Origin of the sequence: Clostridium pasteurianum BC1 (assembly GCF_000389635.1) — a bacterium.
Lineage (GTDB): Bacteria > Bacillota > Clostridia > Clostridiales > Clostridiaceae > Clostridium_I > Clostridium_I pasteurianum_A.
This window is the reverse complement of the sequence record NC_021182.1, coordinates 4,554,350-4,669,692: the sequence shown is the minus strand read 5'-3', so window position 1 is coordinate 4,669,692 and position 115,343 is coordinate 4,554,350. Positions and strand designations below refer to the sequence as shown.

Sequence of the window (115,343 nt, the reverse complement as noted above, 5' to 3'; positions counted from 1 at the left end):
TGGAAAATAGAAAATTAAATAGATATGCAGGAAATTATGATGATTTCATGAGAGTATATGAGGCTAATAAGAAACAGTTAGAGGCAGCCTATGAGAGACAACAAGCTGAAGTAGCCAAATTAAAGGATTTTGTTGCAAGAAATAAAGCTAGAGTTGCAACTACAGGTATGGCAAAGGCAAGACAGAAAAAATTAGACAAAATGGAAATGATAGAATTAACTCAGGAAAAACCAAAACCAGAGTTTAATTTTAAGGCTGGTAAAACAGCTGGAAAGCTCATTTTTGAGACGGATAATTTAAAAATAGGTTACGATACACCATTATCAAAAGCCCTTAATTTAAAGATGGAAAGAGGACAGAAAATTGCATTGGTAGGAGCAAATGGATTAGGAAAAACTACATTACTAAAAAGTCTATTAGGAGAAATTCCTGCAATTTCAGGATCTGTTACATTAGGAGATTATCAGCAGATAGGGTATTTTGAACAAGAGATAAAAAAGGCTAATTATAATACCTGCATAGAAGAAGTATGGAATGAATTTCAAAGCTTTACTCAGTATGAAGTTAGAGCAGCATTGGCTAAATGTGGACTTACTACAAAGCATATAGAAAGTAAGATTACGGTTTTAAGTGGTGGAGAACAGGCTAAGGTTAGACTTTGCAAACTTATTAATAGAGAAACAAATATATTGGTATTGGACGAGCCAACCAATCATCTTGATGTCGAAGCTAAAGAAGAATTAAAAAGGGCTTTAAAGGATTATAAGGGCAGTATACTATTGGTTTGTCATGAGCCTGAATTTTATCAAGATGTAGTTACTGACATATGGAATTGTGAAGAGTGGACAACTAAAATAGTATAATAGGTCTAGAAAAGCAGTCAGTTTATTAAAGCTGGCTCTTTTTATTTTTGCTATTAAATTCATAGCATTATAATTCGTAAATTGGAGAAAATAATAATATGATATTACGATTAAATTTTTATTTTAGGAGGAATAAAGACTATGAGTGAAAAACATGATTCTTCTTCTGGAAGCCAGCAAGAAAAGGAAAAGAAAGCAAATAATTCTGGAACTAAACATAGTAAAAAGATAAATAAAAAAGATTGATATTTTGTAAAATGATTTAAGAGTAGAGTTATTCCAATAATGAACATACTATATATTCTTTGTTGGAGAACTAAAATGGTGTAATAGTATAGCATGGAGAATATGATATGGGTTAAAACATCTTATCAGTTATTATTGGACAACTAAAATAGTTTAGAATTAGAGGGCCTCTCAAGATTGAGTATGCCCTTTAATTATTATTGGTATTTTTAATAAGGCTATTTTCAAAAATCATTATATTTTTCGCTTCTATCCAGCCTTTATTATTAAGGTTATTTTGAGATTTAAATTTTACTTCATACCATATGACATTATCAACTTTTGCAGAATCTAATATTTTAAGTTCTTCATTAGAATTCAATTTGCAAAGTACAACATATTTTTTTATTGGAGCAATATAAAGATTGCAGGAATTAGATACAACACCACAGTTATATTTTGGAACACTATAATATACAGCAACGGTGTCAAGTATTAAAGATTGGCTACCAACTTTATCTTTAAGAGTGCCATTTTGTCTTACGAGAAGCATTATTTGTTTTTTTTGCATTGAAGTTATTGTGGCAAAATGTGAAGTAAAATATACAGAGATAGCTAGTAGTATTAAAAACACTATAATTAACAAAATACTCTCTCCTTATGGTCTTGATTATATGGAATTTTAGAATTACATATACATTAATATTATAATATTATTTAAAATAACTTATATTCCTATTATTTCAACTTGGGCAAGTAATTAAGAGCTATTCATAGGATTTAATTTCTTAACTTTACAAATAGATATAAAAATACTAATATTTAACTATAAAGATTGTTTGCTAATTTGGGGCTAAATAAAATAGACATTAGCACATATAGTGGTAATGTCTTAAAAATTATTTTTACTTACATAAGAAATCACAGATTTTTTATACTGCTTCTGTTAATTCTTTATATCCAAGAATATATTTATCAGCTCTTTCTATAATATCCTTTTTTTGAGGCTCAGCGTAGGAATCATGAACTCCTATTACCTTCATTCCAGCTGCTTTTGCACCCATTACAGCAGGCAATATATCCTCAAAAACAATGCAGTTTTTAGGTGGTACCTGAAGCTTTTGAGCAGTTAATAGATATATATCTGGAAAGTTTTTGCCTCTATTTACTTCATCTGTAGTAGTTATGGTATTAAAAAGATTATATATACCATGTTTCTTTAATACTGTCTCTAAAAGTAGAGTACAGTTACTTGTAGCTAAACCTAATTTTATATCAAGTGATTTTAATTTAAGCAAATATTCTTTTACAAAGGGCTTTAGTTTCACATTATGAGCATATTCATGGTATGCTATATTATTCCATTCATTCATTATTTCTTCTAAAGATTCCAATAAATTAAATTTATTTTTAAAATATTGAGCAGCCTCTAGAAAACTTAAATGTTCTATATCGGATCTAAGGTTTGGAGGCGTTATCAGATTTCTCCTTTTCAAATAGGTTACATCAATTAAATCCCAAACCCACATGGAATCTATAAGGGTACCATCCATATCAAATATGGCAGCTTTAATGTCTTTTAGCATAATATATATCACCTCTTCAAAAGTATAGCATGAAATTTTTATAATATAAAGAAAAGTTAGTTGGAGGGATTGAAAATAGATGCTTATTAAGAAAGAATTACATTTTTTAATAAGCATCTATCAAAATGTATTCACAAATTAAATTAAAAAATATATAGACAGAGAAGTAATAGTACCCAGTAACATTCCTACGAAGACATCTGTAGGATAATGAACTCCTAGATACATTCTTGAAACTCCAACAGCGGCGGCAGTTAGTATACTAAAGAAAGCAATACTTGGTATACTCAAGGCTAGCATAACTCCAATTGAAAAAGCAGCGGTTGTATGACCTGAAGGAAAGGAATAATTATCTATTCCTATTTTACGGGTGTATAAGTTTTTTAAAGTTATATAAGGCCTTATTCTGCTTACATGAACTTTTATAAATCTGGCAATTAAAGAACTTACTATAAGTGCAGTAGCGGTTTCTATACTTAAAATTTTAGTTTTAAAATAAAAAAAGGATATAATACAAAATATGATACCAAATATGGCAGAACCAATATAAGTAATTATAGGCATTAATATATCTAGTAGTTTACATTTTATTGAATTATTAAAAATCATCAGTATGGAGGCATCTTTTCTTTGAATACGATCTAAAAAAGCATTCATAAATCTCACCACCCTATAAAATATATTATGAATATTTAATGAATTTGTACATTTATTTTATAATATAAATGTTTAATCTTCTTTAACATTATGTTAAATTTTAAACTTAAATGGCAAAAGTGCTGTAAATAAAGATTTCAGCACTTTATCATTTAGATATTATCATATTTATACATAAAAATATATAGCTGATTTTAGAGATAATATCTGATATAATAATCTATTTGCAATAAAGTAAATAGAACAAATTTATTTTGTTTGTTCTTTAGTGGGAGAGAATAGAGGCATGTCCTTAAATAATTCATGTAAAATAAGTTAAAATTTATTTTCCTAACTTATTTTACATGAATTAATAGTTATTGTTGATATTTGTAAAGTATAATTTATAAATATTAGAATTTTCTTTCAAATATTTTTATTTTATCTTCATCCATAAAATCCTTTGCAGAAGTTATATTTAGTTTACTTAAGATCTTCTTCATTTGGTCACTTTCCAATGAAATTTTTACATTTGAATTTTCCGCAAATTCATTGACTTTTTCTCTACCTTTTTCCTTTGGAATAAGAGCTTTTGGACCACCAACACAGCCACCAATGCAGCCCATACCCTCTATGAAATTTGCGTGGATTTCACCCTTTTGCGCCTTTTCTAATATTTCTTTACATTCCTTAACTCCGTTTGCCTGTATGCTTTTAAATAAATCTTTTTTCTCAGGAAACAATCTTGCTACGGCTTCATTTACTGAAATAGAAACTCCACCAGTACGTGCATATAGCCTTCCTTCACGGGATGCATAATCTGTAGAAGGGTCTTCTGGTAATTCCGCAGGATTTATGTTTAAGGATTCAAATATATCTTTAACTTCGGCAAAGGTTAAAACAAAATCAATATCACCTAAGATATCTTGATTTTTACTTTCAGCCTTTTTGGCTATGCAGGGTCCTATGAAAACTACTTTGCAATCACTATTGAGTTCTTTGATAACTCTACCAGCGGCTATCATAGGAGACACTGAAGGAGAAACATATTTCACCATGTCCTTGTAAACTCTTTTTAACATTCCAACCCACATAGGACAGCAGCAGGAAGTAATCATAAGATCATCCTTGGATTTAACATGAGCATTAAATTCACAAGCTTCTTTTAAAGTTAGCATATCTGCAAAGAAGGCTACTTCTATCATGTCTGCAAAGCCAATTTTTTTAAAGGCAGTTCTCAATTGGTCTACATTAACATCATCTCCAAATTGTCCTGTTATGGCAGGGGCCACGGCAGCTATGACAGGGTGTTTTTCTTTTAAGAGATTTGCTAAAGGTATAAATTCAACTTTGTCTAAAATAGAACCATTTGGGCAACCTTCTACGCAGAAACCGCAATCAGTACAAAGGTCTTTTTCAATATAGGAAGTTTTATTTTCCTTATCAATTAAAATAGCATCAAAAGGACAAGATTTTTGGCAAGAAGTCTGACCATTTTCATCAGCACAGTCTATTGAACAGTCTCTAATCTTACTGACAATTTTATGATCGGATTTGTAGTTTTTAATAGCTTTTTTTAAATCGTCTATGTAATCGTCATTATTAGTGTATTTTAATTCCACACCACAGAAAGAAGATATAATATTGGAAAGTTCTTCTTTATTAATGGAAGGGTCTGAAAGTATTTTTTTTATGAAAACTTCAAATTCATTCTTGTAATAAGCCTCTACTAAAGCTTTGAATAAATTATTATATTCTGATTTCATTCTAATCAACTCCTTATAATTGTTAAGTGGATATGGCATTATGTTGAAAAAAATAAATAGATAACTAACTGTAAGATGGAATAATTACATATTTAAAGTGTTATTTCTTCATATGCCTAATAACTATATTTTAACCCTGCTCTTTATATTGTATACTTATCACACCGTTTTACAAGTTGCAAAGATACCTTTCTATATATTAATTATATATGGACTTACATCAAGATATCAATTGTTTTAGCAATTTTGGTAAATAAATGCTGTGTTTTATGTGTTTATTACGATTTTACCATATGTATAAGATTTTTTTAATAGATTGCCGCGTATAAGAATATGACTATTAAAATTATAATATACACAATCAAAAAGTCGATTGCAACTGCAATCGACTTTTTACTATAAATTATCTTTTGGTCGGGGTGACAGGGATTGAACCTGCGACCTCATGGTCCCAAACCACGCGCGCTCCCATCTGCGCCACACCCCGGCAACATGTATTATTATATACAAATGATTATAAAAAAGCAAGGAAAATTTAAGATAAACTTTAAAAGGATGCTTTTTCTCCGCTATGCTGCGAAAAAAGCTTTCACTCATTAATGGACAGAAACCTTTAAGTTAGTTCGCCGTCTTCTATTATTGCAAATGAAAGTTAAAATAAGTATTTACAAATGATTTCATTGAGTGTATTATGTAAGTATAACAGTAGTTAATTGGAGGTGATACAATGAAATTTGATGAAAATATTCCAATATATATACAAATAATGAACTATATAAAAGAGAAAATCATTACAGAAGAACTGAAAAAGGGAGAGAAGCTTCCATCTGTTAGAGAATTAGCTGAACAAATAAAAGTAAATCCTAATACAGTTCAAAGAGCTTATCAAGAGCTGGAAAGAGAAAATGTAGCTCATAGTCAAAGAGGACTAGGAAGATATATCACAGAGGATGAGGAAAAGATAAAAGTATTAAAAAGTGAAATGGCCGATGATTTCATAAATGCTTTTATTCAAGGTATGTCAAAATTGGGGTATAAGCCTCAAGAAATACTTGGTATTTTGAGTAAAAAATTAGAAGGGAAGTGCTAAATATGGAGCCAATACTTAAGGCGTCAAATCTTACAAAAGCTTATTTTAGAAAGAAAGGTTTGAATGGACTAAATTTAGAAATACCATTGGGAAGAATAGTTGGACTTTTAGGTCCAAATGGCAGTGGCAAAACTACTTTTATAAAAATTGCAGCTGGAGTCTTAAGACATAGTTCAGGAGAAATAAAAATTGATGGACAGAACCCGGGAGTATATACAAAATCAGTAGTTTCATATTTACCTGATGTAAATTATCTTTATAAATGGATGAAAATTAAGGATGCAGTAAAGTTTTATAAAGATATGTTTAAGGATTTTGATGAAAATAAATGTAAGGAACTTCTGAAGTTTATGACTTTAGATGAAAATGACAGGGTAACAGCACTTTCTAAGGGTATGCTGGAAAAGTTAAATCTTTCCCTTACTCTTGCCAGAAAGGCAAAGCTTTATATTTTAGATGAACCTTTAGGGGGGGTTGACCCTACTGCGAGAGAAAAGATACTGAATGCAATTCTGGATAATTACAGAGAGGATTCCTCCATGCTTGTAACAACGCATCTGGTAAATGACATTGAAAGATTATTTGATGATGTAGCTTTTATTTCAGAAGGCAGAATTATACTACAAGGTAATGCAGAAGAACTTAGGGTAGAGAAAAATAAATCTATAGATGAATTGTACAGGGAGGTATTTCAATAATGTTGAAGCTTATTAAATATGAACTTATAGGAAAATATAAGGCCTTTGGAATACTGGTTGCAATTGCTGTAATTTTAAATTTAGCCCTTATGAGCAGAAGAGGAATTTGGCCTGATGCAGGGCTGGTTGCTATGTCTGTTTTTATAGCAGGACTAGTATCAGTGGTACTATTAGTATGGTGTATAGGTTTGTTTAGTCAGGATTTATATGAAGATAAAGGATATCTAACCTACATATTGCCCCAAAAAGGTTATGCAATAGTAGGATCCAAGATTATAGTATCTCTTATTGCATATATAATAATTGGAATTATAACAGGTTTATTTGTAGTTCATTTTATATTGACTTCTGCTGATATAAATATGCAAATTATTAATATAGCGATAATGCCCTTTATAACGAAAATATTTCTTACAAGCTTAATAGGAATGTGCATATTATCTGTTAGTCTGCTTGTTAATATATATTTTTCAATATCTTTGACAAGAATGGCCATAACCAAAAAAAGGGGAGGAAAATTTGCAGCTTTTATAGTATTCATAGGGATATCAATAATAACTGGACTTGCAGCGGATGGACTTCAACATTTGTTCCCTCAGACTGTTTTAGTTGATTTTATCAATGGAAATTTTTCAACAAGTATAATTAATTTTCAAAGTAATACTACTATAATGAATGGAGTACCAATAAATATATCAACATCTATATTTCAATTTATATTATTTTGGGTGTTTTTATTTTTAACTTGCTATATAGTAGAGAATAAAGTGGACTTATAGTGTATTCTAGATAGAATTTATGGGTGAAAATAGGAGTCAATAATAAATACATATTTATTATTGACTCCTATTTCTATATTGCTGAAATATTATGAATTTTTTGTTGGTAAAAATCTCATATGTTTAAAACTAATGTGAAGATTTATGTCTTTTATCCCCAGCACCCTTTGTAGGAACCACAGACACTATAAAGCCTATAAGTATAGAAACCAGTGCTGGTGCAATGATATTAATATATACTACGTATCTGGTTTTATATACAATTAGAGCGGTTATACCAGTAATTAATATTGAAGCTACAAATATATAAATAACAAACTTTGCAAAAGAGCTCATGAATTTTTCATAAAATCTATGACGAGTAGGTCCACTAATAATACCTCTAAATAAAAAATATGATATAAGTATTAGGACTAAATCCATGCCTGCTGAAATAATAAAATTTCTCATGTTAATCACTCCCATGATAAAAATAGACTTTTTGTATTCTATTATATTTTGCCTAATTTTTATAATTTTACACATAAAATTATAAAAAATAAGGCTAACACATATAGTTAACCTTATTAAGTCATTTTCAAGTAACTAGAATATTTGTTTTGCTATTTATTCTTACATAACTAATTAGCTTCATTAAGAAATTTATATTGTGACATAAATAAGTCATGATATAATCCTTTTAATTTCATTAGCTCTTTATGAGTTCCAGCTTCAGCTATATTGCCATTATCTATAACCATAATTTTATCAGCGTTTCTAATAGTAGAAAGTCTATGAGCTATTACAAAAGAAGTCCTTCCAATTAGCAATTTCTGTATTCCCTCTTGCACAAGCTTTTCTGTATAAGTATCTATATTAGAGGTAGCCTCATCAAGAATTAATATCCTTGGATTTGCAAGAAGTGCTCTTGCAAAGGATATAAGCTGTCTTTGTCCAACTGAAAGTCTAGAACCTCTTTCATTAACTTCTGTATCATAGCCTTTTTCAAGATTTATAATAAAATTATGAGCATTAGCTGATTTTGCAGCAGCTATAACTTCTTCATCAGTAGCATCAAGCTTTCCATATCTTATATTTTCTCTTATAGTAGAAGAAAATAGGAAAGTGTCTTGAAGCATTATTCCCATCTGGGATCTTAGAGATTCTATAGTAAAATTCTTAACATCTTTACCATCAATTAATACTTCACCTTTGGTAGCGTCATAAAATCTGCTTATGAGATTTACTATTGTAGTTTTACCAGAACCAGTAGATCCAACTAAAGCTATCGTTTCCCCAGGATTTATTTTGAAGTTGATGTTGTTTAGAGTATTAGTATGATTATCGTAAGAAAAAGTTAAATTTTTAAATTGCACAGTACCTTTTATCTTAGGCATAATATGATTTTTAATATCAATTATATCTGGCTCAATATCAAGAATTTCAAATATTCTTTCACCAGCGGCAAAGTTGGTAATAAGAGTGTTGTAAAAGTTACTTATATTTATAATAGGTCGCCAAAACATACTTACATAAGAAATAAAGGCAACCATAGTTCCAATAGTCATACTGCCCCATTTAATAAGAGAAACTCCATAGCCAAAAACTAGTACAGTACCTACACCGGAGGAAAGAGTAACTATTGGCCAAAAGGAGTCATTTAATCTTACAGCTTTTACAAAGGAATTCATCATGTCTTTTGTAAATAATAAAAAATTTGATGAAGTTTTCTCTTCTTCTGCAAAACCTTTAATTACTCTTATACCTGAAAAATCTTCATGAGTATAGGCATTTAAATTTGATCTTTTTTTTCGATAAATTTGCCATCTTTTTCTAGAAATTGTCTCTATAGAAAAGAGGGTAATAGCTAAAAATGGCAGCACTAATATGGAAACTAGAGCTAGTTGAAAATTCATATAAAACATTATAAAGGTTACGCATATAAGAGTTAATATTTCAGGTATAAAACTTGTTATACTAGTAGAAAACAACTCTTGTAGAGAGTTGACATCGCCGATTACTCTAGCTAAAATTTTTCCAACAGGCCTGTTGTCGAAAAATGAAAAAGATAACTTTTGAATATGTTTATAAAGCTGTTGTCTTATTTCCAGTAATACCGTATTTGTAACCTTAGCCATCATACGTATGCTGGCAGCTGAAGCAATCATTGATAAAAAATTTAATATAAACATCACTATGGCTATAATAACAAGACCTTGTAAGTTTTTTTGTGAAATATATTTATCAATAGCCAATTTCATTAAATATGGATTTAAAAGACCGCATATCATAACATAAATTAAAAGTACTAATATAAAAAATACTTTTAATTTATAGGGCTTTAAATAATCAAATAATCTAAATATCAAATCTTTATTGGAAATACTATTTGTATTTTCATCCTGTCTTACTGAATTTTTAGCCATTATATCACCTCAGTTTCATTTTCATCTAAAGATTTAAATTGTTCACAATAGATATCATAGTAATAACCTTTTTTCTTAAGTAATTCTGAATGAGTTCCAATTTCTATTATGGAACCATTATCTAAAAATACAATAATATCTGCATTTTTTACGGCTGATATTCTATGAGCAATTATAAAAGTAGTCATTTTTTCAGGTCTATGATATAGATTTTTTAGAAGATTGTATTCTGTGTCCATATCCAAAGCGGAAGTAGAATCATCCAAAATTAATATTTTTGATTTTTTAACAAGGGCTCTAGCTATGGCAAGTCTTTGCTTTTGACCTCCGGAAAGGCCCATACCTCTTTCACCAATAACTGTATCAAAGCCATTTTCAAGTTTTTTTATAAAATTTAATGCACAGGAATCACTGCAAGCTTTTATAATCTCGTTATAAGAAGCATCTGCATTGCTAAATTTTACATTATTTGCAATGGTGTCTGAAAATAGGAATACATCCTGCGGCACTATAGACATCTGACTTCTTAAGAGCTCTGTATCAAGATTTCTAACATCTACTCCATCTATTAATACACTTCCTGAAGCAACATCATAATATCTTCCTATAAGGTTTATTAGAGAAGATTTACCAGAACCAGTAGTACCCATTATAGCTACAGTGCTCTTAGCTGGAATTTTTAAGCTAATATTATTTAAAACAGTTTCACTATTATATTTAAAGGATACATTTTTAAATTCTATATCTCCTTTAATATTATTTAATGAAATGGAATTTTTAGGGCTTACTATCTGTGGTTTTATATTAAATATTGCATCTATTTTTTTTGCAGAGGCGGAACTCTGAGATATAACATTTGTAAAAGTACCAATCATTCTTATTGGCCATATTAGCATCCAGACATAGCTGTTAAAGGCAACTAAGGTACCTATACTCATATTGCCCTTTATAACCAGTATACCACCAGCGCATACAACTAATACAGTTGATATATTGCCTAAGAAGTCTTGCAGAGGATTGTATTTACTCCATATATAATTTACTCCCATATTTAAATCATAATTAGTTTTATTTAGTTTTAAAAATTTTAGTATTTCATATTTTTCTCGGGCAAAAGCTTTTACTAATCTGACTCCTGCAATATTTTCTTGCGCTGTAGTATTTAGTATAGCTATTTGATCACTTATTTTGTCAAATTGAGATACAGTTTCATTTTTTAATTTAGCAGTTATATAGATTAATAGAGGCATAGTAGTTAGACATATAATTGCAAGTATCCAATTTAATTTAAAAAGTATTACAGAAGCAATAATAAAGTATAAAAGATTTTCTATTATCAAATTTATGGCAAAGCCTAAAGCCTTCCATACATTTTCTACATCTTCTCCTATTCTTGACATGAGTTCTCCTGTATTCATACTATCAAAATAGCTAAAGGAAAGATTTTGAATGTGATCAAATAAATCTTTTTTTATATCTGTAGTTACTTTAGTAGACATATAATCAAAACAATATTCTTTTACATAGCCAAGAATAGCTCTTAATGTGGATATAAGACCTATATAAATAAGGAGTTTAGTTAGTAGTTCGTATTTTTTTAGTATTATTACTTTATCTATCATTATCTGCACTAAATATGGATTTAGCATATCCAGTCCAATACCTAAAAGCATTGCTGTAGATGGTATTAATATGAGAAAATGATATTTTGATAGATATTTTAGTACTCTTTTCACTTAATGAAGCCCCCTTTATGCGTTTATTATTTTGTATGATTTATATTAAAAAGAAATATGGAGTCAAATAAATATTTGTATATCTATAAACTATTTTTAGAAAATAATTTAGAAAAAACAAAAAAGCTCATGATTTACCATGAACTTTTGAATAATTTAATATAAAATACAAATTAAAAAATAAAAAGTCATGGGTAAGTAGCCCATGACCATTAAAAACAAACTTTAAGTTAATTATAAAGTATATCTTTTAAGGTAGGACTAAATTTTAAATTGTTTTGAAAAATCATTATATTACTAAATAAAATTCCGTATCTCATTTTCCTACCTCCTTAAATTAACATTATGTTTCTATCATAGATTATTAAAAAATATTTGTCAATAAAAGTTTCTAATTTCTTCTAATTATTTAAATACATTTCTCCAACTTCAAATATATTTCCAGCACCTACAGTTAAAAGTAAGTCTCCTTCTTTTAAGTTATTGTTAAGATAGGTAACTATTTCTTCAAAACTGTGTATATTTTCACATTTTACATTATTTTTTCTTATAGAATCTGCAAGTGTATTTGAGCTGACTACACCTGTATCTTTTTCTCTAGCGGCATAAATGTCTGCTAATATAAGCTCATCTGTGCCAGAAAAAGCTTTACTAAACTCATCAAAAAGAGAAAGTGTTCTTGAGTAAGTGTGAGGCTGAAAAATACAAAGTATCCTTTTGTGAGGATAATTTTTTGCAGCTGATAAAGTAGCTTTTATTTCTGTTGGATGATGTGCATAATCATCTATTACTGTTACACCATTTTTTTTACCTTTATATTCAAATCTTCTATGGGTTCCGCCAAAACTTGAGAGTCCATTTAATATAGAGGATTTATTTATATTAAGTATTAGAGCACAGCTGATTGAAGCTAAAGCATTCAGTATATTATGCTTTCCCGGAACGTTAAGCTTTATATTGAATAAGAAATCATTAGAATTATAAACATTGAAGGAAGCACAGCCATTTGTATCAAAGGATATATTTTTGGCGGCTATAGTACCATTATCTATACCGAAGGTTAGAACATTGCAATTAGCTTTTGAGGCAATTTCGGAAGCTCTTACATCATCGGCATTTGCAATCAAATATCCATCCTCTGGAATTAGGTTAGTGAATTTTTCAAAGGTATTCTGAATATCATCTATATCCTTATAATAATCCAAATGATCTGCATCTACGTTAAGAATTATACCTATATAAGGGTAAAATTTTAAAAATGAAGCTTTGTATTCACAGGCTTCAGTAATAAAATATTCACTTTTCCCAGTTCTTACATTGCCATCAATAATATCAAGTTCGCCGCCAACAAGAATAGTGGGGTCTAAATTTTCTTCTAAAGTTATATGAGAAATCATGGAGGTAGTTGTAGTTTTACCATGGGTTCCAGATATAGCTACATTATATTTATGGCCTTTCATAATTAATCCTAAAAACTCTGCTCTTGTCAGCAGTGGAATGTTTAACAATTTAGCTTCTGCCAGTTCTGGATTTGTGTCAGGAATAGCAGCGGTATATATTACTAAGTCTACATTCTTAAGATTATTTTTATCATGTCCTATATATATTTCTGCTCCAAGGTCTGACAATTTTTTTGTGAGAGGAGATGCGTTCATATCCGAACCTGATACAGTGTATCCTCTCTTAAGTAGAATTTGAGCCAGGCCACTCATGCTAATGCCGCCTATACCTATAAAATGCACCTTTTTCTTAAAATCCATATTTAAATTAAAACTCATAAAACCAACTCCTTAAAATATTGACTAATTAATTTGTATATTCAGAGAAGTTTTTACTCCTAAACGAATTTTCGAAATAGTTATAATTAAAAATTCCCCTTCTTAAATTATATACAAATATAAAAAAAAGCAATACATAAAATAATAAATAACATAGAAAAACGGGAATATTTCTATTGATAAAGGCTATAATATAGCATAAAATATGAATAATAAGAAAATTATTTCATAAATAATTCGTAATTTTAATGTAAACAGGTGATGGGATGGAAAAATTCAGTAGAAATCAAAGGATAGCAGCTATAACTAAAATATTAGTTGAAAAGCCTAATAAAGTTATAAATTTAAATAATTTTACGGAGATATTTAATGCAGCTAAATCAACCATAAGCGAAGATATAGTTATTATAAGGGATATACTAAACAAACTTAAAATTGGAAATATTGAAACAATTTCAGGTGCTTCTGGTGGAATTAAATATGCCTGTAACGTTTCAGAAGTGGAGAAAGAGAAATTTGCCAATGAATTATGTTTTATTTTAAAAGAAAAGAATAGAATAATACCAGGAAACTTTATTTATATGACCGATGTAATGTATAATCCCGAAATGGTACATAAAGCTGCAGCTATTCTGTCATTAAACTTTAATAAATTGTCAATAGATTATGTAGTTACGGTAGAAACAAAGGGAATACCCCTTGCTTATGAAGTGGCCAAATTATTGGGAGTACAGCTTATTATAGTAAGAAGAGACAGTAAGGTTACGGAAGGGCCTACTGTAAGTATAAATTATTTAAGCGGATCAAGTAAAAGGATACAGAATATGTCTTTATCTAAAAGGTCAATGAAAAGAGGAAGTAAATGTGTTTTTATTGATGATTTTATGAAGGTGGGAGGAACTGCATTAGGAATTATCGATCTATTAAGAGAATTCGATAGTGAGGTTTTAGGAATAGGTGTATTAATAGATAGTGTGGAAAATAAAAGAAAACTTGTAAATGATTATATATCTATTTTAAAATTTAATGGTATTTCTGAGGATGGAACGGCGGTTCTGATTCCATCGGAAAATAAAAAATAATAAAATTTTTATAAAAATTATAAATTTTTTGAAAAATAAGAAGGAAAAATATAAAATATAGAGAATATAAGATTTATAAAGCATCTTGGAGGTGGAGTTGAATAATGCAGATTACAGATGTAAGAATCAGGAAAATAACTACAGAGGGAAAAATGAAAGCCATAGTTTCAGTTACATTCGATAATGAATTTGTTGTTCATGACATAAAGGTTATCGAGGGCCAGAATGGTCTTTTTATTGCTATGCCTAGTAGAAAGACTCCAGATGGAGAATTTAAGGACATAGCACATCCTATAAACACTACAACAAGAGAAAAAATACAAACGGCAATTTTGGATGAATACGAAAAAGTAAAAAATGAAGAAGAAACAAAAGCAGAAAGTGAAGAATAAAATAAAAAGGAGGTAATACTCCTTTTTATTTTCTATGAATTTAATCAGATGTCTTCTGGAGAAACGAAAAAATGTTCTATTATCTTGAAAATACTTTAATAATAAAATATAATAATAAAGGTTAATTGTCGTAATATGTACAAAAAGAGGTGTAAACATGGATAAGTGTGTTTTGATTTTGGCAGGTGGCAAAGGCAAAAGGATGAAATCGGATTTACCTAAAGTACTGCATAAAGTCTGTGGTAAGGAAATGTTAAATCACGTAATTGATGTGATGAGAAAGTCAGATTTTGAATCTATTAATATTATAATAGGAAAAGGAGCTGACCAAGTAAAGATAGCTACAAAAGAAAAAAATGTAACTTATTCTTTTCAAAGTGAACAATTAGGTACAGGACATGCTGTTATGTGCGCTAAAGAATTTTTAAAAGATAAGGACGGAATTGTAGCAATCTTTGCAGGAGATGCTCCTTTAATTTCGGAAGACACTGTTAAAAAATTCATTAAATTCCATGAACAAGGTGGATATAAAGCTACTCTGCTCACTTCAATATTGGAACACCCTGATGGCTATGGTAGAATTATAAGGAATTCTCAAGATGGCGTAGAAAGAATAGTTGAGCATAAGGATTGCAGTGCTGATGAGCTAAAAGTTAAAGAAGTCAATGCAGCAATGTATTGTTTTGACATAAAAATTCTTTTAAATGGGTTAGAAAAAATTAAAAATGATAATGCTCAAAAAGAATACTACTTAACGGATATGATTGAGATATTAAGAAAAGCTGGAGAAAAAATTGGTGCAATGGCTATTGATTTTGAGGAAACTTTGGGAGTTAATTCAAGAGTTCAATTGTCTGAAGTTGAGAGAATAATGAGAAATAGAATTAATAAAAAACATATGGAAAATGGAGTTACTATTATTGACCCTAATTGTACATATATTGGTGAAGATGTACAGATAGAAAAGGATACAATAGTATATCCCGGAAATGTAATTGAGGGTAATTCTATAATAAAAGAGGGTTGTATTCTTTATCCTAATTCTCGAATCGTAAGTAGTATTATTAGTGAAAATGTAACTATACAGAGTTCTGTAATTTTAGAAAGTAAAATAGGCAGTAATACTACAGTAGGACCTTTTGCATATATAAGGCCAGAAACTAGTATTGGAAGTCATGCTAGAATAGGTGATTTTGTAGAAATTAAGAAATCTAAAATAGGCAACAATACTAAAGTATCACATTTAACATACATAGGTGATGCAGAGGTTGGAAAAAATTGTAATTTTGGCTGCGGAACAGTAGTGGTAAATTATGATGGAAAAGAAAAACATAAGACTATAATTGGTGATAATTCATTTATAGGTTGTAATACTAATTTGGTATCACCAGTAGAAGTTGAAGACAATACATATATTGCAGCGGGATCAACAATAACTGAAAAAGTTCCAGAAGGATCATTAGCAATAGCTAGATCAAGACAGGTTAATAAAAAAGACTGGGTATCAAAAAATAATTTAAAGAAATAAACTTTGGGAGGGTTATTTTATTATGATATGTCATGGAAAAAATATAAAAATATTTACAGGTAATTCAAACCCAGATTTGGTAAAGAGTATTGCAGATATATTAGGTATTAAATTAGGAGATTCTAAGGTAAGTAAATTTAGTAATGGAGAGACTTACGTTGATATTAATGAAACCGTAAGAGGGGCAGATGTATTTGTAGTACAGACTCTTTGTGAACCTGTTAATGATAGTCTTATGGAACTTTTAATTATGCTTGACGCTCTTAAGAGGGCATCAGCTGGAAGAATAACTGCTGTTATACCGCATTATGCTTATGCAAGACAAGATAGAAAGGCAAAGGCAAGACAGCCAATAACAGCAAAGCTTGTAGCTGATCTTATACATACAGCAGGTGCTGACAGAGTACTTACAATGGATTTACATGCAGCACAAATTCAAGGATTCTTTGATATACCTGTTGACCATTTGGAAGGAGCTCCAATTTTGGCCAAATATTTTAAAGAACTAAATTTTAATAAGGATGAATTGGTTGCAGTATCACCTGATATAGGTGGAGTGAAGAGAACTAGGAAATTTGCAGAAAGACTTGAAGTGCCGATAGCTATAGTGGATAAGAGAAGACCAAAACCAAATGTATCAGAAGTATTGAGCGTTATTGGTAATATAGATGGAAAGAAAGTTATATTAGTAGATGATATGATAGATACAGCCGGTTCAATTACCAATGCAGCAGATGCACTTACAAAATTGGGAGCAAAAGAAATTTATGCTTGCTGTACTCATGGAGTATTGTCAGGACCTGCTATGGAGAGAATTGAAAAATCCACCCTTAAAGAGGTAGTAGTATTAGATACAATACCTGTTGATGAAAAAAACTGCAGCAATAAAATAAAGATTTTATCTGTAGCAAATATTTTTGCAGAAGCCATAAGAAGAATATATGAGGATGTTTCAGTAAGTAAAATATTTGATGAAGCAATAGATAATAAAAATTAATATAAATTATGTAGACCAATAGAAGTAAAGCATCGCAACCTACAGTTTAGTTTTGCGATGTTTTACTATATTTTAAATTATAATTAATAATTTGTAACATTCATGATTAAATTAAATAAATATGATAAATTATAATTACTATGGTAATAGTAATATCTATAGGAGGTATAAGATATGGAAGGAACATTAGGAACAATTTTAATTATTGATGATGATGAAAATATAGCAGATATAATAAAAATATATCTTGAAAGTTCAGGGTACAGTACAAGGCTTTGTTATGACGGAAAAGAAGCTATAGATGCTTTTATAGAATGTAAACCGGATTTGGTACTTTTAGATATAATGCTGCCTCATGTAGATGGTATAGATGTTTTGAAGGCTATAAGAAAGGAATATGAGACTCCTGTAATTATGCTTACAGCTAAAGGAGAAACCTTTGATAAGGTTTTGGGGCTTGAACTTGGAGCTGATGATTATATTGTTAAGCCTTTCGAGGCTAAAGAACTTATAGCAAGAGTAAAAGCAGTATTGAGAAGATATAATACGGACAATAGAGGTAAAGAAAAATTAAGTTTTGATGGTTTATTAATAGATATAAATTCTTATTCTGTTGTATATAATGGAGAAGAGATAAAAATGCCACCAAAAGAATTTGAATTATTGCATTATCTTGCAAACAATAGAAATAGAGTATTTACCAGGGAACAACTTTTATGTGAAGTATGGGGATATGACTACCCGGGAGATTCAAGAACTGTAGATGTTCATGTTAAAAGGCTAAGAGAGAAGCTTCAGGGGGGATCAAATTGGCAAATTCAAACAGTATGGGGTGTTGGATATAAATTTGAGGTGAAGTAGTGTATGAAAAAGGGACTATTTTCTCAGATGATAGCAACATATACCATTATTATAGCTGTAAGCTTTATTATCGTTTCAGGACTTTTGTCTGTTTGGTTTGAATCCTATTATTTTCAACAAAGAGAGGATGAACTCTATAGGGGAGCAGCACTTATAAAGCCTGTAGCAATAAATTATATGCAGGGTGGTATGTCCTATGATTTCCTAAATGATACACTGCAGAATCTTGAACGCTATTTTAATGCAAATATACTTTTAGTAGGCAAATATGGTTACGTCTATGCAGTCTCTGATGAAACTAATGTCAAATTACTTGATAAACAAATAATTTTAAGTGGTGATATTGAACAGCTTAGAAAAGGAAATATTATTGCCAGAAAAGACGTATATGGAGATACCTTCAATATGCCTGTGCATACATATATTGTTCCAATTTCAGATAATAGTAATGGCTTTGAAGGAGCTATAATGATGAATACCTCTTTGTCTGAAATAAAGAGGCCACTTATAAAAGTATACTATATAATTTGGGTGTTGGCCACTTTTGCTATAATAATAGCCTGTATTGTTATATATCATCTATCACAGAAAATTATTGTTAAGCCCCTTGGTAAAATAAACTATGCAGCTAGAAAAATAGCTAATGGAGATATAGAAAAAAGAGTAGAAATCAAATCAGAGGATGAAATTGGAGAATTGGCAAATTCTTTTAACTATATGGCAGATTCCATAACTAAGATTGAAAAGAATAGAAGAGAATTCATTTCAAACGTTTCCCATGAAATAAGATCTCCGATAACCTCTATTAAAGGGTTCATTGGAGGAATATTGGATGGAGTTATACCACCGGAAAAAGAAAAATATTATTTATCTTTGGCCTATGATGAAACCCAGAGATTAACAAGACTTGTAAATGATCTATTGGATTTATCAGCTATAGAATCTGGCCAATTGACTCTGAATATAACTAAACTCAATATTAACGAGATAATAAGGCGTACTGTTATAAAGTTTGAGCCTAAAATAAATGAAAAGAAACTAGTAGTAGATGTATACTTTGACAAAGATGATTCCTATGCAATGGGAGATATGGACAGAATAATGCAAGTTGTAACAAATTTAATTGATAATGCAATTAAATATGTAGTAAATGAGGGAAAGGTGAGTATTGGAACAAAAATAAAAGGAGATAAGATTTTTATTTCAATCTACAATGAAAGTAATCCTTTATCAGAAGATGCTTTAAAGCATATTTGGGATAGGTTTTACAAAAAAGATAAATCTAGAACCTCTAAAGTTAGTACAGGACTTGGATTACCTATAGTTCAAAGCATACTTACCCAGCATGGGGAAGATATATGGGTAAAAAATGTTAAAGATACTGGAGTTGAGTTTACATTTACGTTGACAAAGGCAAATAATTAATCATTATTTAGTCCTATATAGTGGGAGGTGTTACTTTGAAAGATGATAGTAGAATTGTTGAAGATGTGCAATGGCATGAAATAGAGACAAAGAAAGATGGCTTAGGAGGAAAAATAAAATTTAGAAAAAAGAAAGATAACTATATATTTGTTAAAATTTGTAAAGGGGTAATCTTTGTTTTGATCGCTGCTCTTTCAGGTGGAATAACTGGAGGGTACATTTCAAGTAAAAAATATAGTAGTGCAATAGAAAGTAATAATTCTTCCTTTTTTCAAAGTAACAAGGCTTCTACAGGTGTTAATAATGCTTCCCAAAATCCTATCACTAGAGTAGCCGAAACTGTAAGTCAAAGTGTTGTAGGCATAAATAACAGTAACGATAATATCTTGGATGGTGAAAACAACTATAGTGGGTCGGGAATAATTTTTAAGTCTGATGGTTATATTGTAACAAATTATCATGTTATTAAAGGCACAAGTAAGCATCTTGTTAAGCTGTCTAATGGTAAAAATTCTAAACCTTTCAATGCAAAAGTTATAGGATATGATTCTATGTCTGATCTGGCTGTTATCAAGATTGATGCACCTAATTTACCAGCAGCAGTTTTTGGAGATTCCTCTAAAGTTCAGGTGGGTGATACTGCTATTGCCATAGGAAATCCTTTGGGGGATGAATTTTCAGGGTCTGTTACAGCTGGTATTATAAGTGCTGTAAATAGAAACATAGGAATACAGGATCCTTCTACCGGAGTTACTACAACTTACAATTTGCTTCAAACAGATGCGGCCATAAACCCAGGAAATAGTGGTGGTGCCCTTTGTAATGAAAGCGGAGAAGTTATAGGTATAAATAGTTTGAAAATAGGTGCTGATGAAAATGTAGAGGGAATGGGATTTGCTATATCTATAAATGAGGCAAAAAATATAATAAATTCCATAATGAAAAATGGAAGAGTAATAAGACCCGATCTAGGTATCATTAATCCTGAGGATTATGTATCAGAAGATAAAAAGACAAAAGGCGTATTTGTGAAACAAGTTAAAGATGATGCCGGAGCACAGGAATCAGGGATAAAGGCTAATGACATAATAGTAGAATTTGATAGTGTAAAAATACAATCTAAAAATGAACTTCAGGATATTGTGAATAGGCATAAAGTAGGGGATTCTGTTCCATGTAAAGTAATTAGAAATGGAAAAATCATTAGATTTAATATTAAAATAAAGTAGGGATTCTATTTCATGTAAAGTAATTAGAAATGGAAAAGTCATTAGATTTAATATTAAATTATCGAAAAGACCTACTTTCGATAATTGATGGTTATTAATGAAATTTATTTGAGGGAATTTTGTATATTACTGGGCTTAAGTTAAACATTTAATGATAACTTACTATAGTTATTGTATAGCTCAAAAAGTATAATAAAGATAGCCGGTTACGGAATAAAATATTTAGCAGTAATGTATTTAATATATACTGCTGATTTTTATTTTAGTAAATATTTAGTATAATGTATTTAGATATTTCAAGTCATTATTTTTTATCCGATGACTACCTACTCTAATACTCCCATCGCTTTTCGTAAAGTGGGAGTAAAGAGTGGCTGCATCCCTGGATAACGATTTACCCTAAAGGACAACGATTTCTAAGTATCATATACCGATACTAAGAACTCTGTTTATATGGCTTATATTGTGATAAAATTAAGGAGGAAGTGGCATAAAGTGTACCTAATAGTTGGACTGGGCAACCCTGGTAAAGAATATGAGAAAACAAGGCATAATGTAGGGTTTGATATTTTAGATTTGATGTGTGATAAGTATAATATTAATATGAACAGGACAAAATTTAAAGGAGTGTATGGAGAAGGGAAAATAGAGCAAGAAAAAGTAATTTTTTTAAAACCTACTACTTTTATGAACTTAAGTGGAGAGAGTGTTAAAGAGGTTTGTGATTTTTATAAAATACAAAGTGAAAATGTAATAATAATATATGATGATATCAGTCTTGATGTTGGAAGAATGAGAATAAGAAAAAGTGGCAGTGCTGGCGGTCACAATGGTATAAAAAACATAATATTTAATCTTTCTACAGAGGTATTTCCAAGAATTAAGGTAGGGGTAGGTATATCTAAAGGAGATTTAATAAGTCATGTTCTTGGAAGATTTAATCAAGATGATAGAGTAGAGGTTGAAAAAGTATTTAGTGCAGTAATTGATGCGGTAGATTGCATAATAACAAAAGGTATCTGTGAGGCCATGAATAATTTTAATGGTCTCAAGGTTTAGTAATTAAGAGGTGTTAGTATGAGGTTTAGGGGGCTTATTCAGCCTTTAAGAGAAAGTAGAGAATTTATAAATATACTATACAATATAAATAAAAATAAGTTCCCAATTGGAATATCAGGGTTATCTGAGTCGGCAAGAAGTTATTTTGTTTACAGCTTATATGAAGAAATAAATGCTCCTTTTGTTGTTGTAACGGATAATGATGTGGAGGCAAAAAAGTTATATGAGGATTTATCCTTATATTTATCAAATGTTTATTATTTTCCAACTAAAGATGTAGTTTTTTATAATGTTGATGCAATTTCTGGTGATTTAAGATGGGAAAGAATAAAAATCATAAAAGAAATGCTTCTAAAGGGAAGAAAGATAATAGTAACTTCAATTGAAGCTTTTTCATCTTATTATTCCCCAGTAGAATTGTATAAGAAATATACATTTAATATTGGCCTTGGTGATGCTATTAATTTAGACAAATTCAGTAAAGAACTTATTTTATCTGGCTATGAAAGAGTAGAAACTGTAGATAGTAAAGGGCAGTTTTCTATAAGAGGGGGTATATTTGATATATTTCCGCCTATATCTAATATGCCTTATAGGATTGAGTTTTTTGGAGATGAAATTGAATCCATAAGAACTTTTAATACAGGATCTCAGAGGAGCATTGAGAAAGTAACTAAAGTGGATATATTTCCAGCAAAAGAAATTATTTTAGAGGAAAGTAATATTGAACGAGGATATAATTTAATAAAAGAAGAACTTTCTGTAGTAGTAGAAAATCTTAAAGAAAAAAAAGATAAAGAAGCTAAAGGGAAAATATCTGGTATAATAAATAGGAATTTAGAAGCATTAAGGGAATCTTCAACCTTTGAAACCATAGATAGCTTTTTGCCATTCTTCTATGATAAGCCATCTACATTCTTTGATTTTATTCAGGATTCAATAATAATAATTGCAGATGATTTAAGATGTAAGGGCAAGTTAAGCAGTGTATTCTTTGAATTTCAGGAAAATTATAAAGCTTTCCTTGAGAGAGGAGATATATTACCAGGTCAAGGTGAACTGCTTTTTCCAGAAAAAGAAATTTATGAGGTGCTGAATAGCAGCAAAATAATTAATATAACTGGTATTGAAAAATCTAAAGGTTTTCTCAAAAATACCTATGATGAAAGTTTTAGAGAAATAACCTTAAGTAATTTTGGTGGAGTCCTTGAAGTGCTTATAAATGAAATTAAGGATAAGAAGGATAAAGGATATAAAACAGTTATATTGTGTGGAAGTAAACCCAGAGGAGAAAGATTAGTAAATACACTTAGAGATAGAGGTATAGAGAGTAATTATAGAGATGAAATACAAAGTATACAATTTGGAGAGATTGTCATCACTTTTGGAAGCCTTAATAAAAGTTTTGAATATCCTGATTTGAAGCTTTGTGTTATTTCAGACAAAGAAATTTTTGGTGAATCAAAAAGAAAGTCAAAAAAGAAAATTCAAAAAGGTGTAAGTAAGATAAAGAGTTTTGCTGAGCTGAAACCAGGAGATTATATAGTTCATGTTAATCATGGAATAGGTGTATATAAGGGAATAAAACAGCTTGAAGTTGAAGGACACAAAAAAGATTACCTGGAACTAACCTACACTGGTGATGATAAATTATTTGTTCCAGTGGAACAACTTGATCTGGTACAAAAATATATAGGTAGTGATGGGAATTCTCCAAAAGTAAGTAAACTTGGTGGTAATGAGTGGACTAAAGCCAAAAACAAAGTTAAAAAATCAATTAATGAGATTGCTGAGGAACTAGTTAAATTGTATGCAGTAAGGTCTACTTTAAACGGGTATACCTATTCAAAAGATACTATCTGGCAAAAACAATTTGAAGATGAGTTTCCCTATGATGAAACTCCAGATCAACTAAGTGCTATAGAAGATATAAAGCATGATATGGAAATTGGTAAAGTTATGGATAGGCTTTTGTGTGGTGATGTGGGCTATGGTAAGACGGAAGTTGCAGTTAGAACAGCTTTCAAAGCGGTAATGGATGGAAAACAAGTGGCATTTTTAGTTCCAACTACTATACTTGCAGAACAACATTATACAAATTTAAAAAAAAGATTTTCTGATTTTCCTGTAAAAATAGATATGATAAGTAGATTTAGGACCTCTGCTCAGCAAAAGGTTACAATAAAAGCTTTAAAAGAGGGAAATGTAGATGTACTTATTGGTACTCATAGAATACTGCAAAAGGATGTTCAGTTTAAGGATCTTGGACTTTTAATTGTAGATGAAGAACAAAGATTTGGAGTAACACATAAGGAAAAAATTAAAAATCTGAAGAAGAACATAGATGTGTTAACATTGACAGCCACACCTATACCTAGGACCCTTCATATGTCACTTACAGGGGTAAGAGATATAAGTGTAATGGAAACGCCTCCAGAAGAGAGATATCCAGTGCAAACTTATGTAGTAGAATACAATGATCAACTTATAAGAGATGCCGTTATGAGAGAACTTAATAGAGATGGACAGGTGTTTTTTGTATATAATAGAGTAGAAACCATAAATGATATGGCAGCAAAATTGACAAAATTAATTCCGGAAGCTAAGGTAGCAGTGGCACATGGGCAGATGACAGAAAGAGAATTGGAAACAGAAATGCTAGGCTTTATGAATAAAGAATATGATATACTTTTATGTACTACTATAATTGAAACTGGTATTGATATTCAGAATGTTAACACAATGATCATATACGATGCAGATAAGATGGGATTATCTCAGCTTTATCAGCTTAGAGGGAGAGTGGGGAGAACAAACAGGATAGCTTATGCTTATTTTACATATAGAAAGGATAAGGTATTAACTGAAATAGCAGAAAAGAGGCTAAAAGCAATAAAGGAATTTACTGAGCTTGGTTCAGGCTTTAAAATTGCCATGCGAGATTTAGAGATAAGAGGAGCAGGTAACATGATGGGATCAGCTCAGCACGGCCATATGGCGTCAATTGGATATGATTTATATTGCAGGATGCTTGAGGATGCTATAAAGCAGTATAAAGGCGATGTAGAGAAAGAACCTATTGAAACCTCTATCGAACTCAAAATAGATGCATATATACCAAATTCTTACATAGAAAACGAGGTACAAAAAATAGAAATTTATAAGAAAATTGCATCTATTGAATCAAAGGAGGAGTTCTTTGACATACAGGAAGAACTAGAAGATAGATATTCAGATATACCTATTTCTGTTGCTAATTTAATGCATATTGCTTATATTAAATCATTAGCAAAAAAAGTTGGTATAATTGATATTAAGGATAAAAAGGATTTTGTAAACTTTAAGTTTTATGATAAAAATAGAATTACTGATAAGTTGGTGAAAAGTTTAATTAAAGATTACAATAGAAGTATAGTTTTTAGATTAGAAGATAAACCTATAATTGTATATAATTTAAGGAATTCAAAACGAGAAAATCTATTAATTAATTTGACTGAATTGCTAGAATATATAATATCTATAGTTGAAACAAAATAAATTTATGATAAAATTAAAATCGTATTATAGAATTTATAAAACTTATAAATTTTAATAATTAAAAATTAGGGGGAATAAATTTGAGGAACGTAAAGAAAATAGTGTCTTTTGCAATTGTTGGAATGCTTGCTGTAGCAATAAGTGGCTGTAATATGATAGCAAAGACGCAGCAAGGTATTTTAAATAGTACAGTGGCGCAAGTAAACAATGAAAAGATAACTAGAGGTCAACTAGAGGACAGTTGGCAGATGAAAAGTCTTATAAGTCAGATTAAGCAGCAATATGGCAATAACTATACCAGTAATGATCAGGCAATAGCAGCATTAAAGCAACAAAAGCAAACTATCTTAGATCAAATGGTTACAGAAACTTTATTCCTTCAAAAGGCAAAGGAATTAAAACTTATTCCTTCTGATTCTGAGTTACAATCTGAAGTTACTAAACAGTATGATTCTGCAAAGTCTCAGTACAAAACCGATGCTGAATGGAAGACTGCACTAAGTCAAAATGGTTTTACGGAACAATCCTTAAAGGATGAAATAAAAAGAGAACTAACACTTAATAAAGTTAATGATTATATAACTAAAAATGTAAAAGTAACAGATAAGCAAATTCAAGATTATTACAATGCAAATCAAACTCAATTTACTACTCAGCCTAACAAGATACATCTTGCACACATATTGGTAGCTACAGAAGCTGAGGCAAATCAGGTAAAAACTAGAATAGATAAAGGTGAAGATTTTGCAAAGGTAGCAAAGGAAGTATCTACTGATACAGGGAGTAAGGATAATGGTGGAGACTTAGGAGATGTAGAAGAGGCAAATTCAGGACTTGATCCTACATTCTTAAAGGCTGGAATGGCACTAAAGCCAGGAGAAGTATCACAACCGGTTCATACTCAATTTGGATGGCATGTAATAAAATGTATTACTAAGACAGAATATCCTGTTAAAAAACTTGATGAAGTAAAATCTGACATACAGACTAATTTGTTAAATACGGCTAAACAGTCTGAGGTACAAAAGACTACAGACACCTGGAAAAAAGCAGCACAAATTAAGCAGTATCCTAATAATCTACAATAACAACACTGTTTACAGTTAAACGAATAAGATTCATTGACAAATTATATTTTGAATTGAGATATAGTATATTATTAATAAAAGTAAAAAGGTTATCCTTTGCGATGGGGATAGCCTTTTTACTTTTATTATGTAATATTAACATTGTTAATATTACATAAATTAATTAACTATAGGTAAAACTTTAAAATTCATGGGATTATGAAGAATAGTTTTTGTAAATACAAGTCTATTTTAGTATTATAGTAAAAAGTATGCATAAAATTTTATACTTGGTAGGATACTATAAATGTAAAAATATTTACAATAAACTGGAGGGAAGATAGTATGAAAGCAACTGGTATTGTTAGACGTATAGATGATCTAGGAAGGGTTGTAATACCAAAAGAGATAAGGAGAACTCTAAGAATTAGAGAAGGAGATCCTCTTGAAATATTTACAGACAGAGAAGGAGGAGTAATATTAAAGAAATATTCGCCAATTGGTGAATTAAGTGATTTCTCAAAGGAGTATGCTGAATCCTTAAATGCTTCCAGTGGGCATATAGTTCTCATATCTGATAAAGATAACATTATTTCTGTGAGTGGCGGGGTGAAAAAAGAATATTTAGAAAAACGCGTAAGTGATGAACTAGAAAAGGTTATGGATGATAGAAAACTCGTTAATATCAATGACAATGATAATAAAGCAATACCTCTAATAGAAGATGAAGATACTGAAGGAAAATATTCTGCACAGATAATTTCGCCTATTATAGCAGAAGGAGATTCTATTGGAGCGGTAATTATAATGTCTAAGGAAGATGGAGTAACTTTTAGTCAGATAGAAGAAAAATTGGGAGAGACAGCCTCTTTGTTTTTAGGGAAGCAAATGGAACAATAACATTATTGTACTAGTTATAATAAATTTTAAGAGCTAAAGGTTACATATGGTGTCAGAAATAAATGATTGCTTTATTTTGTTTAGTTATTTATTTAGGATGCATATAAAATCATATAAAAAGTAATAATACCTCCAAACTATAAATATTAATATCTTATAGGAATTTTGGAGGTATTGTATATTATGAAAAAGCAATCGCTTATTAGAGGAACTGTTATTTTGGGAATGGCAGGTATTGTAGCTAAATTTTTAGGGATATTTTTTAGATGGCCGCTTATAATGTTAATAGGTGATGAAGGTATTGGATATTATCAGATGTCATATCCTATGTACATGTTTTTTATAGCCACTGCATCAGGTATACCTGTAGCTATTTCAAAATTGGTTTCTGAGAGAAATGCAGTAGGGGATAGAGATGGGGCAAATCTAGTACTTAGAAAAGCACTTGTTCTTATGATTATCATTGGAGGGGGATTTACAGCCTTTATTCTGATATTTAGTAATAAATTAATAATTTTTTTGAATTGGGATAGGAAATCCTATTACTCATTAATTGCTATTGCTTTTGCACCACTATTTATATCTATAGTAAGTGCTTTTAGGGGATTTTTTCAAGGTATGCAAAATATGAATCCCACGGCTATATCTCAAATATTTGAACAATTAGGAAGAGTAATGGTTGGAGTTGGACTTGCATATATATTATTACCTAGAGGAATAGAATATTCCGCAGGCGGGGCTGCTTTTGGAGCAGTGGCTGGTGCTGTAGCTGCTGGAATATATTTAATAGGTAAATATATTAATGTTCGAAAGGAATTTAAAATTGTTAAACATAAAAAAAATTATGAAATAATGAGTAAATTATTATATATAGCAATTCCTATTTCTCTTGGATCAGCAGTGAGTAGTATTATGGGATTACTTGATTCCATAATTGTTCCTCAGAAACTTATTATGGCAGGATTTAACTATAAAGAGGCGACTATACTTTACGGACAACTTACTGGTAAAGCATTTGTATTAGTTAATGTACCATTAACATTATCTATAGCTCTATGTGCATCACTAGTACCAATAATATCAGAAGCATATATATTGAACAGAAGGCAAGAAGTTATACATAAACTTCATTTAGCTATAAAAGTATCAATGGTTATTGCAATACCATCTTTATGTGGATTATTTTTTATGGCCAGGCCTATATTAAATTTAATATTTCCAGGTCATGGAGATGGCTATTTGATTTTAAAATACTTAAGTATTTGTATACCGTTCATAGTACTTGCTCAAACTTGTACTGCCGTATTGCAGGGAGTTGGCAAGTATTTCTATCCTGTAATAAACTTGTTTTTCGGATGTATTGTTAAGGTTACTATAACTCTATATTTAGTTCAAATGCCTGAAATAAATATATACGGAGCAGTAATAGGAACTATATTTGGATATATGACAGCAGCCATGCTTAATATAAGACTTGTTAAAAAATACTTAAATGTAAAAATTAACTTTTATGAAAGTATAATAAAACCAGCCTATGCATCTATAATTATGGTAATCGCAGTTGTATTTATTTATTTAAATGTCTATAATAATACAATGAGTAATAGTATAGCTTGTTTTGTGGCTATATTTTTAGGTGTTATTATATATTTAATTTTAATATTGTTGTTTGGAATATTTAGTTATAGTCAAATAAAGAGGAGAATAGGTAGAAGAAAGTTATAGAGGAAATATATATAAAGGAGATAGGCATATGATTAATATAGTGGGTTTGGGTCCAGGATCTTTAGAATCATTGACTATGGGTGCAATACAAATAATAAAACAAAATAGTAATATATTTTTAAGGACAATAAAGCATCCTACAGTTAAATTTTTAAAGGATGAGGGACTTGATTTTTTGACCTATGATGGTAAATATGAGCAGGCTGAAAATTTTGATGAAGTATATAGTTCTATTGCTGAAGATTTATTAAAGCAGCATGAGCTACTAGGAAATATTGTTTATGCTGTACCAGGCCATCCATTAGTAGCTGAAAAATCAGTTAATATTTTATTAAAGCTCTGTAAGGACAGAAAAATACAAGTTAATATATTACCAGCTGTAAGTTTTATTGATGCTGTAATGGAGGCACTAGAGATAGATCCAATAGAGGGTATTAAGGTAATAGATGCCTTTGATATAAATAATCAAATTATGGATAAGAGAATAGGAACTATAATAACTCAGGTCTACAATAATTTCATAGCATCTGAGGTTAAACTCGCTTTGCTAAATTATTATAGAGATGATACTGAAATTTATTTTGTAAGATCAGCGGGAATAAAAAATGATGAAAGTATAAGGAAAATATTGTTGTATGAGCTGGATCGTCAACAGGATATAGACTATCTTACATCTATATATATACCAAAAGATTTAAATAATAATAAAGACTTTTATGATTTAGTTAATATTATGGATATTTTAAGGGGAGAAAATGGATGCCCTTGGGATAAAAAGCAAAATCATGATTCCATAAAGAGAGGTCTTATAGAAGAGAGTTATGAAGTATTGGAAGCTATAGATAAAAAGGATGAAAATATGATAGTGGAGGAACTGGGAGATGTCCTCTTTCAGATTATATTTCATTCACAGATAGGGAAAGAAGATGGCTATTTTAATGTGAATGATGTGATTGAAGGTATATGTAATAAAATGGTTGATAGACATCCACATATATTTGGTAATGAAATTGCAGATACTTCAGAGGCTGTGATTGATAGATGGGATCAAATTAAAATGAAAGAGCAAAAATTAACTAACCATGCAGATGAATTAAAGCATATAGCAAAAAATTTACCAGCACTCATAAGAGCAGAGAAAGTACAGAAAAAGGCAGCTAAAATTGGATTTGATTGGGATAAAGTTGAAGAGGCTATGGATAAGGTTTTAGAAGAATTAAATGAAGTAAAAGATGTATATAAAGGTAGTAATAGGGATAAAATATTAGAAGAAGTGGGCGATTTAGCATTTAGTGTAGTAAATGTTTCAAGATTCCTTGACATTGACCCTGAAAATGCTTTAAATTATACTATAGATAAATTCATTAGACGCTTTGAATTCATTGAACTAAAGGCAAAGGAAATGAATATTATTTTAGAGGATATGACACTTGGCGAAATGGATAAATTATGGAATGAAGCAAAATCTCTAAAAATCTAATAAATATATGTTAATTATTTATTAAAAAGAAGGAATTTTGTAATTTATGAAGAATATGCTATTAAGTTGATGTATATTCTTAATTTTAAGGAGGTAACAAAAGTGAATAAAGCAGAATTAATTACAAGTATAGCTGAAAAAAGTAATTTAACAAAGAAAGATGCAGAAATAGCTCTAAAAGGATTTATAGAAAGTATTGAAGAAGCTCTTGAAAAGGGTGAGAAAGTTCAATTAGTTGGATTCGGTACATTTGAAACAAGAGAAAGAGCTGAAAGAAAAGGAAGAAATCCAAGATCTAAAGAAGAGATAACTATACCTGCTTCAACAGTTCCAGTATTCAAAGCTGGAAAAGAATTTAAGGACAGAGTAAATAAATAATTTATTTGATTTTATTCCAAAGCCTGGATTTTATCCAGGTTTTTTTGCTATTATAGATTAAATTTCAATTATCAAGAGAATTCAAGGAGGAACGTTTATGAGATTAGATAAGTACCTGAAGATATCAAGAATAATAAAAAGAAGAACGGTGGCAAAAGAAGCTTGTGAAAGTGGTAGAGTTTTTATAAATGGAAAGTTAGCAAAACCAAGTTCAGAAGTAAATGAAGAAGATATTATAGAGATTAAGTATTCTGAAAAGGTGCTAAAAGCAAAGATAATGAATATTTCAAATCATGTTCTTAAAGAAAATGCAAATCAAATGTATGAAATTATTTCAGATAAGAAAGATAATTAATTTTTAAGCTAATGAATACCAGTGTATAAAGTAATATAACTCTCTTGTTTTACATATATATTTATAGGTGGAATAGGAGGGAAAAGTATGGAAGTAAAAGTTGAAGATAAAAAAAGTAATTTAGTGCTTGAAAATAGAAAAAAATTGTCCATTACAGGTGTAAATGAAGTAGTCAGTTTTAATGACGAAATTATAATATTAAATACTAATTTGGGGGCACTGACAATAAAAGGTAATGAGCTGAAGATGAATAAGTTAGATGTAGAAAATGGAGATATGAAAATTACCGGATCAATAAATTCCTTTGCATATACAGGCAATCAAAGTAGAAAAAATAATGAAAGTATAATAGCTAGACTATTTAGGTGAAGAGTATGGTACTTTCAAATTTTATTCAATTTAATTTACTTTTTTATAGTTTTATTGCAGGAATATTTACCGGTATATTATTTGATATATATAGAGTTATTAGAGGATTAGAACTTCCTAATAAAGTTTTGGGATTTATTGAAGATTTACTTTTTTGGATTTTAACTGCTATAATAATATTTGTATTTTTACTTTACAGCAATGATGCGATTATGGGTATTTATGTATATTTATTTATAGCACTTGGTGTATATATTTATATTAAACTTTTAAGTGAAAAATTAATATATGGTGAAGTTAAACTTTTAAGATTTTTTGTAAGGTTTATAAGAATAACATTTAACCTTATAATATATCCTATTAGGCTATTATTTAATTATTTTTTAGGTAAGGATAAAAATAAAGGATAAAAAAACTTGAATATATTAAAAAAAAAATTTAAAATAGAGATAGTAGTTTAAATGCTTAAATTCTGAAAGGAAAACGGTATGGGAAAGAAGTCTAAACTTAAGTATCTGATAGTAGGAATTATTGTTATCAATGTGTGTTATGTATTTATTAATCAGCAACTTACTATGAACAGAATACAAGCAGGAATTCAAGACAAGACTATGGAAGCACAAAGAATCAAGTCCGAGAATGAAAGATTGCAGAGCGAGATTAAAATATCGCAATCGGATAAATACAGCGAAAAACTTGCTAGAGAAAAATTAGGTCTTATTAAACAAGGCGAGATTCCTGTAGTAAATGGCAGTAATAATAAATAAATGTTATAATATCTATAATTAAAATAAAATATAAACATTATATCAAGGAGGAATCTTTTTAATATGACCTTAAAGGTAGGAGTAATTCTAGAGGGTACAATAATAAATATTACAAATTTTGGTGCATTTGTAGAGGTGGAGGGTAAAACTGGTCTTGTGCATATTTCAGAAGTTGCTGACACTTTTGTTAAAGACATAAGAGACTACTTAAAGGAACAGGATAAAGTAAAAGTAAAAGTTTTAGCGGTAGATGATAATGGAAAAATAAGTCTGTCTATAAAGCAAGCATCTGTTCCTAAAAAAACATGTAAACCTGCTGATATTGATTGGAGCAATAATTCTAAACCTAAACAGGGAGGGGCCGATTTTGAAGATAGACTATCAAAGTTTTTAAAGGATAGTGAAGAGAGATTTCAAGATTTAAAGAGGCATCAAGAGGCAAAAGGCCGTGGTGGTTACAAAAAAAGTTAATATTAAGTAAATAAAGAGGCTTCTATTAGCCTCTGCTATTTTTGTCTATAGTTTTTTTATATCAATGAATTTTACTGAGATGAGATTTGTTTCTTTTACTTTCCCTTCGGTGTTATGCAAATGCTATAGTGACTAATCATCAGGTGAATTTTAAAGTACATAAAAACAGAGTTCTTGGCATCAGGTTGAGTTTTTATTCTAGCTGATGCTTAGAAATCGTTATCCAGGGACGTAGCCACTCTTTACTCCCACGTTGAAGAAAAGCAGAGAACAAAAATCTTCGATTTTCTGTGAATCGCTTTCACAGAGTGCAAGCAGAGAACAAAAATCTTTGATTTTCTGTGAATCGCTTTCACAGAGTGCAAGCAGAGAACAAAAATCTTTGATTTTCTGTGAATCGCTTTCACAGAGTGCGATGGGAGTATTAGTGTGGGTAGTCATGGGATGAATAATAGTTGAAAAAACATTATTAATAGTTGTTGACATATAGTAGAATATGATATATAATAATCTTTGTCGCCATGAGTGACAGGCCGAAGTGGCGGAACTGGCAGACGCACAGGACTTAAAATCCTGCGGTGCTTAAACCACCGTACCGGTTCGATTCCGGTCTTCGGCACCATAATATCGCGGGGTGGAGCAGCTGGCAGCTCGTCGGGCTCATAACCCGAAGGTCGTAGGTTCAAGTCCTACCCCCGCAACCAGATTTGGCGGAATAGCTCAGCTGGCTAGAGCATTCGGTTCATACCCGAAGTGTCGTAGGTTCAAGTCCTATTTCCGCTACCAGAGTCCATACATATATGTATGGACTCTTTTGTTATTTTAATCAAACTATGAGAATTTATTTATCCTATAATCATAGGTACTTTTTTAGATAATTTATTTATATAATTATTAACTTCAATTCGTAATTGTGAGATAAGACGAATTAAAAGGAAGGGATAAAATGCGTGAAATACTGGGTATAATTGTAATAGGAGCAATGTTCTTCTTTCCTATACCTTACTATATAGTGAAAAATGCAGTTGAAGATGGAACACTGGAAGCATTAATGAAATATGAGAAAATAAAAAATCAGAGTGAGTAGATAAAATCATAATATTCTTATCATATTTTCAAGGGTTATATATTACGAAGCATGTATTGTATATTGCTTAATAAAGCTTTATCATACTATTATTAGAAAAGGGTAAGGGGAGATTCAAGGTGGATATAGAAAATGTATTTAAAGAGTTTCCAAGCATGGAAACTCATAGAATAAGTCTAAAGGAATTAAAAGAGGATTATGATAAAGATTTATTTGGATTTTTTTCGGATAGAAAAGTAATGGAATATTATGATATAAAACCATTAGAAACTATTGATGATGCCAGAAGATTAATTGGTAGATTTATTGATAAGTATAGTTTATTAAGAGAGTATGCATTTTTCAAAGGAGAATTTAGAGATTTAATTATGCTGTCTTTATTAAAAAAAGATTATATAAAAAATATTTAGTTTACAACATTCTTATATTGTTAATTAAAATATTAAAATAATCGTTGACAGGTAGTAGAATATGAGATATAATAGTTTTTGTCGCCATGAGTGACAGGCCGAAGTGGCGGAACTGGCAGACGCACAGGACTTAAAATCCTGCGGTGCTTAAACCACCGTACCGGTTCGATTCCGGTCTTCGGCACCATAATATCGCGGGGTGGAGCAGCTGGCAGCTCGTCGGGCTCATAACCCGAAGGTCGTAGGTTCAAGTCCTACCCCCGCAACCAGATTTGGCGGAATAGCTCAGCTGGCTAGAGCATTCGGTTCATACCCGAAGTGTCGTAGGTTCAAGTCCTATTTCCGCTACCAGAGTTCATACATATGTATGAACTCTTTTGCGTTTTATGGATACTGAATTCATTGGTTCATATATTGAAAGATATTATTTTTATGTTGGATTTACCTCTTTGAGTTTAAAAAATAATTGTCATATAAAATCATTAATGACATAAAATTTATAATATTTTTTATAACGACAATTTTTATAAATGGGTTTTAAATAAAAGAAACTGAATTACTTCAAAGGATAGATGAATTTTAATTCTTTTTATTTATAATTTTAATATTAGAGAGTATTTGTATTATAAACTTGTATTTTTAAAATGTATAAAAAAATCTAGGGATAAATGTCCTAAAAAAAATTGACTTCAATTCACTTTTGTGACAAATAATTCCAGACGATACTGCTATAATAAAAATAGTTTATTAGTTGGGAGATGTTTGTATGCAATATAATTCACAAGTTTACAGTTATCAGAGAGTTAATAAAGAAAATAATGGTTATGAAAGGAACAAATTCATATTAGATATATTTGATATGAAGTTCATATTGTATTTTATCTGTGCCTTTCTAATAAGTAGAGTATTAATGATTAATTCAGCTGCACCCTTTGGCATTGCTTTTGCAATTTCTATTTTAATGCATAGTAATGTAAAAGAAAAGATCATTGGATCAGCTGGTGCTGTACTAGGGTATATAACTTTGTATAATAACTTACAGAGTTTTTATATTTATGTGATTGCCATAATGACAATAACTTTTTTTAGTTTTATTATAGACAAGCTTTCTTGCAATAAAAAAATATTAATATATAGCATGATTATATTATGTGAATTTATGTTTTTTAATTTTATATTGAATAAAATGAATGGAACTATTACTTTTTTTACTTCTATATTAGAATTACTTTATATTATTCCAATATATTATATTATTAATTATTCCATGATATGCTTTAAAAATATAAAGACAAAACATTTATTTAGTGGAGAAGAAGTTGTCAGCATGGCTTTGATAGTATCATTAGCTATAGCGGGTACTTGGGGAGTAAGCTTCTATAATATAAATTTAAGAAATGTTGTTGCACTAATAAGTATTCTTATAATTACATATGTAAATGGGATGACTGTGGGGGCAGCCAGTGGAATAGCAATTGGTGCAGTGATTGGGATGTCTTCAAATATGATGCCAATTTATATTAGTGTTTTTGCTATTTGCGGACTTATATCAGGTATATTTAAAAATACTAATAAATGGATAATGGGTATTTCGTATACTATAACCTTTTTAATAATAATATTATATGAAAAGGTTATACCAAGCTTTAATATTATTGATGGCATGATTTCGTGTGGTATATTTTTTGCAATTCCCAATAAAATTTTACAGAGAATAGAGACTGAAATAAATTTTGAGAAGAAGCAAGAAAGTATATCACAGGGATATATTGATAAAATTAAAAATATATTTATTAAAAGGCTAGACAGTTTTTCAGATGTGCTTTTTACTATGTCTAATATATTGAATAATCTAGTAGACAATGACAAATTGGCCTTAAAGACAAAAAGTAGTGCACTAGTAGAAAATTTAGCAGATAGAGTATGTAATACTTGCAACATGAAAAATATATGCTGGAAAAGAGAACTATATTATACTTATGCAGCTTTTGAAGAACTTATATCTAATTTTCAGGATAATAGGGTAATTGTTCCTAATGAAATAGATAGAAAATGTATACATCGTAATGCATTAATAAAGAATACTGAAGAAATAGTTAACAACTATATTATAAATGAAATGTGGAGAATACGATTAAGTCAAGGAAGAGAAATTTTAGCTAATCAGATTAATAATATGGCAGGAACTATTAAAGAAATACAAAAGGAATTTAACGATAGCCTCAATTTTAATGGAATAATTGAAAAAAAGGTTATAGAAGTTTTAAATAGAAATGATATTAAATTTAAGGATATAATGTGTATAAATGATGATAATGATAGACTTTTAATAAAACTTTCCATGGAGGCTTGTGGAGGAAGACAGATCTGCGTTAAAGAGATATTACCTCTTGTTAATGAAGTTTCAGAGAGGTGTATGTGTGTTTGTGATGATGGGTGCAAAATAAATCCCGATACTAATTTATGTATGGTAGAATTTCAGGAAACTCCTAAATATCATGTTGCTTCTCATGTAAGTCGCAGGAGTAAGCATGGGGAAACAGAAAATGGAGACAGTTATAGTTTTGGAAAATTAAGTGATGGAAGTTATATGATTATAATAAGCGATGGTATGGGGTCAGGGGCAAAAGCTGGTCATGAAAGTAAAGCTGCTATTGATCTTATTGAAAAATTCACCATGTCTGGGCTTAGTAAAATTACTGCCATTAACAGTGTAAATTCTATAATGACTTTAAAATTTAGTGAGGATGAGAAATTCTCTACAATAGATTTATGTAGTATAGATTTATATTCTGGCAATGTAGAATTTATGAAAGTTGGCGCAGTCACCAGTTTTATTAAAAGAAAAGATAGGGTTGAAATAATAAATTCTAAAACCTTGCCTATTGGTGTATTAGATAAAGTTGATATTGATACAAAAGACAAGAAGGTTCAAAATGGAGATATTATTGTAATGATAAGTGATGGCATAACAGATTATGATAATGAAAATGCAGGAAAAATAAATTGGATTGTAGAATATCTGGAGAATTGTGGTTCAAATAACCCTAAAGATATAGCAGAAGAAATTGTTAAAAGATCGGTTAAGATGGGTGGAGGTAAAGCAAAAGATGATATGACTGTTATTGTATCAAAAATATATAGTTTATATTAAAGTATTTAGTTGATAATTGAATGAGAATTTATAATTGTGATATAATGAATTAGAAAAATAAGGATTTGTTTTAGAATAATGTTTAAAGCATTATTCTAAAACGGGTTGGTCATTAAATGTTTTTAGGAAGTGGTGCCATTGTTAGATAAAGTATTAAAAACTATACAGGAAAATTCAATGTTTTCCATAAATGATAAGGTTATAATTGCAGTTTCTGGTGGCCCGGATTCAATGTGCCTTCTTCATATATTAAATAGTATTAAGTCTAAATTAAAGATAAAACTTATAGCTGCTCATGTAAATCATTGTTTGAGAGGAGAGGAAGCTGATTACGACGAATTTTATGTAAAAGAATTTTGTGATAAATTAAATATTGATTTTTATAGTGTAAGAATAGATATAAATAAGCTTGCTAAGGATAAGGGTATATCATCTGAAATGGCTGGTAGAGCTGCTAGATACGAGTTCTTCGAAAAAATAAAAGATAAAATAGGTGCACAAAAAATAGCTATAGCTCATAATGCAAATGATCAAGCTGAAACAATACTCATGAGAATAATGAGAGGAACAGGCATCTCTGGAATTATAGGTATAAAACCTATGAGAGATGGTGTGTTTGTAAGACCACTCATAAAAGTAAATAGAGAAGAAATAGAATATTATTGTGAAAAAAATCATATTAATCCAAGAATAGATAAGACAAATCTTGAAAATATATACGGAAGAAACAAAGTTAGACTTGAACTTATTCCATATATAAAGAAAAATTTTAATAAAGATATAGTAATGACACTAAATAGATTAAGTGAAACAGTAGAAATAGATAGCGATTACCTGGAATATGTTTCCTTAGAAAAATATAAATTGTTATGTGAAGAAAAAGAAGATAAAATTATAATACATAAAAAAGCATTTTTAGAACATAGAGCTATTGTTACCAGAATAATCAGGAAATCAATTTCCTATATTACTGGTAGTACATATAATTTTGAAAAGAAGCATGTTTTAGATATAATTAATATACAGATCCATGCTACTGGGACTACTTTGGATTTACCTAATAATATAAAAGTGTACAATAATTATGGAGATATCAGCATATATTTTAAAAATGAACAAAATATTAATGAAGATATTAATGAATATGAACTTTTCATTGGTAAGAGGAATATAATACCTGAAAAAACAATTAAAATTACATTGAGAGCTATAGATGGGAATGAAAAAATAAAGTTTAGAGAAAATAATTTTATAAAATACTTTGATTATGATAAGATAAAAGATAAAATAATATTAAGGTATAGAAAAAAAGGTGATAAGTTTACTCCTATTGGAATGAATGGCAGCAAAAAACTAAAGGATATATTCATAAATATGAAAATTGAAAAAAGTTTACGTGATAGAATACCTCTTATATGTTTTGGCGATGAAATTTCATGGATAGTAGGATATAGAGTAAGCAATAAGTTTAAAATAGGTGAAAATACTAAAAAAATACTTGAAATTAGATTTGAAGGTGAGGAAAACAATGAGAGAGGATATTAAAGAGGTATTATTTACTGAAGAACAAATAAGAGATAAAATTAAGGAAATAGGTAAAAAAATAAGTAATGATTATAGAGAAAAGGATCTTATCTTAATAGGAATTTTAAAAGGATCAGTTATGTTCATGGCTGGTCTTATGAAAGAAATAACAATACCGTGCAGTATGGATTTTATGGCAGTATCAAGCTATGGAAATTCCACTGAATCAACGGGTAGAGTTAAAATATTAAAAGATCTTGATTTTTCTGTGGAAGGAAAGGATATACTTATAGTAGAGGATATTATAGATTCTGGTATAACCTTAGCATACATTAAGGAATACTTATATTCAAGAAAACCAAATAGCTTAGAAATTTCTACACTTTTAAATAAACCAGAAAGAAGGAAGATAAATATAGAACCTAAATATACTGGTTTTAATGTACCAGATGCCTTTTTAGTAGGCTATGGGTTGGATTTTGCAGAAAAATATAGAAATCTTCCCTACATAGGGATTTTAAAAGAAGAAGTTTATAAATAATTAAATTTTGCATTATTGTAAACAAATTTTCGTTATGGTACAATTTTATCGTATTTACAAAGAGAGGGGGGCCTATAGTGAAAAAGATATCGAGCGCTACGGTCTGGATTATAGTATCTATAGTAGTAATTTTTACAGCATTAACATTGCTAGAAAGTGGAAAACCAAGTAATCAAGTTAATTTTAACACTTTTCAACAAAAATATATATCAAATGACATAAAGAGTTTTCAGGTAAAAGAGGACAGAATGACCATTGATGGAACATATACAAATGGTCAAAGTTTTGAAACAGTAGTCCCAATGGAAAGGTTGGTACAGTTTTTAGGAGAACATCCTAATAATGGTAATATATCTGAAACTTATACACCACCAGCTAATATACCTATATGGGTAAATTGGCTACCTAGTATACTTTCTATACTGGTATTAGTAGTATTTTGGATTATGTTCATGCAGCAGGCTCAAGGCGGTGGAGGAAAGGGCGTTATGAGCTTTGGAAAGAGCAGAGCAAGATTGTCCTCTCCAGATAATAAAAAGAAAGTTACATTTGGTGATGTAGCTGGTGCTGATGAAGAAAAAGAAGAGCTTGCTGAAATAGTAGATTTTTTAAAAACGCCTAAAAGGTATCTGGAACTTGGAGCAAGAATTCCTAAGGGTGTATTATTAGTAGGACCTCCAGGAACAGGTAAAACACTTTTGGCTAAGGCTGTGGCAGGAGAAGCAGGGGTGCCTTTCTTCAGCATATCTGGTTCAGACTTTGTTGAAATGTTTGTAGGTGTAGGTGCTTCAAGAGTAAGAGATTTGTTTGAACAGGCTAAGAAAAATGCACCTTGTATAGTGTTTATTGATGAAATTGATGCTGTGGGAAGACAAAGAGGAGCAGGATTAGGTGGGGGACATGATGAAAGAGAACAGACACTTAATCAATTGCTTGTTGAGATGGATGGATTTGGAGTTAATGAAGGAATAATAATGTTAGCAGCTACTAATAGACCAGACATACTAGACAGGGCTTTATTAAGACCGGGCCGTTTTGATAGACAAATTCTAGTTGGAGCTCCAGATGTAAGGGGAAGAGAAGAGATACTTAAAGTTCATTCTAAAAATAAACCTTTAGAGCAGGGCGTAAAACTTGATGTACTAGCTAAAAGAACAGCCGGTTTTACAGGAGCTGATCTTGAAAATCTAATGAACGAATCAGCTTTATTAGCTTTTAGAAATAAAAAGACTTTAATTGGAATGGATGAACTTGAAGAAGCTATAACAAGAGTTATTGCTGGTCCAGAAAAGAGAAGTAGAGTTATCAATGAGGCAGACAGAAAACTTACTGCTTTTCACGAGGCTGGTCATGCGGTGGTAATGAAGTTACTTCCTAATAGTGATCCTGTTCATCAAATAAGTATTGTTCCAAGAGGTATGGCTGGTGGATATACTATGCATTTACCAGTAGAAGATAGGGCATATATGTCTAAGAACAGACTTGAAGATGAGATGGTAGGACTTCTTGGTGGAAGAGTTGCAGAAAAATTGGTGATTGGGGATATAAGTACAGGAGCTAAAAATGATATAGATAGAGCTTCTAGTATCGCCAGGAAAATGGTTATGGAATATGGTATGAGTGAAAATCTAGGGCCAATATCTTTTGGAACAGATCAAGACGAAGTGTTCCTTGGAAGAGATCTGGGGAGAAATAGAAATTTCAGTGAAGAAATTGGTGCAAAGATAGATAAAGAAGTTAAAGAACTCATACAAGATGCCTACAACCAAGCAGAAAAATTGCTCACAGAAAATATGAGCAAGTTAAAGGCTGTAGCTGAGGGATTACTTGAAAAAGAAAAGTTAGAAGCTAATGAATTTGAAGAGATATTTGCTAATAGCTAGAAATGCATTTGCAGTAGGAAACAAAATGTTTTCTACTGCATTATTTTATTTTAAAGCTGTATATACATAGAAAATATTTATAGTGTTATGATATAATATGTAATTAGTATAAAGGCAGATTCAAAAATAAATAGTCAGTATACTGGTCTATTTATTTTCAGATGCCTAAAATATTGAAAATTATAGATGAAAAGGGGCGTATTTTAAAATGAAATCCGATATTGAAATTGCACAGAGCTGCAAAATGGAACCTATTTATAAAGTGGCTGAAAAATTAGGACTAAAGGAAGACGATATAGATTTATATGGAAGATATAAATGCAAAATTTCATTAGATATTCTTAAAAAGAATAGCGAAAAAGATAATGGAAAGCTTATTTTGGTTACTGCTATAAATCCTACACCAGCGGGTGAAGGAAAATCTACAGTAACAGTAGGACTTGGGGATGCATTAAAGAGAAAAAATAAAAATGTTGTTATTGCATTAAGAGAACCTTCTTTAGGTCCTGTTTTTGGCATAAAGGGTGGAGCTGCTGGCGGTGGATATGCGCAGGTTGTACCTATGGAGGATATAAATTTACATTTTACTGGTGATATGCATGCAATAACCTCTGCAAATAATTTGCTTTGTGCAGCTGTAGATAATCATGTGCAGCAGGGAAATCCACTGAAGATAGATGTAAGAAGAATAGTTTTTAAAAGAGTAATGGACATGAATGATAGAGTATTGAGAAGGATAGTTGTTGGACTGGGTGGAAAGCCAAATGGATTTCCTAGAGAAGATGGCTTTATGATTACAGTTGCATCTGAAATAATGGCAATATTATGTTTAGCTAATGATCTCATGGATCTAAAAGAGAGGATGGGTAAAATATTAGTGGCTTATAATTTAGATGGTGAGCCTGTATATTGCAAAGATCTAAAAGTTGAAGGAGCTATGGCGCTTCTTATGAAGGATGCCATACGACCTAATTTAGTTCAAACCTTAGAAAATACTCCAGCAATAATTCATGGAGGACCTTTTGCTAATATAGCTCATGGGTGTAATAGTGTTTTAGCCACTAAAACGGCATTGAAACTTTCTGATTATACCGTTACAGAAGCAGGTTTCGGTGCAGATCTTGGAGCTGAAAAGTTTTTTGACATAAAATGCAGATATGGAAATTTAAAACCAGCTTGTACCGTAATAGTTGCTACGGTTAGAGCTCTTAAACATCATGGAGGAGTAAAAAAGGCTGACTTAAATACTGCAAATGTAGATGCCTTAAAAAACGGAATAGAAAATTTAGGTAAACAAATTGAAAATGTAAAAAAATATGGCGTACCTGTAGTTGTGGCAATAAATAAATTTATAACTGACAGTAACGATGAATTGGATTTTATTGAAAAATATTGTCGGGACTTAGGAGTGAGAGTTTCACTTACTGAAGTTTGGGAAAAAGGTGGAGAAGGTGGACTTGATCTTGCAGATAATGTTTTAGATATAATTGAAAATGAAAACAGCGATTTTAAATATATCTATGATGAGAAGAAAACTATTAAGGAAAAATTGGAAACTATAGCAAGAGAAATATATGGAGCTGAAGGTGTTACATATACTACTGCAGCAGAGAAGCAAATTGCAGAACTTGAAAAATTCAACTTAGATAGATTGCCTATTTGTGTTGCTAAAACTCAATATTCACTTTCAGATAATCCTTCATTACTTGCAAGACCAAAAGGTTTTTACATAACTGTAGGAGAGGTAAGAGTTTCCAATGGAGCTGGATTCATTGTAGCTTTAACCGGAAATATTATGACAATGCCAGGACTTCCAAAGGTGCCAGCAGCAGAAAAAATGGATATTAACCAAGATGGATCTATAATAGGTTTATTTTGATGGCTAAAATACTTGACCAAATAAAATTAAGTTGTTAAAATGAATTTATTGTATTTTTATCTACTATACTTCCATATACAGAATACAAAGGGTGGCTTTAAAGAGCCGCTCTTATAATTTTAGGCATCTTTGTCTCGTCATTTTTCAGATGCCTTATAAGGGGTGTATTAATTTGATTTTAGTTCTGGATGTTGGGAATACTAATATAGTTATTGGTATTTACGATAAAAAAGATCTTATAACTGAATGGAGACTTTCAACAGATATGTTTAGAACTGCAGATGAGTATGGAATTCAGTTTTTAAATCTATTTTCTTTAAGCAAGCTTGAAATTAACATGGTTGAGGGAGTAATAATATCTTCTGTAGTGCCAAATATTATGTATTCTCTTGAACATATGATTAGAAAATATTTTAAAATAGGACCAATAGTTGTAGGGCCAGGAGTTAAAACTGGCATTAATATTAAATATGATAACCCAAGAGAAGTTGGAGCCGATAGAATTGTAAATGCAGTAGCTGCCCATGAGATATACAATAAACCTTTAATTATTATTGATTTTGGAACTGCTACTACCTTTTGCGCTGTAAGAGAAAATGGTGACTATCTAGGTGGGGCAATTTGCCCAGGAATAAAAATATCATCAGATGCTCTCTTCCAGAAGGCAGCAAAGCTTCCAAGAGTTGAATTACTTAGGCCTTCAGAAGTTATTTGTAGAAACACAGTAACAAGTATGCAGGCGGGAATAGTATATGGATACATAGGTCAAGTTGATTATATTGTGCATAAAATGAAGATAGAAATGTTAGAATTAGGTGAGCAGGATATTTTAGTAGTGGCTACTGGAGGTCTTGCTAAGCTTATAAGTGAGGAATCTAAAAATGTGGATATTGTGAATCCATTTTTGACCTTGGAAGGCTTAAGAATCATATATGAAAAGAATAAAAAGCAGGTGAATTATGAAAATATCAGGGCTTGAATTTTCCAATGATGTTTTTCTTGCACCCATGGCTGGGGTAACGGATATTATATTTAGAGGAATATGCAAAGATATGGGATGTGGGCTTGTTTATACTGAAATGATAAGTGCAAAGGCTTTGTACTACGGAAGTGAAAATACTAAAGAACTACTTAAGGTATCTAATAAGGAAAGTCCTGCAGCTGTGCAAATCTTTGGAAGTGAGCCTTTAGTTATGGCTAAGGCCTGTGATTTTTTTAATAATGATAAAAATATATGCCTAGTTGATATCAATATGGGTTGCCCTGCTCACAAAATAGTGAAAAATGGTGAAGGATCTGCTCTTATGAAAGATCCCCAGTTAGCTGCTGATATAGTAAGGGAAGTGAAAAGAGCTTCTACTAAACCTGTAACAGTAAAATTCAGAAAGGGCTTTGATAGTAGCAATATAAATGCTGTAGAATTTGCCAAGAAAATGGAGGATGCTGGAGCGGATGCAGTAACAGTTCATGGAAGAACTAGAGAGCAAATGTACGAAGGCAAGGCAGATTGGAATATAATAGCTGAAGTAAAAAAACAGCTTTCTATACCTGTTATAGGAAATGGAGATATTTTTTTAGCGGAAGATGCCTTGAAAATTAGAGAGCAGACACAGTGTGATGGCATAATGATAGCTAGAGGGGCTATGGGTAATCCGTGGATTTTTAGAGAAATTAATCAGGCTATTAGGGGAGAAATAATTGTAAAACCTTCTGTAGAAGAAAAAATTGATTTATGTATTGCCCATTTAAAACTTGCAGTAGACCATTATGGAGAAGCTAAAGCAATTAGAGAAATGAGAAAAAATATAGCTTGGTACTTGAAGGGATTAAAAAATTCTACAGATATAAAAAATAAAGTGAATTATGAAGGACATAGTGATAAAGTTATAGAAATACTAAAAAATTATAAATCTTTATTGGCTCAGAAATAGCTATAGTCTTTCAAATTAACTATTGTACTGATTAAATAAATGATGTTGATTATAATTCATATATTAAATAAATACATTTTGTTATAAAATATTAATAATGTGAATACAATTTAGAAAGTAAAATTAATATTTAGAATGGTCTGTATCGATAATATTGACAATGGAAATGGGCTGTTTTATAATTACTTAAATGGCTACATCTAGATATTGGTAGTCTTTTGTTTTATTATTATTGATAAATAAATTACCTATAAATATAGAATAGGGCATTTCATGAAATTAGAAGGGGAGAAATAAAATGAGTGAAACAAAAAAATATGTTATGACTTATGAGGGCTTAAAAAAATTAGAAGAGGAATTAGAATATCTTAAGACTACAAAAAGAAAAGAAGTTACTGAAAAGATAAAAGTTGCTCTTTCTTTTGGAGATTTAAGTGAGAATTCAGAATATGATGAAGCTAAAAATGATCAGGCTTTTCTTGAAGGAAGAATTATACAACTTGAAAATATGCTTAAAAATGCTACTATAGTAGATGAATCAGACATTCCAAAAGACAAGGTTAATGTAGGAAGTTTAGTTAAAGTTAAAGATTATGAATTTGATGAAGAAGTGAATTTTTTAATTGTAGGTTCTGCAGAGGCGGATCCTCTTAAAAATAAAATTTCTAATGAATCGCCAATAGGAAGTGCTTTGATTGGTAAAAAAGTGGGAGAAATAATAGAGGTACAGGTTCCTGATGGTACAAATAAATTTGAAATACTAGAAATAAATAGACCATAATTGGAGGTATAGTAATGTCAAATGAAAAAGAGTCATTGACAAAAGAGGAAATAAAATTACAAAGACTTCAAGCAAAAGCTGAAGCTGAAATGAACGATTTATTAAAAGAGAGAAGACAGAAGCTTTCAGATCTTCAGGCAGCAGGAAAAGATCCTTTTGATGTTTATTCTGTGGAGAGAACTCATACATCTCAGCAGATAAAAGAAAATTATGATGAACTTGAAGATAAAACAGTTACTGTTGCAGGAAGGCTCATGTCTAAAAGAGTACATGGAAAGGCTGGATTTTCTGATATTTTTGACAGATACGGTAAAATACAACTTTATATAAAAATAGACGATGTAGGTGAAGAAAAGCTTAAGGCTTACAAAACTTTTGATATAGGAGACTTTGTATCAATAACTGGTAGAGTATTTAAGACAAAAACAGGTGAAGTTAGTATACATATTACAGACTTTGAACTTTTATCTAAATCTTTAAAGCCACTACCAGAAAAATTCCATGGTTTAAAGGATCCAGATTTAAGATATAGACAGAGATATGTTGATCTTATAATCAATCAGGAGGTTAGAGATACTTTCTTTAAGAGAACTGCTATTATAAAGGCTATAAGAGAGTTTTTGGACAATAGAGAATATCTTGAGGTTGAAACACCTATATTGTCACCTATAGCTGGTGGAGCGGCTGCTAGACCTTTTGATACCCATCACAATGCACTGGATATAGATATGTATCTTAGAATAGCAACAGAACTATATCTAAAGAGGCTTATTGTAGGTGGATTTGAAAAGGTATATGAAATAGGTAAGAACTTTAGAAATGAAGGTATAGATGTAAGACATAACCCGGAATTTACCATGATAGAATTATATGAAGCCTATGCTGATTATAACGATATGATGGAAATAACAGAAAATATGGTTGCCTATGTTTGTGAAAAGGTACTTGGAACAACTAAAGTAACATATCAAGGTACTGAAATAGATTTTAAGCCGCCATGGAAGAGAATAACTATGGTGGATGCTGTTAAGGAATATGCCGGAGTTGATTTTAGTGAAATAAAATCAGATGAAGAAGCAAGATCTATAGCTAAAGAAAAGGGACTTGAGCTCAAGAAAAACCTAGAGGATTGTACAAAAGGCGATATATTAAATGAGCTTTTCGAAGCTTTTGGTGAGGAAAAGATGATACAGCCTACCTTTGTATATGATTATCCAGTAGAAATATCACCTCTTACCAAGAAGAAGAGAGGTAATGAGGATTTCACAGAAAGATTTGAAGGTTTTATATATGGAAGAGAATTATGTAATGCCTACTCAGAACTTAATGATCCAATAGTTCAAAAGGATAGATTTGTACAACAACTTAGGGAAAGAGAACTTGGAGATGATGAAGCATATATGATGGATGATGATTTTATTAACGCTTTGGAAATTGGAATGCCTCCAACTGGTGGACTTGGAATAGGTATTGATAGACTTATTATGTTTTTAACAGATGCTTATTCCATAAGGGATGTTATATTATTTCCTACAATGAAACCATTAGCATAATAATAAATGTTAATTATAGGTTATGGAATAGATAAAAATTTTAAGCATTGTGAAGTATTCCGAATCTAATGAGAACACTATCAAAACTAGTTTATCACTATAGTTTTGATAGTGTTATTTTTATCCGATGACTACCCACTCTAATACTCTCACCGCACTCTGTGAAAGCGATTCACAGAAAATCGAAGATTTTGGTTCTCTGCTTTTCTTCAAAGTGGGAGTAAAGAGTGGCTACGTCCCTGGATAATTCATCTAAACTTAGTGGGAGTTTGTATTCCCACTAAGGAAGATTCATTGATGAAATATCCACAAAAATAAAAAAATTAAAATAATGCTTGCTTTTTTAAAATAACTTGTTATAATAGTATATGTAAGTGAGGCAAGTAAAATATTCCGCGATAGCTCAACGGTGGAGCACTCGGCTGTTAACCGATAGGTTGAAGGTTCGAATCCTTTTCGCGGAGCCATTTTTATTTTTTGTAAATTTATTTTAGTAATTTTAAATTAATTCAGCTTGCTAATAAAATTGAATATAATAATTACGCAATGATGGAGAAAAGTAATTTTAAGATTCTTTTAGAGAGGTCATGTAAAGCAGTTAGAAATGAATAATAGTCAATTAAATATGTCACTGTATTTTGTGTGTAACAAAATGTAGATTTTAACGGTGATTTATTAAAGCCTTTCACATAGGTATTGTGTGAAAATAAATTTGTATGTGGACTAAATATTCATTTTAAAAATGCTAAGGTGAGAGTGGCTAGGATTTTGATATGAATGGAGCTTTTGAGTGTAAAAGTATAGAGTAGGGCTAATGCCAATAAGGGTGGAACCGCGGAATTCAAAATTTCGTCCCTTAGGGTATAAGTCCTTTTTTTATTTTGAAAGTTAATTGATTCTATATATTGTGTGGTAATATTTAGTTTATACTATAATATTAATATTTTAAGCTGAATTTATTATTTCCATATCTATTGCTTGTTAGCACTTAAAGGTGTAATTATAATCTATATAAATAAGAAAATTAAATATAGGAGGTTTTATTATATGTCTTTTGAAAAAACAATGGAGAAAATAGTTGCTCTTGCTAAAAACAGAGGTTTTATATTTCCGGGTTCTGATATATATGGAGGATTGGCAAATTCTTGGGATTATGGTCCCTTGGGAGTTGAGTTTAAAAACAATGTAAAAAAAGCTTGGTGGAAAAAGTTTATACAGGAAAGTCCTTATAATGTTGGTCTTGACTGTGCAATACTTATGAATAGGGAAGTTTGGGTAGCCTCAGGCCATGTTGGAGGTTTTTCAGATCCACTTATGGATTGTAAGGATTGTAAGTCTAGATTTAGAGCAGATAAACTTGTGGAAGAGCATATGGTTTCTAAAGGAATAGACTATGCTAGTGCTGACGGTTTTACAAATGAACAGTTAAAAGAATATATAGAAAAAAATAATATAGTTTGTCCAAAATGCGGTAAAAGCAATTTTACAGATATAAGAAAATTCAATTTAATGTATAAAACCTTTCAGGGTGTTACAGAGGATTCTAAATCAGAAATATTTTTAAGACCAGAAACTGCTCAGGGAATATTTGTGAATTTTAAAAATGTTCAGAGAAGCTCTCGTAAAAAAATTCCATTTGGTATAGGACAAATTGGTAAAGCTTTTAGAAATGAAATCACTCCAGGAAATTTTATTTTTAGAATTAGAGAGTTTGAACAAATGGAACTTGAATTCTTCTGTAAGCCAGGAACTGATCTAGAATGGTTTAAATACTGGAAAGATTATAGCCTTAATTTTCTACTAAATTTAGGTATTAATAAAGATAATATACGAATGAGAGATCACTCACCAGAAGAATTGGTTTTTTATAGTAAGGCAACTTCTGATATAGAATACAAATTTCCTTTTGGATGGGGAGAATTGTGGGGAGTAGCAGATAGAACTGATTATGATTTGAGTAAACATATGGAACATTCTGGTGAAGATTTAAACTATTTAGATCCTACAAATAACGAGAAATATATACCATATGTTATTGAACCTTCACTTGGTGCAGATAGAGTTACGTTAGCGTTTTTGGTTGATGCTTATGGCGAAGAGGAGCTTGAAGGAGGAGATGTAAGAACTGTTCTTCATTTACATCCAGCACTAGCTCCGTTTAAAGCAGCCATACTCCCACTTAGTAAAAAGCTTTCTGAAAAGTCTATAGAGGTCTACAATAAACTAAGCAAGAATTTTAATGTAGATTATGATGAGGCTGGAAGTATAGGTAAAAGATATAGAAGAGAAGATGAAATAGGTACACCTTATTGTATAACTATAGATTTTGATACTTTAGAAGATGAGACAGTTACAGTAAGGGATAGAGATACTATGCAGCAGGAAAGAGTAAAAATAGAAGAATTAGAAAAATTCATAGAGGATAAATTAAATTTTTAATGTAATTTAATAAGAATATTAGTACATGATTAAATAGTTATTTTATTTAATCATTATTAAAAGGATATTATCAATTAAATGTATAATTTTAATTGCAACTTATGAATTAAGAAAACTTTTTTAAGGTACTCTAGATATTTAGACAAATAAAAAAAGTCTAAATACTTAGGGTGCTTTTTAAGTAGTCAATATTTTTAATTTTATTTGAATTGCTTCCACAGAATGTGCTGAAGTGGTATGGTGGCTATCTATTGGATAAAAAAAGAGCCGGATACAAAATCCGACTAAATAGGGTTTAATCATGGGGATATGTTATATGTTCAATTAAAACTTGGGGAATTATATTAATGTTTTCCTTACGGCACAATGATAGTATAACATAATAAAGTCGAAATTTGCAATACCAAGGAATAAAGTTAAAAAATTAAATGAATTCTTACAATTCTGACACACATAATCTTTTTAATGGCATAGAATGCTTATACAATTGCTTATTACTAAACTAATAGCTCCTATTAATAATGCGGTATATTTTGAGGATTTGTTATTTTCTGTATTAGAAATTAGAATGATATTTGCTATTATGCCTATGGGAAATGGAATTTCATAATTTATGGTTATGTATATTTGGCTTAAAATCCATATACAAATAAGTTTTAGACTATAAAAATTTTCTGGCGTATGTTTTCTTACATAAGATATATATATCAAAGGACTTGAAATTATCAATGATAAAAAGGGCATTCAACATCACTCATTACAATTAGTATTAATAAATTATATGATGTGTTTATAATAAAATGTTAGTTATGTTTAAATTTTTTAATAAAGTGATATAATTAATAAAGCGGCTGATTAATGAATCTTAGCCGGTGGGACATTTCACTAAGTTTTAATGAATTATTTAGTGATGTGCTGCTGTTATTGATTTCTTTAAAAGTGATGCGGCCACTAGAAGTGAGATAAATAATATATTTCGGGGGTAATCATGAGTAGAAATTTTAGTGATTTTAAAAGATTCATAAATAACAAGAAAACTGTGGTTTTAGGTATAGGTATAAGCAATAGACCTCTAATAGACTTTTTGTTAGAATTAGGAGCTGAAGTTACAGCTTTTGATAGGAAGACAAAAAAACAGATAGGACATGCAGCAGATGAACTTATGGAAAAAGGGGTAAAGTTAATTTTAGGAGAAAATTATTTAGAATTCCTTCAAGGATATGAAGTTATATTTAAGACACCTTCTATGAGGATAGATATTCCAGAGTTAATTAGAGCAAAAAAATCAGGAGCATATATAACCTCTGAAATGGAGGAATTTGTTAAATATTGTCCTGCTAAAATTATTGGAGTTACTGGCAGTGATGGCAAAACTACTACAACAACATTAATATATAATATTCTTAAAGAAGAAGGATATAAGACATGGGTAGGAGGTAATATAGGAACTCCTCTATTTACTAAAATCAGAGATATAAATGAAAAAGATAAAGTGGTCTTGGAATTATCCAGTTTTCAACTCATGACTATGAATGTATCACCTCAGGTATCTATCATAACAAATTTGAGTCCAAATCATTTGGATATTCACAAAGATATGGAAGAATATATAGATGCAAAAAAGAACATATATAAATTTCAAAATCAAGATGGACTGCTTATATTAAATCAAGATAACCGTATTACATCGACTATGGCTAATGAAGCAAATGGAAAGGTTATGGAGTTTAGTACAAAATATAAGTTAGAAAATGGAGCATATTTCTATGGTGGAAAATTATATGTATTAAATAAATTTGTTTGTAAAAGAGAAGAGATAGTAATAAAGGGAATGCATAATGTGGAAAACTTTCTTGCAGCTTTTTGTGCTACTATAGGAGATGCTAGTATTGATACTATGAAAAAAGTAGCGGTTACATTTTCAGGTGTTGAGCATAGATCCGAATTTGTAAGAGAATTAAATGGAGTCAAATATTATAATGATTCTATTGCATCTAGTCCAACTAGAACATTGGCAAGTTTGAGAGCTTTCGAGAAAAAGGTAATACTAATTGCTGGTGGATATGATAAACATATTCCCTTTGAACCTTTAGCAGAAGAAGGTTTAAATATGATAAAAAAATTAATACTTTTAGGAAACACAAAAGATAAGATTGAAGAGAGCTTTAATAAGGTAATGAAGGATAAAAAAGTATATATTCCAATAGTTAAAGTTGACACATTAGAAGAAGCTGTAAATATGGCTAGAAAGAAAGCAGAAGCAGAAGATATAGTCACGCTTTCTCCATCTTGTGCTAGTTTCGATATGTTCCCCAATTTTGAGATCAGAGGAAACAAATTTAAAGAAATTGTAAATAGTATGAAATAGATATATATGGTGATAAAATATTTTTATTAATAAAGTAGTGATTTTATTTAAATTATACTATGATTATCTCACAAAAAGTGTATTTAATAAAAGATATATACTATATATCGCGAAGATTTCGCATTGAAACCACTATATAGGTTATAGTGGAAATTAGTTTACAGTTTTTGTGGTTTAATCATAATATTTTTTTATAAAAAAAGTTGTTGACAAAGTATATTAGCTCATATATAATTATTTACTGTGATGAGGTTATTTTAACTCATAGTTAAAATAAGTTTATACTGATATTTGGTAATTATCACTTAGAGGAAATAACCATTCTCATTTTCAACAGGTAGATTAAATTCTAATGTGCTGATGGTAGTGTAGAGATTCCTCTGTGGAAGAATAAGTTATTACCAGACAATTGAGGATCTTTAGCTCAGTTGGTTAGAGCAACCGGCTCATAACCGGTTGGTCCGGGGTTCGAGTCCCTGAAGGTCCACCATATGGGGGTATAGCTCAGTTGGGAGAGCATCTGCCTTGCACGCAGAGGGTCAAGAGTTCGAGTCTCTTTATCTCCACCAAAAAGCCAGTCTAATTTTAAATTAGACTGGCTTTTTGGTGTTTAAGGTATGCCACAGAAAGGCAATAATTTTTATCTATGAACCTTGTAAACTGCTTATCTCCACAACCTTATATATTCAGTTTACAAAGAGCAACTAACATTTATATAATATTTAAAATAATAATTATACAAATTCAATTAATATAAATGGTATGAAATCACTTATATTAATGTGCTATCCATCTCCTGGCTGTAGATGATTGTAGAATTCTGCACATTAGGTTAAATAAAAAACATGTAAAATGTAAAGAAGTATATATTATAGTAATAATGTAAAATAAAAAACGTGACCAAGTGTATCAATATAAGAATAATGTAGTATAAGAAAGAAAATAGAAGATTATAGAATATAAATGTGAATATATAACTGTATTAATTCTACGTATATATATGTGTGTGATAGAATATTATTTGTCGCTGCAAGGATAATAATTGATTTAATAAATAATTGAAAATTATTTAAAAAGTAGTTGACAATAGATTATTGTTTTGATAGAATGTAAAAGTCGTCAGTTGATGACAAATTGATCTTTGAAAATTAAACAGAGTATAAGAATAAAACAAACCAGCAATTCTTTAGATTTTAAGAAATTGAAATCAAGAGTAACAAACTCTTCAGTAAAATGAAGAAAAGCGATGAGCTAACATCAAACTTATAAATTGAGAGTTTGATCCTGGCTCAGGACGAACGCTGGCGGCGTGCTTAACACATGCAAGTCGAGCGAGAAACCTTCGGGTTTCTAGCGGCGGACGGGTGAGTAACACGTGGGTAACCTGCCTCAAAGAGGGGAATAGCCTCCCGAAAGGGAGATTAATACCGCATAATATTACAGCTTCGCATGAAGCAGTAATTAAAGGAGTAATCCACTTTGAGATGGACCCGCGGCGCATTAGCTAGTTGGAGAGGTAACGGCTCACCAAGGCGACGATGCGTAGCCGACCTGAGAGGGTGATCGGCCACATTGGAACTGAGACACGGTCCAGACTCCTACGGGAGGCAGCAGTGGGGAATATTGCACAATGGGCGAAAGCCTGATGCAGCAACGCCGCGTGAGTGATGACGGTCTTCGGATTGTAAAGCTCTGTCTTTTGGGACGATAATGACGGTACCAAAGGAGGAAGCCACGGCTAACTACGTGCCAGCAGCCGCGGTAATACGTAGGTGGCAAGCGTTGTCCGGATTTACTGGGCGTAAAGGATGTGTAGGCGGATACTTAAGTGAGATGTGAAAGCCCCGGGCTTAACCTGGGGACTGCATTTCAAACTGGGTATCTAGAGTGCAGGAGAGGAAAGCGGAATTCCTAGTGTAGCGGTGAAATGCGTAGAGATTAGGAAGAACATCAGTGGCGAAGGCGGCTTTCTGGACTGTAACTGACGCTGAGGCATGAAAGCGTGGGGAGCAAACAGGATTAGATACCCTGGTAGTCCACGCCGTAAACGATGAGTACTAGGTGTAGGAGGTATCGACTCCTTCTGTGCCGCAGTTAACACAATAAGTACTCCGCCTGGGAAGTACGGTCGCAAGATTAAAACTCAAAGGAATTGACGGGGGCCCGCACAAGCAGCGGAGCATGTGGTTTAATTCGAAGCAACGCGAAGAACCTTACCTAGACTTGACATCTCCTGAATAGCGTAGAGATACGTGAAGCCCTTCGGGGCAGGAAGACAGGTGGTGCATGGTTGTCGTCAGCTCGTGTCGTGAGATGTTGGGTTAAGTCCCGCAACGAGCGCAACCCTTATCATTAGTTGCTACCATTAAGTTGAGCACTCTAGTGAGACTGCCCGGGTTAACCGGGAGGAAGGCGGGGATGACGTCAAATCATCATGCCCCTTATGTCTAGGGCTACACACGTGCTACAATGGTGAGAACAACGAGATGCAATACCGCGAGGTGGAGCCAAACTTGAAAACTCATCCCAGTTCGGATTGCAGGCTGAAATTCGCCTACATGAAGTTGGAGTTGCTAGTAATCGCGAATCAGAATGTCGCGGTGAATACGTTCCCGGGCCTTGTACACACCGCCCGTCACACCATGAGAGCTGGTAACACCCGAAGTCCGTGAGGTAACCTTTATGGGGCCAGCGGCCGAAGGTGGGATTAGTGATTGGGGTGAAGTCGTAACAAGGTAGCCGTAGGAGAACCTGCGGCTGGATCACCTCCTTTCTAAGGAGTAAGCATGGTAGGATAACTACTGTGATATGGTTGTTTAACTCTTATCTCTGTTTAATTTTGAGAGATCAATATCTCTTAAATGTACTTTGAAAATTGCATAGTGAAACAAAAAGTAAAGTAAAATAATAAAACAAATATCCTTTGTATAATTAATCTTTATCTTTAATAAAATGAAGATTAAAACAAAATAAAAGACTAAACTCGAAAAGCTAACGCTTAAGAGTATAACAGGTCAAGCTACAAAGGGCGCATGGTGAATGCCTTGGCACTAGAAGTCGAAGAAGGACGCGACAAGCTGCGATAAGCTTCGGGTAGGCGCAAATAGCCTGTGATCCGGAGATTTCCGAATGGGGCAACCCACATGTCTTAACGACATGTACTTTATACTGAATACATAGGTATATAGAGACATACCCGGGGAACTGAAACATCTAAGTACCCGGAGGAAGAGAAAGAAATATCGATTTCCTTAGTAGCGGCGAGCGAAATGGAATGAGCCCAAACCAGGAACTTTGTTCCTGGGGTTGTGGATAGATCATTAAAGCCTAATATCTTAATCGAAGAGTTCTGGAAAGCTCTACCGTAGAAGGTAACAGTCCTGTAGATTAAAAGAGAAAATGGCCGGATCTATTCCAGAGTACCACGAGACACGTGAAACCTTGTGGGAAGCTGGGAGGACCACCTCCCAAGGCTAAATACTTTCTAGTGACCGATAGTGAAGCAGTACCGTGAGGGAAAGGTGAAAAGAACCCCGGAAGGGGAGTGAAATAGAACCTGAAACCGTGTGCCTACAACCGGTCGAAGCACTTTTTATGTGTGACGACGTGCTTTTTGTAGAACGAGCCAGCGAGTTACGGTATGCAGCAAGGTTAAGCACTTCTGGTGCGCAGCCGAAGGGAAACCGAGTCTTAATAGGGCGACTAGTTGCATGCTGTAGACCCGAAACCGGGTGACCTATCCATGGCCAGGTTGAAGCGGAAGTAAAATTCCGTGGAGGACCGAACCACATTGGTGTTGAAAAACCATGGGATGAGCTGTGGATAGCGGAGAAATTCCAATCGAACTCGGAGATAGCTGGTTCTCCTCGAAATAGCTTTAGGGCTAGCGTCGATTAATTGAGTTATGGAGGTAGAGCACTGAATGAGGTAGGGGCTGACAACAGTTACTGAACTCTATCAAACTCCGAATGCCATATACTTTTATTTCGGCAGTCAGACTGCGAATGATAAGATCCGTAGTCAAAAGGGAAACAGCCCAGATCATCAGCTAAGGTCCCTAAGTGTAAGTTAAGTGGTAAAGGATGTGGGATTTCTAAGACAACTAGGATGTTGGCTCAGAAGCAGCCACTCATTTAAAGAGTGCGTAATAGCTCACTAGTCAAGAGATCCTGCGCCGAAAATGTCCGGGGCTAAAACTTACCACCGAAGCTATGGGCTCGTAAGAGCGGTAGAGGAGCTTCCTGTATGGATTGAAGTCGTACCGTAAGGAGCGGTGGACTATACAGGAGTGAGTATGCTGGCATAAGTAGCGAGAACTAAGTGAGAATCTTAGTGGTCGAAAACCTAAGGTTTCCTGAGGAAGGCTCGTCCGCTCAGGGTTAGTCGGGTCCTAAGCCGAGGCCGAAAGGCGTAGGTGATGGATAATCGGTTGATATTCCGATACCACCTTTTTCCGTTTTGAGAGATGGGGTGACGCAGAAGGATAAGATGTGCGCACTATTGGATGTGCGTCTAAGCACTAAGACGTGCAGGTTGGCAAATCCGCCTGCTTAGTTGAGGTGTTATGGGGAGCTAATTTTTAGCGAAGTATCTGATTTCACACTGCCAAGAAAAGCCTCTATCAAGGAATTAAGGTGCCCGTACCGCAAACCGACACAGGTAGGTGAGGAGAGAATCCTAAGACCATCGGAAGAATCGTTGTTAAGGAACTCGGCAAATTGACCCCGTAACTTCGGGAGAAGGGGTGCCTACTTAACGTAGGCCGCAGAGGATAGGCCCAAGCAACTGTTTAGCAAAAACACAGGTCTCTGCTAAAGCGTAAGCTGATGTATAGGGGCTGACGCCTGCCCGGTGCTGGAAGGTTAAGGGGATCCGTTAGAGTAATCGAAGCGGTGAACTTAAGCCCCAGTAAACGGCGGCCGTAACTATAACGGTCCTAAGGTAGCGAAATTCCTTGTCGGGTAAGTTCCGACCCGCACGAATGGCGTAATGATTTGGGCACTGTCTCAACAACGAATCCGGCGAAATTGTAGTGCAAGTGAAGATGCTTGCTACCCGCGATTGGACGGAAAGACCCCGTAGAGCTTTACTGTAGTTTAGCATTGAGTTTCGGTATTGTCTGTACAGGATAGGTGGGAGACTGGGATACAGCGGCGTCAGCTGCTGTGGAGTCGTCCTTGGGATACCACCCTGACAGTACTGGAATTCTAACCGGAGGCCATGAAGCTGGTCACGGGACATTGCTAGATGGGCAGTTTGACTGGGGCGGTCGCCTCCAAAAAAGTAACGGAGGCGCCCAAAGGTTCCCTCAGCGCGGTTGGAAATCGCGCGTAGAGTGCAAAGGCATAAGGGAGCCTCACTGCGACACAAACAAGTGGAGCAGGGACGAAAGTCGGGCTTAGTGATCCGGTGGTTCCTCGTGGGAGGGCCATCGCTCAACGGATAAAAGCTACCTCGGGGATAACAGGCTGATCTCCCCCAAGAGTCCACATCGACGGGGAGGTTTGGCACCTCGATGTCGGCTCGTCGCATCCTGGGGCTGAAGTAGGTCCCAAGGGTTGGGCTGTTCGCCCATTAAAGCGGCACGCGAGCTGGGTTCAGAACGTCGTGAGACAGTTCGGTCCCTATCCGTCGCGGGCGTAGGAAATTTGAGAGGAGCTGTCCTTAGTACGAGAGGACCGGGATGGACTGACCTCTGGTGCACCAGTTGTCACGCCAGTGGCACAGCTGGGTAGCTATGTCGGGATGGGATAAACGCTGAAAGCATCTAAGCGTGAAGCCCACCTCAAGATTAGATTTCTCATAGCGTAAGCTAGTAAGACCCCTGAAAGAACATCAGGTTGATAGGTCAGAGGTGTAAGTGCAGCAATGTATTCAGCTGACTGATACTAATAGGTCGAGGGCTTGACCAATATTTAAATAAATTACTAAAGTGTATATTAGTATACGATATTATATTTTACTTTTACCCTTTACTATGCAATTTTGAGAGTACATTTTAATTATTAATTTTAACTCTCAACTTAATATATCCAGTGTCTATGACTTAGAGGTAACACCCGTTCCCATTCCGAACACGAAGGTTAAGCTCTTATGTGCTGATGGTACTGCAGGGGTAGCCCTGTGGAAGAGTAGGTCGATGCTGGGTTTTTAATGATCCGCGATAGCTCAACGGTGGAGCACTCGGCTGTTAACCGATAGGTTGAAGGTTCGAATCCTTTTCGCGGAGCCATTTTTATTTTTTGAATATATTTAATGATTATTGCGTTAATTACATTGTAATTAACATTTTTTACATAATTAATTATTCAATATAAATGTAATTGATTTTATATAAGTAAAATGATTCCAGGGATATTTTTCAGCATATTACTAAAAATAAGATAAAACTTTTAAAGGAGAAATCTTGATGTCAGAATACAGACTTGATGTTAAAGGTTCTGTTGATTTAAGTGATTATGGAAATATCTATGAGTATATGGATATCATTGGAGTAAACGATAAGTTTACAATAAGTATGGATTACTTAGATGAGAAGAATATAGAATTAATTATAACTATGTTAAAATACAAGGATTTTACAATAGTAGATAACGGGAAAAATGAACAAGGAAAATATTATATTAAAGCGCATAAAGATAGTTCTCAATTTAGGCACATTCAAATAAATAACTAGTCAGTATGCTAGTGTATATTATGAATCCTACTTCGCCAACGGAACCATCAGATAGCTCACCATCTGATGAACCTGTTTCATTGCATGATTCAAAATATTCATCGCATCTTTGACTTACAATTTATTTTCATATGCCTTGAATCATAAAAATAATTGTAATTTATATATTCTATAATTGTTAAATAGAGGATTTAGTGGGAGTAAATAGACTTCTGCTAAATTTTTTGTTTTATAGATTAATTTTTTCAATAAATTTAAAAAATATTTATTGAAAAAAATATAAAGAGAATGTATAATAAAATAAAAGTCAAAGAAAGTCAAAGAGAATAAACCTTTAATGGGAGGGATGTTCTATGATAAGGCTATCGGACATTATAGAAAATTTTATAAAAGAAATGATGGCGGAAGCAGATGAAAATGAATTAGAAATACAACGAAATGAGTTAGCTAATCAATTTAGTTGTGCACCTTCACAGATAAATTACGTATTAACAACTAGATTTACTACGGAAAAAGGCTATTACATCGAAAGTAAAAGAGGTGGCGGTGGATGTATTCGCATAAGAAAGATAGAATATATTGAAAATAAGCCACTGGCTAATGTAATTACAGAAAAAATAGGGAACAGTATAACCTATAATGGAGGAGTACAGATTGTTGAGGCTTTAAAAGATGCAGAAATTATATCTAATAGAGAGATGAATATTTTGAAGGCAGCTATAAATGATAGGACTTTGTCTATGGTTAATGATTTAAGAAATAAAGTTAGGGCGGAAGTTTTAAAAGCTACTATAATGGCTATAATGTTGTAGGTTTACAGTTAATGGTATAAAATATATAATAATAATATATTCTTTTGTTATTACAGAGGAGGATTGAAAAGGTATGTTATGTGAAATATGTAAAAAAAACGAGGCGACTTTTTATATAACTAAGATTGTAAATGGTAATAAACAACAGATTAGTTTGTGTGAAAATTGTGCTAAAGAATTTGATGGATTTAATGTTTCAGGAGAAATAGGAATAATATCACCTTTTTCACTTCAGAATATATTAAGTGGACTTATGGATTATATGAGTGAAACTCCAAATATTTCTAAAGGACTAGAAATAAAATGTAAAAATTGCGGTATGCCTTTAGCAAAATTTAAGAAGAAGGGGTTACTTGGCTGCAGTGAATGTTATAAAAATTTTAGTTCCACTGTAAATCCAGTGATATATAGAGTACAGGGTAAGGTAGAACACGTTGGTAAGATACCAAAGAAATGTGGCAAGGGAATAATTGAAAGAAAGAGAATACTGAATTTAAAAGAAGATCTGCAAAAAGCTATTGCACTTGAAAATTATGAAGAGGCAGCGTTAATTAGAGACAAAATCAGAGTAATGGAAAATAACGAAAAGGAGGGGTAATATGCAGAATTGGTTAAAGTGTGATGATAATCCCGATAATTTTGTTATAAGCAGTAGAGTAAGATTAGCAAGAAATATTAAAAATGAACCATTTCCAGATAGTCTTGATGAAAATAAGGCTAGAGTATTAGTGGAAGAAATAGAAAATGCATTTTTTACATCTTCTCATATGAAAGATGAATTTAGAAGTATACATTTATGGGATTATGATAAAACTTACAATAGATCTTTTATAGAAAAACATTTAGTTAGTAATAAATTAATAGACAATGAAAATAAATCTGCTTTTATTGTAGATAAGAATGAAACTGTTAGTATTATGATAAATGAAGAGGATCATATAAGATTACAATGTATAAGTTCTGGATTTAATTTAGAGGAAACTTTAGATTATTGTAATAAATTTGATGATTTTCTCGAAGAAAAAATAGAGTATGCTTTTGATGAAAAATTGGGTTATTTAACAGCATGTCCCACTAATGTGGGGACGGGATTGAGAGCTTCAGTAATGATGCATTTGCCAGCACTTACTATGAATAATCAGATTAATGGAGTCCTGAATGCTTTAACTCAGGTTGGAATGACAATCAGAGGATTGTATGGAGAAGGTTCTGGGGCATATAGTAATCTATATCAAATTTCTAATCAAATAACTCTTGGAATCAGTGAAGAGGATATATTGTCTAATTTAAAAGCAGTTGTGAATCAGCTTATTAATCAAGAACAACTTTCTAGAGATCAAGCAAAAAAGAAATATAATTACGAATTGGAAGATAAGATATTTAGGTCACTAGGCATTTTAAAGTCTGCTAGAGTTATAGATTCAAAAGAATGTTTAAAACTATTATCCAATATAAGAATGGGTGTAGAGATGGGAATTATTAAAGATATAAATAAAAATATACTTAATGACTTGCTAGTAAATACTCAATCGGCTACACTTAGTATTATATATGAAAATAAATTAACTGGAAGAGACCTAAATATAAAAAGAGCAGATTATATTAGGGAAAAATTAAAATAGGTGGTGAATTAATATGTTTAGCAATAGGTTTAATGAAAGAACAGAAAAAATATTATTTTATGCTAAAGAAGAGGCACAAATGTTTCAGCATGGTTATATAGGTACAGAACACATTTTACTTGGCATACTAAAAGAGGAAAATGGTATATCAAAAAAGATACTTAATAACTTAGGTATAACAATTGATGCTGTAAGAAATTTAATTGCTGAATATGAAGGAAAAGGAGACATTGATTTATATAGAAACGAAGTTCCGTTAACTCCCAGAACTAAGCGATTATTAGAAATTAGTGCTCTAGAAGCTACAAATTTAAATCACAACTATATAAGTCCAGAGCATATACTCTTAGCATTAATAAGAGAAGGAGAAGGTGTTGCCTTTACAATACTAGGTAATTTAAATGCGGATTTTGATAGGTTGAGAAAAGAAATTTTAGAAAAATTAGCAGCTGGTGAAGGTAATAATACAAATAATAAAGCTTCTAATTCAGCTAATAATTCAACTCCTGCCTTGAATCAGTTTGGAAGAGACCTTACAGTAATGGCGGCAGAGGGAAAACTTGATCCTGTTATAGGAAGAGATGGCGAAACCCAAAGAGTTTTAGAAATTCTTTGTAGAAGAACAAAAAATAATCCTTGCTTAATTGGTGATCCTGGAGTTGGTAAAACTGCTATAGCAGAAGGATTGGCACAAAGAATAGTGTCAGGGAATATTCCAGAAATATTAAAGGATAAAAGAGTAGTAACTTTAGATATTTCTTCAATGGTAGCTGGCTCGAAATATAGAGGTGAATTTGAAGAGAGATTAAAAAGGGTTATGACAGAGATAAGAAATTCTGGAAATGTAATTCTATTTATTGACGAGATTCACACTATAATTGGAGCAGGAGGAGCAGAAGGGGCTATAGATGCATCTAATATACTAAAGCCTTCATTAGCTAGAGGTGAAATACAATGTATTGGGGCTACTACCATAGATGAATACAGAAAATATATAGAGAAGGATTCAGCATTAGAAAGAAGATTTCAGCCAGTAACTGTTGGTGAACCATCAAAAGAAGAAGCTGTTCTTATATTAAGAGGTTTAAGAGATAAATATGAAGCTCATCATAGAGTAAAGATTACAGATGATGCTCTAGAAGCAGCAGTAAATTTAGCTGACAGATATATTACAGATAGGTATTTACCAGATAAGGCAATAGATCTTATAGATGAAGCGGGGGCAAAAGTAAGAATAGAAAATCTTACGGCACCACCAGATTTAAAAAATCAGGAGGAAGAGCTTGAAAAAACTGAAAAAGAAAAAGCAGATGCTATAAGGTTGCAGGATTTTGAGAAAGCTGCAAGACTAAGAGATAAAGAGAAAGAATTAAAAGAAAAAATAGATGATTTTAAAAAGAATTGGAAAAATAGAAAAGATGTTGAAAATCATATTGTCTCTGAGGCACAGATAGCTGCTGTTGTAGCAAAATGGGCTAATATACCTGTAGAGAAACTTACAGAAAAAGAATCAGAAAAATTATTGAAGTTAGAAGAAATACTTCATAAGAGGGTAATAGGTCAGAATGAAGCAGTAAAATCAGTTTCAAGAGCTGTAAGAAGAGCAAGAGTTGGACTTAAAGATCCAAAAAGGCCTATAGGTTCATTTATATTCCTTGGACCAACAGGTGTTGGAAAGACTGAATTGTCAAAGGCTTTAGCAGAGGCTATGTTTGGTGACGAAAATAGTATAATTAGAATAGATATGTCTGAATATATGGAAAAACATACTGTATCTAGGCTAATTGGTTCACCACCAGGATATGTAGGCTTTGAAGATGGTGGTCAGCTAACGGAGAAAGTTCGAAGAAATCCATATTCAGTAGTTTTATTTGATGAAATCGAAAAAGCTCATCCAGATGTATTTAATATTTTGCTTCAAATTCTTGAAGATGGAAGATTGACAGATGGTAAAGGAAAAACAGTAAATTTCAGAAATACAATAATAATTTTAACATCAAATGTTGGGGCTTCAACTATTAAAAAGCAAAAGTCTTTAGGATTTGCTATAAATAACAATGAAATAGAAGACGAATATGAGAAAATGAAAGAAAATATAATGGAAGAACTAAAAAGATCTTTCAGACCAGAGTTCCTAAATAGAATTGATGATATAATTGTATTCCATCAGCTGTTGGAAGAGGATTTACAAGAAGTTGTTAAGCTTATGTTAGAATCTGTGAGCATTAGGTTAAAAGATCAGGATATTAACATTAAATTTACAGAGGAAGCAGAAAAACTTCTAGCTAAAAAAGGCTTTGATCCAACTTATGGAGCAAGACCCTTAAGAAGAACCATTACTAAAATAGTAGAAGATAAGATATCAGAAGAAATACTAAATGGAGCACTTCATAAAGGAGATAATGTTTCAGTTACTGTTAATGACAATGAATTGGAGTTTTCCAAAGCTTAAATTATATTAGGCAGAGTAGACTTAGGTTTCTCTGCCTCTTTTATTTTACTAGGTATGTTACAATGTATGTTACAATAAATTGTATTCATAATGAAATATTTATTTCATTGGAGTAGTTATTATCTAAATACTATTTATTAAATTAAAAATTTTAATTGCAACTTATATACGTATATATCTTAAAAAATTTTTAATAGCTTTTAATAACACATAACAAAGATCTTAAAAATATTGTATAATATTTGTGTAGTTACCAGGAGGGTGTGTTAATGCCAAAAAGTAAAACTACTTTTGTATGTCAGGAATGTGGTTATGAGTCTTTAAAATGGGTGGGTAAGTGTCCTGGCTGTGGGACATGGAATAGTTTTGTTGAGGAATTAACAAAGCAAAATAAAAATAGTACATTTTTAGATAAAAACAGTGAATCTAAATGTATAGTTAATATAAAATCGGGAGAACATGAAAGGTATAATACAGGTATAAAAGAATTAAATAGAGTATTAGGTGGAGGATTGGTTAGAGGTTCTTTGACTTTGATTTCTGGATCACCTGGCATTGGAAAATCAACTTTATTATTACAAAGTGCCAATAATATTGCTGAGAAATATGGAAAAGTATTATATGTTTCGGGAGAAGAATCAGAAGAACAGATTAAAATGAGAGGCGATAGACTTAAGGTAGCTTCTAATAATCTTTTTATTCTTTCCGAAATCAATATGGAGGTTATTATGAATCAAATAGAGCAGCTAGAACCTAAGTTTGTTATTATTGATTCAATTCAGACGATTTTTAAACCTTCAGTAGCTTCAGCTCCAGGAAGTGTATCTCAAGTTAGAGAATGCGCAAATGAAATAATGAGAACAGGTAAGCTTAAAGGAATATCTTTTTTTATAGTTGCACACGTGACAAAACAAGGGGAATTAGCAGGCCCTAGGGTATTAGAACATATGGTTGACAGTGTGCTTTCTTTTGAGGGTGAAAGAACTGAAGAATTTAGGATACTGAGAACTATAAAAAACCGTTTTGGAACTACCAGTGAAATTGGAGTTTTTGAAATGAATGAAGAAGGACTTATTGAAGTAGATAATCCTTCAAATGTATTTTTAGAAGAGACTAGTTTTAAACAAGAAGGTTCTATTGTTATAGGGATTATGGAAGGTACTAGGCCAATTTTAGTTGAAATTCAAGCTCTAGTCAGTGAAACTAAGGCTATTATGCCAAGAAGGACAGCTGTTGGAGTTGATTCTTCAAGGCTTAATTTAATATTAGCAGTATTAGAAAAAAAGTTAAAAATACCTTTTTACAATTGTGATGTTTATGTAAATGTAGTTGGTGGTTTGGATATAGCTGGTACCTTTGGAGACTTGGGTTTAGCTCTTGCTTTAATTTCAAGCATAAAGAGTAAAAAAATAAATATAGATAAAATGATAGCTGTTGGAGAAATAGGACTTACAGGTGAAGTAAGACCTATTTCATACTGTGATAGAATTGTAAATGAAGCAGAAAAAATGGGCTTTACAAATATTATAGTTCCTGTAAGAAATAAGGGAAAAATAAAAACAAATACTATGAATGTATTTGGAGTGTCTTCATTAAGAGAAGCTGTAAATAAAGTATTTTGAATAAGGTGATGATATAAGGTGAATGAATTAAGATTGAAAAAAGATAAAGAGCTTATGTGTGTTTTAAAAATGATGGCACCAGGGACTCCTTTAAGAGAAGGGTTAGAGAATATTTTAAGGGCAAAAACTGGTGGTCTTATAGTTTTAGGTGATAGTTCGGAAATTTTAGATATAATGGATGGAGGTTTTAAAATAAATTCAGAGTATAGTCCATCTTATGTATATGAGTTAGCTAAAATGGATGGTGCTATAGTTTTAAGCTCAGATTTGAGAAAAATATTAAGTGCAAATGTTCAGCTTATACCAGATTCATCAATACCTACTTTTGAAACAGGAACAAGACATAGAACAGCACATAGAGTTGCAAGACAAACAGGGAATATAGTAGTGGCTATATCTCAACGAAGAAATGTAATAACAATTTATAAAGATGATATAAAATATGTACTTAGAGATAGTAGTATTATATTAGGTAAGGCTAATCAGGCATTGCAAACTCTTGAGAAATATGTATCGGTCTTAGAGAGAGTTGTTACAAATCTGAATTTACTTGAATTTCAAGATTTGGCAACACTTTTTGATGTGGTGACGTCCATTCAAAGAACTGAAATGGTGATGAGGATAGTTTCTGAAATTGAAAGGTACATTTGTGAACTTGGAAACGAAGGAAGACTTATTTCCATGCAATTGAATGAATTAGCGAAAAATGTTGAGCAGGATGGTATACTTCTCATAAGAGATTATTGTGAAGACGATATTGACTATGATGAAGTACAGAAAAGTATACAAAGTATGAATTCGGATGAATTCCTAGATTTAGATGTAATATCAAAGCTTATTGGATATCATGGAGTTCCATTAGTTGATACTCTTATTTCACCTAGGGGTTATAGGATGATAAGTAAAATACCTAGAATACCAAGCAATGTTATAGAAAATTTAGTAAAACATTTCAAGGAGTTAAAAGCTGTCATGGAGGCATCTTATGAAGATCTTGATAATGTAGAAGGAATAGGTGAAGCAAGAGCAAAGGCAATAAAGAATGGACTTAGAAGGCTTAGGGAACAATTTATTTTGAATAAGCAATTTTAGGCATCTTCAAAAAATATTTAAGTTAGTATGCTAGCCTATTTTGAATCCTACTGCGTCAACAGAACCCTCTGATAGCTCACTATCATCAGAACCTGTCTCCTTGTTGGATTGAAAATATTCGTTGCATCTTTGACTTGTTATTTATTTTCAGATGCCTTAATAAAATAAGAGTTATACTTTGATTTTGTATAACTCTATAGATACTATCTTAGATTATATTTACCTAGAGTATTAATTTTGTCATATTCTTTTAGTAAAATATCATATAAGTTAAGTCCTAAAGTATTGCAAAGAGAAGTTAAATAAAATAGATTAGTACCAATTTCACTTTCTATTATATCTCTGCAGTTCTCACATAGTTTTCCTTTTATATGTGTTTCTAAACATTGACTTAAATTTTCAATGCTTAAATCAGAATCTTTACTTGGGAGTTTTTGCTTTTTTGCTTCTATACTTATGCATCCACAATTAGTAACAGATTTTGCTATAGCTCTATTTATTCTACTTTCCGATTCTTGTAGTTTTGTCATGATGTCTAATAGACTTCTATGTCTTATCAATGACGCATCTACATTATTTTGAAAATCATCAAAAATTATATCCTTCATTAGGCTCATCTCCCCTATAAACAATTAATTTATGTCTATAAAATGATTATAGAATTCTTAATATAATTTTGTCAATAAAAGTATAGTACAAATTTTTAAGTACAGCTATATAATAAATCAAGAGTACTTTTATTGATAGGGGGATTTGAATGTTAAAAGTTGGAGAAACAATATTTATTCCTAAATATGGAGCTGGAATTGTTACTTCTATAGAAGATAGAGAATTATATGGTAAAGTTTATAATTATATAGTTATAACATTTATAATAAATGATATGAAGTTTTATATACCTAAGGAAAGAATAAATATCTATAATATAAGGCATATATCTGGTAAAGATGAGATAAATGCTGCTTTAAAAATAATTGAAGAAGATATAGATGAAATTAATAATGATTGGAGTAAAAGATATAGAGGAAATAGAAGAAAAATAAATACTGGCAATATACTAAAAATAGCCGAGGTTATAAGAGACCTATATTATATGAAAGATAAGGAAATAATGCCACCTGGAGAAGAAAAAATACTTGAGGAGGCAGCAAATATGATTGTAAGTGAAATAATGCTTGTTTTTAATTTGGAAATAGATACGGCTTATGAATTAATTCGAAAAAGTTAATATTTTATAAAAAACGTTTACTTTTATTGAAAATAAATTTTTGTTATAATATAGTAAGAAGAAAAGGTATTTTTATATGTGAATTTAAAAATAAACAATTGGTAATAATTATAAGGGAGGTGGAATTATTGTTAAAAAAATTATTGAGAGGGCTTTTAACCTTAATTGGACTTGTATTAGGATATATTTTAGGTGAGGGCCTACTAGAAACACGTTATTTTAATATAATGATAACTAAAAGTGGTGTAATTCAAACGGTATTATTTTTAATTTTATGTACTTTATTACTTGGATTAATATTTTTCTTGATATCACCTTGGATTGTTAAAGGGATTACAAAGGCTATGGAGTATTTTGAAAATAATATTCAAAAGGTACCAATATCTGAAATTGTTTTTGGTACAGCAGGTGCTATGGTAGGTTTGTTTATATCGGCCATGTTTGTTAGTTTATTTCCTAGAATGTCTATATTGTGGACATTTATAGAAGTTATTATATGTCTTATAATAGCTGCCTTTGGAGCTGACATTGCAATTAAAAAAAGAGAGGAAATAGTATTATTTTTTTCTAATGCAAAAAAGGTTAGTATAAATAAAGAGAAAAAGAACAAAGCTGTGCTTAAATCTGGAGCAAAAGTATTGGATACATCTGTAATAATTGATGGTAGAATATTTGATATTTGTCAAACGGGATTTGTTGAAGGAACTCTTATAATACCAAATTTTGTACTTCAAGAACTGAGACATATAGCTGATTCTTCTGATGGACTTAAAAGAAACAGGGGTAGGAGAGGGCTAGATATATTAAATAAAATTCAAAAAGAATTGAACGTTGATGTTCAAATATATGAGAAGGATTTTCCTGATATTGAAGAGGTAGATAGTAAGCTTTTAAAATTAGCACAAATCATGAATGGTAAAGTTGTAACTAATGACTATAATTTAAATAAGGTAGCGGAGTTTCAAGGCGTTCCTGTACTTAATATAAATGAACTTGCTAATGCTGTAAAACCAGTAGTTTTACCAGGAGAAGAAATGATAATTACGATTATGAAGGATGGTAAAGAATCAGGACAGGGAATTGCATACTTGGATGATGGAACCATGATAGTGGTAGAAGGTGGTAGAAAACACATTGGTGAAACTCTTAATGTTGCTGTTACATCTGTATTACAAACTGCAGCAGGAAGAATGATATTCGCTAAACAGAAGGAAAACTTAAGTAAGGCTTAGGTAAGGGAGTTATAATTGAGATGGGAAAAAACTGTGCTATAATAGTAGCTGGTGGCAAGGGAACAAGAATGGGCAAAGGAATAAATAAATTATTCCTTAAAATAAAAGATAAGCCTTTATTGGCGTATACATTAGAAGCATTTGAAAAAAATCAATACATTGATAGTATAATATTAGTATCAGCTAAGAACGAAATGGAATATTGTAGAAGTGAAATAGTATTAAAATATTCTATTAGCAAAGTAAAGAAAATAGTATGTGGTGGAGAGAATAGGCAGCAATCGGTATTAAATGGTCTGAATGCTATTAAAGAATCTGATATAGTGCTTATTCATGATGGAGCAAGACCTTTTGTTAGTCACAAAATTATATGTAATGGTATAAAATATGCCAATATGTATGGAGCCTGTGCCTGTGGTGTGAAACCCAAAGATACAATTAAAGTAAAGAATGATGTAGGATTTTCTGACTATACATTGGATAGAAATAAACTATTCTGTGTTCAGACACCACAGAGTTTTAAAAGGGATATAATCATAAGTGCACATAAAGATATTATGAATAAAGATATAACTGTGACGGATGATACTATGGTAGCTGAAATATGTGGATACAATGTCTTTTTATATGAAGGGAGCTATACGAATATAAAGGTGACAACTCCGGATGATTTACTTTTAGGCGAGAGGATACTCAGAGATTTTAATTATTTAGATGTTTAAATCTAAAATTATGTATAATTTTAGAAAGTATAGTTTTTAACTCGCCCTTAATGAATAGGGTGAGCTTTTTTACTCTATAGAAAATTATAGCTTTTAAATCCTAAAAGATGTATGATGTTTAAATGAAAAAATTAAATAAATTTAAGCTTAATATATAATTTAAATGATTTAGCCTTTGCTATGAAATAATTGTAATGCTATAATCTTACCATAGATGAAAATAGAATTTATAGTAGATTATATGTGATAGTGGATATTTATATAATTGGAATTGTTGATAATAGTAGCTACTAATGGGATTTTATGAATATTATTTCCTAATATTGTTACAATTGTAATGGCTAAAAAGTAGGAGGTAAAATATGAAAATATTTAATACAATGTCTAAAAAAAAGGAAGAATTTGTACCAATTAATCCTGGAAAAGTTAAGATGTACGTCTGCGGGCCTACGGTTTATAATTTTTTTCATATAGGTAATGCAAGAACATTTATTATATTTGATACAGTAAGAAGGTATTTTGAATATAAAGGTTATAAAGTAAGCTTTGTACAAAATTTTACGGATATTGATGATAGGATGATAAATAAGGCAAATCAAGATGGAATAAGCATTAAAGAATTAGGGGACAGATTTATTTCTGAATATTATAAAGATGCAGATGGGTTATATATAGAGAGAGCTACTGCAAATCCAAGAGCAACAGAATTTATTCAGGATATTATAAGTTTTGTTAGTGATCTTATTGATAAAGGATATGCCTATGAAATTGACGGAGATGTTTATTTTAGTACTGAAAAGTTTAAAAATTATGGTAAATTGTCGGGACAAAATTTAGAAGAATTAGAAAGTGGAGTAAGAATAAACGTAGATGAAAGAAAAAAAGACCCTATGGATTTTGCTATATGGAAAACGCAAAAGGATGGTGAACCAGCATGGGAAAGTCCATGGGGACCTGGAAGACCGGGATGGCATATAGAATGCTCTTGCATGGCACATAAGTTATTAGGTGATACTATAGATATTCATGCTGGTGGTATGGATTTGGTTTTTCCACATCATGAAAATGAAATTGCGCAAAGCGAAAGTAGAAACGGCAAAAAATTTGCCAACTATTGGATGCATTCTGCTTATTTAAATGTAAATAATCAAAAGATGTCAAAATCTTTAAATAATTTTTTGACGGCGAGAGATGCGCTTAAAAAATTTGATCCTGAAGTTATAAGATTCCTTATGCTAAGTGCACACTATAGAACTCAATTAAATTACAGTCCTGACCTATTGGAGTCAGATAGATCAGCCCTTGAGAGATTGTATAATTCTATCTATAATTTAGAAAATCTATTAGAAAAGACTAATATGGATAAATTAAAAGATGGAGAAAAGGTATATTTGGATAATTTAAATTCCTATAGAGATAAATATGTTGAAAAAATGGAGGACGATTTTAATACTGCGGATGCCATTTCCGTGATATTTGACTTAGTGAGGGATATAAATTCCAATTTGGGTATTGAATCTTCAAAAGAGATTATAGAAACTTCTCTTAATTTAATTAGAGAATTGGGAAAACCTCTTGGAATACTTCAGAAGTCTACAAAAGTTAATTTAGAGGAAGAAATAGAAAAATTAATCGAGAAAAGGCAAAAAGCTAGAAAGGAAAAGAATTTTGCTCTTTCAGATAAAATAAGGGATGATTTAAAAGCAAAGGGTATAATACTTTTAGATACGCCAGAAGGTGTAAGATGGAAAAAAGCATGATTCAAGAGGTGCATATATGGAATTTAATTTGTTAAAAAGCAGCTTTACTAAGCAGGAGGCAAAAAATTTAAATCCATTAGTACTTGCATTTGTAGGTGATGCGATATATGAAGTTTTTATAAGAACTTATATTGTCAATGAAAATAGAAATATGCATGTACATAAACTTCACATTGAAGTTGTTTCTTTTGTAAAAGCTCATGCTCAAAGTGAATTTATAAAAGAACTTTTAAAAGATTTAAACGAAGAGGAATTATCCATTTATAAAAGAGGTAGGAATTCAAAATCTGGTACTGTACCAAAAAATGCAGATTTATGTGAATACAGATCTGCTACAGGGTTTGAAGCACTTTTTGGATATTTATATTTAACAGAGCAAAATGATAGGATAAACTATTTCATTAACAGAATTATTAAAATAAAGATAGGGGAATAAAAATGTCACTAAAGGTAAATTTGGTAGAATATACTCCAAATCCAGAGAAAGTTGTAGCAGCGGCTGCAAAGCTTTGTTATAGTTCCATTGGAGTAGACGATATTATGAAAAATTTAAATGAAGAAAATACAAATAAATTTATAAATATGTTAATGTCTTATGGACATCATTCTCCTATTGAACACGTTTCATTTACTTTTGCTATAGAAGGTGTATCAAGAAGTTTAACTCACCAATTAGTGAGACATAGACTTGCATCATATTCTCAGCAAAGTCAAAGATATGTAAAACTTACTCAATTTGAATACATAGTTCCACCAGAAATTGAAAAAAGCAAAAAAGCAAAAGAAGTTTTTATTAGTGCTATGGAAAAGGATCAACAGGTATATGATGAACTTGTTAAATTACTAAAGGAGTTAGCTTTTAGTAGTTTGGAAGAAGAATATATTAGAGTAAATAAGTCAAAGTCAGGCGAAATAGATGAAAAAAATTTATCTCATCTTTTAAGTAAAGCAGAAAAAAAAGCTATTGAAGATGCAAGATATGTATTTCCAAATGCTTGTGAAACAAAAATTATTGTAACTATGAATGCTAGAGAACTTATGCATTTTTTTGGCGAAAGATGTTGTAATAGAGCACAATGGGAAATTAGAGCCATGGCAAATGAAATGTTAATGGAAGTAAAGAAGGTATCCCCTGTATTATTTAAATATAGTGGACCTGATTGTGTTAGAGGGATATGCCCAGAAGGTTCAATGACTTGTGGTAAAATTTTAGAAGTAAGAGAACTATATTTAAATAAACAAATATGATTTTATAAAATTAATTATATATAGAAGGGGTTAACTATGAGAGAAAAACAAATAGCAGAAAAGAATAATAGAGGTGTTCCTAGGAAGAACACAAATAGAGATAAAAAGGTTGTTAAAGATTCAGGAAGAGAAGATCTAGTAGAGGGAAGAAATGCTGTAATTGAAGCTTTAAAATCTGATAGAACCGTAGAACAGATATTAGTGGCTAAAGGAGATAGTGAGGGTTCAATTAATGTTATTTATGCATTGGCCAAAGAAAAACATATAGTAATAAAAGAAGCTGATAGAAAAAAACTTGATCAGATGTCGGATACTGGTGCACATCAAGGAGTTATAGCTATAGTAACTCCATATAAATATTTTGAAATTAATGATATTTTAAATTATGCAGCAAGTAAAGGGGAAAAGCCTTTTATAATAGTTTTGGATGAAATTGAAGATCCACATAATTTAGGGTCAATAATTAGGTCTGCAGAAATATGTGGTGTACATGGAGTTATAATCCCAAAAAGAAGAAATGTTGGTATTACACCTATAGTGTATAAATCATCAGCAGGTGCTGTAGAGTATATGAAAATTGCTAAAGTTACTAATATAAATTCCACTATCGATATTCTTAAAAAGAAAGGTATTTGGATCTATGGTGCAGATATGGACGGCAAAAATTATTGCTATGAAAATAATTTTCTTGGGGCTATTGCATTAGTGATTGGTAGTGAAGGCAGAGGAATATCAAAGTTAACTAAAGAAAAATGCGATGGTTTAGTTAAAATTCCTATGCATGGCAGGATTACATCTCTAAATGCATCTGTTGCAGCAGGCATAATTATGTATGAAGTGCTGAAGCAAAAGATCCAAAGAGGATAAAAGTGAAAAATATATTTATTGATGGATATAATGTAATTAATAGTTGGAAAGAGCTAAGACAAGAGAATACAGGAAGTATGGAGATTTCAAGAATGAAATTAAAGGATATACTTCTTAATTATGGAGTTTACAACGGCTATAAGATTTTTTTAGTGTTTGATGCACATCTGCAGGCTGGAAGTATTGAAAAGAAGGAAAAGGTTAATAAGAATCTAATGATTGTATTCACTAAAGAAGGAGAAACGGCAGACAGTTTTATAGAAAGATATGTAAATAATATAGGAAGAAAATACGAAGTTTTAGTCGTTACATCAGATTCGTTAGAACAGCAATTAATATTTCAAAGAGGTGCCATAAGAATGTCATCTATAGAATTCTATCATGAGATAAAATCTATTGAAAATAAAATAAGAAAACAGGGCATAAAGAAACAAGATGATGCAAGATACAGTTTGAAAGATAGAATTGATAGAGATATTGCAGATAAGCTAGAAGAGATGCGTAGAAGTAAATAAAATACTTGACTTGTAAATTATTGCTAATGTATAATTTAGTAGATGCTTTTACTCATTGGAGGGGATAACTTGGTGAAAAGGGGAACTATAGAAGCTCAATCTTCAAAATACAATGAATGGCTAGATGAAGAAATTGCTATTGAAGCAAAAAATGGGGATAAAAAAGCTCAAGAATATATTATTGGTAAGTACGAAAATTTTGTAAAAGCTAAAGCTAAATCTTATTTCTTAATTGGGGCTGATAAAGAAGATATTTATCAAGAGGGAATGATAGGATTATATAAAGCAATTAGAGATTTTAAACCACATAAATTGGCATCATTTAAAGCTTTTGCGGAACTTTGCATAACACGCCAAATTATAACGGCTATTAAAACGGCAACTAGACAAAAGCATATACCACTTAATACATATATTTCTTTAAATAAACCCATATATGATGAGGAATCAGATAGAACACTTTTAGATGTGCTGTCTAGTGTAAAAGTGGCAGACCCTGAGGAACTTGTTATTAGTAGAGAAGAGGTCATAAGTATTGAAACTGAAATTGGACAAGTGCTTTCTGAACTTGAGCTGGAAGTTCTTATGTCATATTTAGAGGGAAAATCCTATCAGGAAATTGCTTGTGATTTAGATAGATGTGCTAAGTCTATAGATAATGCATTACAAAGGGTGAAAAGAAAATTGGAGAAGTGTTTAGATAAAAGGTTATTTTAGTATTGACAAAATAGCGAATTAGTGTTAAAATAAATAACTAGTGTATGCATTGCGCTATACGTGCGGGAATAGCTCAGTGGTAGAGCACTAGCTTCCCAAGCTGGGGGTCGCGGGTTCGAGACCCGTTTCCCGCTCCAAAGTGAAATTGCCCATGTAGCTCAGCAGGTAGAGCGTCACCTTGGTAAGGTGGAGGTCACCAGTTCAAGCCTGGCCGTGGGCTCCATACTTGGAATTTACAACACACGTGGGACAGTGTACACTAAGATGTAATAATAATAACTCAAAAATTAAGGTAATAGCTTGGTAAAAGGAGGAATAAAAAATGGCAAAAGCAAAATTTGAGAGAAATAAACCACATGTAAACATAGGAACAATAGGTCACGTAGATCATGGTAAGACAACATTAACAGCAGCAATAACAACAGTATTAGCACAAACAGGTGGAGCAACAGCAACAAACTATGCAGAAATAGATAAAGCACCAGAAGAAAAAGAAAGAGGAATAACAATCAACACAGCACACGTAGAATATGAGACAGCAAATAGACATTATGCACACGTTGATTGTCCAGGACATGCAGATTATGTAAAGAACATGATAACAGGAGCAGCACAAATGGATGGAGCAATCCTAGTAGTAAGTGCGGCAGATGGTCCAATGCCACAGACAAGAGAACATATACTACTAGCAAGCAGAGTTGGAGTTCAGCACATAGTAGTATTCCTAAACAAAGCAGATATGGTAGATGATCCAGAGTTAATAGAATTAGTAGAAATGGAAGTAAGAGAACTGTTAAGCGAATATGGATTTCCAGGAGATGATACTCCAATAATAGTAGGAAGTGCATTGAAAGCATTAGAGAATCCAACAGATCCAGAAGCATCAAAGCCAATATTAGACTTAATGGAAGCAGTAGATAGCTATATACCAACACCAGAAAGAGCAACAGATAAGCCATTCCTAATGCCAGTAGAAGATGTATTCACAATAACAGGAAGAGGAACAGTTGCAACAGGAAGAGTAGAAAGCGGAATTCTACATGTAGGAGACGAAGTAGAAATCGTAGGAATAAGAGAAGAGACAGGAAAGACAGTAGTAACTGGAGTAGAAATGTTCAGAAAATTACTAGATGAAGCAATGGCAGGAGATAATATTGGAGCATTACTAAGAGGAATCCAGAGAACAGACATAGAAAGAGGTCAGGTATTAGCTAAACCGGGATCAGTAACACCGCACAATAAATTTGTAGGTCAGGTATATGTATTAAAGAAAGAAGAAGGCGGAAGACATACACCATTCTTTGATGGATACAGACCACAATTTTATTTCAGAACAACAGATGTAACAGGATTAATAAAATTACCAGAAGGAATGGAAATGGTAATGCCAGGAGACCATATAGATATGACAGTTGAATTAATTAGCCCAGTAGCAATGACTGATAATTTAAGATTTGCTATAAGAGAAGGCGGAAGAACAGTTGGTTCTGGCGTTGTTACTTCTATTGTTAAATAGTCTGATTTGATTATGGACTGGGTCATTACCTAGTCCTTTTAAAAGTATAAAGTTAAGCCTACATTTCATATTTCATTTTAATATATTTGTTGACAGGAGTAGTTAATTGTGATAAATTACTAAGGTAACACATGTTTTGAAAAGCGTATGTTATGTATAAGGCTTCAAAACCGGGAGGTGTAGATTGTGAGAGTTAAAGTAACTTTAGCATGTACAGAATGTAAACAAAGAAATTATAATACTATGAAAAATAAAAAAAATGATCCAGATAGACTTGAAATGAGAAAATACTGTCCTTTCTGCCGTACACATACACTTCATAAAGAGACAAAATAGTTATGACCTATTTACTCAATTTTTTTTATAGGATGTGAATAGAATGTCTAATAGTGGAAAAGCTGAAAAAATAAAGGAATCACCGTTAAAAGGGTTAATAAACTTTTTTAAGGAACTTAAGGCGGAAACTAAAAGGATTACTTGGCCATCTAAATTTGATGCTAAGAAAGCTACTGCGGTAGTTACAGTATTCTGTGCAATTTATGTTGTAATAATTGCTATTTTGGATTTGGGTTTCATTAACCTCTTCAAGGTGATCTTTAAATAAGGTGTAAAAGGAGGTTATGGGACTAGGAATAAATCCTAATCCTAAGATTATGGGAGAAAAAGCTAGATGGTATGTAGTACATACATATTCAGGGTATGAAAATAAAGTTAAGGCCAATATAGAAAAGACTATAGAAAATAGAAATATTCATGATTTGATCTATGATATTCAAGTGCCTATGGAAGAAGAAATTGAAGAAAAAGACGGCAAGAAAAAAGTAACTCTTAAGAAGGTTTTTCCTGGATATGTTCTAATTAAGATGATAATGACCGATGATTCTTGGTATGTAGTTAGAAATACAAGAGGAGTAACTGGATTCGTTGGCCCAGGATCTAAACCAGTAGCGCTCACTGATGAAGAAGTTGATTCTATGGGTATCGTTGAGAAACCTGTAAAAATTGATATTGAAGTGGGTGAAAGCGTTAAAGTAATTAGTGGACCTTTAGAAAATCAAATTGCTTTAGTTCAGGAAATTACTGAGGATAAGCAAAGAATTAAGGGCTTAGTTAATATGTTTGGCAGGGAAACTCCTGTTGAACTTGAATTTAATCAAATACAAAAATTAGATTAGTAAAGACGAAAGTCTTAATAAAGTGGGAGAATTTTTAAAATTCGTATGACCACATTACAGGAGGTGTAAACTCATGGCTAAAAAAGTGGTAGGTTTAATAAAACTTCAATTACCTGCAGGAAAGGCAACTCCAGCACCACCAGTTGGACCAGCACTTGGACAACATGGTGTTAATATTATGGCATTCTGTAAGGAATATAATGCTAAGACTGCTAATCAAGCAGGACTTACTATACCAGTTGTAATTACAGTTTATCAGGATAGATCATTTAGTTTTATACTAAAAACTCCACCAGCAGCAGTATTAATTAAAAAAGCAGCTGGGATTAAGAGTGGATCAGGTGTGCCAAATAAAACAAAGGTTGCAAAAATTACTAAGGATCAAGTTAAGCAGATAGCTGAAACAAAGATGCCAGACTTAAATGCAGGTTCATTAGAAGCTGCTATGAGTATGGTAGCTGGAACAGCTAGAAGTATGGGCGTAGAAGTTACAGAATAGTTTTTCTAATTCAGTGGGAGGCAAAAACCGTTAATACCACAAAGGAGGATTTTTTATGGGAAAGAATTATGTTGAAAGTGCAAAACTTATCGACAAAAATGTTCTATATACGCCAAGTGAAGCAGTAGAGTTAGCAATAAAGACTTCAAAAGCTAAATTTGATGAAACTATAGAACTTGCAATTAGACTTGGTGTAGATCCAAGACATGCAGATCAACAGGTTAGAGGTGCAGTAGTATTGCCTCATGGAACTGGAAAAAAAGTTAGAGTTTTAGTCTTTGCTAAAGGTGAAAAGGCTAAGGAAGCAGAAGCAGCAGGAGCTGAATTTGTTGGAGCAGATGAGTTGGCTTCAAAAATTCAGAGTGAAAATTGGTTTGATTTCGATGTAGTTGTAGCTACTCCGGATATGATGGGCGTAGTTGGAAGACTTGGTAGAATATTAGGACCTAAGGGGTTAATGCCTAATCCAAAATCAGGTACAGTTACATTTGATTTAGCTAAAGCTATTGCTGAAATAAAGGCTGGTAAAGTTGAGTATAGAGTTGATAAAACTTCTATCGTGCATGTTCCAATTGGAAAGCATTCCTTTGGAAATGATAAACTTGGACAAAATTTTCATGCTTTAGTAGAAGCTATAGTAAAGGCAAAGCCATCAGCAGCTAAAGGACAATATATAAGATCAGTAGTAATAAGCAGTACTATGGGACCGGGAATTAAGATTAATCCTGTAAAAATTTTAGATTAGTATTGACTTATAATTATATATTTGATATACTTTCAAAAGTTAAATAAGTAAACACTCCGTAGATAGTAGGTGCTTAGGCGTAACGGGAAACCAACCTACCGAGGATTCCAATATATGATCGTGTATATGGTCTCTTCGTTCTACGGAGAGATCTTTAGTTTTTAATTGAGCAGTTTTAAACTGTGAGGAGGTGGATACACAGTGGCAAGCAAATTTAAAGAATTAAAAGAAGCAAAAATTTCGGAAATAAAAGATAAGTTAGGTAAAGCAGAAGCTGTTATAATGGTAAATTATCAAGGATTGACAGTTGAAGAAGATACTGAACTTAGAAAGAACTTAAGAGATGCTGGTGTGGAATATAAAGTTTACAAAAATACATTAGTAACTCGCGCAGCAAATGAACTTGGATTTGAAAAAATGGTTCAATATCTTGAGGGACCAATAGCTGTAGCTATTGGATACGAGGATCCAACTGTTCCTGCAAGAATTTTAAATGATTTTTCCAAAGCTCATAAAGCATTGGAATTAAAAGCAGGATTCGTACAAGGTGAAATATTTGATGAAAACAAAGTCAAAGAACTTGCATCTGTTCCATCAAAGGAAATACTTATTGCAAAATTACTTGGAAGCTTCAAAGCTCCAATATCCAATTTTGCTTACTTAGTAAGCGCTATAAAGGATAAAAAAGAATCAGAGTCATCTGAACAAGCTTAAAAAAGAGAAATATATTCGGAGGTGCTATAAAATGTCAAAAGAAGAAATAATTGAAGCTATAAAAGGTATGACTGTTTTAGAGTTAAATGAATTAGTAAAATCTTGTGAAGAAGAATTTGGTGTTAGTGCTGCTGCTCCTGTAGCTGCAGCTGGTGCTGGTGCTGCAGCTGGTGCTACAGCTGAAGAAAAATCAGAATTTGATATAGTTTTAACAGAAACTGGTGCTAACAAAATCAAAGTTATTAAAGTAGTTAGAGAAATAACTGGATTAGGATTAAAAGATGCTAAAGAAATAGTTGACGGAGCTCCAAAAACTATTAAAGAAGCTGTAGCTAAAGAAGAAGCTGAAGCAATTAAAGCTAAAATTGAAGAAACAGGCGCAAAAGTAGAATTAAAGTAGTCAGTTTCTAAAATGGCACTCCAAAGAGTGCCATTTTTTTTTAAGAATAATAAAACAGCATATAATTTTAATTTTTTAATTGGATTGACATATAATATGTTTTATGATATCATATGGAAATGCAACGAAATATTTAGATTTTGTTTAACAAAATTACGTATTATATGAATTAATGTTAGTTTTATGGTTATAATAACCAAATAGTAAGGTGATTAACCCAGAAATGTAATTCCATAGGTGAAGTGCGTTTTTGGTTATTTTAGTTTATACAAGGGGTGAAAGCTAATGGTACATCCTGTGCAAGTGGGTAAAAGAACAAGAATGAGTTTTTCTAAGCAACATGAAATTGGAAAGATGCCTAATCTCATAGAAATACAATTAGATTCATATGAGTGGTTTCTTAAAGAAGGACTTCAGGAAATATTTGATGACATTAATCCAATTCAAGATTATACAGGCAATCTTGTTCTAGAGTTTGTAGGCTACAAACTTGATATGGAAAACATCAAGTATTCTGTGGAGGAATGTAAGGAAAGAGATACTACATATGCAGCACCTTTAAAGGTAAAGGTTAGATTGCTTAATAAGGAGACTGGTGAAGTTAAAGAACAGGAAGTTTTTATGGGAGACTTTCCTTTAATGACAGAACAGGGAACTTTTGTAATTAACGGTGCTGAAAGAGTTATAGTAAGTCAATTGGTAAGGTCGCCAGGTGTTTATTATGATTTCTTGGTAGATAAAACTGGTAAAAAATTATTTTCATCTACAGTTATTCCAAATAGAGGAGCTTGGCTAGAATACGAAACTGATAGTAATAGTGTTATCTATGTAAGGATAGATAAGACTAGAAAATTACCAATTACTATATTGGCGAGAGCCATGGGTTATGGATCAGATGCTGATATTGTAGAGTATTTTGGTGAAGAAGAGAGATTAAAGGCCACAATTGAGAAGGATAATACAAAAACTAAAGAAGAGGCATTGTTAGAAATATATAAAAGATTAAGGCCTGGTGAACCTCCTACTGTAGATAGTGCAGTTTCACTTATAGACTCTTTGTTTTTTGATCCTAAGAGATATGATTTATCTAGAGTTGGAAGATATAAATTTAATAAAAAATTAGCCATAAGTCTTAGAATTGCCAATAAGATAGCTGCTGAGGATATAGTTAATGATGAAACTGGAGAGATAGTTGTCCAAAAAGGTGAGAGAATTGATAGGGAAAAGGCTATTGAAATTCAAGACTCTGGAATTAATAAAGTGGATATTATAATTGATGATAAAGTAATTAGAGTTATAGGAAATCATTTTGTAAATATCAAACATTTTATTAAATTTGATATTAGTGATCTGAATATAAAAGAGTTAGTACATTATCCAATATTAAATGAGATATTGCAAAATTATACTGAAGAGGACTCAATAAAAGAGCAGCTTAAAAAGAATATTCACAGATTGGTGCCAAAACATATTGTGAAAGATGATATATACGCAACAGTAAGTTATGAGCTAGGGCTAGCTTATGGTGTGGGCAATGTAGATGATATTGACCATTTAGGTAACAGAAGACTTAGATCTGTTGGCGAATTATTGCAGAATCAATTTAGAATAGGGCTATCAAGAATGGAGAGAGTGGTCAAGGAAAGAATGACTATTCAGGATCAAGAAGTAATAACGCCTCAGGCACTTATCAATATAAGACCAGTGGCAGCAGCTATTAAAGAATTCTTTGGTAGTTCACAACTTTCACAATTTATGGATCAAACAAATCCACTATCAGAGCTTACACACAAGAGAAGATTGTCGGCGTTAGGTCCAGGTGGACTTTCAAGAGAAAGAGCTGGATTTGAAGTTAGAGACGTTCATCATTCCCATTATGGAAGAATGTGTCCTATAGAAACACCAGAAGGTCCTAACATAGGACTTATAAACTCTTTAGCTACTTATGCTAAGGTTAATGATTATGGATTTATAGAAAGTCCATATAGAATTGTTGATAAAAAAAATGGTAAGGTTTTAAATGAAATAAGATATTTTACGGCAGACGAAGAAGATCAATTCTTAATTGCACAGGCAAATGAACCTTTAGATGAAGCAGGAAATTTTATAGATAGTAAAATAACTGTTAGAACCAGAGATGATGTATTAGTTGTATCAAATACAGAGGTTGACCTAATGGATGTATCTTCAAGGCAGATAGTATCAGTAGCTACAGCTATGATACCGTTTCTTGAAAATGATGATGCCAGTCGTGCACTTATGGGTTCAAACATGCAGCGTCAGGCAGTGCCTTTATTAAAGCCTCAGGCTCCTATTGTAGGAACAGGTATAGAGTTTAAGGCTGCTGTTGATTCAGGAGTTCTTCCTAAAGCAAAGCACGCAGGTATAATTGATTATGTAAGTGCTAATGAAGTAAGAGTGAAGAGAGATGATAATGGCTCTATTGATTCTTACAGATTATTGAAGTTTAAAAGATCTAACCAAGGAACATGTATAAATCAAAGGCCTATAGTATCAAAAGGAGAAAAGGTAGATGTTGGCACTGTTCTATCAGATGGGCCATCTACTGACTTGGGAGAAATAGCATTAGGTAAAAATATTCGCATGGGCTTTATAACTTGGGAAGGATATAATTATGAAGATGCTATGCTTATATCTGAAGAACTTGTTAGAGAAGATGTATTTACATCAATCCATATAGAAGAATATGAAGCGGAAGCTAGAGATACTAAGCTTGGACCTGAGGAAATTACTAGAGATATACCTAACGTAGGTGATGACGCTCTTAAGGATATAGATGAGAGAGGAATTATAAGAATAGGTGCAGAAGTACGTTCAGGAGACATATTAGTGGGAAAAGTTACACCTAAAGGTGAAACTGAATTAACAGCAGAAGAAAGGCTTCTAAGAGCTATATTTGGGGAAAAAGCAAGAGAAGTAAGAGATACATCTCTTAGGGTTCCTCATGGAGAAGCTGGAATAATTGTGGATATAAAAGTTTTCACAAGAGAAAATGGAGACGAATTACCTCCTGGGGTTAATGAATTAGTAAGATGTTATATAGCCCAGAAGAGAAAAATATCTGTTGGTGATAAGATGGCAGGAAGGCATGGTAATAAAGGTGTTATTTCAAGAGTTTTACCAGAAGAAGATATGCCATTTTTACCAGATGGTAGACCTCTTCAAATATGCTTGAATCCGTTGGGTGTTCCTTCTCGTATGAATATAGGGCAGGTTTTGGAAGTCCATTTGGGATGGGCAGCAGCTAATCTTGGATGGCATATTGCAACGCCTGTATTTGATGGTGCTACAGAACCAGAAATAGTTAAATGTTTACAAAAGGCAGGATATGACGAAGATGGAAAGACTGTACTATACGATGGAAGAACTGGAGAAGCATTTGACAGTAGGGTTACAGTTGGATATATGTATATACTGAAACTAGCACATTTGGTTGATGATAAAATACATGCTAGATCAACGGGTCCCTATTCTCTAGTTACACAACAACCTTTAGGTGGTAAAGCACAGTTTGGTGGCCAGAGGTTTGGTGAAATGGAGGTTTGGGCACTTGAGGCATACGGTGCAGCTCATACTTTACAGGAAATATTAACCTTTAAGTCTGATGATGTTGTGGGTAGAGTTAAGACATACGAATCTATAGTTAAAGGTGAGAACATACCAGAACCAGGTGTTCCAGAGTCATTTAAGGTTCTTATAAAAGAACTTCAAGCTTTATGTTTGGATGTGAAAGTTCTTGCAGGAGATAATCAAGAAGTAAAATTGAAAGAAACAATGGAAGAAGGCTTGGAAGATTTAGATGTGAACATTGAAGGAAATGAAGATAGTGTTCCTCCAACTCCGCCAGATGATTATATTGAATCTGATAACCAAGACTCAGATGATGATATTGACCTAGATTATGATGATTTGCCTTTAGATGATCTTCAAGACGGATTAGAACTTGAAGATTTCAATGATGAACACTAATTATGAAGGGAGGATGTACCCTTGGAATTAAATAATTTTGATGCTTTACAAATAGGATTAGCTTCACCAGAAAAGATAAGAGAATGGTCTAGAGGTGAAGTGAAAAAACCAGAAACTATAAATTATAGGACTTTAAAACCTGAAAAGGATGGATTATTCTGTGAAAGAATATTTGGACCTATGAAGGATTGGGAATGTCATTGTGGTAAATATAAAAGAGTTAGGTATAAAGGTATAGTATGTGATAGATGTGGTGTAGAAGTAACTAAGGCTAAAGTTAGGCGTGAAAGAATGGGTCATATAGAGCTTGCTGCCCCAGTATCTCATATATGGTATTTTAAAGGAATACCATCTCGTATGGGATTGATACTAGATATGTCTCCTAGAGCTTTAGAAAAAATACTGTACTTTGCATCCTATGTTGTTCTAGATCCAAAAGAAACAGCTTTATTAAAGAAACAGCTTTTGAACGAAAAAGAATATAGAGAAGCTATTGATAAGTATGGTGAAGATAGCTTCGATGCTGGAATGGGAGCTGAATCAATTAAAAGATTACTTGAAGAAATAGGATTAGAGCAGCTGTCTGTTGAACTAAAAGATGATTTAAAAACAAGTACAGGACAGAAGAGAATAAGAATAATAAGAAGATTAGAAGTTGTAGAATCTTTTAGAAAATCAAGTAACAAACCTGACTGGATGATTATTGATGTAATACCAGTTATTCCACCAGATTTAAGACCTATGGTTCAACTTGATGGTGGAAGATTTGCTACTTCTGACTTAAATGACCTTTATAGAAGAGTCATTAATAGAAATAATAGACTTAAAAAACTTTTAGATTTGGGAGCTCCAGATATAATTGTAAGAAATGAAAAAAGAATGTTGCAAGAGGCTGTAGATGCTCTTATTGATAATGGAAGAAGAGGAAGGCCGGTAACAGGACCGGGAAATAGGCCTCTAAAATCTCTTTCAGATATGCTTAAGGGTAAACAAGGAAGATTTAGACAAAATCTTCTTGGAAAACGTGTTGACTATTCAGGCCGTTCAGTTATAGTTGTTGGACCGGAATTAAAAATGTATCAATGCGGACTTCCAAAGGAAATGGCATTAGAATTATTTAAGCCTTTTGTAATGAAGAAGTTGGTTGAAAGTGGAGTTGCCCATAATATAAAAAGTGCAAAGAGAATGGTTGAAAGAGTTCAACCTCAGGTTTGGGATGTACTTGAAGAAGTAATTTCAGATCATCCTGTATTGTTAAATCGTGCACCTACTCTTCATAGACTAGGAATTCAAGCTTTCCAACCTATATTAGTTGAGGGAAGAGCAATAAAATTACATCCACTTGCTTGTACAGCATATAATGCAGATTTTGATGGTGATCAGATGGCGGTCCATGTTCCTTTATCAGTGGAAGCGCAAGCAGAAGCAAGATTTTTAATGTTAGCTGCTCATAATATATTAAAACCATCAGATGGTAAGCCTGTATGTGTTCCAACACAGGATATGGTATTGGGATCTTATTATTTGACCATTGATAAAGATAATGTTAAAGGTGAAGGAAATTCATTTTCTTCGCCAGAAGAAGTTATTATGGCATATCAATTAGGAGAAGTTGATGTTCATGCTAAAGTAAAAGTTAAATTGTTTAAGGTTATTGATGGGGAAAAAGTATATAAAATAATAGATACTACACCTGGAAAACTTTTATTTAATGAGTCCATACCTCAAGATCTAGGATTTATTGATAGAAGTGTTCCTGAAAATGAATTTAAACTAGAAGTTGATTTCTTAGTTGGTAAAAAGAATTTAGGTAAGATTATAGATAAATGTTATTTAAAGCACGGGCCAACTAAAACATCAATTATGTTAGATAAGATTAAAGCTAAGGGATACCACTATTCATCTATAGGAGCTATAACAGTTTCTACATCTGATATGACGGTTCCTCCAGAAAAGAAAACTTTACTTAATGAAGCACAAACGTCTGTTGATAAAATAGAAAAATTGTATAGAAGAGGATATATTTCTGAAAATGAGAGATATGAAAGAGTAATAGATGTTTGGACTAAAACAACTGAGGAAGTTGCAGATGCTCTTATGAATAACTTGGATAGATTTAATCCTATATTTATGATGGCTGATTCAGGAGCCAGAGGTTCTAAGAGTCAGATTAAGCAGCTTGCTGGTATGAGAGGACTTATGGCTAATCCATCTGGTAAGATTTTGGAAATGCCTATTAAAGCATCTTTTAGAGAGGGCCTTGATGTGCTTGAGTACTTTATATCAACTCATGGAGCAAGAAAAGGTAATGCAGATACAGCACTTAAGACAGCGGATTCAGGATATCTTACAAGAAGACTTGTAGATGTATCACAAGATGTTATTGTAAAAGTTGATGATTGTGGTGCTGAAGAAGGGTTTGAAGTATCTGAAATAAAAGAGGGAAATGAAGTTATAGAACCTTTAAAAGAAAGACTTACAGGTAGATATAATGCTGAAGATATTATAAATCCTAAGACAAAAGATATAATTGTCCATAGAGATACCTACATGGATATTCACCTAGCTGAGAAAGTAGAAAATGCTGGGGTTAAAAAAGTAAAAATAAGATCTGTATTTACATGTGATTGTAAATATGGTGTATGCGCTAAATGTTATGGTATGGATATGGCTACTGCTCAGCAAATAGGTATTGGTGAAGCCGTTGGAATTATAGCAGCCCAGTCAATTGGTGAACCGGGAACACAATTAACCATGAGAACATTCCATACAGGAGGAGTTGCAGGAGCAGATATAACTCAAGGTCTTCCTAGAGTTGAAGAACTTTTTGAAGCAAGAAAACCAAAGGGTCTTGCAATAGTAAGTGAAGTTTCGGGAACCGTCAGACTTGAAGATACTAAGAAAAAGAGGATAATATATATTGTCACTGATGCTGGTGAGGAAGTTAGTTATGATATACCTTTTGGATCAAGTCTTAAGGTTCGAAATGGAGATATTATAAATGCTGGAGATGAAATTACAGAGGGTTCTATAAATCCACATGATATATTAAGAATAAAAGGTGTTAATGCTGTTAAAAATTATCTCCTGTCGGAGGTTCAAAAAGTTTATAGATTACAGGGTGTTGATATAAATGATAAACATCTTGAAGTTGTAGTAAGACAAATGACTAGAAAAGTTAAAGTTGAGGATTCAGGAGACACAGAATTGTTGCCAGGTACAATGATTGATATTTTTGACTTTAATGAAGCTAATGATAGTATAGAAGCTAACGGTGGCGAACCAGCAAAAGGAAGAATTGCTTTACTTGGAATAACAAAAGCAGCTCTTGCAACAGATTCATTCTTATCAGCAGCATCTTTCCAAGAAACCACTAGGGTCCTTACAGATGCGGCAATTAAAGGTAAAATTGATCCACTAGTAGGTCTTAAGGAAAATGTTATTATTGGTAAACTTATACCAGCTGGTACAGGTATGGCAAGGTACAAAAATATAAGTATAGAAGATGAAAAACGAGAAGATAATGAAATTTTAGTTAAAGAAAGTTAACTTAACAAATGATTTGTTGACATGAAAAGTTTAAAATGATAAAATACAGTTTGTGTGATTTTAATTGAAATCTTACAGTAATTTATCATAAGGAGGGTATTTTATGGTAAACAGACTTAGCGGGAAAAAAGTTGTTGGTATAAAACAAACTATTAAAGCCATAAAAAGTGGAGAAGGTAGAGTTGTTTATATTGCAAAAGATGCTGACAATAAATTAATTAATACTGTTGAGGAGTTATCCATGGAGCATTCCTTAGAGATTGTTTACATTGAAACTATGAAAGAATTAGGGAAGCTTTGCGGAATAGATGTGGGAGCAGCAAGTGCTTTAATTCTGGAGTAAAGAGAGTTGCTATTATCTAAATTAATATATTGATAGTAGATTTTAAAGGAGGTGTAAGTATGCCAACCATTAACCAATTGGTAAGAAAAGGTAGAAAGACAACTATTGTTAAATCAACTGCGCCAGCATTAAAAGAATGTCCACAAAAAAGAGGAGTATGTACTGTAGTTAAAACAACAACTCCAAAGAAGCCTAACTCAGCTTTGAGAAAAATTGCCAGAGTTAGACTTACTAATGGATATGAAGTTACTGCTTATATACCAGGTGTAGGCCACAATTTACAAGAACATAGTGTTGTTCTTATAAGAGGTGGAAGAGTTAAGGATTTACCAGGTGTTAGATACCATATTGTCAGAGGTACATTAGATGCCGCTGGTGTTGCCAACAGAATGCAATCTAGATCGAAATATGGTGCTAAGAAACCAAAACAAAAATAGTTTATTTACTTAGTGCTGTGTCTTCAGCTTTTATATATATTGTAAGATTATTTTAAATTTTTATTTAAATACTTACTTACCCTCATGGATAGAAACACTATGAGTATATTATAAAATTTTGCAGAAGTACAAAGCACTTTACGACAGGAAATGTCGAGTACCTATGAACTTAAAATTATTTATTAAGGAGGGAAGAAAAGTGCCAAGAAAAGGACATATAGCAAAAAGAGATGTACTACCAGATCCAGTATATAATAGTAAGGTTGTTACTAAGCTTATAAACAATATAATGGAAGATGGTAAAAAGGGAGTAGCACAAAAAGTATGCTACGGTGCTTTTGAAATTATAGCAGCTAAAACAGGAAAAGAGGCTATAGAAGTTTTTGAAGCAGCAATGAATAATATAATGCCATTACTTGAAGTAAAGGCTAGAAGAATAGGTGGAGCAACTTATCAAGTTCCTATAGAAGTTAGACCAGAGAGAAGACAGACTTTAGGAATTAGATGGATGCTTGATGCAGCAAGAAAAAGAGGCGAAAAACACATGAAGGATAAGCTTGCTGGAGAGCTTGTGGATGCTTCAAATAATACAGGTGCTGCTGTTAAGAAGAGAGAAGATACTCATAAAATGGCAGAGGCTAATAAAGCATTTGCACATTATAGATATTAGTAATAACATAGCAAAACTGTTTTGGATATCCAAAGCAGTTTTGTCAAATTTTATATTGCGATAATCGAGAGGAGGAAAAATAGTGACTAGAAAATATCCATTAGAAAAATTCCGTAATATAGGAATAATGGCACATATTGATGCTGGTAAAACAACAACTACAGAACGTATATTGTTTTATACAGGTAGAACACACAAGATTGGTGAAGTTCACGAGGGCGCAGCTACAATGGACTGGATGGTTCAAGAACAAGAAAGAGGTATCACAATAACCTCAGCTGCAACTACATGTTATTGGAAAGAGCATGAAATAAATATTATAGATACACCAGGACACGTAGATTTTACAGTTGAAGTTGAAAGATCCCTAAGAGTTCTTGATGGAGCAGTTGCTGTCTATGATGCCAAGGGTGGAGTTGAACCTCAATCAGAAAATGTATGGAGACAGGCAGAAAAATATAAAGTACCAAGAATGGCTTATATTAATAAAATGGATATATTAGGAGCTGATTTTTTTAGATCTGTTAATATGATGAGAGATAGACTTAAGGCAAATGCAGTTCCAATACAGTTACCTATAGGTAAAGAAGATAACTTCATAGGAATAGTTGATCTTATAAAAAATGAAGCTATAATATATGAGGATGAATTAGGTACTGAAATGGAAGAAGCTGCAATTCCAGAGGATATGAAGGATTTAGCAGAAGAGTACAGAGCTTCAATGATAGAAGCAGTTGCGGAATTAGATGAAGATTTAACAATGAAATATCTTGAAGGTGAAGAGATAACTGAGGAAGAAATAAAGGCCGCAATTAGAAAAGGTGTTATAGCAAATAAATTTGTACCAGTTACTTGTGGTTCTTCTTATAAAAATAAAGGTGTTCAACAGATGCTGGATGCTGTTATTGACTACATGCCATCACCACTTGATATTCCACCTATAAAGGGAGAAACTATTACGGGTGAAGAGGATGTAAGACATACTAGTGATGATGAGCCCATGTCAGCGTTAGCATTTAAGATTGCTACAGATCCATTTGTAGGGAAGCTTGCATTTACAAGAATATACTCAGGAGTAATGAAGAGTGGATCTTATGTGTTAAATTCTACAAAGGGTAAAAAAGAAAGAATTGGAAGGCTTGTTAAGATGCATTCCAATCATAGAGAAGAAGTTGAAGAATTAGAAGCAGGAGATTTAGGTGCTATTGTTGGTCTTAAATCTACAACTACAGGAGATACACTATGTGATGAGGCTAATCCAATAATATTGGAAAATATGGTATTCCCAGAAACAGTTATTGATGTAGCTATAGAACCAAAGACAAAAGCTGGTCAAGAAAAAATGGGTATAGCTTTGGCAAAGCTTGCAGAGGAAGATCCAACTTTTAAAACTCATACAGATCAAGAAACTGGTCAAACAATTATATCTGGTATGGGCGAACTACATCTTGAAATTATAGTTGATAGACTTACAAGGGAATTTAAAGTTGAATGTAATGTAGGTAAACCACAGGTTGCCTATAAGGAAACTGTTAGAAAAGCAGTTAAAGCAGAAGGTAAATTTGTTAGACAGTCCGGTGGTCGTGGACAATACGGCCATTGTTGGATTGAGATAGAACCAGCTGAAGGTGAATATACATTTGAAAATGCCGTAGTTGGTGGATCTATTCCTAAAGAATATATACAGCCAATTGATGATGGTATCAGAGAAGCATCAGAAAGTGGTGTTTTAGCTGGATATAAGACTATAAACTTTAAAGTTAAAGTAGTAGATGGTTCTTACCACGATGTTGACTCAAATGAAATGGCATTTAAAATAGCTGGATCTATGGCATTCAAAAATGCAATGGCAAAGGCTGATCCTGTAATACTTGAGCCCATGATGAAAGTTGAAGTAGTAGTTCCAGAAGAGTATATGGGAGATGTAATGGGAGATGTCAATGGAAGAAGAGGAAGAATTGAGGGAATGGAAGCTCAAGCTGGTGCACAAGTTATAAGAGCATTTGTTCCATTATCAGAGATGTTTGGTTATGCTACTGTTCTTAGATCAAGGACACAAGGTAGAGGAACTTATAGCATGGTATTTGATCACTATGAAGAAGTACCTAAGAGTATTCAAGAACAAATAATTGGAGAAAGAAAATAATTGTTTTTTTAAGGAGGAATAAAAAATGGCAAAAGCAAAATTTGAGAGAAATAAACCACATGTAAACATAGGAACAATAGGTCACGTAGATCATGGTAAGACAACATTAACAGCAGCAATAACAACAGTATTAGCACAAACAGGTGGAGCAACAGCAACAAACTATGCAGAAATAGATAAAGCACCAGAAGAAAAAGAAAGAGGAATAACAATCAACACAGCACACGTAGAATATGAGACAGCAAATAGACATTATGCACACGTTGATTGTCCAGGACATGCAGATTATGTAAAGAACATGATAACAGGAGCAGCACAAATGGATGGAGCAATCCTAGTAGTAAGTGCGGCAGATGGTCCAATGCCACAGACAAGAGAACATATACTACTAGCAAGCAGAGTTGGAGTTCAGCACATAGTAGTATTCCTAAACAAAGCAGATATGGTAGATGATCCAGAGTTAATAGAATTAGTAGAAATGGAAGTAAGAGAACTGTTAAGCGAATATGGATTTCCAGGAGATGATACTCCAATAATAGTAGGAAGTGCATTGAAAGCATTAGAGAATCCAACAGATCCAGAAGCATCAAAGCCAATATTAGACTTAATGGAAGCAGTAGATAGCTATATACCAACACCAGAAAGAGCAACAGATAAGCCATTCCTAATGCCAGTAGAAGATGTATTCACAATAACAGGAAGAGGAACAGTTGCAACAGGAAGAGTAGAAAGCGGAATTCTACATGTAGGAGACGAAGTAGAAATCGTAGGAATAAGAGAAGAGACAGGAAAGACAGTAGTAACTGGAGTAGAAATGTTCAGAAAATTACTAGATGAAGCAATGGCAGGAGATAATATTGGAGCATTACTAAGAGGAATCCAGAGAACAGACATAGAAAGAGGTCAGGTATTAGCTAAACCGGGATCAGTAACACCGCACAATAAATTTGTAGGTCAGGTATATGTATTAAAGAAAGAAGAAGGCGGAAGACATACACCATTCTTTGATGGATACAGACCACAATTTTATTTCAGAACAACAGATGTAACAGGATTAATAAAATTACCAGAAGGAATGGAAATGGTAATGCCAGGAGACCATATAGATATGACAGTTGAATTAATTAGCCCAGTAGCAATGACTGATAATTTAAGATTTGCTATAAGAGAAGGCGGAAGAACAGTTGGTTCTGGCGTTGTTACTTCTATTGTTAAATAGTCTGATTTGATTTTTTGTATGTAATTATAAATTGAAATTTTGTTATGGAAAATATATAAATAAAGCTTTATTTAAAAAAGAGAAGAGGACGCTCTTCTCTTTTTGTTTTATAAAATAATGATCTAAAAATAATATATGATAATAATATAATATGGCAACTTTGAAAAATATTTCGATTTGAAATTTAAACAGAGCATGAATTGAAGTTTAAAATTAAAAAATGCTTGCTAAAATATAAAATTGGTTGTATAATATAAGAGTTGTTATGTGAAAACAGCGATGAGGTAAGAGGTAGCCGCACTTACGGGGAATTCTTACTGAGCATGTCACGGTCTTGAACCGGGCGACGGGTAGGCTATGACCTATTTATGTGTTGTATCTTTATATATTAGATATGCAACACGTGGAACAGTTTATAGAACGTCCGCTGTTGTACGTAAGAAGATGAGCGTGCGATGAAAAGGAGGGAAATAAAATGGCAAAACAAAAAATAAGAATTAGGTTAAAAGCTTTTGATCATACAATACTTGATCAATCAGCCGAAAAAATAGTTGAAACTGCTAAATCAACAGGAGCAAAGGTAGCAGGTCCAGTACCTTTACCAACAGAAAAAGACGTAGTTACAATATTAAGAGCTCCACATAAATACAAAGATTCAAGAGAACAGTTTGAAATCAGGACACATAAAAGACTTATAGATATATTGAGTCCATCACCAAAGACTGTAGATGCTCTAATGAGATTAGATTTGCCAGCAGGTGTTGATATTGAAATAAAATTATAAAATTTATAAATTAGTTTTGACCGTTATGATCGCAATGCGATCCAATGATGTGTCGAGGAGGTGCTAGATATGAAAAAAGCTATACTGGGTAAAAAACTTGGTATGACCCAAATATTTAATGAAGCAGGTAAAATAGTTCCTGTAACTGTTATAGAAGCAGGTCCTTGCGTTGTTTTACAGAAAAAAACAACGGAAAATGATGGATATGAAGCAATACAGGTTGGCTTTTATGATACAAGAGAAAAATTAATCAATAAACCACTAAAAGGGCACTTTGATAAAGCTGGTGTATCTGTAAAAAAATTCATAAAAGAATTTAGATTAGAAGATATAAGTGCTTATGAATTGGGCACTGAAATAAAAGTTGATACTTTTGCAGCAGGGGAAAAAGTGGATGTATCAGGAGTTTCTAAAGGTAAGGGATTCCAAGGTACAATAAGAAGATGGAACGGTCATAGAGGACCAATGAGTCATGGATCAAAATTTCATAGAGCAGTAGGTTCTATGGGAGCTTCATCAGATCCATCAAGAACTTTTAAAAATAAAAAAATGCCAGGACACATGGGTCATGTTAATACAACAGTATTAAATTTAGAGGTGGCAAAGGTAATTCCAGAGAAGAACGTAATATTAATTAAAGGTGGAGTGCCTGGTCCAAACAAGGGTTTCATTGTAATAAGAAACTCTGTTAAAGCCTAACTTTATTGGAAAGGAGGATACAGAATGCCTACAGTAGGATTGTTTAATAAAGAAGGAAAAAAAGTTGGAGACATTGAATTGTCAACTGAAGTTTTTGGGGCAGAAGTAAATGCTGATGCATTACATCAGGTTGTAGTTGCATTACTAGCGAATAAAAGACAAGGAAATCAAAGTGCTAAAACTAGATCAGAGGTTTCCGGAGGTGGAATTAAACCTTGGAGACAAAAGGGAACTGGTAGAGCAAGACAAGGATCAATCAGATCTCCACAATGGATACATGGTGGTGTGGTTTTCGCACCAAAGCCAAGAAGTTACAGAATGTCAGTTCCGAAATCAATGAGACGAGTAGCTATGAAATCTGCATTGAGCAGTAAAGTAGCAGAAAATGAAATTATCGTATTAGAAGAGTTAGAATTTGAAGTTCCAAAGACAAAAGAAGTAGTAAAAATGTTAAATGCATTTAATTCAAAAAAAGCTTTAATCGTTGTAGCTGATTCAAACGAAAATGTTTATAAATCAGTTAGAAACATTGAAGGTACTACAGTAATTCCAGCTAATAACTTAAATGTTTATGATATTTTAAAATATGATAATTTTATAATAACTAAGGATGCTGTGTCAAAAATTGAGGAGGTGTATGCATAATGAATTTAACTAGCCATGATATTATAAGAAAACCAATAATAACTGAAAAAAGTATGGCTGAAATGTCAGATAAAAAATACACCTTTGTTGTTGATGTGCACGCAAACAAAAGCCAAATTAAAAAAGCTGTAGAAGAAGTCTTCGGAGTTAAAGTGGAAGATGTAAAGACAGCTAATATATTGGGAAAGACAAAAAGAGTTGGAGTTCACGTTGGTAAGAGAGCTGATTATAAAAAGGCCGTTGTAAAGCTTACAGGTGAAAGCAAGTCAATTGAATTTTTTGAAGGAATGAAATAGTTAATAAGAGCTAGTATTGGCTGATGGCCAGATAAGCGAAAAAAGGAGGAGAAAAAGAAAATGGCAGTTAAAGGATTTAACCCCACTTCCCCTTCAAGAAGAGAAATGACAGTATGTACATTTGAAGAAATAACAACAAATGTACCCGAAAAATCACTTCTTGTAGAAAAGAAAAGAAAAGGCGGAAGAAATGCTCAAGGTAAAATAACTGTCCGCCACATAGGTGGAGGAGCTAAGCAAAAATACAGATTAATTGATTTCAAAAGAAATAAGGATAATATACCAGCAAAAGTAGCAACAATAGAATATGATCCTAATAGATCCGCATTTATTGCTCTTATTTCTTATGTTGATGGTGAGAAGAGATACATAATTGCTCCAGTTGGACTAAAAGTTGGAGATGTGGTTGTATCAGGTGAAGAATCAGATATAAAGATAGGTAATTCATTACCGCTTAAAAATATACCAGTAGGTACTATAGTTCATAATGTTGAATTATCAGTAGGAAAAGGCGCTCAATTAGTTAGATCAGCTGGTGCTAGTGCTCAACTTATGGCTAAAGAGGGAGGATATGCAACATTAAGACTTCCAAGCGGTGAGATGAGATATGTAAGAATAGAATGTAAAGCTACTATAGGAACAGTTTCAAACTTAACACATGAAATTGTGAATATAGGTAAAGCTGGAAGAAAAAGGCATATGGGAATTAGACCAACGGTTAGAGGTTCTGTAATGAATCCTAATGACCATCCACATGGTGGTGGTGAAGGTAAGTCTCCAGTAGGACACCCAGGACCTCTTACTCCATGGGGTAAACCAGCACTTGGTTATAAAACAAGAAAAAATAAGAAATATTCAGATAGACTTATTGTTAAAGGTAGAAAAACTAAGTAATTAGAAGAGAATAGAATTCTCTTCTGATTTCCAATTAAGTTATGTGAAGGGAGGCCGACAAGGTGAGTAGATCAGTAAAAAAAGGACCTTTTGTGCAAGAAGTGCTTTTAAAAAGAATTAATGAAATGAATAAAAGTGGTGAAAAGAAAGTAATAAAGACTTGGTCAAGAAGTTCAACAATTTTCCCACAAATGGTAGGTCACACTATAGCTGTTCATGATGGTAGAAAGCATGTTCCAGTATATGTAAGCGAAGATATGGTTGGACACAAATTAGGAGAATTTGTTCTAACAAGAACTTTTAAAGGACACGGAGATAACACTGAAAAGTCATCAGGACTTAGATAGCTTTAGGAAGGAGGTAATCATTAATGGAAGCTAGATCAATAGCCAAGTATGTAAGAATGTCTTCAATGAAAATAGGCATTGTTCTTGATTTAATAAGAGGTAAAAATGTAAATGAGGCTTTCGCTATATTACAATACACTCCAAAGGATGCAGCGGATGTTGTAAGTAAGGTATTAAAATCAGCGGTTGCAAATGCAGAAAATAATTTGAATTTAGATATAAACAGATTATATGTTGCTGATGCATTTACTGGTCAAGGTTCAACATTAAAAAGATTTAGACCACACGCACAAGGTAGAGCATTTAAAATTAAAAAAAGAACTAGTCATATTACCCTAGTTGTAAAAGAAAGAGCATAAAAAGGAGGGAAACAGTTTGGGACAAAAAGTTAATCCGCATGGACTAAGAGTTGGTGTAATCAAGGATTGGAATGCTAAATGGTATGCTGATAATAAGAATTTTGCAGATTATTTAGTTGAAGATAACAAGATTAGAGAGTTTGTTAATAAAAAACTTCACAATGCAGGAATTTCAAAAATTGAAATTGAAAGAGCTGCAAAAAGAATAAAGTTAAATATATATACTGCTAAACCAGGAATGGTTATAGGAAAAGGCGGTCAAGGTATTGAAGCTTTAAAAAAGGAAGCTAAGAATTTAGTTTCTGATAAAAATATTTTAATTAATATCGTTGAGGTTAAAAATGCAGATAGTGATGCACAACTTATGGCTGAAAATGTAGCATCACAATTAGAAAGAAGAATTTCTTTTAGAAGAGCTATGAAGCAAACTATCCAAAGAGCTATGAGGTTTGGGGTAAAGGGTGTTAAAACTTCATGTTCAGGAAGACTTGCTGGAGCTGAAATAGCAAGAACAGAGCAGTACCATGAAGGAACAATTCCGCTTCAGACTTTAAGAGCTGATATAGATTATGGTTTTGCAGAAGCAGATACTACATACGGAAAAATAGGTGTAAAAGTATGGGTATATAGAGGTGAAGTTCTTCCTACAAAGAAGATTGAGAAAAAGGAAGAAGTAAACGCGTAAGGAAGGAGGAATACGATATGTTAATGCCTAAAAGAGTTAAACGTCGTAAAGTACAACGTGGCAGAATGAAAGGTAAAGCAACAAGAGGTAATTTTATTGCTTATGGTGATTATGGTTTACAAGCTACAGAATGTGGTTGGATAACAAGTAATCAAATTGAAGCTGCCAGAGTAGCTATAAATAGATATGTTAAAAGAGGAGGAAAACTTTGGATAAAGATTTTCCCAGACAAACCAGTTACTGAAAAACCAGCAGAAACTCGTATGGGTTCTGGTAAAGGTTCACCAGAATATTGGGTTGCAGTAATTAAACCAGGCAGAGTGTTATTTGAAATATCAGGCGTAACTGAAGCGCAGGCAAGAGAGGCAATGAGACTTGCTTCACATAAACTTCCTGTAAGTACTAAGTTTGTTACAAGAAAAGACTTTGAGGAAATGGGCGGTGAAATTAATGAAGGCTAAAGAATTAAGAGAACAAACTCCTCAAGATTTACAAACTCAATTGGTTGATTTAAAAGCAGAATTATTTAGGCTTAGGTTTCAATTGGCTACAGGTCAACTTGAGAACCCTATGAGAATAAGAGAAGTTAAAAAATCTATAGCCCAGATTAAAACCATCCTTAGAGAAGAAGAACTAAGGGCGTTTGAACAGTAAAGCTGAAAGGAGGTTGTCCTGTGGAAAGAGGAAATAGAAAGACAAGAATCGGTAAGGTTGTTTCAGATAAAATGGATAAAACTGTTGTAGTTGCTGTAGAAACTAAAGTTCGCCATCCTTTATATGGTAAAACAGTTAACAGAACTACTAAGTTTAAGGCACACGATGAAAATAATGAAGCAAAAGTTGATGATAAAGTATTAATAATGGAAACAAGACCATTATCAAAGGATAAAAGATGGAGAATCGTGGAAATAGTCGAAAAGGCTAAATAGTCTTTTGAATTGAAAGGAGGGTATTTAGATGATACAACAGCAAACTGTATTAAAAATAGCAGATAATTCTGGTGCAAAAGAGATTATGTGTATAAGAGTATTAGGTGGTTCCAAAAGAAAATGGGGAAACATTGGTGATATAATAGTTGCTAGCGTTAAAAGTGCAACACCAGGCGGTGTTGTTAAAAAAGGTGAAGTTGTTAAGGCAGTAATAGTTAGATCAGTTAAGGGTTTAAGAAGAGCAGACGGTTCATATATCAGATTTGATGAAAATGCGGCTGTAGTGATAAAAGATGATAAACAGCCAAGAGGAACTCGTATCTTCGGGCCTGTTGCTAGGGAGTTAAGAGATAAAGAATTTAATAAAATTTTATCATTAGCACCTGAAGTTCTATAGGATAGGAGGTAGCTTTAGATGGCAATAAATAAAATTCATGTTAGAAAAAAAGACACAGTTGTGGTTGTTTCAGGTAAAGATAAGGGAAAAACAGGGGAAGTTTTAGCTGCATATCCTAAAAAGTCAACTGTATTAGTTAAAGATGTAAATGTTGTTACTAAACATCAGAAACCAAGTAAGACCAATGTACAAGGCGGAATTATAAAAAGAGAGGCACCGGTTAATAGTTCAAAGGTTATGCTTTATTGTACAAAATGTAATTCAGCTACAAGAATAAGTAATAAAGTGTTAGACGACGGAACAAAAGTGAGAATATGCAAAAAGTGTGGAGAAACATTTTAGATTTTGAAGGGAGGGCTAATGCATGACTGCAAGACTAAAGGATAAGTATGAAAAAGAAGTTGTTCCAGCACTGATGGAAAAGTTCGGATACAAAAATGTAATGGAAATACCTAAATTGGAAAAGATAGTTATTAATATGGGTGTAGGAGAAGCTAAGGAAAATTCAAAAGTTTTAGAATCTGCTACAGCTGATTTACAGTTAATAACTGGTCAAAAACCTATTTTAACTAGAGCTAAAAAATCAATTGCAAACTTTAAGATTAGAGAAAACATGCCAATAGGCTGTAAAGTTACATTGAGAAAACAGCAGATGTATGAATTTGCTGATAAGCTTATGAATGTAGCACTACCAAGAGTTAGAGATTTTAGAGGAATTTCAAGCAAAGCATTTGATGGAAGAGGAAATTATGCTTTAGGAATTAAAGAACAATTAATATTTCCAGAAGTAGAATATGATAAAATAGATAAAGTAAGAGGTATGGATATAATATTTGTTACTACAGCAAAAAGTGACGAGGAAGCAAGAGAACTATTGAGATTCCTTGGTATGCCATTTGCTCAATAATAAGGAGGTAATAACGTGGCACGTAAGGCGATGATCGAAAAGTGGAAAAAAGAACCAAAATTTTCAACTAGAGCTTACACTAGATGCAGAATATGTGGAAGACCACATGCAGTATTAAAAAAATATGGCATTTGCCGTATATGTTTCAGAGAACTTGCTTACAAAGGTGAAATACCTGGTTGTAGGAAAGCTAGCTGGTAATTGTTATTGAATGAAAGGAGGCATAAAACATGGTTATGACAGACCCGATTGCGGATTTGCTAACTCGTATAAGAAATGCAAACGTAGTTAAACACGAAGTAGTAGAAGTACCTTCTTCAACTATAAAGAAAGCAATAGTAAATATAATGCTTCAAGAAGGATATATAAAGAATATAGAGGAATATAATGACGGTTCAGTTCCAATGTTAAGACTTAGTATGAAATATGGTCAAAGCAAAGTAAGGGTTATAACTGGACTTAGAAGAATATCAAAACCTGGTCTTAGAGTTTATTGTAGAAAAGAAGAAACTCCTAAAGTATTGAATGGATTAGGTGTTGCGGTAATATCAACTTCTAAAGGTATAGTTACTGACAAAGAAGCTAGAAAACTAGGATTAGGTGGAGAAGTTATCTGCTATATCTGGTAGTTAGATGAACAGGAGGTGTAATTATGTCAAGAATAGGAAGATTGCCTGTAGTAATACCTAATGGTGTGACTGTTGCAGTAACACCAGACAACGTTGTTACTGTTAAAGGCTCAAAAGGTCAACTTGTTAAGACTATGCATAAGGATATTAAAATAGTTGTAGAAGATAATAATGTAATTGTTAGTCGACCTAGCGAAGATAAAAATCACAGAGCTCTTCACGGATTAACAAGAGCATTAATACACAATATGGTTACTGGTGTAACAGAAGGTTTTTCTAAAACCCTTGAGCTAGTAGGTGTAGGTTATAGAGCACAATTAAAAGGTAGTAAATTAGTATTAAGCCTTGGATATTCACATCCAGTTGAAATAGACGCTGTAGAAGGTATTAATTTTGAAACACCTGATGCAAATAAAATTACAGTAAAAGGTATTGACAAGGAATTAGTAGGATCTGTAGCAGCAGATATAAGAAAATGGAGAAAACCTGAACCTTATAAGGGAAAAGGAATTAAGTACACTGATGAACACATCAGACGTAAGGAAGGTAAAACAGGTAAGTAACTACAAGAAAGGAGTGAAAATGTATGTTTAAAAAGCAGGATAGAAGCGAAGCTAGAAATAAACGTCATAGGAGAGTACGTAAAAAGATTTTTGGTACTACTGAAAGACCAAGACTTGCAGTTTTCAGAAGTGAAAAAAACATATATGCTCAATTAATTGATGATATAGCAGGAAATACTATTGTTGCAGCTTCAACTAAGGATAAAGATTTTTCGTCTAAAGCAGGAAGCAATAAAGAGGCAGCAAGGCTTGTTGGTGAAATCATTGGAAAGAAAGCTGTAGAAAAAGGTATAAAAGAAGTAGTTTTTGATAGAGGCGGATTTGTATATCACGGAAGAATACAGGAACTTGCTGAAGGTGCAAGGACTGCCGGTTTAGAATTCTAGAGAAGGAGGGAAATAAATGAGGATAGATCCTAGTACATTAGAACTTAAAGAAAAAGTTGTATTCATTAATAGAGTTGCTAAGGTTGTAAAAGGCGGAAGAAATTTTAGATTCAGCGTATTAGTAGTAGTTGGAGATGAAAATGGTCACGTAGGAGTAGGAACAGGTAAGTCTGTTGAAATACCTGAAGCTATAAGAAAAGGAATTGAAGACGCTAAGAAAAACATTGTTCATGTAGCAATGGTTGGAACTACAGTCCCTCATACTATTGAAGGTATATTTGGAACTGGTAAAGTTCTTATAATGCCAGCTACTGAAGGTACAGGAGTTATAGCTGGAGGACCATCAAGAGCAGTCCTTGAACTTGCTGGATTAAAAGATGTTAGAGCTAAGTCATTAGGAACTAATAATGCAAGAAACGTAGTAAATGCTACAATAAATGGGTTATCAAGACTAAGAACTGTAGAAGATATTGCAGAGCTTAGAGGAAAATCTATTGAAGAAATATTAGGATAGGAGGAGTTAACATGGCTAAACTTTCAATAACATTACAAAAGAGTTTAATTGGTAGAAAAAAGGATCATATAGCTACTGTTAATGCTCTTGGACTACGTAAAATAGGTAAAAAAGTTGAAAAAGAAGATACTCCTCAAATAAGAGGTATGATAAACAAAGTTATTTATCTTTTAAAAGTGGAAGAAGTTTAAAATATAAAACGGGGAGGTGCAAATTATGAAACTTCATGAATTAAAACCAGCAGCAGGTTCTAGAAAAGCACCTAAAAGAATTGGTAGAGGTACTGGTTCTGGTCTTGGAAGAAATGCTGGTAAAGGTGAGAAAGGCCAAAAAGCAAGATCTGGTGGTGGTGTAAGACCTGGATTTGAGGGTGGTCAAATGCCATTATATAGAAGATTGCCTAAAAGAGGATTTACAAACATATTTGCTAAAGATATAGTTAGTATAAATGTAGATAGATTAAATATATTTGATGATGGATCAGAAGTGACAATAGAAGTGCTACTTGAAAAAGGAATAATAGGAAAAGTTAATGATGGAGTTAAGATACTTGGCAACGGAGAACTTACAAAAAAATTAACTGTTAAAGTAAATAAATTTTCAAAAGTAGCAGCTGAGAAGATTGAAGCAGCTGGAGGAAAAGTAGAGGTGATATAGAATGCTATCGACCTTACGTAATGCGTGGAAAACTCCGGATTTAAGAAAAAGATTGTTATGGACACTTGTTTTGGTTATAATTTATAGAATAGGTATACATATTCCTGTGCCTGGAGTTGATACATCAAAACTTGCTTCATTATCATCACAATCTGGCTCTTTAGCTGGATTTTATGATTTGATGTCAGGTGGTGCATTCAGTAGTTTTAGCATATTTGCTATGACTGTAATGCCATACATCAATGCATCAATTATTATACAGCTTTTGACAATTGCAATTCCTTCTCTTGAGCAAATGCAAAAGGAAGGTGAAGAAGGCAGAAAGAAAATACAAAAGATGACTAGATATAGTTCAGTATTTCTTGCTGCATTTCAAACTTTTGCAATGTATGCAATAATAAATAGCCAGGGAGCTCTCAGAGATACCTCAAAGCTTAACATGGCACTAATAGCTTTAACGTTGACAACAGCTTCTGTGTTTTTGATGTGGCTTGGAGAACAAATCACGGTTAAAGGAATAGGTAATGGAATTTCTTTAATAATGTTTGTAAATATTATTTCTAGAATTCCAAATATGATTTATCAAGTTACAACTTTGCAACAGACCAATACTGTTGATATTGTACAAATTGCTGTGTTAGTAGTAATAATTGTGGCATTGTTTTTAGCTGTTATAGTGGCATGTTTAGCTGAAAGGCGAATACCAGTTCAGTATGCAGGTAAAGCTGTTGGCGGCAAAGCGTTAAAAGGTCAATCATCTCATATTCCAATAAATATCAATGCTTCAGCCATTATTGCTATAATTTTTGCTATGTCAGTTATGCAATTTCCGGTGATAATTGTTCAATTTTGGCCAAATTCGTGGATATATAAGTCTATTGTTTCAGGTAAATATAGTATGTTTAGACAGAATAGCTGGGAATATGCAGTGGTGAGTTTTATATTTATTATATTCTTTACCTGGTTCTATACACAAATAACTTTAAAACCAGATGAAATGGCAGAGAATATGCATAAGTCTTCAGGATTTGTACCTGGTATTAGACCTGGAGAACCAACTGCAAGATATATTGAAAAAGTGCTTGATAAAGTTTCTATACTTTGGGGAGTTTTTGCTGGAGTAATAGCTGTGGCTCCAATGATTCTTGAATCGTACACTAAATTTCAAGGATTGTATTTTAGTGGAACCGGATTGCTAATAATAGTTGGAGTTGCTATTGAGACTATGAAAGCTATTGAAGCTCAACTGGTAATGAAACATTATGAAGGTTTCTTGAGTGAATAATATTATTGGAGATGATTAAATGAACATTATACTATTAGGTCCTCCAGGAGCAGGAAAAGGAACTCAAGCAAAACAAATAAGTGATAAATACAATATTCCCCATATATCAACTGGTGATATCTTCAGAAAGAACATATCAGAAAAGACAGAACTTGGAGTAAAAGCTCAAGGATATATTGATAAGGGATTATTGGTACCTGACGAATTAACAATAGATATTGTTAAAGATAGATTAAGTAATGTTGATTGTAAAAATGGATTTTTACTTGATGGATTTCCGAGAACTGTAAAACAGGCAGAAGCTTTAGATTTATTTCTTGAGGATAAAGAACATAAAATTGATTATGCTCTCCTGATTAAAGTTCCTGAATCCAGTATACTTGAAAGAATGACTGGAAGAAGAGTATGCTCAAAATGTGGTGCTAGTTATCATATTAAATTTAATCCATCTAAAGTGGCAGGAAAATGTGATATTTGCGGCAGCGATATAATTCAGAGAAAAGATGATAGTGAAGAAACTGTTCAGGAAAGACTTGATGTTTACAGCAGACAGACTGAACCGTTAATAGATTATTATACTTCTGCAAAAATACTCTGTGCTGTTGACGGTACGCAAGATATAGATGTTGTATTTGAAAATGTTTGTGATATCTTAGGGAGATAATTAAAGTTATGATAATAATCAAAAGCAATAGAGAAATTGACTATATGAGGAAAGCGGGAAAAGTTGTAGAAGAAGCATTGCTTAGAATGGAAGAAGTTATAAAACCGGGAATAACAACTGTATATTTAGATAGAATAGCGGAGGAGTTCATAAGATCACAAGATGCTGTTCCATCATTTAAAGGATATTATGGGTTTCCATCTTCAATATGTACATCTATAAATCAGGAAGTTGTTCATGGAATTCCGGATAGAAATAGAGTGCTGCAGGAAGGCGATATAATAAGTATAGATTGTGGTGCTATTTTAAATGGATATCAAGGCGATGCAGCTAGAACTTTACCAGTAGGAAAGGTATCTGATGGAGCAAAAAATCTTATAAATGTAACTAGAGATAGTTTTTTCAAAGGTGTTGAAAAGGCAATTGTAGGTAATAGACTTTCAGATATATCTTCAGCCATTCAAACTTATGTAGAAAGTTTTGGATATTCTATTGTTAGAGATTACGTAGGCCATGGAATAGGAAAAGATATGCACGAGGAACCGGAAGTACCTAATTTTGGTAGACCAGGCAGAGGACCTAAGCTACTTCATGGCATGGTCTTAGCCATAGAACCTATGGTTAATGCTGGAAAATATTATGTTAGTGTACAATCAAATGATTGGACGGTAGTTACTGATGACAGCAGTTTATCATCACATTATGAAAATACTGTAGCTATTTTAGATAATGGACCTGAAATACTTACTTTTAGTCAACAGAGGTGAACTGATGAATAAGGATTGTTTGGGTACAGTTGTGTATTCAAAGGCTGGTAGAGATGTAGATAGGAAATTTATTATTATGGATATAATAGATAAAGAATATGTTTATATTTGTGATGGTGATTTAAGAAAAGTTGAAAAGCCTAAAAAGAAAAAGATCAGACATTTAATGTTTACCGAAACAGTTGCGAAGGATATTAAGCAGTGTTTAATGTCTAATGTGGAAGTAAGTAATTCACAAATAAAAAGGTTTCTGCAGTCACTATGCACTAATAAGGAGGTTTGATTACCTTATGTCAAAAGATGATGTAATTGAAATGCAGGGAACAGTTTTAGAAGCCCTGCCAAACGCTATGTTTGAAGTAGAACTTGAAAGTGGTCAAAAAATATTAGCACACATTTCAGGAAAATTAAGAATGAATTTTATAAGAATATTACCTGGAGACAAAGTAACAGTTGAATTATCCCCATACGATTTAAGTCGAGGGAGAATAACTTGGAGAGCTAAGTAAAATAAGGAGGGTTAGCTATGAAAGTAAGACCATCAGTTAAGCCTATATGTGAAAAATGCAAAGTAATCAAAAGAAAAGGAAGAGTAATGATTATTTGCGAAAATCCTAAACATAAACAAAAACAAGGCTAACGTGTTGAAAAATATTTAGGTTGTTGTTAAAATGTGTTTTAGGACGGCTGCCAATAAAGTAAATTTTATTGCCTAAAACTTTATATATAATTAATTAAAATGATAGTTTGAAATTTAGTGTATTAATACCTGGGAGGTGTAAATTTTAATGGCAAGAATATCTGGTGTTGATCTACCAAAGGAAAAAAGAGTAGAGATAGGTCTAACATATATATTTGGTATAGGGTTATCAAAGTCACAAGAAGTATTAAAAGCTACAGGCGTAAATCCTGATACTAGAGTTAAAGATTTAACTGAAGAAGAAGTTAATTCTATAAGAGATTATGTTAATAAAAACTTCAAAGTTGAAGGTGATTTAAGAAGAGATGTAGCTCTTAATATCAAAAGATTGGTTGAAATTGGATGTTATAGAGGTATAAGACATAGAAGAGGTCTTCCAGTGAGAGGACAAAAAACTAAAACAAATGCGAGAACTAGAAAAGGTCCGAAAAGAGCAATTGGAGCTAGAAAGAAAAAGTAATATAAGGAGGGATGATAATGCCAGCTCAAAAAGGTAAAAAAACAAGAAGAAGAAAAGAAAGAAAAAATGTTGAACATGGTTGTGCACATATAAAGTCAACATTTAACAACTCAATAGTAACATTAACTGATAGTGTTGGTAATGCACTTTCATGGTCAAGTGCAGGCGGCTTAGGTTTCAGAGGATCAAGAAAAAGCACTCCTTTTGCTGCACAGATGGCAGCAGAAACAGCTGCAAAGACTGCTATGGAACATGGATTAAAAAGCGTTGATGTTTATGTAAAAGGACCTGGATCAGGTAGAGAAGCTGCTATAAGATCTCTTCAAGCAGCTGGTTTAGAAGTTACATTAATAAAAGATGTTACTCCTATTCCTCATAATGGTTGTAGACCACCTAAAAGAAGAAGAGTTTAATATTAGAGCACAGGAGGTGTAAAATTTAATGGCAAGATATACTGGAGCAGTTTGCAGATTATGCAGAAGAGAAGGTTTAAAACTATTTCTTAAAGGAGATAGATGTTTTACAGATAAATGTGCATTTGCTAGAAGAGGCTATGCACCAGGACAGCACGGACAAGGTAGAAAGAAAGTTTCTAACTATGGATTACAATTAAGAGAAAAACAAAAAGCTAAGAGAATATATGGGGTACTTGAAGGCCAATTTAGAACTTATTATGAGAAGGCTGATAGAGTAAAGGGAATAACAGGTGAAAACTTATTAAGACTTCTTGAACTAAGACTTGATAATGTAGCTTATAGATTAGGCTATGGCGATTCAAGAAATGAAGCAAGACAACTAGTTACTCATGGTCATTTCCTAGTAAACGGTCATAAAGTAGATATAGCATCATATAAATTAAGTGTTAATGACGTAATAACTGTATCAGAAAAGAGCAGAGGAACTGAAAAGTTTAAGACATTTGTTGAAAATCCAAAGGCTTTACCAGCTTGGATTACCTCAAATGCAGAAAACTTCGAAGGAAAAGTTGTAGCGGAACCAACTAGATCAGATATAGATGTTCCTGTAAATGAAACATTAATAGTTGAGTTATACAGCAAATAGTTGATATAGAATCAGTTGCCCTCAAATAGGTTGCCACTTTATAATAAAGGAGGGTCATAGATGTTAGAAATAGAAAAGCCAAAAATTGAATGTATAGAATCTAATGAGGATGGTTCTTATGGTAAGTTTATTATTGAACCTTTAGAAAGAGGTTATGGAATTACTTTAGGAAATTCCCTTAGAAGAATTCTACTCTCATCATTACCAGGAGTTGCTGCCAATTCCATAAAAATTGAAGGTGTACTTCATGAATTTTCAACTATAAAAGGTGTTAAGGAAGATGTAACAGAAATCATATTAAACATTAAATGTTTAGCTTTGAAAATGAGCGGTGATGGTCCTAAAATCATTTATATTGATGCTGAAGGAGCTGGAGAGGTTACTGCTGCTGATATAAAAACTGATGGAGATGTAGAAATTGTTAATAAAGATTTACATATAGCTACACTTGATGGTGATGCGAAGTTATATATGGAAATTGAAGTTAACAGAGGAAGAGGCTATGTTACTCAGAATAGAAATAAAAGAGAAGATATGCCTATAGGAACTATTCCAGTAGATTCAATATATACACCAGTAAAAAGAGTTAACTTTAGTGTTGAAAACACAAGAGTTGGCCAGATAACGGACTATGATAAGTTGACTATTGAGATATGGACTAATGGAACTATAAGACCGGAAGAAGCTATAAGCTTATCCGCTAAAATTCTTATCGAACATTTTAAATTATTTATGACTTTAACAGATCATGCAGATGACGTTGAAATTATGGTAGAAAAAGAAGAAGATAAGAAAGAAAAAGTACTTGAAATGACTATAGAAGAATTAGATCTTTCAGTAAGGAGTTATAACTGTTTAAAGAGAGCAGGTATTAATACAGTTCAGGAATTAACAGAGAGATCCATGGAAGATATGATGAAAGTAAGAAATTTAGGTAAAAAATCACTTGAAGAAGTTGAACAAAAACTTGAAGCTTTGGAACTATCATTAAAGCAAAGTGAAGAGTAAGGAGGTAAGTACATGGCAGGATATCGTAAACTTGGTCGTCCAACTGACCAAAGAAAAGCAATGTTAAGAAATCTTGTTACTAGTCTTTTAAAACACGGTAAGATAGAAACTACTGAAACAAGAGCTAAGGAAACAAGAAGTTTAGCAGAAAAAATGGTTACTCTTGCAAAAAGAGGAGATTTACATGCTAGAAGACAAGTGCTTGCATTTGTAACAGAAGAAGATGTAGTTAGTGAATTATTTAATACATTAGCGCCTAAGTATGTTGACAGAAATGGTGGATATACTAGAATATTAAAAATGGGTCCAAGAAGAGGCGACGGAGCTGAAATAGTTATATTAGAATTGGTGTAACTAAAAGGGGATTAAGTAGAATTCTAGCTTAGTCCCCATTTTATTAAATTTTGGGGTGTTATTATGAAAAATAACATGGTAGAATGTAAAAATGTTTCATATAAATATGAAAATAATGAAGACAAGACATTTAATCTAGCTTTAGATGATATAAATATCAATGTTCCCAAAGGTGAATTTTTAGTTATATTAGGTAGGAATGGATCTGGAAAATCAACTTTTGCTAAACATATAAATGCACTTATGATTCCTACAACGGGAAATGTAATTGTTGATGGATTGGATACTTTAGATGAGAATAATGTATGGACTATAAGAAATAAGGCAGGAATGGTTTTTCAGAATCCAGATAATCAATTAGTAGCAACAATTGTTGAAGAAGATGTTGCTTTTGGTCCTGAAAATTTGGGAGTGGAATCTAGTGAAATAAGAAAAAGGGTTGATGATTCCCTTAAAGAAGTAGATATGTATGACTATAGAAAGCATGCTCCACATTTATTATCAGGAGGTCAGAAACAGAGAGTTGCTATAGCTGGAACTTTGGCCATGAAACCTGAATGTATAATATTTGATGAATCTACAGCCATGCTTGATCCCTTAGGAAGAAGTGAGGTTATTAATACAATAGAGAATTTGAATAATAACAGTAATATGACAATAATCCTTATAACACATTATATGGAGGAAGCAATTGGAGCTGACAGAATAATAGTTATGGATGAAGGAAAGGTCATAAATCAAGGATCTCCTAGGGAAGTATTTAAAGAAGTAGAGATTATGAAGCAGATTGGGCTAGATGTTCCTCAAATGGTGGAACTTGCATATGAGCTTAGGAAAAGTGGCATTGATATAAAAAGTGATATATTAACTATAGATGAGATGGTGAATGAGTTATGTCGATTAAAATAGATAATTTAACACATATTTACATGCCAGGTACACCTTTTGAAAAGAAAGCTTTGGACAATATAAATATAAATATAAATGATGGCGAGTTTGTTGCATTAATAGGCCATACAGGCTCAGGTAAATCAACTTTAATACAACACATAAATGGATTATTAAAGCCTACTAGTGGCAAAATAATTATAGATGGTTTTGATATAGCATTAAAAACTACTAAATTATCTGATATTAGAAAAAAAGTTGGTTTGGTGTTTCAGTATCCAGAATATCAAATTTTTGAAGAAACAATTGAGAAGGATATAGCCTATGGTCCAATAAATCTAAGGCTTACTGAAGATAAAATTAAAATTCGTGTGAAAAGAGCTATGGACATGGTTGGTTTAGACTATGAAACTTTTAAAGATAAATCCCCTTTTGAACTTAGTGGTGGTCAAAAAAGAAGGGTAGCTATAGCTGGAGTTGTTGCTATGGAACCTAAAATTTTAATTTTAGATGAGCCTACTGCTGGACTTGACCCAAGAGGAAGGGACGATATACTAAATCAAACTTTGAAGCTGCAAAGGGAGTATAAAATGACTATAGTACTGGTGTCCCACAGCATGGAAGATGTTGCAAAGGTGGCCAATCGAATTTTAGTCATGAATAAGGGAAAATGTATTTTGGATGGAAAACCCAGTGATATATTTAAAGAAATAGATACTCTGGAAAGAATAGGTCTGGCAGTGCCACAAGTAACCTATTTACTAAGAAAGTTAAGAGAAAAAGGATTTAATATATCTCAAGATATCTTCACTGTTGATGAGGCCAAAAAAGAAATTCTAATGGTTTTAAGGAGCGGTGAAAATGCTTAAAGATATAACAATTGGACAATATGTCCCAGCGGATTCTTTCGTTCATAAATTAGATCCCAGGATTAAAATAATCTTATCTATAATATATATAATTGATTTATTTCTAATAAATCAATATTTTGGATATGTATTTGTAATAATATTTACTGCTATAACTATAATGGTTTCAAAAATTCAACTTAGATACATATATAAAGGCCTTAAACCTATTTTTATACTGCTAATTATTACTGCCATAATGAATATGTTTATGACACCAGGACAAAGTTTAGTTTTTAAGTATGGAATTATTAAAGTTTATAAAGAAGGTCTAAATATAGCAGGATTTATGGTGTTGAGACTGGTATTTTTAATTGTTGGTACATCACTACTTACATTAACTACGTCACCTATAGAACTTACTGATGGATTAGAAAAATTGATGAGCCCTCTTAAAAAAGTTGGGATATCATCTCATGATTTAGCTATGATGATGACTATAGCATTAAGATTTATTCCAACACTTATAGATGAAACTGATAAAATTATGAAAGCACAAATGGCAAGGGGAGCAGATTTTGAATCTGGGAATTTACTACAGAGGTCAAAAAATTTGATACCGGTGCTAGTTCCATTATTTATAAGTTCCTTTAGAAGAGCAGATGAATTGGCTATGGCTATGGAGGCTAGATGTTATAGAGGTGGAGAAGGTAGAACCAGAATGAAAATACTTAAGTTTCATTCCAGGGATGGAATAGCAGTATTAGTAACAGCAGCGTTTGTTGTGATTTCAATTTGGAGTAGATTTTATTGATTACTGATCTGAAAATAGATAGCAAAATTAAGCCATTAGTTTTGTTTTATAGTACAGGATTAAAAATTCTTTAAAAATGATGTATATGAAATCTAGGGTGTGAGCTTATGAAGAATGTTAAACTTACTATTGAATATGATGGTACAAATTATTCAGGCTGGCAGATACAAAATAATGCCATAACTATTGAGCAAGTATTGGAAGAAAATTTGAAGGATATAACTGGTGAGAATCTAAAGATTATAGGTTCCAGTAGGACTGATGCTGGTGTTCATGCAAGAGGTTTTGTAGGAAATTTTTTAACTGAAAGTAAAATACCTTCTGATAGATTTAGAAATATTTTAAATAGTAAGTTACCTGAGGATATTGTAATTTTAAATTCAGAGGAAGTAGAATTAAACTTTAATTCTAGATTTAATAGTAAAGGTAAGACATATAGCTATACTGTTTTAAATACACCTCAGAAACCGGCAATTGGAAGAAATTATGTCTATCATTTTAGAAGGGATATAGATCTAGCATTAATGATAGAGGCCAGTAAACAATTTATTGGTACTCATGATTTTGCAGCTTTTAAAAGCAGTGGAGGAAATACCAAAACTACTGTAAGGACAATAAGCAGTTTAAAGATAATAAAACAAGGTGATTACATAATATTCACCGTAACAGGTGATGGCTTTTTATATAATATGGTAAGGATTATTATAGGGACTTTAATGGAAGTTGGATTAAAGAGAATTGAAGCTAAAAGGGTTAGAGACATATTGATATCAAAAGATAGGACTATGTCAGGACCATGTGTGCCACCTGAAGGGCTGTGCTTAGAAAAGGTGTATTATTAATTAAAATATGTATAAATTTATTGACACACGTGGCAGATTGTATTATAATATATATGTTTGTATAACGTTGCTTAAAAAAGATCCACTAGCCCCGGATCTTTGACATAGAACGTAATTTATGTAAAGTTCAGGGAGGGAAAAAAATGAAATCATACATTGCGAAACCGCAAGAAGTTGAAAGAAAATGGTATGTTGTTGACGTTGATGGATTAACCTTAGGTAGAGCAGCAAGTCAAATTGCATTGATATTAAGAGGAAAAAATAAGCCTACATTTACACCTAATGTAGATACTGGAGATTTTGTTATTGTTATAAATGCTGAGAAGATAGTTTTAACAGGAAAAAAATTAGATCAAAAAATGCTGAGACACCACTCATTATATCCAGGTGGATTAAAAGAAATACCTTACAAAGAAGCATTAGTTAAAAAACCTGAATTTGTTTTTCAGGAAGCTGTAAGAAGAATGCTTCCAAGTGGAGTATTAGGTAGAGAGGTTCTTAAAAAGCTTAAAGTATATAGAGGAAATGAACATAATCACGAAGCTCAAAAGCCAGAAGTATTAAAATTGACATATTAAGTATAGTTGGAAGGAGGATATAAAATGGCTAAAGTACAATATATTGGAACAGGTAGAAGAAAAAAATCTATTGCTAGAGTTAGACTTGTACCAGGAGAAGGTAAAGTCTTAGTAAATAAAAGAGAGATAGAAAAATATTTTGGATTAGAAACTTTAAGAGTAATAGTTAATCAGCCACTAGTTTTAACTGGTACAAAGGATAAATTTGATGTTCTTGTAAATGTAAATGGTGGAGGATTCACAGGTCAAGCTGGAGCTATAAGACATGGTATATCAAGAGCACTATTAAAAGCTGATGAATCACTAAGAGGAGAACTGAAAAAAGCTGGTTTCTTAACAAGAGATCCAAGAATGAAAGAAAGAAAGAAATACGGTTTAAAGAAAGCAAGAAGATCTCCACAATTCTCAAAGAGATAGTTGGTTTTCAAAGAGGGGAATTTCCTCTCTTTTTTTGTTGTTGAAAATCAATATATATTTACTACAATTTCTGCTTTGTAAATTTTACATTGGTAATTGGAGACATATAAAAAGTTTTTAACATAATAATGGAACTTCAGAGCATTTAGATTTAATATTATATAAAACTTATGAATATTGGATGCATAGATTGTATATTATTAAGTACAGTTTCTATATATTATTGTTATGTTTTATATTAATGTATGATATAATTACTTAGTTATTGAATATTTATATCAATATAGGAGGATCAATATGTTTAGCTTATCTCCAAAGGATGAAAAATTTTATGATTTATTTATTGAAAATGCATATACCATTCATGAAACTTCTTTGTTATTTAAAGCTTTTGTAGAAGATATATCTAATCCTTATGAAAAATTAAAGGAAATAAAGCAAATGGAAAAAATCTGTGATAACCAGCAGCATAATATATTAAATGAACTTAATAAAGCATTTATAACTCCTTTTGACAGAGAAGATATATATTCTATATCAAAGGAAATGGATGATATAGTAGATTTTATGGAGGCAAGTGCCAGCAGATTTGTAATGTTTAATGTAGATATAGTAAAAGAGGAAGCAAAAATATTAGCTGATTTCATAGTTAAGTGTTGTGCCTACATAATCAAGTTAATGGAAGAATTTAAAAATATGAGAAATAATACTAAGCTTACAGAAATTATTATAGAAATAAATAAAATTGAAGAAGAAGGAGATTTGCTATTTAGAAATGCCGTAAGACAATTATTTGTTGCAAATATACCGGTTCTTGATGTTATTAAATGGAGAGAAATATATCAATATATAGAGAATACATTAGACGCTTGTGAATCAATTGCAAATCTTATTGAGGGAGTGGCTATGAAGAATGCATAGTTCAGTAATATATTTATCAGTAATAATTGTGGTTTTAGCTTTACTTTTTGATTTTATAAATGGATTTCATGATAGTGCAAATGCAATTGCAACTTCTGTATCCACCAGAGTATTAAGTATGAAGTGGGCTATAGTTATGTCATCCTCCTTTAATTTTTTAGGTGCTTTTATGAATGAGAAAGTTGCAAAAATTGTAGGAGATGGAATTGTGAATCCGAATTTAATATCTCCTACTGTTATAATTGTGGCAATTTCAAGTGCTATAATTTGGGATTTGTTTACATGGTATTTTGCAATTCCAAGCAGTTCTTCACATGCATTGATTGGAAGTTTAATTGGATCAGCTATTGTGTATCAAACATCTTTTTCGGTGGTTAATTGGACAACTTTTCTTATTAGGGTCATAATACCTTTATTTTTAGCACCAATAGTTGGATTTATTTTTGGATATTTATTTATGATCGCTCTTCAGTGGCTACTTAGATATACCAGACCATCAGTAGTATCAGGGTTTTTCTCAAAAGCTCAAATATGCTCAGCCATGCTTATTGCAATAAATCATGGGGGAAATGATGCTCAAAAGTCTATGGGAGTTATAGCTATGGCATTGGTAAGTGGTGGATTAATCAGTAGTTTCCATATTCCTTTATGGGTAAAAGGCGCCTGTGCCTTAGCAATGGCATTGGGCACTTCTGTTGGTGGATATAAAATAATAAAAACCATGGGAATGAATATGGCAAAGCTTGCACCGATAAATGGATTTGCTGCTGAAACCAGTGCTGCTGCAGTTATTTTTTCATCCACAATGATGAATGCCCCTGTTAGTACCACTCAAATTATATCCTCATCTATTATGGGTGTTGCAGCATCTCATAGAATATCTTCTGTTAAATGGATGATTGCAAAAAATATATTGTGGGCTTGGATAGTTACTATACCTGTGTGCATCTTAATTTCAAGTATATTTTCCTTAATACTAAAAATATTATAATTTATATATAAATGTTCTAAAAAATTAATTTGTCTTGCTTTAATTATATTGTGATTAAATCACAAAAAGTGTAAATTAAATTTCATTATACCATTTATAGTGTTTTTAATGTGAAATCTTTGCAATATATAGTATATACCTTTTATTAAATATACTTTTGTGAGATATCATATCATAGAGTGTAAAAATCACGTTTTAAAATAAATGTGATTTTTATTTTTTTAATAACTTTATTTATTGATCTACTTAAGAAGCGACTAAAATATCTAATATAGTACATAATAAGTTTGATGATAGTATAAAATTTTTATATAGAGGAGTGAGCATGGTGAAAAAAAAATTAAAGATATT

At 32.2% G+C, this 115,343-nt stretch carries 117 protein-coding genes, 13 tRNA genes, 4 rRNA genes and 1 other annotated feature (2 of these 135 running past the window's edge); of the genes, 124 read left to right on the top strand and 10 right to left on the bottom strand.

Going from position 1 to position 115,343, the window contains the following annotated elements; genetic code table 11:
* Nucleotides 1-863: the 3' portion of an ABC-F family ATP-binding cassette domain-containing protein gene (locus tag CLOPA_RS21755; RefSeq protein WP_015617571.1), read on the top strand. 694 nt of this gene lie to the left of the window's left edge; 863 of the gene's 1,557 nt are visible here — the last part of the coding sequence; the start codon falls outside the window, past its left edge; it ends in the stop codon at nucleotides 861-863.
* A gap of 436 nt (nucleotides 864-1,299) precedes the next feature.
* On the opposite strand, the gene CLOPA_RS21750 is transcribed toward CLOPA_RS21755, so the two are convergent.
* From CLOPA_RS21750 to CLOPA_RS21730, 5 genes are all read right to left on the bottom strand, one after another.
* Nucleotides 1,300-1,734: a hypothetical protein gene (locus tag CLOPA_RS21750; RefSeq protein ID WP_015617569.1), complete on the bottom strand. Its 435-nt coding sequence runs from the start codon at nucleotides 1,732-1,734 to the stop codon at nucleotides 1,300-1,302.
* A 286-nt stretch (nucleotides 1,735-2,020) separates the two neighbouring features.
* Nucleotides 2,021-2,674, bottom strand: coding sequence for an HAD family hydrolase (locus CLOPA_RS21745; protein WP_015617568.1), 654 nt, complete (start codon nucleotides 2,672-2,674; stop codon nucleotides 2,021-2,023).
* Nucleotides 2,675-2,812: 138 nt separating this feature from the next.
* Nucleotides 2,813-3,331 (bottom strand): phosphatase PAP2 family protein, encoded by a 519-nt coding sequence (locus CLOPA_RS21740; RefSeq protein WP_015617567.1) that lies wholly within the window; start codon nucleotides 3,329-3,331, stop codon nucleotides 2,813-2,815.
* Between the two features lie 392 nt (nucleotides 3,332-3,723).
* On the bottom strand, nucleotides 3,724-5,076 hold the full coding sequence (locus CLOPA_RS21735) for a [Fe-Fe] hydrogenase large subunit C-terminal domain-containing protein (protein WP_015617566.1): 1,353 nt from the start codon (nucleotides 5,074-5,076) through the stop codon (nucleotides 3,724-3,726).
* A gap of 411 nt (nucleotides 5,077-5,487) precedes the next feature.
* A tRNA-Pro gene (locus CLOPA_RS21730) sits at nucleotides 5,488-5,563 on the bottom strand.
* 240 nt (nucleotides 5,564-5,803) lie between these two features.
* Between CLOPA_RS21730 and CLOPA_RS21725 the strand changes: the two genes are divergently transcribed.
* From CLOPA_RS21725 to CLOPA_RS21715, 3 genes are read left to right on the top strand one after another with little or no spacing between them, the layout of a single operon-like run.
* A complete protein-coding gene (locus CLOPA_RS21725) occupies nucleotides 5,804-6,166 on the top strand; it encodes a GntR family transcriptional regulator (RefSeq protein WP_015617565.1) in 363 nt (120 codons plus the stop codon).
* A gap of 2 nt (nucleotides 6,167-6,168) precedes the next feature.
* Nucleotides 6,169-6,864: an ABC transporter ATP-binding protein gene (locus tag CLOPA_RS21720; protein WP_015617564.1), complete on the top strand. Its 696-nt coding sequence runs from the start codon at nucleotides 6,169-6,171 to the stop codon at nucleotides 6,862-6,864.
* Complete coding sequence (locus tag CLOPA_RS21715) at nucleotides 6,864-7,643, top strand: hypothetical protein (protein WP_015617563.1); 780 nt, start codon at nucleotides 6,864-6,866, stop codon at nucleotides 7,641-7,643. Before CLOPA_RS21720 ends, CLOPA_RS21715 begins: the two co-directional genes overlap by 1 nt.
* Nucleotides 7,644-7,772: 129 nt before the next feature.
* Here the strand turns inward: CLOPA_RS21715 and CLOPA_RS21710 are convergent, their stop codons facing one another.
* The 4 genes from CLOPA_RS21710 to murC form a co-directional block, all read right to left on the bottom strand.
* Nucleotides 7,773-8,093 carry a hypothetical protein gene (locus CLOPA_RS21710; RefSeq protein WP_015617562.1) on the bottom strand — a complete coding sequence of 107 codons (321 nt, stop codon included), beginning with the start codon at nucleotides 8,091-8,093 and terminating at the stop codon, nucleotides 7,773-7,775.
* A gap of 170 nt (nucleotides 8,094-8,263) precedes the next feature.
* On the bottom strand, nucleotides 8,264-10,048 hold the full coding sequence (locus CLOPA_RS21705; protein ID WP_015617561.1) for an ABC transporter ATP-binding protein: 1,785 nt from the start codon (nucleotides 10,046-10,048) through the stop codon (nucleotides 8,264-8,266).
* A complete protein-coding gene (locus CLOPA_RS21700) occupies nucleotides 10,048-11,784 on the bottom strand; it encodes an ABC transporter ATP-binding protein (protein WP_015617560.1) in 1,737 nt (578 codons plus the stop codon). Before CLOPA_RS21700 ends, CLOPA_RS21705 begins: the two co-directional genes overlap by 1 nt.
* A 401-nt stretch (nucleotides 11,785-12,185) precedes the next feature.
* Entirely contained in the window at nucleotides 12,186-13,562 is a 1,377-nt protein-coding gene (gene murC / locus CLOPA_RS21695; RefSeq protein WP_015617558.1) for a UDP-N-acetylmuramate--L-alanine ligase, read from the bottom strand.
* A 266-nt stretch (nucleotides 13,563-13,828) separates the two neighbouring features.
* On the opposite strand from murC, the gene purR reads away from it, so the two are divergent.
* The 53 genes from purR to disA all read left to right on the top strand — a co-directional run bounded on the left by purR (nucleotide 13,829) and on the right by disA (nucleotide 67,010).
* Complete coding sequence (gene purR / locus CLOPA_RS21690; RefSeq protein WP_015617557.1) at nucleotides 13,829-14,644, top strand: pur operon repressor; 816 nt, start codon at nucleotides 13,829-13,831, stop codon at nucleotides 14,642-14,644.
* A 104-nt stretch (nucleotides 14,645-14,748) separates the two neighbouring features.
* Nucleotides 14,749-15,036: a septation regulator SpoVG gene (gene spoVG / locus CLOPA_RS21685; RefSeq protein ID WP_015617556.1), complete on the top strand. Its 288-nt coding sequence runs from the start codon at nucleotides 14,749-14,751 to the stop codon at nucleotides 15,034-15,036.
* A 157-nt stretch (nucleotides 15,037-15,193) separates the two neighbouring features.
* Nucleotides 15,194-16,564, top strand: a complete 1,371-nt coding sequence (glmU, locus tag CLOPA_RS21680) for a bifunctional UDP-N-acetylglucosamine diphosphorylase/glucosamine-1-phosphate N-acetyltransferase GlmU (RefSeq protein ID WP_015617555.1) — start codon at nucleotides 15,194-15,196, stop codon at nucleotides 16,562-16,564.
* Nucleotides 16,565-16,586: 22 nt separating this feature from the next.
* A complete protein-coding gene (locus CLOPA_RS21675) occupies nucleotides 16,587-17,561 on the top strand; it encodes a ribose-phosphate diphosphokinase (RefSeq protein WP_015617554.1) in 975 nt (324 codons plus the stop codon).
* A 174-nt stretch (nucleotides 17,562-17,735) separates the two neighbouring features.
* The gene (locus CLOPA_RS21670) at nucleotides 17,736-18,422 is read left to right on the top strand and encodes a response regulator transcription factor (protein WP_015617553.1); all 687 of its coding nucleotides are present in this window, start codon (nucleotides 17,736-17,738) and stop codon (nucleotides 18,420-18,422) included.
* A gap of 3 nt (nucleotides 18,423-18,425) precedes the next feature.
* Nucleotides 18,426-19,847, top strand: a complete 1,422-nt coding sequence (locus CLOPA_RS21665) for a HAMP domain-containing sensor histidine kinase (RefSeq protein WP_015617552.1) — start codon at nucleotides 18,426-18,428, stop codon at nucleotides 19,845-19,847.
* 35 nt (nucleotides 19,848-19,882) lie between these two features.
* A complete protein-coding gene (locus CLOPA_RS21660; RefSeq protein ID WP_015617551.1) occupies nucleotides 19,883-21,076 on the top strand; it encodes a S1C family serine protease in 1,194 nt (397 codons plus the stop codon).
* A gap of 495 nt (nucleotides 21,077-21,571) precedes the next feature.
* A complete protein-coding gene (gene pth / locus CLOPA_RS21655) occupies nucleotides 21,572-22,135 on the top strand; it encodes an aminoacyl-tRNA hydrolase (RefSeq protein ID WP_015617550.1) in 564 nt (187 codons plus the stop codon).
* A gap of 18 nt (nucleotides 22,136-22,153) precedes the next feature.
* Nucleotides 22,154-25,672 (top strand): transcription-repair coupling factor, encoded by a 3,519-nt coding sequence (gene mfd / locus CLOPA_RS21650; RefSeq protein WP_015617549.1) that lies wholly within the window; start codon nucleotides 22,154-22,156, stop codon nucleotides 25,670-25,672.
* 80 nt (nucleotides 25,673-25,752) lie between these two features.
* A complete protein-coding gene (locus tag CLOPA_RS21645; RefSeq protein ID WP_015617548.1) occupies nucleotides 25,753-26,760 on the top strand; it encodes a peptidylprolyl isomerase in 1,008 nt (335 codons plus the stop codon).
* Between the two features lie 324 nt (nucleotides 26,761-27,084).
* Complete coding sequence (gene spoVT / locus CLOPA_RS21640; RefSeq protein WP_015617547.1) at nucleotides 27,085-27,639, top strand: stage V sporulation protein T; 555 nt, start codon at nucleotides 27,085-27,087, stop codon at nucleotides 27,637-27,639.
* 183 nt (nucleotides 27,640-27,822) lie between these two features.
* Complete coding sequence (locus tag CLOPA_RS21635; RefSeq protein WP_015617546.1) at nucleotides 27,823-29,364, top strand: putative polysaccharide biosynthesis protein; 1,542 nt, start codon at nucleotides 27,823-27,825, stop codon at nucleotides 29,362-29,364.
* Between the two features lie 28 nt (nucleotides 29,365-29,392).
* Entirely contained in the window at nucleotides 29,393-30,844 is a 1,452-nt protein-coding gene (mazG, locus tag CLOPA_RS21630; RefSeq protein WP_015617545.1) for a nucleoside triphosphate pyrophosphohydrolase, read from the top strand.
* A 69-nt stretch (nucleotides 30,845-30,913) separates the two neighbouring features.
* Nucleotides 30,914-31,222, top strand: coding sequence for an HU family DNA-binding protein (locus tag CLOPA_RS21625; RefSeq protein WP_278246009.1), 309 nt, complete (start codon nucleotides 30,914-30,916; stop codon nucleotides 31,220-31,222).
* Between the two features lie 97 nt (nucleotides 31,223-31,319).
* Nucleotides 31,320-31,577: an RNA-binding S4 domain-containing protein gene (locus tag CLOPA_RS21620; protein ID WP_015617543.1), complete on the top strand. Its 258-nt coding sequence runs from the start codon at nucleotides 31,320-31,322 to the stop codon at nucleotides 31,575-31,577.
* An 87-nt stretch (nucleotides 31,578-31,664) separates the two neighbouring features.
* Nucleotides 31,665-31,946 (top strand): sporulation protein YabP, encoded by a 282-nt coding sequence (yabP, locus tag CLOPA_RS21615; RefSeq protein ID WP_015617542.1) that lies wholly within the window; start codon nucleotides 31,665-31,667, stop codon nucleotides 31,944-31,946.
* Between the two features lie 5 nt (nucleotides 31,947-31,951).
* The gene (gene yabQ / locus CLOPA_RS21610; RefSeq protein WP_015617541.1) at nucleotides 31,952-32,356 is read left to right on the top strand and encodes a spore cortex biosynthesis protein YabQ; all 405 of its coding nucleotides are present in this window, start codon (nucleotides 31,952-31,954) and stop codon (nucleotides 32,354-32,356) included.
* A gap of 78 nt (nucleotides 32,357-32,434) precedes the next feature.
* Complete coding sequence (locus CLOPA_RS21605) at nucleotides 32,435-32,713, top strand: FtsB family cell division protein (RefSeq protein WP_015617540.1); 279 nt, start codon at nucleotides 32,435-32,437, stop codon at nucleotides 32,711-32,713.
* A gap of 63 nt (nucleotides 32,714-32,776) precedes the next feature.
* Nucleotides 32,777-33,184, top strand: coding sequence for a S1 domain-containing RNA-binding protein (locus CLOPA_RS21600; protein ID WP_015617539.1), 408 nt, complete (start codon nucleotides 32,777-32,779; stop codon nucleotides 33,182-33,184).
* A 532-nt stretch (nucleotides 33,185-33,716) separates the two neighbouring features.
* Nucleotides 33,717-33,806 (top strand) — tRNA-Leu (locus CLOPA_RS21595).
* 6 nt (nucleotides 33,807-33,812) lie between these two features.
* Nucleotides 33,813-33,888 (top strand) — tRNA-Met (locus tag CLOPA_RS21590).
* A 5-nt stretch (nucleotides 33,889-33,893) separates the two neighbouring features.
* Nucleotides 33,894-33,970, top strand: a tRNA-Met gene (locus tag CLOPA_RS21585).
* Nucleotides 33,971-34,130: 160 nt separating this feature from the next.
* Complete coding sequence (locus CLOPA_RS25405) at nucleotides 34,131-34,271, top strand: hypothetical protein (protein ID WP_015617538.1); 141 nt, start codon at nucleotides 34,131-34,133, stop codon at nucleotides 34,269-34,271.
* Between the two features lie 119 nt (nucleotides 34,272-34,390).
* Complete coding sequence (locus CLOPA_RS21580; RefSeq protein WP_015617537.1) at nucleotides 34,391-34,681, top strand: hypothetical protein; 291 nt, start codon at nucleotides 34,391-34,393, stop codon at nucleotides 34,679-34,681.
* Nucleotides 34,682-34,778: 97 nt separating this feature from the next.
* Nucleotides 34,779-34,868 (top strand) — tRNA-Leu (locus tag CLOPA_RS21575).
* A 6-nt stretch (nucleotides 34,869-34,874) separates the two neighbouring features.
* Nucleotides 34,875-34,950 (top strand) — tRNA-Met (locus CLOPA_RS21570).
* 5 nt (nucleotides 34,951-34,955) lie between these two features.
* Nucleotides 34,956-35,032 (top strand) — tRNA-Met (locus CLOPA_RS21565).
* Nucleotides 35,033-35,447: 415 nt separating this feature from the next.
* A complete protein-coding gene (gene spoIIE, locus CLOPA_RS21560) occupies nucleotides 35,448-37,835 on the top strand; it encodes a stage II sporulation protein E (protein ID WP_015617536.1) in 2,388 nt (795 codons plus the stop codon).
* Between the two features lie 138 nt (nucleotides 37,836-37,973).
* Nucleotides 37,974-39,380, top strand: coding sequence for a tRNA lysidine(34) synthetase TilS (gene tilS, locus CLOPA_RS21555; RefSeq protein ID WP_015617535.1), 1,407 nt, complete (start codon nucleotides 37,974-37,976; stop codon nucleotides 39,378-39,380).
* Nucleotides 39,364-39,900, top strand: coding sequence for a hypoxanthine phosphoribosyltransferase (gene hpt, locus CLOPA_RS21550; RefSeq protein ID WP_015617534.1), 537 nt, complete (start codon nucleotides 39,364-39,366; stop codon nucleotides 39,898-39,900). The genes tilS and hpt overlap by 17 nt, the downstream gene beginning before the upstream one ends.
* 77 nt (nucleotides 39,901-39,977) lie before the next feature.
* Nucleotides 39,978-41,783: an ATP-dependent zinc metalloprotease FtsH gene (gene ftsH / locus CLOPA_RS21545; protein WP_015617533.1), complete on the top strand. Its 1,806-nt coding sequence runs from the start codon at nucleotides 39,978-39,980 to the stop codon at nucleotides 41,781-41,783.
* A gap of 208 nt (nucleotides 41,784-41,991) precedes the next feature.
* Entirely contained in the window at nucleotides 41,992-43,662 is a 1,671-nt protein-coding gene (locus CLOPA_RS21540) for a formate--tetrahydrofolate ligase (protein ID WP_015617532.1), read from the top strand.
* Between the two features lie 172 nt (nucleotides 43,663-43,834).
* Nucleotides 43,835-44,641 carry a type III pantothenate kinase gene (locus CLOPA_RS21535; protein ID WP_015617531.1) on the top strand — a complete coding sequence of 269 codons (807 nt, stop codon included), beginning with the start codon at nucleotides 43,835-43,837 and terminating at the stop codon, nucleotides 44,639-44,641.
* A complete protein-coding gene (dusB, locus tag CLOPA_RS21530; protein WP_015617530.1) occupies nucleotides 44,622-45,593 on the top strand; it encodes a tRNA dihydrouridine synthase DusB in 972 nt (323 codons plus the stop codon). The genes CLOPA_RS21535 and dusB overlap by 20 nt, the downstream gene beginning before the upstream one ends.
* 298 nt (nucleotides 45,594-45,891) lie before the next feature.
* Nucleotides 45,892-46,374, top strand: a complete 483-nt coding sequence (greA, locus tag CLOPA_RS21525) for a transcription elongation factor GreA (protein ID WP_015617529.1) — start codon at nucleotides 45,892-45,894, stop codon at nucleotides 46,372-46,374.
* A 14-nt stretch (nucleotides 46,375-46,388) separates the two neighbouring features.
* Nucleotides 46,389-47,927, top strand: coding sequence for a lysine--tRNA ligase (lysS, locus tag CLOPA_RS21520; RefSeq protein WP_015617528.1), 1,539 nt, complete (start codon nucleotides 46,389-46,391; stop codon nucleotides 47,925-47,927).
* Nucleotides 47,928-48,319: 392 nt separating this feature from the next.
* A tRNA-Asn gene (locus CLOPA_RS21515) sits at nucleotides 48,320-48,394 on the top strand.
* Nucleotides 48,395-48,974: 580 nt separating this feature from the next.
* On the top strand, nucleotides 48,975-50,366 hold the full coding sequence (locus tag CLOPA_RS21510) for a glycine--tRNA ligase (RefSeq protein WP_015617527.1): 1,392 nt from the start codon (nucleotides 48,975-48,977) through the stop codon (nucleotides 50,364-50,366).
* Nucleotides 50,367-51,354: 988 nt separating this feature from the next.
* Nucleotides 51,355-52,734, top strand: coding sequence for a UDP-N-acetylmuramoyl-L-alanine--D-glutamate ligase (gene murD / locus CLOPA_RS21505; protein ID WP_015617525.1), 1,380 nt, complete (start codon nucleotides 51,355-51,357; stop codon nucleotides 52,732-52,734).
* Nucleotides 52,735-53,024: 290 nt separating this feature from the next.
* A 5S ribosomal RNA gene (gene rrf / locus CLOPA_RS26890) occupies nucleotides 53,025-53,141 on the top strand.
* 6 nt (nucleotides 53,142-53,147) lie between these two features.
* Nucleotides 53,148-53,224 (top strand) — tRNA-Ile (locus CLOPA_RS21500).
* A gap of 3 nt (nucleotides 53,225-53,227) precedes the next feature.
* Nucleotides 53,228-53,303 (top strand) — tRNA-Ala (locus tag CLOPA_RS21495).
* A gap of 697 nt (nucleotides 53,304-54,000) precedes the next feature.
* Nucleotides 54,001-55,507 (top strand): 16S ribosomal RNA (locus CLOPA_RS21490).
* A gap of 239 nt (nucleotides 55,508-55,746) precedes the next feature.
* Nucleotides 55,747-58,646: ribosomal RNA gene (locus CLOPA_RS21485) — 23S ribosomal RNA — on the top strand.
* A gap of 119 nt (nucleotides 58,647-58,765) precedes the next feature.
* Nucleotides 58,766-58,882: ribosomal RNA gene (gene rrf / locus CLOPA_RS21480) — 5S ribosomal RNA — on the top strand.
* Together the 16S, 23S and 5S rRNA genes with 3 tRNA genes alongside form the textbook arrangement of a ribosomal RNA operon.
* Before the next feature lie 9 nt (nucleotides 58,883-58,891).
* A tRNA-Asn gene (locus CLOPA_RS21475) sits at nucleotides 58,892-58,966 on the top strand.
* A 177-nt stretch (nucleotides 58,967-59,143) separates the two neighbouring features.
* Nucleotides 59,144-59,410, top strand: a complete 267-nt coding sequence (locus CLOPA_RS21470; RefSeq protein ID WP_015617524.1) for a hypothetical protein — start codon at nucleotides 59,144-59,146, stop codon at nucleotides 59,408-59,410.
* 353 nt (nucleotides 59,411-59,763) lie between these two features.
* Nucleotides 59,764-60,222, top strand: a complete 459-nt coding sequence (locus CLOPA_RS21465; RefSeq protein ID WP_015617523.1) for a CtsR family transcriptional regulator — start codon at nucleotides 59,764-59,766, stop codon at nucleotides 60,220-60,222.
* A gap of 73 nt (nucleotides 60,223-60,295) precedes the next feature.
* A complete protein-coding gene (locus CLOPA_RS21460; protein ID WP_015617522.1) occupies nucleotides 60,296-60,820 on the top strand; it encodes a UvrB/UvrC motif-containing protein in 525 nt (174 codons plus the stop codon).
* Nucleotide 60,821: 1 nt separating this feature from the next.
* The gene (locus tag CLOPA_RS21455) at nucleotides 60,822-61,844 is read left to right on the top strand and encodes a protein arginine kinase (RefSeq protein WP_015617521.1); all 1,023 of its coding nucleotides are present in this window, start codon (nucleotides 60,822-60,824) and stop codon (nucleotides 61,842-61,844) included.
* Between the two features lie 13 nt (nucleotides 61,845-61,857).
* Nucleotides 61,858-64,296: an ATP-dependent Clp protease ATP-binding subunit gene (locus CLOPA_RS21450; protein WP_015617520.1), complete on the top strand. Its 2,439-nt coding sequence runs from the start codon at nucleotides 61,858-61,860 to the stop codon at nucleotides 64,294-64,296.
* Nucleotides 64,297-64,565: 269 nt separating this feature from the next.
* Entirely contained in the window at nucleotides 64,566-65,918 is a 1,353-nt protein-coding gene (gene radA / locus CLOPA_RS21445; protein WP_015617519.1) for a DNA repair protein RadA, read from the top strand.
* Between the two features lie 18 nt (nucleotides 65,919-65,936).
* Nucleotides 65,937-67,010: a DNA integrity scanning diadenylate cyclase DisA gene (gene disA, locus CLOPA_RS21440; RefSeq protein ID WP_015617518.1), complete on the top strand. Its 1,074-nt coding sequence runs from the start codon at nucleotides 65,937-65,939 to the stop codon at nucleotides 67,008-67,010.
* 203 nt (nucleotides 67,011-67,213) lie between these two features.
* Here the strand turns inward: disA and CLOPA_RS21435 are convergent, their stop codons facing one another.
* A complete protein-coding gene (locus CLOPA_RS21435) occupies nucleotides 67,214-67,618 on the bottom strand; it encodes a hypothetical protein (RefSeq protein WP_015617517.1) in 405 nt (134 codons plus the stop codon).
* Between the two features lie 149 nt (nucleotides 67,619-67,767).
* On the opposite strand from CLOPA_RS21435, the gene CLOPA_RS21430 reads away from it, so the two are divergent.
* From CLOPA_RS21430 to cwlD, 67 genes are all read left to right on the top strand, one after another.
* Entirely contained in the window at nucleotides 67,768-68,238 is a 471-nt protein-coding gene (locus tag CLOPA_RS21430) for a CarD family transcriptional regulator (protein ID WP_015617516.1), read from the top strand.
* 128 nt (nucleotides 68,239-68,366) lie between these two features.
* The gene (locus tag CLOPA_RS21425; RefSeq protein ID WP_015617515.1) at nucleotides 68,367-69,470 is read left to right on the top strand and encodes a PIN/TRAM domain-containing protein; all 1,104 of its coding nucleotides are present in this window, start codon (nucleotides 68,367-68,369) and stop codon (nucleotides 69,468-69,470) included.
* 20 nt (nucleotides 69,471-69,490) lie between these two features.
* Nucleotides 69,491-70,192, top strand: a complete 702-nt coding sequence (gene ispD, locus CLOPA_RS21420; RefSeq protein ID WP_015617514.1) for a 2-C-methyl-D-erythritol 4-phosphate cytidylyltransferase — start codon at nucleotides 69,491-69,493, stop codon at nucleotides 70,190-70,192.
* Between the two features lie 362 nt (nucleotides 70,193-70,554).
* The gene (cysS, locus tag CLOPA_RS21415) at nucleotides 70,555-71,952 is read left to right on the top strand and encodes a cysteine--tRNA ligase (RefSeq protein WP_015617513.1); all 1,398 of its coding nucleotides are present in this window, start codon (nucleotides 70,555-70,557) and stop codon (nucleotides 71,950-71,952) included.
* Between the two features lie 16 nt (nucleotides 71,953-71,968).
* A complete protein-coding gene (locus tag CLOPA_RS21410; RefSeq protein ID WP_015617512.1) occupies nucleotides 71,969-72,388 on the top strand; it encodes a Mini-ribonuclease 3 in 420 nt (139 codons plus the stop codon).
* Between the two features lie 2 nt (nucleotides 72,389-72,390).
* Complete coding sequence (gene thyX / locus CLOPA_RS21405) at nucleotides 72,391-73,200, top strand: FAD-dependent thymidylate synthase (RefSeq protein ID WP_015617511.1); 810 nt, start codon at nucleotides 72,391-72,393, stop codon at nucleotides 73,198-73,200.
* A 36-nt stretch (nucleotides 73,201-73,236) separates the two neighbouring features.
* Nucleotides 73,237-74,067, top strand: a complete 831-nt coding sequence (gene rlmB, locus CLOPA_RS21400) for a 23S rRNA (guanosine(2251)-2'-O)-methyltransferase RlmB (RefSeq protein WP_015617510.1) — start codon at nucleotides 73,237-73,239, stop codon at nucleotides 74,065-74,067.
* Nucleotides 74,068-74,069: 2 nt separating this feature from the next.
* The gene (locus tag CLOPA_RS21395; RefSeq protein WP_015617509.1) at nucleotides 74,070-74,582 is read left to right on the top strand and encodes an NYN domain-containing protein; all 513 of its coding nucleotides are present in this window, start codon (nucleotides 74,070-74,072) and stop codon (nucleotides 74,580-74,582) included.
* A gap of 69 nt (nucleotides 74,583-74,651) precedes the next feature.
* Nucleotides 74,652-75,299, top strand: a complete 648-nt coding sequence (gene sigH, locus CLOPA_RS21390; protein ID WP_041711041.1) for an RNA polymerase sporulation sigma factor SigH — start codon at nucleotides 74,652-74,654, stop codon at nucleotides 75,297-75,299.
* Nucleotides 75,300-75,361: 62 nt separating this feature from the next.
* A tRNA-Gly gene (locus tag CLOPA_RS21385) sits at nucleotides 75,362-75,436 on the top strand.
* A 10-nt stretch (nucleotides 75,437-75,446) separates the two neighbouring features.
* Nucleotides 75,447-75,522, top strand: a tRNA-Thr gene (locus CLOPA_RS21380).
* 99 nt (nucleotides 75,523-75,621) lie between these two features.
* Complete coding sequence (gene tuf, locus CLOPA_RS21375; RefSeq protein WP_015617494.1) at nucleotides 75,622-76,815, top strand: elongation factor Tu; 1,194 nt, start codon at nucleotides 75,622-75,624, stop codon at nucleotides 76,813-76,815.
* Between the two features lie 186 nt (nucleotides 76,816-77,001).
* On the top strand, nucleotides 77,002-77,151 hold the full coding sequence (gene rpmG / locus CLOPA_RS21370) for a 50S ribosomal protein L33 (RefSeq protein ID WP_015617507.1): 150 nt from the start codon (nucleotides 77,002-77,004) through the stop codon (nucleotides 77,149-77,151).
* A 43-nt stretch (nucleotides 77,152-77,194) separates the two neighbouring features.
* Nucleotides 77,195-77,419: a preprotein translocase subunit SecE gene (secE, locus tag CLOPA_RS21365; protein ID WP_015617506.1), complete on the top strand. Its 225-nt coding sequence runs from the start codon at nucleotides 77,195-77,197 to the stop codon at nucleotides 77,417-77,419.
* Between the two features lie 49 nt (nucleotides 77,420-77,468).
* Nucleotides 77,469-77,990: a transcription termination/antitermination protein NusG gene (gene nusG / locus CLOPA_RS21360; RefSeq protein ID WP_041711652.1), complete on the top strand. Its 522-nt coding sequence runs from the start codon at nucleotides 77,469-77,471 to the stop codon at nucleotides 77,988-77,990.
* 73 nt (nucleotides 77,991-78,063) lie between these two features.
* Nucleotides 78,064-78,489 (top strand): 50S ribosomal protein L11, encoded by a 426-nt coding sequence (gene rplK / locus CLOPA_RS21355; RefSeq protein ID WP_015617504.1) that lies wholly within the window; start codon nucleotides 78,064-78,066, stop codon nucleotides 78,487-78,489.
* A gap of 55 nt (nucleotides 78,490-78,544) precedes the next feature.
* A complete protein-coding gene (gene rplA / locus CLOPA_RS21350) occupies nucleotides 78,545-79,234 on the top strand; it encodes a 50S ribosomal protein L1 (RefSeq protein WP_015617503.1) in 690 nt (229 codons plus the stop codon).
* A gap of 38 nt (nucleotides 79,235-79,272) precedes the next feature.
* Nucleotides 79,273-79,400 (top strand) — a sequence feature (ribosomal protein L10 leader region).
* Nucleotides 79,401-79,435: 35 nt separating this feature from the next.
* Nucleotides 79,436-79,948: a 50S ribosomal protein L10 gene (gene rplJ, locus CLOPA_RS21345; protein ID WP_015617502.1), complete on the top strand. Its 513-nt coding sequence runs from the start codon at nucleotides 79,436-79,438 to the stop codon at nucleotides 79,946-79,948.
* 31 nt (nucleotides 79,949-79,979) lie between these two features.
* The gene (gene rplL, locus CLOPA_RS21340) at nucleotides 79,980-80,348 is read left to right on the top strand and encodes a 50S ribosomal protein L7/L12 (protein WP_015617501.1); all 369 of its coding nucleotides are present in this window, start codon (nucleotides 79,980-79,982) and stop codon (nucleotides 80,346-80,348) included.
* Nucleotides 80,349-80,633: 285 nt separating this feature from the next.
* A complete protein-coding gene (rpoB, locus tag CLOPA_RS21335) occupies nucleotides 80,634-84,338 on the top strand; it encodes a DNA-directed RNA polymerase subunit beta (protein ID WP_015617500.1) in 3,705 nt (1,234 codons plus the stop codon).
* A gap of 21 nt (nucleotides 84,339-84,359) precedes the next feature.
* On the top strand, nucleotides 84,360-87,887 hold the full coding sequence (rpoC, locus tag CLOPA_RS21330) for a DNA-directed RNA polymerase subunit beta' (RefSeq protein ID WP_015617499.1): 3,528 nt from the start codon (nucleotides 84,360-84,362) through the stop codon (nucleotides 87,885-87,887).
* 103 nt (nucleotides 87,888-87,990) lie between these two features.
* The gene (locus CLOPA_RS21325; protein WP_015617498.1) at nucleotides 87,991-88,230 is read left to right on the top strand and encodes a ribosomal L7Ae/L30e/S12e/Gadd45 family protein; all 240 of its coding nucleotides are present in this window, start codon (nucleotides 87,991-87,993) and stop codon (nucleotides 88,228-88,230) included.
* 59 nt (nucleotides 88,231-88,289) lie between these two features.
* Entirely contained in the window at nucleotides 88,290-88,667 is a 378-nt protein-coding gene (gene rpsL / locus CLOPA_RS21320; protein WP_015617497.1) for a 30S ribosomal protein S12, read from the top strand.
* Between the two features lie 199 nt (nucleotides 88,668-88,866).
* Nucleotides 88,867-89,337: a 30S ribosomal protein S7 gene (gene rpsG / locus CLOPA_RS21315; protein WP_015617496.1), complete on the top strand. Its 471-nt coding sequence runs from the start codon at nucleotides 88,867-88,869 to the stop codon at nucleotides 89,335-89,337.
* A gap of 82 nt (nucleotides 89,338-89,419) precedes the next feature.
* Nucleotides 89,420-91,483 (top strand): elongation factor G, encoded by a 2,064-nt coding sequence (fusA, locus tag CLOPA_RS21310; protein WP_015617495.1) that lies wholly within the window; start codon nucleotides 89,420-89,422, stop codon nucleotides 91,481-91,483.
* Between the two features lie 25 nt (nucleotides 91,484-91,508).
* Nucleotides 91,509-92,702 (top strand): elongation factor Tu, encoded by a 1,194-nt coding sequence (tuf, locus tag CLOPA_RS21305; RefSeq protein WP_015617494.1) that lies wholly within the window; start codon nucleotides 91,509-91,511, stop codon nucleotides 92,700-92,702.
* A gap of 475 nt (nucleotides 92,703-93,177) precedes the next feature.
* Nucleotides 93,178-93,486: a 30S ribosomal protein S10 gene (gene rpsJ, locus CLOPA_RS21300; protein ID WP_015617493.1), complete on the top strand. Its 309-nt coding sequence runs from the start codon at nucleotides 93,178-93,180 to the stop codon at nucleotides 93,484-93,486.
* A 69-nt stretch (nucleotides 93,487-93,555) separates the two neighbouring features.
* On the top strand, nucleotides 93,556-94,185 hold the full coding sequence (gene rplC, locus CLOPA_RS21295) for a 50S ribosomal protein L3 (RefSeq protein ID WP_015617492.1): 630 nt from the start codon (nucleotides 93,556-93,558) through the stop codon (nucleotides 94,183-94,185).
* Between the two features lie 24 nt (nucleotides 94,186-94,209).
* Nucleotides 94,210-94,830, top strand: coding sequence for a 50S ribosomal protein L4 (gene rplD / locus CLOPA_RS21290; RefSeq protein ID WP_015617491.1), 621 nt, complete (start codon nucleotides 94,210-94,212; stop codon nucleotides 94,828-94,830).
* A complete protein-coding gene (gene rplW, locus CLOPA_RS21285; RefSeq protein WP_015617490.1) occupies nucleotides 94,830-95,126 on the top strand; it encodes a 50S ribosomal protein L23 in 297 nt (98 codons plus the stop codon). Before rplD ends, rplW begins: the two co-directional genes overlap by 1 nt.
* 60 nt (nucleotides 95,127-95,186) lie before the next feature.
* Complete coding sequence (rplB, locus tag CLOPA_RS21280; protein WP_015617489.1) at nucleotides 95,187-96,020, top strand: 50S ribosomal protein L2; 834 nt, start codon at nucleotides 95,187-95,189, stop codon at nucleotides 96,018-96,020.
* A gap of 62 nt (nucleotides 96,021-96,082) precedes the next feature.
* Nucleotides 96,083-96,367 (top strand): 30S ribosomal protein S19, encoded by a 285-nt coding sequence (rpsS, locus tag CLOPA_RS21275; RefSeq protein WP_015617488.1) that lies wholly within the window; start codon nucleotides 96,083-96,085, stop codon nucleotides 96,365-96,367.
* 23 nt (nucleotides 96,368-96,390) lie between these two features.
* On the top strand, nucleotides 96,391-96,726 hold the full coding sequence (rplV, locus tag CLOPA_RS21270) for a 50S ribosomal protein L22 (RefSeq protein ID WP_015617487.1): 336 nt from the start codon (nucleotides 96,391-96,393) through the stop codon (nucleotides 96,724-96,726).
* Between the two features lie 16 nt (nucleotides 96,727-96,742).
* A complete protein-coding gene (gene rpsC, locus CLOPA_RS21265; RefSeq protein ID WP_015617486.1) occupies nucleotides 96,743-97,411 on the top strand; it encodes a 30S ribosomal protein S3 in 669 nt (222 codons plus the stop codon).
* Between the two features lie 17 nt (nucleotides 97,412-97,428).
* On the top strand, nucleotides 97,429-97,872 hold the full coding sequence (gene rplP / locus CLOPA_RS21260) for a 50S ribosomal protein L16 (RefSeq protein WP_015617485.1): 444 nt from the start codon (nucleotides 97,429-97,431) through the stop codon (nucleotides 97,870-97,872).
* Entirely contained in the window at nucleotides 97,862-98,065 is a 204-nt protein-coding gene (gene rpmC / locus CLOPA_RS21255; RefSeq protein ID WP_015617484.1) for a 50S ribosomal protein L29, read from the top strand. Before rplP ends, rpmC begins: the two co-directional genes overlap by 11 nt.
* 20 nt (nucleotides 98,066-98,085) lie before the next feature.
* Nucleotides 98,086-98,340 carry a 30S ribosomal protein S17 gene (gene rpsQ / locus CLOPA_RS21250; protein ID WP_015617483.1) on the top strand — a complete coding sequence of 85 codons (255 nt, stop codon included), beginning with the start codon at nucleotides 98,086-98,088 and terminating at the stop codon, nucleotides 98,338-98,340.
* A 28-nt stretch (nucleotides 98,341-98,368) separates the two neighbouring features.
* Nucleotides 98,369-98,737: a 50S ribosomal protein L14 gene (gene rplN, locus CLOPA_RS21245; RefSeq protein ID WP_015617482.1), complete on the top strand. Its 369-nt coding sequence runs from the start codon at nucleotides 98,369-98,371 to the stop codon at nucleotides 98,735-98,737.
* Between the two features lie 18 nt (nucleotides 98,738-98,755).
* Nucleotides 98,756-99,079, top strand: a complete 324-nt coding sequence (gene rplX / locus CLOPA_RS21240) for a 50S ribosomal protein L24 (protein WP_015617481.1) — start codon at nucleotides 98,756-98,758, stop codon at nucleotides 99,077-99,079.
* Nucleotides 99,080-99,101: 22 nt separating this feature from the next.
* Nucleotides 99,102-99,644 (top strand): 50S ribosomal protein L5, encoded by a 543-nt coding sequence (gene rplE / locus CLOPA_RS21235; protein WP_015617480.1) that lies wholly within the window; start codon nucleotides 99,102-99,104, stop codon nucleotides 99,642-99,644.
* A 15-nt stretch (nucleotides 99,645-99,659) separates the two neighbouring features.
* Nucleotides 99,660-99,845: a type Z 30S ribosomal protein S14 gene (locus CLOPA_RS21230; RefSeq protein ID WP_010237761.1), complete on the top strand. Its 186-nt coding sequence runs from the start codon at nucleotides 99,660-99,662 to the stop codon at nucleotides 99,843-99,845.
* 29 nt (nucleotides 99,846-99,874) lie between these two features.
* Complete coding sequence (rpsH, locus tag CLOPA_RS21225; protein WP_015617479.1) at nucleotides 99,875-100,273, top strand: 30S ribosomal protein S8; 399 nt, start codon at nucleotides 99,875-99,877, stop codon at nucleotides 100,271-100,273.
* 23 nt (nucleotides 100,274-100,296) lie between these two features.
* Nucleotides 100,297-100,836: a 50S ribosomal protein L6 gene (gene rplF / locus CLOPA_RS21220; RefSeq protein WP_015617478.1), complete on the top strand. Its 540-nt coding sequence runs from the start codon at nucleotides 100,297-100,299 to the stop codon at nucleotides 100,834-100,836.
* 23 nt (nucleotides 100,837-100,859) lie between these two features.
* Nucleotides 100,860-101,222: a 50S ribosomal protein L18 gene (gene rplR / locus CLOPA_RS21215; protein ID WP_015617477.1), complete on the top strand. Its 363-nt coding sequence runs from the start codon at nucleotides 100,860-100,862 to the stop codon at nucleotides 101,220-101,222.
* Between the two features lie 16 nt (nucleotides 101,223-101,238).
* Entirely contained in the window at nucleotides 101,239-101,736 is a 498-nt protein-coding gene (gene rpsE, locus CLOPA_RS21210; RefSeq protein ID WP_015617476.1) for a 30S ribosomal protein S5, read from the top strand.
* An 11-nt stretch (nucleotides 101,737-101,747) separates the two neighbouring features.
* Entirely contained in the window at nucleotides 101,748-101,927 is a 180-nt protein-coding gene (gene rpmD / locus CLOPA_RS21205) for a 50S ribosomal protein L30 (RefSeq protein WP_015617475.1), read from the top strand.
* A gap of 25 nt (nucleotides 101,928-101,952) precedes the next feature.
* Nucleotides 101,953-102,393, top strand: coding sequence for a 50S ribosomal protein L15 (rplO, locus tag CLOPA_RS21200; protein ID WP_015617474.1), 441 nt, complete (start codon nucleotides 101,953-101,955; stop codon nucleotides 102,391-102,393).
* A gap of 1 nt (nucleotide 102,394) precedes the next feature.
* Nucleotides 102,395-103,678 carry a preprotein translocase subunit SecY gene (gene secY / locus CLOPA_RS21195; RefSeq protein ID WP_015617473.1) on the top strand — a complete coding sequence of 428 codons (1,284 nt, stop codon included), beginning with the start codon at nucleotides 102,395-102,397 and terminating at the stop codon, nucleotides 103,676-103,678.
* Nucleotides 103,679-103,697: 19 nt separating this feature from the next.
* A complete protein-coding gene (locus tag CLOPA_RS21190; protein WP_015617472.1) occupies nucleotides 103,698-104,342 on the top strand; it encodes an adenylate kinase in 645 nt (214 codons plus the stop codon).
* 8 nt (nucleotides 104,343-104,350) lie between these two features.
* Nucleotides 104,351-105,109 (top strand): type I methionyl aminopeptidase, encoded by a 759-nt coding sequence (map, locus tag CLOPA_RS21185; RefSeq protein WP_015617471.1) that lies wholly within the window; start codon nucleotides 104,351-104,353, stop codon nucleotides 105,107-105,109.
* 4 nt (nucleotides 105,110-105,113) lie between these two features.
* Nucleotides 105,114-105,392, top strand: coding sequence for a KOW domain-containing RNA-binding protein (locus CLOPA_RS21180; protein WP_015617470.1), 279 nt, complete (start codon nucleotides 105,114-105,116; stop codon nucleotides 105,390-105,392).
* 7 nt (nucleotides 105,393-105,399) lie between these two features.
* Entirely contained in the window at nucleotides 105,400-105,618 is a 219-nt protein-coding gene (gene infA, locus CLOPA_RS21175) for a translation initiation factor IF-1 (RefSeq protein ID WP_015617469.1), read from the top strand.
* A 17-nt stretch (nucleotides 105,619-105,635) separates the two neighbouring features.
* The gene (gene rpmJ / locus CLOPA_RS21170; RefSeq protein WP_015617468.1) at nucleotides 105,636-105,749 is read left to right on the top strand and encodes a 50S ribosomal protein L36; all 114 of its coding nucleotides are present in this window, start codon (nucleotides 105,636-105,638) and stop codon (nucleotides 105,747-105,749) included.
* Nucleotides 105,750-105,897: 148 nt separating this feature from the next.
* A complete protein-coding gene (gene rpsM / locus CLOPA_RS21165) occupies nucleotides 105,898-106,269 on the top strand; it encodes a 30S ribosomal protein S13 (protein ID WP_015617467.1) in 372 nt (123 codons plus the stop codon).
* A gap of 17 nt (nucleotides 106,270-106,286) precedes the next feature.
* Nucleotides 106,287-106,682: a 30S ribosomal protein S11 gene (gene rpsK, locus CLOPA_RS21160; RefSeq protein WP_015617466.1), complete on the top strand. Its 396-nt coding sequence runs from the start codon at nucleotides 106,287-106,289 to the stop codon at nucleotides 106,680-106,682.
* Between the two features lie 28 nt (nucleotides 106,683-106,710).
* The gene (gene rpsD, locus CLOPA_RS21155) at nucleotides 106,711-107,331 is read left to right on the top strand and encodes a 30S ribosomal protein S4 (RefSeq protein WP_015617465.1); all 621 of its coding nucleotides are present in this window, start codon (nucleotides 106,711-106,713) and stop codon (nucleotides 107,329-107,331) included.
* Between the two features lie 60 nt (nucleotides 107,332-107,391).
* Nucleotides 107,392-108,339: a DNA-directed RNA polymerase subunit alpha gene (locus tag CLOPA_RS21150; protein ID WP_015617464.1), complete on the top strand. Its 948-nt coding sequence runs from the start codon at nucleotides 107,392-107,394 to the stop codon at nucleotides 108,337-108,339.
* Between the two features lie 12 nt (nucleotides 108,340-108,351).
* On the top strand, nucleotides 108,352-108,693 hold the full coding sequence (gene rplQ, locus CLOPA_RS21145) for a 50S ribosomal protein L17 (protein ID WP_015617463.1): 342 nt from the start codon (nucleotides 108,352-108,354) through the stop codon (nucleotides 108,691-108,693).
* Nucleotides 108,694-108,756: 63 nt separating this feature from the next.
* Entirely contained in the window at nucleotides 108,757-109,602 is an 846-nt protein-coding gene (locus CLOPA_RS21140; protein WP_015617462.1) for an energy-coupling factor transporter ATPase, read from the top strand.
* A complete protein-coding gene (locus CLOPA_RS21135) occupies nucleotides 109,587-110,450 on the top strand; it encodes an energy-coupling factor transporter ATPase (protein WP_015617461.1) in 864 nt (287 codons plus the stop codon). The genes CLOPA_RS21140 and CLOPA_RS21135 overlap by 16 nt, the downstream gene beginning before the upstream one ends.
* Complete coding sequence (locus tag CLOPA_RS21130) at nucleotides 110,443-111,243, top strand: energy-coupling factor transporter transmembrane component T family protein (RefSeq protein WP_015617460.1); 801 nt, start codon at nucleotides 110,443-110,445, stop codon at nucleotides 111,241-111,243. Before CLOPA_RS21135 ends, CLOPA_RS21130 begins: the two co-directional genes overlap by 8 nt.
* Nucleotides 111,244-111,350: 107 nt before the next feature.
* Nucleotides 111,351-112,085, top strand: coding sequence for a tRNA pseudouridine(38-40) synthase TruA (gene truA / locus CLOPA_RS21125; RefSeq protein ID WP_015617459.1), 735 nt, complete (start codon nucleotides 111,351-111,353; stop codon nucleotides 112,083-112,085).
* Between the two features lie 143 nt (nucleotides 112,086-112,228).
* Nucleotides 112,229-112,663 (top strand): 50S ribosomal protein L13, encoded by a 435-nt coding sequence (gene rplM, locus CLOPA_RS21120; RefSeq protein WP_015617458.1) that lies wholly within the window; start codon nucleotides 112,229-112,231, stop codon nucleotides 112,661-112,663.
* A 24-nt stretch (nucleotides 112,664-112,687) separates the two neighbouring features.
* Nucleotides 112,688-113,080 carry a 30S ribosomal protein S9 gene (rpsI, locus tag CLOPA_RS21115; RefSeq protein ID WP_015617457.1) on the top strand — a complete coding sequence of 131 codons (393 nt, stop codon included), beginning with the start codon at nucleotides 112,688-112,690 and terminating at the stop codon, nucleotides 113,078-113,080.
* Nucleotides 113,081-113,377: 297 nt separating this feature from the next.
* Nucleotides 113,378-114,001 (top strand): DUF47 domain-containing protein, encoded by a 624-nt coding sequence (locus tag CLOPA_RS21110; RefSeq protein WP_015617456.1) that lies wholly within the window; start codon nucleotides 113,378-113,380, stop codon nucleotides 113,999-114,001.
* Nucleotides 113,994-114,992 (top strand): inorganic phosphate transporter, encoded by a 999-nt coding sequence (locus CLOPA_RS21105; RefSeq protein ID WP_015617455.1) that lies wholly within the window; start codon nucleotides 113,994-113,996, stop codon nucleotides 114,990-114,992. Before CLOPA_RS21110 ends, CLOPA_RS21105 begins: the two co-directional genes overlap by 8 nt.
* A gap of 325 nt (nucleotides 114,993-115,317) precedes the next feature.
* A protein-coding gene (cwlD, locus tag CLOPA_RS21100; protein ID WP_015617454.1) for an N-acetylmuramoyl-L-alanine amidase CwlD crosses the window boundary here: on the top strand, nucleotides 115,318-115,343 show its beginning. The gene runs 694 nt beyond the window's last position; the window shows 26 of its 720 coding nt (coding positions 1-26); its start codon is at nucleotides 115,318-115,320; its stop codon lies off the right edge, out of view.

Coding starts and splice junctions, on each gene's coding strand:
- CLOPA_RS21460 (WP_015617522.1), top strand. CDS start 60,296: ATGTTATGTGAAATATGTAAAAAAAACGAGGCGACTTTTTATATAACT.
- rpsE (WP_015617476.1), top strand. CDS start 101,239: ATGAGGATAGATCCTAGTACATTAGAACTTAAAGAAAAAGTTGTATTC.
- lysS (WP_015617528.1), top strand. CDS start 46,389: ATGTCAAATGAAAAAGAGTCATTGACAAAAGAGGAAATAAAATTACAA.
- spoVT (WP_015617547.1), top strand. CDS start 27,085: ATGAAAGCAACTGGTATTGTTAGACGTATAGATGATCTAGGAAGGGTT.
- CLOPA_RS21710 (WP_015617562.1), bottom strand. CDS start 8,093: ATGAGAAATTTTATTATTTCAGCAGGCATGGATTTAGTCCTAATACTT.
- CLOPA_RS21540 (WP_015617532.1), top strand. CDS start 41,992: ATGAAATCCGATATTGAAATTGCACAGAGCTGCAAAATGGAACCTATT.
- nusG (WP_041711652.1), top strand. CDS start 77,469: ATGGGAGAAAAAGCTAGATGGTATGTAGTACATACATATTCAGGGTAT.
- rplW (WP_015617490.1), top strand. CDS start 94,830: ATGAATTTAACTAGCCATGATATTATAAGAAAACCAATAATAACTGAA.
- CLOPA_RS21180 (WP_015617470.1), top strand. CDS start 105,114: ATGAATAAGGATTGTTTGGGTACAGTTGTGTATTCAAAGGCTGGTAGA.
- rplX (WP_015617481.1), top strand. CDS start 98,756: ATGGCAATAAATAAAATTCATGTTAGAAAAAAAGACACAGTTGTGGTT.
- dusB (WP_015617530.1), top strand. CDS start 44,622: ATGAAAATATCAGGGCTTGAATTTTCCAATGATGTTTTTCTTGCACCC.
- CLOPA_RS21705 (WP_015617561.1), bottom strand. CDS start 10,048: ATGGCTAAAAATTCAGTAAGACAGGATGAAAATACAAATAGTATTTCC.
- infA (WP_015617469.1), top strand. CDS start 105,400: ATGTCAAAAGATGATGTAATTGAAATGCAGGGAACAGTTTTAGAAGCC.
- rplR (WP_015617477.1), top strand. CDS start 100,860: ATGTTTAAAAAGCAGGATAGAAGCGAAGCTAGAAATAAACGTCATAGG.
- secE (WP_015617506.1), top strand. CDS start 77,195: ATGTCTAATAGTGGAAAAGCTGAAAAAATAAAGGAATCACCGTTAAAA.
- CLOPA_RS21435 (WP_015617517.1), bottom strand. CDS start 67,618: ATGAAGGATATAATTTTTGATGATTTTCAAAATAATGTAGATGCGTCA.
- rplM (WP_015617458.1), top strand. CDS start 112,229: ATGAAATCATACATTGCGAAACCGCAAGAAGTTGAAAGAAAATGGTAT.
- spoVG (WP_015617556.1), top strand. CDS start 14,749: ATGCAGATTACAGATGTAAGAATCAGGAAAATAACTACAGAGGGAAAA.
- CLOPA_RS21720 (WP_015617564.1), top strand. CDS start 6,169: ATGGAGCCAATACTTAAGGCGTCAAATCTTACAAAAGCTTATTTTAGA.
- tuf (WP_015617494.1), top strand. CDS start 75,622: ATGGCAAAAGCAAAATTTGAGAGAAATAAACCACATGTAAACATAGGA.
- CLOPA_RS21725 (WP_015617565.1), top strand. CDS start 5,804: ATGAAATTTGATGAAAATATTCCAATATATATACAAATAATGAACTAT.
- CLOPA_RS21450 (WP_015617520.1), top strand. CDS start 61,858: ATGTTTAGCAATAGGTTTAATGAAAGAACAGAAAAAATATTATTTTAT.
- CLOPA_RS21635 (WP_015617546.1), top strand. CDS start 27,823: ATGAAAAAGCAATCGCTTATTAGAGGAACTGTTATTTTGGGAATGGCA.
- rpmC (WP_015617484.1), top strand. CDS start 97,862: ATGAAGGCTAAAGAATTAAGAGAACAAACTCCTCAAGATTTACAAACT.
- rplA (WP_015617503.1), top strand. CDS start 78,545: ATGGGAAAGAATTATGTTGAAAGTGCAAAACTTATCGACAAAAATGTT.
- CLOPA_RS21600 (WP_015617539.1), top strand. CDS start 32,777: ATGACCTTAAAGGTAGGAGTAATTCTAGAGGGTACAATAATAAATATT.
- tuf (WP_015617494.1), top strand. CDS start 91,509: ATGGCAAAAGCAAAATTTGAGAGAAATAAACCACATGTAAACATAGGA.
- rplN (WP_015617482.1), top strand. CDS start 98,369: ATGATACAACAGCAAACTGTATTAAAAATAGCAGATAATTCTGGTGCA.
- CLOPA_RS21150 (WP_015617464.1), top strand. CDS start 107,392: ATGTTAGAAATAGAAAAGCCAAAAATTGAATGTATAGAATCTAATGAG.
- rplE (WP_015617480.1), top strand. CDS start 99,102: ATGACTGCAAGACTAAAGGATAAGTATGAAAAAGAAGTTGTTCCAGCA.
- cysS (WP_015617513.1), top strand. CDS start 70,555: ATGAAAATATTTAATACAATGTCTAAAAAAAAGGAAGAATTTGTACCA.
- glmU (WP_015617555.1), top strand. CDS start 15,194: ATGGATAAGTGTGTTTTGATTTTGGCAGGTGGCAAAGGCAAAAGGATG.
- yabP (WP_015617542.1), top strand. CDS start 31,665: ATGGAAGTAAAAGTTGAAGATAAAAAAAGTAATTTAGTGCTTGAAAAT.
- CLOPA_RS21735 (WP_015617566.1), bottom strand. CDS start 5,076: ATGAAATCAGAATATAATAATTTATTCAAAGCTTTAGTAGAGGCTTAT.
- radA (WP_015617519.1), top strand. CDS start 64,566: ATGCCAAAAAGTAAAACTACTTTTGTATGTCAGGAATGTGGTTATGAG.
- rplQ (WP_015617463.1), top strand. CDS start 108,352: ATGGCAGGATATCGTAAACTTGGTCGTCCAACTGACCAAAGAAAAGCA.
- rpsD (WP_015617465.1), top strand. CDS start 106,711: ATGGCAAGATATACTGGAGCAGTTTGCAGATTATGCAGAAGAGAAGGT.
- secY (WP_015617473.1), top strand. CDS start 102,395: ATGCTATCGACCTTACGTAATGCGTGGAAAACTCCGGATTTAAGAAAA.
- greA (WP_015617529.1), top strand. CDS start 45,892: ATGAGTGAAACAAAAAAATATGTTATGACTTATGAGGGCTTAAAAAAA.
- thyX (WP_015617511.1), top strand. CDS start 72,391: ATGTCACTAAAGGTAAATTTGGTAGAATATACTCCAAATCCAGAGAAA.
- CLOPA_RS21430 (WP_015617516.1), top strand. CDS start 67,768: ATGTTAAAAGTTGGAGAAACAATATTTATTCCTAAATATGGAGCTGGA.
- CLOPA_RS21675 (WP_015617554.1), top strand. CDS start 16,587: ATGATATGTCATGGAAAAAATATAAAAATATTTACAGGTAATTCAAAC.
- murC (WP_015617558.1), bottom strand. CDS start 13,562: ATGAGTTTTAATTTAAATATGGATTTTAAGAAAAAGGTGCATTTTATA.
- CLOPA_RS21140 (WP_015617462.1), top strand. CDS start 108,757: ATGAAAAATAACATGGTAGAATGTAAAAATGTTTCATATAAATATGAA.
- rplD (WP_015617491.1), top strand. CDS start 94,210: ATGCCTACAGTAGGATTGTTTAATAAAGAAGGAAAAAAAGTTGGAGAC.
- CLOPA_RS21110 (WP_015617456.1), top strand. CDS start 113,378: ATGTTTAGCTTATCTCCAAAGGATGAAAAATTTTATGATTTATTTATT.
- purR (WP_015617557.1), top strand. CDS start 13,829: ATGGAAAAATTCAGTAGAAATCAAAGGATAGCAGCTATAACTAAAATA.
- rplO (WP_015617474.1), top strand. CDS start 101,953: ATGAAACTTCATGAATTAAAACCAGCAGCAGGTTCTAGAAAAGCACCT.
- rpsH (WP_015617479.1), top strand. CDS start 99,875: ATGGTTATGACAGACCCGATTGCGGATTTGCTAACTCGTATAAGAAAT.
- mazG (WP_015617545.1), top strand. CDS start 29,393: ATGATTAATATAGTGGGTTTGGGTCCAGGATCTTTAGAATCATTGACT.
- rplB (WP_015617489.1), top strand. CDS start 95,187: ATGGCAGTTAAAGGATTTAACCCCACTTCCCCTTCAAGAAGAGAAATG.
- rpsK (WP_015617466.1), top strand. CDS start 106,287: ATGCCAGCTCAAAAAGGTAAAAAAACAAGAAGAAGAAAAGAAAGAAAA.
- hpt (WP_015617534.1), top strand. CDS start 39,364: ATGAGAGAGGATATTAAAGAGGTATTATTTACTGAAGAACAAATAAGA.
- CLOPA_RS21625 (WP_278246009.1), top strand. CDS start 30,914: ATGTATATTCTTAATTTTAAGGAGGTAACAAAAGTGAATAAAGCAGAA.
- rpmD (WP_015617475.1), top strand. CDS start 101,748: ATGGCTAAACTTTCAATAACATTACAAAAGAGTTTAATTGGTAGAAAA.
- spoIIE (WP_015617536.1), top strand. CDS start 35,448: ATGCAATATAATTCACAAGTTTACAGTTATCAGAGAGTTAATAAAGAA.
- CLOPA_RS21670 (WP_015617553.1), top strand. CDS start 17,736: ATGGAAGGAACATTAGGAACAATTTTAATTATTGATGATGATGAAAAT.
- rplP (WP_015617485.1), top strand. CDS start 97,429: ATGTTAATGCCTAAAAGAGTTAAACGTCGTAAAGTACAACGTGGCAGA.
- ispD (WP_015617514.1), top strand. CDS start 69,491: ATGGGAAAAAACTGTGCTATAATAGTAGCTGGTGGCAAGGGAACAAGA.
- CLOPA_RS21465 (WP_015617523.1), top strand. CDS start 59,764: ATGATAAGGCTATCGGACATTATAGAAAATTTTATAAAAGAAATGATG.
- rplV (WP_015617487.1), top strand. CDS start 96,391: ATGGAAGCTAGATCAATAGCCAAGTATGTAAGAATGTCTTCAATGAAA.
- rpoB (WP_015617500.1), top strand. CDS start 80,634: ATGGTACATCCTGTGCAAGTGGGTAAAAGAACAAGAATGAGTTTTTCT.
- rpsM (WP_015617467.1), top strand. CDS start 105,898: ATGGCAAGAATATCTGGTGTTGATCTACCAAAGGAAAAAAGAGTAGAG.
- CLOPA_RS21455 (WP_015617521.1), top strand. CDS start 60,822: ATGCAGAATTGGTTAAAGTGTGATGATAATCCCGATAATTTTGTTATA.
- map (WP_015617471.1), top strand. CDS start 104,351: ATGATAATAATCAAAAGCAATAGAGAAATTGACTATATGAGGAAAGCG.
- rpsI (WP_015617457.1), top strand. CDS start 112,688: ATGGCTAAAGTACAATATATTGGAACAGGTAGAAGAAAAAAATCTATT.
- mfd (WP_015617549.1), top strand. CDS start 22,154: ATGAGGTTTAGGGGGCTTATTCAGCCTTTAAGAGAAAGTAGAGAATTT.
- rplF (WP_015617478.1), top strand. CDS start 100,297: ATGTCAAGAATAGGAAGATTGCCTGTAGTAATACCTAATGGTGTGACT.
- CLOPA_RS21745 (WP_015617568.1), bottom strand. CDS start 2,674: ATGCTAAAAGACATTAAAGCTGCCATATTTGATATGGATGGTACCCTT.
- rlmB (WP_015617510.1), top strand. CDS start 73,237: ATGAGAGAAAAACAAATAGCAGAAAAGAATAATAGAGGTGTTCCTAGG.
- CLOPA_RS21605 (WP_015617540.1), top strand. CDS start 32,435: ATGGGAAAGAAGTCTAAACTTAAGTATCTGATAGTAGGAATTATTGTT.
- CLOPA_RS21510 (WP_015617527.1), top strand. CDS start 48,975: ATGTCTTTTGAAAAAACAATGGAGAAAATAGTTGCTCTTGCTAAAAAC.
- rpsL (WP_015617497.1), top strand. CDS start 88,290: ATGCCAACCATTAACCAATTGGTAAGAAAAGGTAGAAAGACAACTATT.
- rplC (WP_015617492.1), top strand. CDS start 93,556: ATGAAAAAAGCTATACTGGGTAAAAAACTTGGTATGACCCAAATATTT.
- yabQ (WP_015617541.1), top strand. CDS start 31,952: ATGGTACTTTCAAATTTTATTCAATTTAATTTACTTTTTTATAGTTTT.
- CLOPA_RS25405 (WP_015617538.1), top strand. CDS start 34,131: ATGCGTGAAATACTGGGTATAATTGTAATAGGAGCAATGTTCTTCTTT.
- CLOPA_RS21470 (WP_015617524.1), top strand. CDS start 59,144: ATGTCAGAATACAGACTTGATGTTAAAGGTTCTGTTGATTTAAGTGAT.
- truA (WP_015617459.1), top strand. CDS start 111,351: ATGAAGAATGTTAAACTTACTATTGAATATGATGGTACAAATTATTCA.
- CLOPA_RS21130 (WP_015617460.1), top strand. CDS start 110,443: ATGCTTAAAGATATAACAATTGGACAATATGTCCCAGCGGATTCTTTC.
- CLOPA_RS21740 (WP_015617567.1), bottom strand. CDS start 3,331: ATGAATGCTTTTTTAGATCGTATTCAAAGAAAAGATGCCTCCATACTG.
- CLOPA_RS21190 (WP_015617472.1), top strand. CDS start 103,698: ATGAACATTATACTATTAGGTCCTCCAGGAGCAGGAAAAGGAACTCAA.
- CLOPA_RS21105 (WP_015617455.1), top strand. CDS start 113,994: ATGCATAGTTCAGTAATATATTTATCAGTAATAATTGTGGTTTTAGCT.
- rpsJ (WP_015617493.1), top strand. CDS start 93,178: ATGGCAAAACAAAAAATAAGAATTAGGTTAAAAGCTTTTGATCATACA.
- rpmJ (WP_015617468.1), top strand. CDS start 105,636: ATGAAAGTAAGACCATCAGTTAAGCCTATATGTGAAAAATGCAAAGTA.
- CLOPA_RS21715 (WP_015617563.1), top strand. CDS start 6,864: ATGTTGAAGCTTATTAAATATGAACTTATAGGAAAATATAAGGCCTTT.
- murD (WP_015617525.1), top strand. CDS start 51,355: ATGAGTAGAAATTTTAGTGATTTTAAAAGATTCATAAATAACAAGAAA.
- CLOPA_RS21135 (WP_015617461.1), top strand. CDS start 109,587: ATGTCGATTAAAATAGATAATTTAACACATATTTACATGCCAGGTACA.
- CLOPA_RS21620 (WP_015617543.1), top strand. CDS start 31,320: ATGAGATTAGATAAGTACCTGAAGATATCAAGAATAATAAAAAGAAGA.
- rplL (WP_015617501.1), top strand. CDS start 79,980: ATGTCAAAAGAAGAAATAATTGAAGCTATAAAAGGTATGACTGTTTTA.
- CLOPA_RS21325 (WP_015617498.1), top strand. CDS start 87,991: ATGGTAAACAGACTTAGCGGGAAAAAAGTTGTTGGTATAAAACAAACT.
- CLOPA_RS21410 (WP_015617512.1), top strand. CDS start 71,969: ATGGAATTTAATTTGTTAAAAAGCAGCTTTACTAAGCAGGAGGCAAAA.
- CLOPA_RS21665 (WP_015617552.1), top strand. CDS start 18,426: ATGAAAAAGGGACTATTTTCTCAGATGATAGCAACATATACCATTATT.
- rplK (WP_015617504.1), top strand. CDS start 78,064: ATGGCTAAAAAAGTGGTAGGTTTAATAAAACTTCAATTACCTGCAGGA.